Consider the following 84,083-nt stretch of genomic DNA (forward strand, 5'->3'; position numbering starts at 1 on the left):
TGGTGGCTACATATTGATGTTGTGCTGTTGCTTTTTACTGAAAGCTGCTACTAACGACTCATAAATCTACCCTTAATCGTGTATTGGATGATAGTTGCGGATTTTAGGAGAATAAAAAAACTCGCCCTGCCATACCATATATTCACATACATCAGCATGAGAGGACGAGACCTATATATAAACAACTAAATTCTTATTTCTTTACAGCAGCAATCAGCTCCTCGGTAGAAACCAGGGTCTGTTCACCGCTTTCCATATTCTTCAATGTAACCTTGCCCTGAGCCATCTCGTTTTCGCCTGCAAGCACCACAAACGGAATGTTCTTGGCATTGGCATAGCTCATCTGCTTCTTCATCTTCGCCTTATCAGGGAAAATCTCTGTACGGATACCGGCTGCACGGGCTGCACTGATGACAGGCAGGCAGTAGGCAGTCTCCTTCTCACCGAAATTGATGAAGAGCACCTGGGTGGTATTCACCGCCTCCTTAGGATAGAGATCGAGGGCATTCAGCACATCATAGATGCGGTCGGCACCGAAACTGATACCTACACCACTCAAGCCTGGAAGACCGAAGATGCCGGTAAGGTTGTCATAACGGCCACCACCGGTGATACTGCCCATAGGAGTATCGAGCGCCTTCACCTCGAAGATGGCTCCAGTATAATAGTTCAAGCCACGAGCCAGGGTAAGGTCGAGTTCTATCTCGTTCTTCAGACCTACAGCCTTCAAGGTATCGAGGATAAACTTGGTTTCCTCTACTCCCTTCAAGCCCACCTCCGAGCCTTCGAGAACATTAGAAATTACTTCAAGCTTCTCATCGTTTGTGCCTGACAGAGAGATGATTGGCTGCAACTTCTCTATCGCTTCTTCAGAGATACCATCCTGACGAAGTTCCTCGTTTACATTGTCGAGACCAATCTTGTCGAGCTTGTCGATAGCCACGGTGATGTCTACAATCTTCTCTGCCTCGCCGATAACCTCAGCGATACCAGTCAGAATCTTGCGGTTGTTGATCTTGATGCATACGCGCACGCCAAACTTGGTGAAGACGGTATCCACAATCTGCATCAGCTCTACCTCGTTGAGAAGAGAATCAGAGCCAACCACATCGGCATCACACTGATAGAACTCACGGTAACGACCCTTCTGAGGGCGGTCAGCACGCCATACAGGCTGAATCTGATAGCGCTTGAAAGGCATCTGGAGTTCTTCACGATGCTGGACTACGTAACGGGCAAAAGGTACAGTCAAGTCGTAGCGAAGTCCCTTTTCGCAGAGCTTGGCAGCCAACTTGAGCGATCCGAGCGAATGAATGTCCTCATCGCTCACCTTATTCATATAGTCTCCTGAATTCAAAATCTTAAAGAGCAGCTTGTCGCCCTCCTCGCCATATTTTCCCATCAATGTCTGAAGGGTCTCCATGGCAGGAGTCTCAATCTGCTGGAATCCGTAAAGGGCATATACGTCCTTGATGGTATTGAAGATGTAATTGCGCTTCGCCATCTCTACAGGACCAAAATCTCTCGTGCCCTTTGGTATACTTGGTTTCTGAGCCATGTTGTATTAATTAATAATGTATAATTAAGAATTAAGAATGAAATTCATGGTCTGAAACATGAATCCATTCTTAATTCTTATTCTTTTATTTTTAAATCTTGATTATTTACGTACAATAGTCTGAGCACGGTCTGGACCGATTGAGATGATGCCAATCTTGGTCTCGAGGAACTCCTCTACGAATGCAATGTAGTCCTTGAACTCCTGTGGGAACTGATTCTCAGAAGTGAACTGGGTCATATCTGTCTTCCAGCCCTTGAACTCCTTGTATACAGGCTCTACATCATCGATTTCGTATGGGAAATCGGTGGTAACAGAACCGTCCTTCAACTTATATGCCACGCAGGCCTTGATAGTATCGAAGCCATCGAGCACGTCGCTCTTCATCATGATGAGCTCGGTAACACCGTTCACCATCACAGAATACTTGAGCTGTACGAGGTCGCACCAGCCGCAACGACGCTCACGTCCGGTAACAGCACCATACTCATGACCGAGGTCACGGATCTTGGCACCTGTCTCGTCGAAGAGCTCTGTAGGGAATGGACCTGCACCAACACGAGTACAATAAGCCTTCATGATACCATAGACATTGCCGATGCGGTTAGGACCGATACCCAGACCGATGCAGGCACCAGCACAGATGGTATTGGAAGAAGTAACGAAAGGATAAGAACCGAAGTCAACATCGAGCATAGTACCCTGAGCACCCTCGCAGAGGATATCCTTGCCGGAACGAAGCACCTTGTTGATTTCCACCTCGCTATCGATGAGCTTGAACTGCTTCAAGTATTCAATGCCCTCCATCCAGGTCTTCTCAACCTCTGTGATATCGAAGTCGGTATAACCGAGGCTTGCGATGGTCTTGAGATGAGCAGCCTTATGAGCAGCATACTTCTCCTCGAAATTGTCGAGGATATCGCCTACACGGAGACCGGTACGGCTCACCTTATCTGTATAAGTAGGACCGATACCCTTACCGGTAGTACCCACCTTGTTCTTACCCTTAGAAGCCTCGATAGCAGCATCGAGCACACGATGAGTAGGCATGATGAGATGAGCCTTCTTCGAGATGAAGAGACGACTCTTGAGGTCGTGACCGCTCTTCTCCAAATCCTTAGCTTCACCCATGAAGAGGTCTGGAGCCAAGACTACGCCATTACCAATGATGTTCACCTTACCACCCTGGAAAATACCAGAAGGGATAGAGCGGAGCACATACTTCTCGCCTTCGAACTCGAGGGTATGACCTGCGTTAGGACCACCCTGGAAACGAGCAATGACATCATACTTAGGGGTCAACACGTCAACCACCTTACCTTTACCTTCATCGCCCCACTGCAAACCCAGTAGGACATCTACTTTACCTGTGTTCATTTTATTTTAATATAAAATTATTTAGACTTTTCGTTCTTGTTGTTGCGGAGTCGCGTAATCTTTGCCTGACAGATGCTGCATACACCATAGATGTAGAGCACGAAGGCGTCCTTGCGGAACCGCTGCAATCTGGTCTCGTTGATGGCTGCCGTCACCAGGGGTGCCTGCACCTCAGTAACTCTTCCGCATACGGTGCATACCTGATGCACGTGGTTCTCGTTGCTGGAACTGGCCTCGTACTTGGTTCCATCCACCAGACTATGTCTCACCACCAATCTCAACTCCAGGAAGAGATGGATGGTATTATAGAGCGTGGCTCTGCTCACTCTGAAATTCTTCCTTTCCAGAGCAGCACCCAGCTCCTCTAATGTAAAATGTCCTCTCATGCTGAAGACAGCATCAAGGATGGCATATCTTTCCGGGGTCTTACGATGCAGGTTTGACTCCAGATACTGGTCCAGGATTTCTCTTGCCTGGGCTTTCATTTTTTCACTCATATTTCTTCGTTAGTTACATAAAACGCACAAAGATAGTCATAATTTATGATATGAGGAAAAATCAAATTTTAAAAAATCTAAATTGCCGTACATTCTTTCGCTTTTGCGCCTTTTCAGCTTTCATTCCGGCGATTTCAGCGACAAATCCGCTTACAATCATACGTATTACATCCTGGCTATTTCTTCATAGATGCGCTGTACGGGAAGGCCCATTACATTGAAATAGCTGCCCTTCAATCCAGTGCATCCGATATAGCCAATCCATTCCTGAATGCCATAGGCTCCTGCCTTGTCGAAAGGCTTGTAATGCGAGATGTAATATCTGATTTCTGCATCACTGAGCTGCTTGAACGTTACCTCGGTAGTAACCGAGAAATGGCGCTGCTGACTGCGGGTAGTCAGACATACGCCCGTTACCACATGATGGGTCTTGCCGCTCAGCATCCGTAGCATGCGCACGGCATCCTCCTCATCCTTCGGTTTTCCGAGAATTACGCCCTTTCCCTCCTGATCGTTCTGCTCGTCAGCAGTTGGGGCAATCACAACGGTATCAGAAGTAAGAATGAGCGTCTGGGCTGCATCCTCACCCTGTTCTTCTGAAGCTTTTCCAGAAGGTTCTTCATCCAGAAGGCTCCGATAAGCCTCTGCCTTCTTACTGGAAATATATTCTGCCACCTCATAGGCATCAAGAGATTCAGGATAGCTCTCATCAATGCCCTTGATAACCTTTACCTCGAAAGGAATATCCAATCCGGCCAGCAGTTCCCTGCGGCGTGGCGAATTACTCGCCAAAATGATCTTATAATTCATCTTACTTTGAACTTGGAACTTTGAACTTGGAACTTTGAACTTTATGATTAGTAAAGCTATTGAATTGGCTTTCCCTTTCGGCCGCCGAACGTTGTTTCTTCACTTAAATGCCCTCTTCACTTACATTACCACCCAAAGGCCTTGGCGCTGGAAAGCCAATGGCCCTTGGCACGAAGCACCTGCTCTACAATATCCCTGCCCACTCCTTCGCCACCATTGGCTGAAGAGATGTAGCGGGAAATAGACTTGATATCCGAACAGGCATCAGCAGGACAACATGGACATCCGCAACGGCGCATGACCTCATAATCAGGAATATCATCTCCTACATAGATAATCTCCTCATCCGAAAGCTGATACTTCACCAGGAACTCATCGTAGGTATGAATCTTCACGGCACATCCCATGAAAATATCCTCTAAGCCCAAACCTTCATAACGCTTGCGTATCGCCTCGGTGGTACCACCCGTGAGAATGGCTATGCGCAATCCCATCTTCTGTGCCAACTGAATGGCATAGCCGTCCTTGATGTTAACCGTGCGAAGCGGTTCGCCAGAACTGGCCAGCGTAATGGTCTGTCTAGACAACACGCCATCCACATCAAAAATAACGGCCTTTATCTTATCTAAATCGTAATTTATCATACTTTGAACTTGGAACTTTATGATTAGTAAAGCTATTGAACTCTTCACTTAAACGGTGGATATTCATGCTCATTCTGTCATAGATATCCTTCACCAGCGGATTATTCTTGAGAAGCTGACTCTGCGCCCTGATTACATTCTCATCATATCTTACCGCCGGACCGGTCTGCGCATCCTTCGGTAACATCTGATGCACCTTGGCTGCCGTCTCGTCAATCAGCGGAAGCATCACATCGAACGGAATACCATGCTTCTCAAGAAGCTCGGCACTGATGGCATAACAATGATTCACAAAATTGCAGGCAAAGACGGCAGAGAGATGCAGATACTTGCGAGCCTCACTCGACAAACGGTAAACCCGATGGCTCAACTGAGAAGCCAACGCCTCGATGGCATCTGTCTCCTCTTCGCCCGAACCCTCTATAAAACAAGGAATCTCTTCGAAGGAGACACGCTTCTGCCTGGAGAACGTCTGCATAGGATAAAACACACCGTAATGGCGGGCCATACCCTGGAAAACATCTATGGAAACAGAACCTGCGGTATGAAGGAACAGCTTGTCTTCCCTGCCCCTGCAAAGCTGAGGAATAAGCACTGGAAGCGCATCGTCCTTCACGGAAAGTATATAGACATCAGCATCGGCTCTCACCTGGAAAATATCGGTGACAGCAGCCCCGCCTGCAATCGTTGCCAAAGTCTGCGCCGATTGCATCGTCCTACTATAAACCTGTAAAATATCGTGACCGGCATCGGTTAAAGCCACAGCCAAACTGGTGGCTAAATTGCCAGCACCTATCATAATTATCTTCATAATGTGCAAAAATACTAAAAATAAGTCATACTTTTGATAAAAGACTTGCATTTTTATGATTAATTTATTATTTTTGCATAAAACAGCAGAAAGAGAAAGATATGAATGATTTCAGCATCAGGATATATACAGAAAGCAATGAGTTGCCCGAACTCCTGGAAGGCAACTTCTTTCACAGCAAAACACTGTTCCTGATAGAGGAACAGACACCCAAAGACACCCCTTACATGGCCGTAGCAACCAGAGACGGCGAAGTAAGAGGACAGCTGCTCGTCATCGTACGCAGACGAGGTTCGCTCTTTCCACCTTATTTATATACGCACGCACATGCGCATGGGGAAGGATGCTATGCGGACGAGACAGAGACAGAAACCCTCTTTCCACTGCTGCTGAAGGCCATCACCCTGAAGCTTCGCCACCGCCTCTGCTTCTACATCGAATTTTCGGACATGAAGAAGAAAATGTTCGGCTATCGCTTCTTCCGTAGACTGGGCTACTTCCCTATCGCCTGGCAGGAAATACACCATTCGCTCCACAGCAAGGCACCGGAAAGCAGACTCTCTGCCAAGATGGCAAACATAGTAGAGCGCATGACGGCAAAGGGAGTGGAAAACCACGAAGCCACATCGGCTCAGGACATCGCCCTCTTCTACCGGATGCTCAAGAATTTCTATCGGTTAAAGCAGAGAAGATTCGTCCCAGCTAAGGAGTTTTTCATGCACTTTGCAGGAAACCCCGAGAGCAGAATCTTCGTTACCACATACAAGGGGAAAGTGATAGGAGGCTGTGCCTGCGTCTTCTTCCAGGGCAATGCCTACCTTCTTTATGCAGTGGGCAAGCGCAAGAGCCGCCTCCATCTGCATCCAGAAGCCATGACCATCTGGTATGCCCTGAAGTATGCCCATGAGCACGGCTACGCCCATTTCCGCTTCATGGATGCGGGTTTACCCTGGAAGCAGAATCTATACAGGGAATTCCTCCTCAACTTCGGTGGCAAACCCGTAACAAGCTACAGATGGTTCAGATTCTATACCCGAATCATCAACAAAATTTTATATTGGATTTACAAACAGTAATAGACTGGGCTTTCGCATAGGGGGAAGTTAAGGGAAGTTTGAGGAAGCCCCTAGAGGGGCTGCAGCTTTACAGACCAGCCAAAGCCCTATCCAGCGCCATGAGTCCACGCTCGGTACAGAAGCCCCTGATAACCGTAAGCACATAATTATCAAAAAGTTCCTGCATCGAATAAGTGCGATAAAGCTGACGGTGCATGATTTCTTCCATGGTAACATGCCCCACTTCAGACAACACCTCATAATTGAGATTAGGGCGGAACAGTCCCTCCTTCACACCTGCAGCAAAAAACTTGCTTCTCTCCTCACACTCCTTAGAATGATACTCGCGCATGAATTCCACAACACGGGGAATCTTATGGATCTCCTCATAGAAAACCACTCCCACCTGCTCATTGCGACGCATCTGCAGCTTATACACATAACTGATGATATCAATCACATTGCGGGCTTGCGTATTGGCAAACTCTTCCAGCGACTGCAGTTCTTTCGCCTGCTGCATCTTCATGCCGGCAAGAAGAAGCTCCTCCTTGTCACCGAATATTTCATAAACAGTGCGCTTAGATACATGAAGTCCGCGAGAGATTTCATCCATCTTAACCGCTTTTACGCCTCGTTTGTAAAACTCAGCCATGGCATAGTCTATGATTTTATTTCTCAGCTCTTGTCTGTATTGATTAATTTCTGCCATATCTATATGTCAATTTATATGCTTTGTGGACTTATTTTTGTGCAAAGATACAAAAAAAAATAAAAAACCATTCGTTTTTACTAAGTTTTTTATTACCTTTGCAAAAACTTTTAGAAATCGCTGCTTAAAAGCACGAATCTGTAAGAAAATAAAACTTCAAACCAATATATTATTATGGTAAAAATCACAAAAGAGGCGGCTCTTCTGTATCATGAGAATGGCCGTCCTGGTAAGATTGAGGTAAAGCCAACAAAACCTTACCACACACAGACAGACCTGAGCCTTGCTTACTCTCCAGGCGTAGCATTCCCTTGCCTCGAGATTCAGCAAAACCCAGATGACGCATACAAGTATACTGACAAGGGTAACTTGGTAGCAGTAATTAGTAACGGAACTGCCGTGCTCGGTCTCGGCGACATTGGCGCCATGAGCGGAAAGCCAGTTATGGAAGGCAAGGGATTGCTTTTCAAGATTTATGGCGGCATCGACGTTTTCGATATCGAAGTGGCTGAAAAAGACCCTGAGAAATTCTGCGAAACCGTAGAACGTATTGCTCCTACATTTGGTGGTATCAACCTGGAGGACATCAAGGCACCTCAGTGCTTCTATATAGAGGAGCGCCTGAAGAAGAACCTTGACATCCCTGTCATGCACGATGACCAGCACGGTACTGCAATCATCTCTGCTGCCGGTTTGAAGAACGCTCTCGAAGTGGCCGGCAAGGACATCAAGAACGTAAAGATCGTCGTAAACGGTGCAGGTGCTGCTGCTATCAGCTGTACAAAACTCTATGTTGCTCTCGGTGCACAGATCAAGAACATCGTGATGCTCGACTCTAAGGGCGTTATCACAAGCGACCGTGAGAACCTGACCGAGCAGAAGAAGATGTTTGCTACCGACCGCCGCGACATCCATACCCTGGAAGAGGCTGTAAAGGGTGCTGACGTATTCGTTGGATTGAGCAAGGGCAATGTACTGACTCAGGATATGGTTCGCTCTATGGCTGACAGTCCTGTAGTATTCGCCTTGGCTAACCCTGTTCCTGAAATCAGCTACGAGGATGCCATGGCTAGCCGCCCAGACGTACTGATGTCTACCGGCCGTTCAGACTATCCTAACCAGATTAATAATGTAATTGGTTTCCCATACATCTTCCGTGGTGCGCTCGACGTTCACGCACGCGCCATCAACGAAGAGATGAAGATGGCTGCCGTTCATGCTATCGCTGATTTGGCAAAGCAGCCTGTACCTGATGTAGTGAATGATGTTTACCACGTAAACGACCTTTCATTCGGTCCTAAGTACTTCATTCCAAAGCCAGTTGACCCACGTTTGATTACTGAGGTTTCTGCAGCAGTAGCCAAGGCTGCTATGGACAGTGGCGTTGCACGTACTCCTATCACAGACTGGGAGCAGTACAAGCAGCAGTTGCGCCAGTTGCTCGGTCAGGAGACCAAGCTTACCCGCAAGCTCCACGACACAGCTCGCCTTCACCCACAGCGCGTAGTATTCGCAGAGGGCGGTAACCCTACCATGCTGAAGGCTGCCGTGCAGGCTAAGAGCGAGGGTATCTGCCAGCCTATCCTGTTGGGTAACCCAGATCGTCTGAACCGTGTGGCTAACCGCCTGAAGCTCGACCTCTCTGACATCGAAATCGTAGATATGCGTGCAGACAAAGAGCAGGGTCGCCGTGCCAAGTTCGCCAAGCACCTGGCTGAGAAGCGTGCTCGTGAGGGCTACAGCTTCGAAGAGGCTTACGACAAGATGTATGAGCGCAACTACTTCGGAATGTCTATGGTTGAGCAGGGTGATGCTGATGCTTTCATCACTGGTCTCTATACTAAATACAGCAATACCATCAAGGTGGCTAAGGACGTTATCGGTATCCGTGACGAATACAAGACATTCGGTACCATGCACATCCTCAACACCCAGAAGGGCGTATACTACATTGCAGATACATTGATTAACCGTCACCCTGACGAGGATGTCCTGACCGACATCGCCAAGTTGTCTGCCGGAACAGTGAAGTTCTTCAACGAGGAGCCTATCATGGCCATGTTGAGCTACTCTAACTTCGGTACCGACAACGTAGGTTCTCCTGTCAAGGTAAAGAAGGCTGTTGCTGAAATGCAGAAGGAATTCCCTGAACTTGCCATTGACGGTGAGATGCAGGTGAACTACGCTCTCAACAAGGATCTCCGCGATGAGAAGTATCCATTCTCTCGTCTCAAGGGCAAGGATGTCAACACATTGGTATTCCCTAACCTGAGCAGTGCCAACGGTGCTTACAAGCTCCTCCAGGCATTGAATCCTGAGGCTGAAATCATCGGTCCTATCCAGATGGGTCTTAACAAGCCTATCCACTTCACCGATTCTGAGAGCAGCGTTCAGGACATCGTTAACATTACTGCAGTAGCAGTGATCGATGCTTACGTAGAAAAGATTAAGAAACAGAAATAAAAGGATTTTTTCCGTATTCTCTTTACATCTAGCGAAATGATTTTTAGAGAGTACAACAACTGGGCTGGGACGTGATGTTTCGGCCTTTTTTTTATTATCTTTTATCAGTTTTTAGTTAAAGAATTTTAATAAACATTATTGTGTCCCCACACGCCACATTCCTTTATAAAATACTGCTCAAATAATTTGGTAATATTAAAAAAAATGTATACCTTTGCAGCAGTTATCCTGAAAACAATCTTTTTACCTTAAGGAAAACTAATACCTATTGAAGATTTGGAGCGGTAGCCTGTGAAGGTCATCGCTTTTTTTATGCCCAAAAATGAAGACGATCGCAATATGACATAAACAAATAAAGGCTGCAATGTTCATCACATTGCAGCCTTATATTTTATATCTGAACCTTTCAGATTATCCGAAGTTATCATACATGATGCTCTCAGGATCAACTCCCAGAGAATCCAGATAATCTGTAACGGTCTTGATCAGCATTGGAGGTCCGCAGAGATAGTACTCGCAATCCTCTGGTGCCTCGTGATCCTTCAAGTAGGTATCACGGATGCAGTTAACAGCAAAGCCCTCGTAGTACTTCACGCCCTGAGCATCTGCCACTGGGTCCTTGCGGTCCAATGAAAGATGGAAGTGGAAGTTAGGGAATTCCTTCTCAAGCTCCCAGAAGTCCTCAAGGAAGAATGCCTCACCCAATGCACGCGCTCCGTAGAAGAAGTGAAGCTCACGATCTGTGGTGTGCAGGGTCTTGGTCATGTGCATGATCTGAGCACGCAATGGAGCCATACCGGCACCACCACCAATCCAGATCATCTCCTTGCCTGATGTGAAATTAGGATGGAAGTCGCCGTAAGGACCACTCATCATTACCTTGTCGCCTGGTTTCAGAGAGAAGATGTAAGAAGAAGCGATACCTGTAGGTACGTTCTGGAATCCTACCTGTGGACGTGGCAAGAATGGAGTTGTGGCGATACGGACAGTAAGAGTGATGATATCACCCTCGTCTGGATAGTTCGCCATAGAGTAAGCACGAACGGTAGGCTCTGGATTGTGAGCCTTGAGAGAGAAGATATTGAACTTCTTCCATGCTCCGATGTACTCCTCGCCAATGAGATCCTTGTCGAAGTCCTTGTCGTAATCGATGCAGTCGTATGCAGGAATCTTGATCTGAGCGTAAGAACCCGGAACGAAGTCCATGTGCTCGCCTGGAGGCAGAGCCACCTTGAACTCCTTGATAAATGATGAAACGTTCTTGTTGGAGATAACCTCGCACTCCCACTCTTTCACGCCCATCACGCTCTCAGGCACCTTGATCTTCAGGTCGCCCTTCACCTTGCACTGGCATCCCAGACGCCAGTGGTCCTTAATCTGCTTGCGGGTGAAGTGAGGCTTCTCGGAATCGAGAATCTCGCCGCCGCCCTCGAGCACCTGAACCTTACACTGGCCACAGCTTGCCTTACCGCCGCAGGCAGAAGGCAGGAAGATGCCGTTCTCATTCAGCGTAGTCATCAAACTGCTGCCCTGAGGCACGTTGATGGTCTTGTCGCCATTGATTTCGATATTTACATTTCCGCTAGGGCTCAGATACTTCTTAGCCACGAGCAGGATGATAACTAGCAGGAGAATCACCACGAGGAAAACTCCGATACTAGCCAATATAAATGATGTATTACCCATATTTTTATACTTTGAAATTTGAACTTTGAACATTGAACTTTATGATATGCTTTGTATTGAACCTATACCCATCTCAGCTCGTATATGAGAGATAAGAAAAGGTAATCATAAAGTTCAAATTTCAAAGTTCAATGTTCAATGTTATTAAATTTTCAAGCCTGAGAAGCAAAGCATAGCCATTGCCATGAGGCCTACTGTGATAAATGTGATGCCGAGTCCCTGCAGTGGCTTTGGCACGTCGCAATACTGCATCTTCTCGCGGATGGCTCCCATCAGAACGATGGCGAGAGTCCAACCCAAACCGGAACCTACGGCATAAACGATGCTATCCCATACAGAGGTGATAGCCTGAGTATTGGTAGGCTCCATCAGGATGCGCTGCTGCATGAAGAGCGATGCACCCATGATGGCACAGTTTACGGCAATCAATGGCAGGAAGATACCCAGCGCTGCATAGAGCGATGGTGAGAACTTCTCTACAATCATCTCTACCAGCTGCACGATGCCGGCGATGACGGCGATGAAGAGGATGAAGCTCAGGTAAGTGAGGTCAACACCCAGAATGCCATCGGCGCTGAGCACCTTGGTCTGCAACAGGTAATCTACAGGCACGGTGATGAGCAACACGAAGGTTACTGCCAAGCCCAAGCCCAAAGAGGTCTTCACGTTCTTGGATACAGCCAAGTATGAACACATACCCAGGAAGTAGGCGAAGATCATGTTATCGACGAAAATCGAACGGAAAAACAAACTTATTGCGTGCTCCATCTTACTTCTCCTCCTTATAAATATAGGCACGATGTACCCAGATTACACATCCAACGAGGATCAATGCCATGGCTGGCATGGTCATCATACCGTTGTTAACATATCCAAAGCTGTAAGCTCCCTCTGGAATCAGCTGGAAACCGAGCAGAGAACCACGGCCCAAAAACTCACGCACTGCACCCACAATCACGAGGATGAGGGCGTAACCCAAACCATTACCTACACCATCGAGGAATGAAGGCCAAGGCTTGTTCATCATGGCGAATGCCTCCAAACGACCCATCAGGATACAGTTGGTGATGATCAGACCCACATACACTGAGAGCTGCACGCTCACGTCGTAGGCAAAAGCCTTCAACACCTGGCTCACGATGGTAACCAGGGCTGCAACGACCACCAGCTGGACGATGATACGGATGCGCTGAGGGATGGTGTTGCGGATGATGGAAATAATCACGTTAGAGAATGCCGTGATGATAGTAACGGCAAGTCCCATCACAATGGCTGGCTTCAGCTGGGAAGTAACAGCCAGGGCACTACAGATACCAAGCACCTGGACGAGGACAGGGTTGTCGCCGTTCAGTGGCTTGATGAATGCCTCCTTATTTTGTTTACTAAATAATGCCATATTATTTACTTTGAATTTTGAATTTTGAACATTGAACTTTATGATATGTATATATTTCTCTAAACTTCATCTAAGCTCGAAAGCTAATCATAAAGTTCAAATTTCAATGTTCAACGTTCAATGTTATTTAATGAATTTAGCAAGACCTTCCTTGAGCATGGCATCCACACCGTCGGATGTCAATGTAGCACCGGTAACGGCATCCACATTGTTTGGGTCGCCGGCAGGAGCGTCTTTCTCAACGCCCAGAGCGATGCCCTCTACTCCATCCTTGTGAATCTTCTTGCCCTGGAACTTCTGCTGCCACTTCAGGTTGTCCTTGATTTCAGCACCCAGTCCGGCTGTCTCGCCTTCGTGGTTGAAATATACGCCATAGATGGTGTTGTTGTCGGCATCAACGGCGATGAAGCCTGAAATGCCACCCCAAAGACCCATACCCTTCACGGAATATACGGTCTTCTTCTGACCATCAATCTCGCACTCGTAATACTTCATGCCGTCCTTCTCCTTCTCGTCCTTCACCACCTCTTTATATTTGGCAGCCGCAGTAGCGTTGTCAAGGTCGCGCAGGTTGAGGGAGTTCAGAATCTGCTTCTGAGTATCAAGAGCCACGTTGGCATCCTGTGTTGCCTTCAGCGAAGAAGACACGAACGCGAGCAGGAATGCCACGATTACCACGATGATAACCGAATAGATAATAGTATAGCTATTTGAATTTGTCTTCATATCTACATTCCTCCTACATTATTTAATAGCACGTTTAGCACGGCGAGAGATGTTGCTCTGAACTACACAGTAGTCGATGAGTGGAGCAAACATGTTGCCGAAGAAGATAGCGAGCATCATACCCTCTGGATAACCTGGGTTCATCACACGTACGATAACGGCGATGGCACCGATGAAGAATCCGTAGAAGTACTTACCTTTCTCTGTACGGGCAGAGGTTACAGGGTCGGTAGCCATGAACACGGCACCGAAGCAGAAACCACCCAGCACGATGTGCTCATACCAAGCGATAGGTGTCATACCGAGAGCCTGGAAGATAAGCGCCATCACGATGCCGCCTGCGAATACGCTGCCCATGGTCTTCCATGATGCGATGCCTGTCCAGAGAAGGATGATGGCACCGATGGCGATGGCGATGACTGAAGTCTCACCGATACAGCCAGGAATGAAACCGATGATAGAATCGCAGAGACTAGCTGAAGGCATGCTGCCCTGAGCCAGCTGACCGAGAGGAGTAGCAGCAGTAAAGCCATCAGGCAGGGTGTTACCCAAACCGAAGATAGCATCCTTAGCCACCCAGACCTTATCACCACTCATAGCCAATGGATATGAGAAGAAGAGGAACATACGGGCACCCACAGCCACATTGAAGATGTTCATACCTGTACCACCGAAGATTTCCTTGCAGAAGATGACTGCGAAGGCGCACGCCAGAGCGAGCATCCACAGCGGTGTAGAGATAGGAATGATCAATGGGATGATGATACCGCTGACGAGGTAACCCTCCTGGATTTCCTCATGCTTCCACTGAGCCCAGGCAAACTCGATGCCGAGACCCACGATGTAGCTAACCAGCAACTTAGGAAGGACAGCCAGGAATCCGAAGCCGAAGACCTCGATGAAGCTGGTAGCATCCAGTGTACCTGCAGCCTTGAAATTCTGGTATCCCACATTATACATACCGAAGAGCAAAGCAGGAATCAGGGCGATTACCACAAAGCTCATGATGCGCTTCGAGTCGAGTGAATCGTGGATGCTGGCTCCGCTCTTCGCTGTCGTATTTGGCACGTACAGGAAGCTCTCAAAACCGTCAAACACGCTCTCGAAGGCATGCAGCTTACCTCCCTCTTGGAAGTTAGGCTTTATCTTATTGAGATAATTTCTTAATGCACTCATTATTTTAATAATTAACAGTACTAAAAACTAAGCATTCTCCTTGCGCAGGGTGTTCAAGCCCTCACGTACTATCTTCTGCAATTCGAGCTTAGAGCTATCCACGAACTCAGCTACCGCAAAGTCCTCAGGACTAATCTCGTAGATACCGAGCTGCTCCTGCTTGTCGATATCGCCTGCGATGATTGCCTTGATGAGATACTCACCGAAGATGTCCATAGGGAGAACCTGGTCGTACTCGCCGCTCATAATCATATGGCGCTCGCCACCCTTGATGCGGGCATCGAGATTGTACTCCTTCTTCTTGCCGAAGAGCCAGGAGAGATAAGAACGCGATGTAGAGAACTGGTTGGTGCGTGGAAGAATCCAGCCCAGCATCTCGTCGCAGTCGTCACCCTCTGGGATGGCTGTGATCTCTGATGTGTGTCCGCCTACAAAATCTGCCACGGTGGTCTTGGTACCGGTCAATGGATTACCATTGATAAGACGTACATGTTCTGTAGCCTTCAACTGATTACCAACAAAAGTACTCAGCGGTGTACCAACCAAAACATCAGCATAACCCGGTTTCTTCATTTCGCTACCAGCAACAGCAACCACCTTGTGAAGGTTAACCTTGCCAGTAAGGAACAAACGACCAAAGAAAATAACTGATGCAGGATCAACGGTCCAAACCACCTCACCCTTATTAACAGGATCGATGTTGTTCACCTGAACACCCACATTACCTGCAGGACAAGGACCATCAAACACATTCACCTCTACATTCTTGGCGCCAGTCAAAGCAGCACTCTGCTGCTGAGCACCAATACCGAGATAAGTTTTCGCAATCTTGCTCAAGGCTGTCAAACCTGCCTGGAAAGCATCCTCGTTGCCAGCGAGTTCCACCTCAAAGTCGGAAGCCAAAGGCATGTCTCGAAGTGCAGACACGAAAATCGCCTTAGGCTCTGTACCAGGTGTGGTTGACACAGCATAAGGCAACTGGTTGATGTAACCGAACAGACCAGCCTCAAGCAATGCCTGCTTAACAGCTTCGCCATCCAATGCATCCACATTCTTAGCACCAAAATCCGTAGAGGTCTGCACAGCGTCGGCTTTCACCTTTACGCATAGCACCTTGCGGCGCTCACCTCGCTCAATGGCAGTGACTTCACCGCTCACTGGTGAGGCAAACTTCACCTCTGGGCAAGCCTTGTTCACAAACAAGGCGTCTCCGGCGTTGACATGGTCACCTTCGCGTACGACAACCTTAGGAGTAACGCCCTCGAAAGCAGCAGGTACCAGCGCATATTCGCTAGCCTGAGCCACAGGAACAGTTACATCCTTGGAAGCCTTACCCGTAAGGTTTATGTCCAAGCCTTTACGTAACTTAATTACATTTGCCATAACTACATTTAAATTTATAAAAATACTTTATATTCTAATTCTAAACCGTTTTCTACATATTATTTCAGAAACTTCATTCTAAAGTTGCCGTTATTTTTCTTCTATAAATTAGTCAAAACATTCAAATATTGGTGCAAAAATAGTGAAAATTTGTGAGATATGGAAGAAAAATCTGCGAATTATTCGAATATTCGCTAAAAATAGAGTACTTTTGCACTAAAATTTAATGATTATGCAATAAGCAAAAGAGAAATTGACACTTGCAGTTTACAAAAATGAGTCAGTAGCTCAACATTAATTAAGATTTATAAACTAGAAAATTTATCAGCTCTGAAACGCATTAAACATATTATCATAGGCATTGTCTGGACGCTTGCTGCGATCTATTTCATGCTCATCGTACTGGTGCAGTTGCCACCAGTACAAGCCTTCATTGGCTCTCAAGCAGCCAGTGCTTTAAAGGACAAGTTTGGAACAGAAGTAAATATAGGGAAGGTAAACCTGGGTTTTCTGAACCGCATTATCATCGATGACGTGATGATGAAAGATCAGCAGGGAGACAGCATGATCTACGCTTCGCGCATTTCTGCAAAAATAGATCTTCTGCCGCTGAAGGAAGGAAAGATTTCCATTTCTTCAGCACAACTGTTTGGATTGAATGCCAACCTCTACAAGCAGAATGCAAGAAGCAAGACCAACTTCCAGTTCCTACTCGATTCACTGGCATCTAAAGATACTACCAAGCATACTCCTCTCGATTTACACATCGGAAGCATTATCATCCGTCATGGCGCAATTGCCTATAACGAGCGAGACGTAGCAGCCATAAATGGTATTTTTTCGCCTAAGCACATCGGCATCCGGGAATTGTCAACACACGTCATTCTCGACCATATTACCGATACAGATATGCACCTGGTTATCAAAAAATTATCTTTTTCGGATAAATCAGGACTTCAACTAAAGAATTTACGTTTCAAAGTAGATATTAACCAGCAGGAAGCCATCCTCAGAAACTTCCATCTGGCACTGCCCCACTCACAGGTAGAGTTGATGGATCTGCATGCCACCTATCGCATGCAGGAAGGCAAGATTGTGATGCCAAGCCTACAATTCAAAGGAGGCATCAAACCATCTCAGGTAACCCTTTCCGACATTGCCTGCCTTGTTCCTGCACTTAGGAACTTCGATGATGAGTTAACACTTGAGTGCAATTTTTCTGGCACCAGCACATCGCTCAGATGTCCGAACCTCAACTTCAAAACACGTAGTGGAAGCATCTTTTTCAACGCAAACGGAAAAGTAGCCAACTTCGACTTTGCCTCAAAGAAAGAAAAGGACAAGACGACAACGAATGGCTCAAGCGCAAGAAGCAGGAACGACCTCCACTGGAATGTAAACATAAACACACTTAAGCTATCAGGCGATGGTATCAGACAAATAGCCAAGAACTTCGGCAAGAAAATCAACATTCCACAAGAAGTATTGCGCCTTGGTGATATATATTTTAAAGGTATCGTTTATGGTAAAGGACCAAGTATCGGTACACAAGGCAACCTGCGAACCGATGTGGGCAATGCCAGTCTAAAAGCCGAAAAGAAAGGTGAAAATCTCTTGGCTCACATAGACACCAAGGGTATTCTACTTGGGAAAATAATCAACAGCAAGCAGCTAGGTACCCTGGCTGCCACTCTCGACATACATGGCACCAAGAAGCACCTCTTTGCAAAAGGAAGCATTCCTAGACTGAACTTCAACAAGTACAACTATCGCAACATCAAAATTGACGGAAGCTACAACCAGGGACTCCTGGAAGGATTGGCAGCCATTGCCGACCCTAATATCGACCTGCAGGTAAGCGGACAATACCATATCAAGAAAAAGCAATATGCAGCTACAGCCAACATCAACCACCTTCTGCCTAGCATCTTAGGCATAAAGATGGCTGACCCTAGCTACACACTCGACAATATCAGTGTGAGTGCCAAGAACGAAGGCAGAGACAGCTACTTCGACCTGGAAGCTCCATTTGCAGATATCCACGTAAAGGGACAGTACGACTATGCAACTCTCTATCAGAGCTGCAAGAACTTAGTGGCCAGCAAACTGCCTACCCTACCAGGAATCGGCAAGATTTCGAATCAAGCCAGAAACAACTTTGCCATCAACCTGGAGGTTCGCTCTACCGAGATTCTCAGAAGAATGCTCGGCATTCCTCTCGACATCAACAGTCCAATCTATGCTGATGGCATGATTTCCGATAAGGAAAAAGCAGCCAACCTCTATGCAAATATCCCAGGATTCGTATATAACGGAAAGGCATTCAGCAACGGCTTGGTTAATGTTCACACTCAGGGCGACACGCTGAAACTGAAGGCTAGTATCCAGCAAGGAGCACAGGGCACAGTTGGTCCTATCGTCAACATCAAGGCGGCAGCAGCCAACAACACCCTCGCCACTCAGTTGCATTACGACAACCGTTCCAAGAAACTGCCAGTAGATGCTACTCTCCAATCGCTGGCTCAGTTCTATAAGAATCAGAATGATGTATCAACAGCCCATATCAGCGTATTGCCATCACAGTTTAAACTTGGCGACAAACCTTGGGAAGTACATCCTTCAGAAATAACATACAGCAAGAATCATCTAGAGATAGATCACTTTGCCGTAAGTCACAACCAGCAGCACATCATCATCGACGGCCTCGCCACTCCAAACAAGAAAGACTCTATTGTGGCAGACCTGAAGGATGTAGACGTAGCGTATATTCTGAACCTGGTCAACTTCCATTCGGTAGACTTCACCGGAAGAGCTTCGGGCAAGGCTATCGTAAAAAGCATTTTCAACGATCCTGACGCACAAGCTCACCTGGACGTCAAGGAGTTCACCTTTGAGAATGGACCGTTGGGTATATTGCACGCCAATGTATGCTACAATAAGGAGCAGGAGCAGATTGACATCAACGCTGTGGCAGATGACGGTCCAGAACACCAAACCCTCATTGCCGGCTATGTATCTCCTAAGCGCAATTATATAGATCTTGGTATTGATGCAAGAGGAACCAGCATGAAGTTTATAGAGAACTTCTGCGGCAGCTTTATGGACAACGTAGAAGCTTGGGGCAACGGAAAGTTGAATGTCGTAGGCAATCTGAGCAACATCAACCTCGTTGGCGACATCGTGGCACATGGCAAGATGCACATGAAGCAGCTGAATACCGACTATACTTTCAACAGACTGCGTGCCCATGCCATTCCTGATGATATCCAGTTAAAAGGAGATACCATCTACGACCGCAACAACAACTTTGCCATCGTCAATGGCGGCATCCACCATAAACACCTCACCAAATTGAGTTACGACCTTGACCTGAAGACTCGTAATTTTCTGGGATATGACACCCATGAGTTTGGAGACAACACCTTCTATGGTACGGTTTATGCAACAGGCGATGTAGGCATTCACGGCAAGAGCGGAGAAACCATTATAGACATCAATGCAGAACCAGAAAAAGGAAGTATCTTCGTATACAATGTAGCCAGCCCTGACGCCATCAGCGATAAGAGCTTTATACACTGGCATGAGATTGTACCGGAACTTGCCGACAGTATCAACAGGCAGATGACACTCAAGGATCAAGAAGATAATGACGACATCGACTTCTCATCGGATATGCGCATCAACTTCCTCGTCAATACCAACCAGAACCTCACCCTGAAGCTCATTATGGACGAGCAGTCAGGTGACTATATCTCTCTGAACGGAAACGGTGTGATTAGAGCCAATTACTATAACAAAGGAGCATTCGACATGTTTGGCAACTATGTGGTAGATCATGGCATGTATAAACTCACAATCCAGAATCTTATCAAGAAGGAGTTTGAATTCATGCATGGCGGAACCATTGCCTTCGGTGGAAATCCATACAATGCGCCTCTCAATCTGCAGGCAAAATACACGGTAAACGGTGTACCACTGAGCGACCTCAGCATAGGAAAATCTTTCAGTAGCAACAACATCCGTGTAGACTGCCTGATGAATATCACAGGCACACCGGAATCTCCGAAAGTAGACTTCTCCATGGATTTGCCAACAGTAAACAGCGATGCTAAACAGATGATTTACTCTATCATCAATTCACAGGAAGAGATGAACCAGCAGGTACTCTACCTCTTAGGAATCGGCCGCTTCTATTCACAGACAAACAACAATCAGGCAAGCGAAGATGCTGCCCAACAGAGTCAGACATCATTAGCCATGCAGAGTCTTCTGAGCGGCACCATCTCACAACAGATAAACACTGTACTTTCCAATGTCGTAAAGAGTAACAACTGGAATTTCGGTGCAAATATTTCTACGGGTGACGAAGGCTTCAATAATGCCGAGTATGAGGGCATCCTGAGTGGCAAGCTACTCAATAACCGCCTGTTGTTCAATGGTCAGTTTGGCTATCGCGACAATGCGAATGCCACACAGAGTTTCATCGGTGATTTTGACATGAGATACCTCATTTTCCCGAATGGTAATTTGGCTATCCGAATGTATAACCAGACAAACGACCGTTACTTTACCCGTAACAGTCTTAACACACAAGGCCTCGGTCTCATCATGAAGAAAGACTTCAACGGTTGGCGTGACTTCTTTGGAATCAACAGATTGAAGAAGAAGAAAAAGAAAAGCGAAAAGAAGTAACGATACAAAAAGAAAAAAGGCAAAAAGCGTAACTGGCACCGTCACAGTTACGCTTTTTGCTACCTAGATATTGCAATTCATTGCCATCTAGAACAAAAAATGATTAAAACGTCGGCAAACATTTGGCTATACCAATTATTTTTCTTACTTTTGCCTACGCATTGAGTTGAAAAATATTTAATTCAAGGAAGACTCGAGATTAACAGTGCTGAAAGGACCAGTCTGTATACAGATAAGTTTCCAAATAAAAGCAGCTATCTACTCGGGAATTCAGAAAAGAGAAATAAACAATTAAGTAATAACTAATATAAAATTTAGGAAAAATGAAGATTGAAAATTTTAACTTTGCCGGTCACAAGGCAATCGTACGCGTTGATTTCAACGTGCCATTGGATGAAAATGGTAATGTAACAGACGACACTCGTATCCGTGGTGCCCTCCCTACTTTGAAGAAGGTTCTCGCTGACGGCGGTGCGCTCATCATGATGAGCCACATGGGCAAGCCAAAGGGCAAGGTTAAGCCAGAGCTTTCTCTCTCTCAGATTGTAAAGAACGTTTCTGACGCTCTCGGTGTAGAGGTTAAGTTCGCTAAGGACTGCGGTAACGCTGATGCTGAGGCTGCTGCCTTGAAGCCAGGTGAGGCTCTCTTGCTCGAGAACCTTCGTTTCTATCCAGAAGAGGAAGGCAAGCCCGTTGGCGTAGAGAAGGGTACACCTGAGTTCGACGCTGCTAAGGCTGAGATGAAGGAGCGCCAGAAGAAGTTCGCTGCTAAGTTGGCTTCTTATGCTGATGTATATGTAATGGATGCATTCGGTACAGCTCACCGCAAGCACGCTTCTACAGCTGTTATCGCAGATTCATTCGACAAGGATCACAAGATGCTCGGTTTCTTGATGGAGAAAGAGGTAAAGGCTGTTGACGCAGTTCTCGGCAACATCAAGCGCCCATTCACAGCTATCATGGGTGGTTCTAAGGTTTCTACCAAGATTGGTATCATCGAGAACCTGTTGACTAAGGTTGACAACCTGATTCTCTGCGGTGGTATGACTTACACATTCTCTAAGGCTCTCGGCGGCAAGATCGGTATGTCTATCTGCGAGGATGACAAGCTCGACGTTGCTCTTGACGTAATCAAGAAGGCTAAGGAGAACGGCGTAAACCTCGTACTCGGTACAGACTCTATCTGCGGTGACGACTTCAAGAACGACTGCAACACTCAGGTTTGCCCATCTAACAACATCCCTGACGGTTGGGAGGGTATGGACGCAGGTCCTGAGACTCGCAAGGCATTCGCTGCAGCTATCAAGGGCGCTAAGACAATCCTCTGGAATGGTCCTGCAGGTGTATTCGAGTTCGACAACTTCGCTGGTGGTTCTAAGGCTATCGCTGACGCAATCGCTGAGGCTACTAAGGAAGGTGCATTCTCACTCATCGGTGGTGGCGACTCTGTAGCTTGTATCAACAAGTTCGGTTTGGCAGATCAGGTATCTTATATCTCTACAGGTGGTGGTGCTCTCCTCGAGGCTATCGAGGGTAAGGTATTGCCAGGTGTAGCAGCTATTGAGAAGTAATCAATAGGTATCTATATACATAGTTCGGGGGCATCCCATTGCGGATGTCCTCGATTTTTCAGTTATCAGATATAGGTATCCTAACGAAGGTAGCCATATCCGGTACACACCTTAATAAGAAAAGATACCAAACAGACTCAATCGATCTTTCAAAATTCCCTTTAATCATTATAAAATTAAAATTTTAAATCAAATTCATGGATTGGATTATTAATCTTTTCACCAATACGGAGTCAGTGGCACACATCGCCCTACTCTATGCAATAGTGATTGCCATTGGTGTCTATCTAGGCAAGATCAAGATTTTCGGCATCTCGTTGGGTGTAACCTTCGTGCTCTTTGCTGGTATCTTGGCTGGACATGTAGGCTTTACAGGCCCAAAAGAAATCCTCACCTTCGTACAAGACTTTGGATTGATTCTCTTCGTCTTCATGATTGGTTTGCAGGTAGGTCCAGGTTTCTTCGAGAGTTTTAAGAAAGGTGGTGTAACCCTCAATATGTTGTCGGCTTCTGCCATCTTGCTCAACATCCTGGTGATGTTCGGATGTTATTACCTCTTTTTTGACACCAGCAATCCTAACAACCTGCCAATGATGGTAGGTACGCTCTATGGTGCCGTTACCAACACCCCTGGTCTTGGTGCCGCCAACGAGGCTTTGCTCAGCGTTTTCCCTAATGGCGCTCCTAGTATCGCCAACGGTTATGCCTGCGCTTACCCTCTCGGTGTAGTTGGTATCATCGGTGCAACCATCCTTATCAAGTACATCTGTAAGATTGATACAGATGAGGAGGAACAGCAGTTGAACGATGAGGACGCGGCTAACCCTCATGCCAAGGCTCATAATATGCATTTGCGCGTTGAGAACGCTTACATTACTGGAAGAACCTTGAGAGAGGTTTCTGAGTTCTTGAATCGAGACATTGTCTGCTCTCGTATTCTCCACGACGGAGTAGTAAGTATTCCTAACAGCAAGACACATTTCGAGGTTGGCGATGAGTTGCTCGTTGTTTGTGCAGAGGCAGATGCTGAAGCAATCAAGGCTTTCATCGGTCCCGAAGTAGAAGCAGAATGGGATCGCGAGAAGGATGAAGTTCAACATTTCGTATCTCGCCGTATCATCGTTACCCGTCCAGAGATGAATGGTAAGACCCTCGGTAAGATGCACTTCTCCAGTGTATACGGTGTAAACGTTACCCGTATCTCACGCCAGGGTATGGACATCTTTGCTGGCAGAAACCACCACTTCCACGTGGGTGATAAAATCTTGGTTGTAGGTCCAGAAGAGAACGTAAACCGTGTAGCAGAAATTATGGGTAACTCTGTGAAGCGCCTTGATGCACCAAACATCGCTACCATCTTTATCGGTATCATGGTCGGTATCATCTTCGGTTCTCTCCCATTTGCTATTCCAGGCATGCCTGTACCTCTGAAATTGGGTATCGCAGGTGGTCCGCTGATTATCGCTATCCTCATCGGCCGTTTCGGCTATCGCATGAAGCTGGTAACCTATACCACAACTTCGGCTAATATGATGCTGCGAGAAATAGGTTTGGTACTCTTCCTGGCAAGTGTGGGAATCAAGGCTGGTGCCGGATTCTGGGATACAGTGGTACAGGGCGACGGATTGAAATATGTGGGATGCGGTTTCCTCATCACCATCATTCCTATCCTCATCATCGGTACTATCGCTCGATTGAAGTTTAAGTTTAATTACTTTACTATCATGGGTATGCTTGCCGGTACTTATACCGACCCTCCAGCATTGGCTTATGCCAACGCATCATGCTCTAAGGAGGCTCCAGCCGTAGGTTACTCTACTGTATATCCATTGAGTATGTTCCTCCGTATCTTTACAGCTCAGATTGTTGTGCTGTTCTTCTGCGGAGGATAAAGGCTTACAAAAGTTAACAAAACAACTAGTAATAGTTATAAATTATAAAAGAGGTGCACAAAGATAAAAATTTGTGCACCTTTTTTGTTGCCTTTTCAGAAATTATTCGTACCTTTGAGCACAAGAAATAAACCTAATGAATCTATAGAAACATCTGAAGTTTCTACATGATAAAAGAGTATTTCGAAACAAGAAACAATAACCCTATAAAACGTTAGAAGCGTATGAAGAAATTGGGATTTTTGATAACCATGCTAGTCTTCACTTCCTTGCCCACTTGGAGTCAAGGAGCCAAGAGCATCCGTATTACGGAGGTGATGACCAACAACCGTACAAATCTTGTAGATGAGTACGGCCTGCACAAATCATGGGTGGAATTAAGCAATTCCTCCTTTACCACGTATAATGTGCGTGGTATGTTCCTAACCACCGACCGAAGGGTTCTCGACAAGAAAATGTCGCCAGAACTACGCCGCCAACTGATGTGTCCATTACCGAACAATGAACCCCGAACCACACTGGGGGGCAAGAAGAGTATCATCATCTTTGACAGCAGTTCCTGGTACAAAGATGGCCGTAACGGGCATCAATGGAAGGCAAAGGATTCTGCCAACACGGGACCTTTTCATCTCAACCTTATTCTTCAGGAAAAGAAGACCAACTGGATAGCGCTTTATGATGGAAATGCCGTCGACCTGATAGACTCCGTAAGTGTGCCGATATTGGCAGCCGACGAGAGCTACAAGTTGAGCCAGGATTTCAAGACATGGGATAAAGCCATTGCAGGTGCCATAACTCCAGGCTATCTGCCACAGCACGTAGGCTTGAGCAAGGCGCAGCTTCTAAAGAAGCAGGACCCCTACGGCATCGGCATAGCCGTACTTTCAATGGGAATTGTATTCTCTTGTCTCGCCCTGCTCTTCGTCGTATTCTGGGCATTCGGAGCCTACATGAAACACAAACAGCGCATTGCCCGCGCCACAGAGAAGCATGCCACCTTATTATATAAGACGGGTAAGAAGACCATCGAGGTAACGCAAGACCTGAGTCATAAGACCAACGTGATTCTGAAAGATGGTCTGAAAACCAAGGGAATCGATAAGGAAATTTATATGGCAGTGATTTCACTCGCCCTCAAGGAATATCTGGAGGATGTACATGATGTGGAATCTGGCATCATTACCATCAAACCTAAACAGACAAGATGGAATGCTCCGAAATTTAATAATATTAAGTAAAGAACGAAAAGTGAAGAGTGAAGAAACAACGTTCGGCGACCGAGGGGTAAGCCAATTCTACAGCTTTACACTTCATAGAGTTCAATGTTCAAAATTCAAAGGATATGAAGTATCAATATACAGTGAAAGGTATCGACTATGAGGTCGAAATCCAAGATATAGAAGGCAATATCGCCAACGTAACCGTAAATGGCATCCCATTCGAAGTGGAAATGAAACTGCCTGTGAAGGCTGGCAAGCAGAAAGTGAAGTTGAGTGGAGAACAAAAGGAATCAGCACCGACTACCACATCGACCGCAACAGCCACACCGGCAGCAACCACAACAGCAGCCACCCAACCTGCCGCTGCAGCCTCCGGCAAGCCAGTAGTAGCCCCTCTGCCAGGAACCATCAATGAAATCAAGGTGAAGGTGGGCGACAAGGTTAACACTGGCGATACCGTCGTGATCCTTGAAGCCATGAAGATGCAGAACAACATCGAGGCTGAGACTTCCGGAACCATCACCAGCATCAACGTGAACAAGGGCGATGCCGTGATGGAAGGAGATACACTGGTGACTATCGCCTAACACGCGATAAAGCAGGAACAACTATGATTACTCTTTCAAACAAGAAAACTAATCATAAAGTTCAAAGTTCAACTTTCAAAGTTCAAAGTAAATTATGGATTTCATCATACAAAACTTCAATGAGTTCCTGACCTATACTGGCTTTGCAAATGCCACGGCAGGAAATCTCGCCATGATTGTAGTGGGAGCCCTCTTTATCTGGCTTGCCATTAAGAAGGATTTCGAACCGCTTCTTCTGGTTCCTATCGGACTAGGTATCATTCTTGGCAACATCCCCTTCCGTGCAGATGCCGGACTAGAGATTGGCCTGTACGAAGACAACTCAGTATTAAACATTTTCTACCAAGGAGTAAAGCTGGGTTGGTATCCCCCACTCGTCTTCCTGGGTATCGGAGCGATGACAGACTTCTCTGCATTGATATCCAACCCGAAGCTGATTCTGATTGGAGCCGCCGCCCAATTTGGCATCTTCGGTGCTTACATGATAGCCTTAGCGCTAGGTTTCGAACCCAATCAGGCAGCCGGCATTGCCATCATAGGGGGTGCTGACGGACCTACCGCCATCTTCCTGAGCAGTAAGTTAAGTCCTAACCTGATGGGAGCCATCGCCGTTTGTGCCTACTCCTACATGGCATTGGTGCCAGTAATCCAGCCTCCATTGATGCGTCTGCTCACCACCAAGGAAGAGCGTATCATCAAGATGAAGCCAGCCCGCCAGGTATCGCAGACCGAGAAGATTCTCTTCCCAATCGTAGGTTTGCTGCTCACAACCTTCATCGTACCATCGGGACTTCCATTGCTCGGCATGCTCTTCTTTGGAAATCTTCTGAAGGAAAGCGGAAAGACTACCCGACTTGCCAAGACGGCAGGTAGCAGCCTGAATGACATCGTGGTGATGCTGCTCGGACTTACCGTGGGATGCTCCACTCAGGCATCGGAGTTCCTGACACTGAATACCATCAAGATTTTCGCCCTCGGTGCCCTGGCATTCATCATCGCTTCATCCAGCGGTATCCTCTTCGTGAAACTGATGAACCTCTTCCTGCCAAAGGGCAAGAAGCTGAACCCGCTCATCGGAAACGCCGGCGTGAGTGCCGTGCCAATGAGCGCCCGCATCAGTAACAACCTCGGTTTGGAGTACGACCGCCACAACTTCCTGCTCATGCACGCCATGGGCCCTAATGTTGCAGGAGTTATCGGTTCTGCCGTAGCAGCAGGAGCCCTGCTTGGCTTCTTCAATTAAACGATAAAAGGGAATTTGCTCATTTGCAAATTCCCTTTTATCATATATAGGTTTATTACTTCTTTCTATCTTTCCCGAAAAACAGCTTAGCTTTTCCGGATTGTCATTTTACCTTCACGCGAAATGATGATTTCCACCTGATAACTCATACTGCTATCCGGCATCGCCAGCACCACTCTATAATGAACGCCATCAGCATCAACCTTTCTGAACACGATATCACTCAATATCGATTGCTTCAAGAACTCATGAGGAACCTGCTCCTTGAAATCCTCCTTGCGGAAATCTCGACCAAAAATCTTGCGGGAGCCTTGATAGATATTTACATTTACGATATTATCATGGTAAACATTATCAACCTCTACCCCATCATCGTTGTAGTTGCTCTTATAGACCTTGAAAGTTGTAGGATTCACCTGTACATACAGATGCAATTTCTCATCTCCAGCATTCACAACCGTATCACGCTTTACAAGCTTGTTCTGATTAAGTGTCACAGGCTGTTCATGAGAGAATTGCTGCAGATAAGACAGATCATCAGTCTTGACAAGCTTGACAATATCACCATTCTGAACCTTAAACTGGAAAATATGTGCAGCCTGCTTCATGATAGGATACTTGCTCAGATTAGCTCCTTTCATCACGAGCGTATCACCCACGATGTAAAAGTACACAGGCTGGCTGGTAGAATCAGGATAATAGATTGTATCACCTTTAACCCGGAAGACAACATTATCCTCGTCATCTCCATCAAGCCAAATACCCTGCAACAGCTTCTTGGCAGTAGTATCCTCCTTTTGTTCAGGCTGTTCTTTTTCAGACTTCTGTCCACATGCAGCCACCCCCATCAGGAAGCATACCAACAACAAAATGTTAAATGCTTGTTTCATGTTAAATTTAATATTACTCAAAATAATCAGCCTCCTCAAAAGCCTTTGCCTTATTGAGGTCTTTATCTGAGAGTACAACGTTTTCGCCCTCTATAGGCCAAGATATACCTACGGTTTCATCATTCCACCTGATACTAGCCTCATGCTGCGGTGCATAGACGTTATCAACCTTATAAGTAAAAACAGCCTCCTCACTGAGCACAAGGAATCCATGGGCAAAGCCACGAGGAATAAAGAACTGGCGCTTATTATCCTCGCTCAATTCCACCATTATATATTTACCGAAAGTCTTGCTGCTCCGGCGCAAATCAACGGCAACATCCAGAACCTTGCCTTTGATAACACGTACCAGCTTAGCTTGTGAGAATTCACCTTTCTGATAATGAAGTCCGCGCAACACACCGAAACTAGACTTAGACTCGTTGTCTTGTATAAATTCCACATGATGACCTATATGCTCATCAAACTCTGCCTGTTTCCATGCCTCGAAGAAATAACCTCGGGCATCATTGAAAACCTTAGGTTGGATAATCCAAACGCCTTCGATTTCTGTTTCTGTATATTCCATTATACCTTATTTATTTTTTAGGCACAAAGATAATGTTTTTTCTCGGAATGACAAAACAATTAGAACTTTTTATCATTCCGGATAAAATTTTCTTCAAAAACCGTTGGTCTTTTCCGAAAAAATAGCTACCTTTGCAAACGTGAATGAACTAAAAAGACATATAGAGATCCTACTTTTGAGCAACGATTGCGTGATTGTCCCAGAGTTTGGTGGCTTCATGGCTCATCATGTAGATGCACGTTACGATGGCAGAGACAACATGTTTTTGCCACCGCTGAGAACCATTGGCTTTAATCCACAGCTCACAATGAACGATTCACTGCTCGCACTTTCATACGTAGAAACATATGACATCAGCTACCCAGAAGCGCTGAACCGTATTGCAGATGAAGTTGCAGAAATCAAACAGACATTGGAGAATACAGGCAGATTCGAACTCAACGATATCGGCACCATCATATTGAATGAAACCGGCAATTATACTTTCGAACCTTGTGAAGCTGGCATCTTAACACCTGAGCTGTATGGTTTAGGCGGTTTCGACATGCTTCCACTCGCACAGATTTCGAATACGGAAACAGCCGAACATACTACAGTCGTTGAGATGACTGCAGACGAATACAAGCCTGCGCAGCAGAGAGAGAGTTCCGACATTAAGAAAGAGGCAAACATTGTCTCTGCCAACAACTCCGTATTCATCAACGAAGAAGAGGAAGAAGAGAACTCAAGTACAGAATTTATCAGTATCCGAAAGAGTTGGCTTCGCAATATAGCTGCAGCCTGCATCGCCATCATTGCTTTTTTCACACTTTCTACCCCATTAGGCACTTCTAATGTCCAGAAGAGTCAAATCGACACAGGTATGCTTACCAAGGTAATGCCTAAGGAATTGACACAGCCTGCCCACGAGTTGGTATTAGCCAACAATGTTCAGGCTGCAGAAACCCCTGCCGCCAATACTGGCAAGATGACCCAGGACAGCGAAATAACCACCACATCTTCTGCCTATTACAGCATTGTACTGGCTAGCCGTATTACCAAGCGCAATGCTGCCACATACGCAGAATATTTACAGAACAAGGGGTTCAAGGAAGCTCGAGTACTTATCACCGATACCAATGTAAAAGTAATCTACGGATCGTACAGCACAGAAAATGAGGCATATACAGCTCTCAATCGCTTACACAGCTATGAGGAGTTCACGGATGGCTGGATTACAAAAGTAAAGGAATAATCAAGAAACAAAAGAAATAAAGAAAAAAACATATGAAAAGAGTACGCTGCCCGAAATGCGATAATTTCATCACATTCGATGAAACCAAGTATGAAGCAGGTCAAAGCCTCGTCTTCGTTTGCCCAAACTGCAACAAACAGTTTGGAATCCGCATGGGTGTATCCAAACTTCGCGAAACCCGCAAGGAAGAGACTATAGACGAAAATGCCAATGAAAACGGCGTGGGTTCTATCGTAGTTATCGAGAACGTATTCGCATACAAGCAGGTCATTCCACTTCAAATGGGTGATAATGTAATTGGCAGATACATGAAAAACAGTGGCATCAACTGTCCTATTGAGACTGTAGACCCTAGCGTAGACATGAACCACTGCGTCATCAATGTCAGCCGCGACAAAAAAGGACGTTTAAAGTACGTTCTCCGCGATGGTCCAAGCTATACAGGAACCTTCGTAGACAATGAGATATTGGGCGACCGTGAACGACGTGTCATCGAAGACGGTACCCTCTTCACCATCGGAGCAACGAGTATCATTCTCAGAACGGCTGATAGCGAAGAAAAATAAAAGAAAAAATAGAAGACAAGATAAAATGAAAGAAAAACCGTCTTTATTATCACCATTCGGGATAATATAGACGGTTTTTCTGTCCCTTTTACTAACTATCTGCAAGAATTTTCCTTGTTTCCGTAATCTTTTTGCTAATATTTTCTTTAAATTGAAAGAAAATATGTACCTTTGCAACTGAAAATTAGAAACACGTTAGGTTATGGATGTAGCAATCGTAAAATACAATGCCGGAAACATCTATTCGGTAGTCAACGCCATGAAGCGTTTAGGGATTGAGCCTATGCTCACCGATGATGCCGAAATACTTCAGAAAGCAGACCGTGTACTCTTCCCGGGACAAGGTCAAGCTCGAGAAGCCATGGATTATCTAAAGGCACACAAACTGGATCAAGTGATAAAAAACTTGAAACAACCCGTCCTGGGCATCTGCGTAGGGCAGCAACTGTTGTGCCGTCACTCGGAGGAAGGCAATGTAGACTGCATCGGCATCTTTGATGTAGATGTAAAGCGTTTTCAACCGCAGAAGCATGAAGACAAAGTGCCAGCTATGGGATGGAATGAGATTTACGATTTGAAAACAGACCTTTATAGGGGATTCGGCAACAGAATTGACGAAACAGACGAAGTCATTTCAGATGCCTTATCACATCCCTACTCTTATTTCGTACATAGTTATTATGTACCTCTCTGCGAGGAGACAATCGCCAAGGCAGATTATATTCTTCCCTACAGCGCATCGCTCCACAAAGATAATTTCTTCACTTGCCAATTTCATCCGGAAAAAAGCAGCAAGGTGGGAGAACAGATTATAAAGAACTTCTTAGAGATAAAAGAAATATGATAGAATTAATTCCAGCCATCGACTTGATTAATGGTCAGTGTGTCAGACTTACCAAGGGCGACTACGACCAGAAAAAAGTCTACAATGATAATCCTGCCGAAGTGGCTAAACAATTTGAAAGTCTGGGATTTAAGAGACTTCATGTAGTAGACCTGGACGGTGCCAAATCAAAGCACATCGTGAATGATGCCGTACTGAAAGCCATCACTGCAGAGACAAATCTTGTGGTTGATTTTGGCGGTGGCATCAAGACCGAGGAAGATATAGAGAAGGCTTTTGCCGCTGGGGCAACGATGGTAACAGTGGGTAGTATCGCCGTGACCAATCCCGACCTTTTTATGGAATGGCTGGACAAGTATGGAGCAGATAAACTCATTCTGGGAGCCGATGTAAGAAACGGCAAGATTTCCATCAATGGCTGGAAAGAAGATTCTTCAGAAGACCTTCTTCCATTCCTCAAGAAGTACATTGATAAAGGAGTGCGCTACGTACTCTGCACGGAAATCAGCAAGGACGGAACCTTACAGGGTCCAGCCATCGACCTATATAAAAAGGTTATGGAAACCTATCCTCAGTTGCATCTCATCGCTTCTGGCGGTGTAAGCTGCAATGAAGACATACTGGCTTTGGAAGCCACTGGCATTCCTGCCGTAGTCTTTGGAAAAGCATTCTACGAGGGTAAAATCAATATTGAAAAGCTGGTTGTTAGTGATTAGTTGTTAGTGATTAGTGATTAGCTAGGAGTTAAGTAATCATAAAGTTCAAAGTCCAATGTTCAAAGTTCAAAGTAAAAAAGGCTTGGCAAAACGAATCGTCCCTTGCCTCGATGTCAAGAACGGAGAGACAGTAAAGGGTACCAACTTCGTCAACCTCCGTAGTGCAGGCGATCCAGTAGAACTGGGTAAAGCCTATAGCGATGCCGGAGCCGACGAACTCGTCTTTCTCGACATTACTGCCAGCTTCGAAGAGCGCAAGACCTTTACCGATATGGTGACTCGTGTGGCTGCCGAAATCAACATTCCATTTACTGTGGGCGGTGGCATCAACGAGCTTAAAGACGTTGATCGTCTATTGAATGCAGGAGCCGACAAGGTGAGCATCAACAGTGCTGCCATCCGACATCCTGAACTCATCAATGAGATAGCCAATCATTACGGTTCTCAGGTTTGCGTATGCGCCATTGATGCCCGCCTGGATGCAGATGGATGGCATTGCTACGTGAAGGGTGGCCGAGAACGGGTAGAACTTGGCTTGTTCGACTGGGCAAAGGAAGTAGCTGACCGCGGTGCTGGCGAGATTCTCTTCACCAGTATGGATCATGACGGCGTAAAGCAAGGTTTTGCCAACGAAGCTCTTGCCCGACTGGCCGAAGAGGTAAGTATCCCAATCATCGCATCAGGTGGCGCAGGCAAGATGGAGCATTTCCGTGATGCATTCACATTAGGAAAAGCTGATGCAGCCTTGGCAGCCAGCGTCTTCCACTTTGGCGAAATCGCCATTCCTGACCTCAAGCACTACTTGAGAGAAGAAGGTATCAACGTGAGAATATAAAAAGAAAATAAACTGTTTAAACAAGATACAATGGAAATAGATTTTGAAAAAATGGGTGGACTTGTTCCGGCAATCATCCAGGACGCAGTAACCAAAAACGTCTTGATGCTTGGCTTCATGAACAAGGAAGCATACGATAAAACCATAGAAACAAAGAAGGTAACCTTCTGGAGCCGCTCCAGAAACTTCCTTTGGACAAAAGGCGAGACATCAGGAAATTTCCTCAACCTCGTCAGCATCCAGAACGATTGCGATAACGACACCTTATTGGTAAAGGTACATCCAGACGGACCTACCTGCCACAAGGGTACAGATACTTGCTGGGCAGAAGAGAACACTCTGAATCCGATTCTCTTCCTGTCAGAACTTCAAGACTTCATTGATAAGCGCCATGAAGAGATGCCAGAAGGCAGCTATACAACAAGTCTTTTCAAGAAAGGCGTTAACAAAATGGCACAAAAGGTTGGAGAAGAAGCAGTTGAGACTATCATCGAAGCCACAAACGGCAATGACGAAAAGCTCATCTACGAAAGTTCAGACCTCCTCTACCATCTCATCGTATTGCTCACCAGCAAGGGCTTGAGAATAGAAGATGTAGTGAAGGAATTACAGATGCGCCACGACCCGGAATGGGATAAGAAACGCCGCATAGCCAAAAGCAAGGGCGAGATGAAATAAACCAATAACAAAGAGAAAAAATTAGGAGATGTTAATAGATTATCAAAATGTAAGCATATACCAAGCCGACAAATGCATCCTCAAGGACATCAATTTCCATATTGATGAAGGCGAGTTTGCTTACCTTATCGGTAAAGTGGGATCTGGTAAGAGTTCTCTTTTAAAGACTCTTTATTGCGAGCTTGATCTAGTAGAAGGCGAAACCGAGAAAGCAGAAATCCTCGGTAGAGACCTCAAGACCATCAAGCGCAAGGAAATACCAGCATTACGCAAAGAACTGGGCATTATCTTCCAGGACTTCCAGCTGCTCCACGACCGCACAGTCCGCAAGAACTTTGAGTTCGTGCTCAAGGCAACTAAATGGAAGGGAAAGAAAGAAATCACCCAGCGCATTGAGGAAGTTCTCAACGAGGTTGGCATGATAGATAAAATCGACAAGATGCCTCATGAACTCTCTGGCGGTGAGCAGCAGCGTGTGGCTATAGCAAGAGCTCTGCTCAACAATCCTAAGATTATCATCGCAGATGAGCCTACGGGCAATCTCGACCCAGAGACTGCCACCAACATTGTGAGTCTGCTGAAAGACATCACCAAACAAGGCACCGCCGTAGTGATGACAACTCACAACATCCCGATGCTTGACAAATTCCCAGGTATCGTATATCGCTGCAAAGACGGAATTTTACGCGACGTAACAAAAGAATACAATCACATCGACCTCACTGAAGATGGCGAGGAGAATTAAATGAAATGTAAATTATAAATTATTAAAATATTACGACTATGAAGGTAATGAAATTCGGAGGTACTTCTGTAGGCTCACCAGAGCGCATGAAGGGAGTAGCCTCTTTGGTTACAGAATCAGGTGAACCAACTTTCATCGTATTGTCTGCGATGAGCGGTACAACAAACTCTCTCGTTGAGATCTCTGACTATCTTTACAAGAAGAACCCAGAGGGTGCAAACGAGGTAATCAACAACTTGGAGAAGAAATACATGCAGCACGTGGAAGAGCTCTACTCTACAGATGAGATGAAACAGACCACACGTGAGTTCCTGCAGGGAGAGTTCAACTATCTCCGCTCATTTACCAAGGATCTCTTCACTTCTTTCGAGGAGAAGAGCATCGTAGCTCAAGGTGAGATGATGAGCACCAACATGGTTGTAAACTACTTGAAGGAACAGGGCGTAAAGGCAGTATTGCTCAACGCATTGGATTTCATGCGCACAGACAAGAATGCTGAGCCAGACCCACAGTACATCAAGGAAAAGCTTGCCGCTCTCATGGAGGAGAACCAGGGCTATCAGATTTACATCACCCAGGGCTTCATCTGCCGCAATGCTTACGGTGAGATAGACAACCTCCAGCGTGGTGGTAGCGACTACACAGCATCACTCATCGGTGCAGCTCTCCCGGCTGAGGAGATTCAGATTTGGACAGATATCGACGGTATGCACAATAACGACCCTCGTATAGTTGAGCACACAGAAGCTGTTCGCCAGCTTAACTTTGAAGAGGCTGCCGAGTTGGCTTACTTCGGTGCAAAGATTCTCCACCCTACCTGCGTACAGCCAGCTAAGTATGCCGGCATTCCTGTACGCTTGAAGAACACCATGGATCCAAAGGCTGACGGTACCATCATCGACAACGTCATCGTTCGTGGCAAGATCAAGGCTGTTGCTGCCAAAGACAACATCACAGCTATCAAGATTAAGAGTAGCCGCATGTTGCTCGCCACAGGTTTCCTGCGCAAGGTATTTGAAATCTTCGAGAGCTACCAGACTCCCATCGACATGATTGCTACCTCAGAGGTAGGCGTGAGCATGAGTATCGACAACGACACTCACCTCAACGACATCGTCAATGAGCTGAAGAAGTATGGTACTGTTACCGTAGATGCAGACATGTGTATCATCTGCGTTGTTGGTGACCTGGATTGGAGCAATGTAGGCTTCGAGACCATCGCAACCGATGCATTGAAGAATATCCCTATCCGCATGGTTTCATACGGTGGCAGCAACTACAACATCTCATTCCTCATCAAGGAAAGAGACAAGAAGCAGGCATTACAGAACTTGAGCAAGGTATTGTTCGAGAAGTAATATAACAGTGAAGAACGAAGAGTGAAGAGTGGAGAATTCGTATGTAATGATTCCTGTCCACTCTTCGTTTGATTTCTAATTTGACTATAATAAAATTTTAATTTAAAACTAAGCGAAATGAAAGGAACATTTCCGATAGACAAATTTCAGGAGATACAGACTCCATTTTACTATTACGACACCAATGTGTTGCGCCAAACCTTGAAGACCATCAACGAAGAGGCTGGCAAACATCCGGGATTTGAGGTTCACTATGCCGTGAAGGCAAACGCCAATCCTAAGGTGCTCAACATCATCTGTCAGGCAGGATTAGGAGCCGACTGCGTGAGCGGAGGAGAGATTCAGGCTGCCATCAAGGCAGGTTTCCCTGCCAGCAAGATTGTATATGCAGGTGTAGGCAAGAGTGATTGGGAAATCAATCTCGGTCTGGAGAAGGGCATCTTCTGCTTCAATGTAGAGAGCATTCCGGAACTTGAGATTATTAACGAACTTGCAGAAAAACAGAATAAGATAGCTCAGGTTTGCTTCCGCATCAACCCTGATGTGGGCGCTCATACTCATGCCAACATCACAACCGGTCTGGCAGAGAACAAGTTCGGTATCGCCATGCGCGATATGGAGAGCGTCATCGAGGAAGCTGCAAAAATGAAGAACATCAAGTTCCTGGGACTTCACTTCCACATTGGTAGTCAGATACTTGACATGGGTGACTTCGAGGCTCTCTGCAACCGAATCAACGAGTTGCAGAACCAGCTGGAAGCTCATCATATCGTGGTTAAGAACATCAACGTAGGTGGTGGCCTGGGCATCGATTATAACCACCCTAACCGTGTACCAATCCCTGACTTCAAGGATTACTTTGATACATACGCCAAGAAGTTGAAGTTGCGTGATGGTCAGAAACTCCACTTCGAGTTAGGTCGTGCCGTAGTAGGTCAGATGGGAAGCCTCATCACCAAGACCCTCTACATCAAACAGGGTACAGCCAAGCAGTTCGCCATCGTTGATGCCGGAATGACCGATTTGATTCGCCCTGCCCTCTATCAGGCATATCACAAAATCGAGAATATCTCCAGCGATGAACCTATGGAGACATACGATGTGGTAGGCCCTATCTGTGAATCAAGCGATGTATTCGCTAAGGCAACCGACTTGAACAAGACCCATCGCGGCGACCTCATCGCTCTCCGCTCTGCCGGCGCTTACGGTGAGATTATGGCGAGTCAGTACAATTGCCGTCAGTTGCCAAAGGGTTACATCACTGAAGACTTTTAAAGTCAAATGCCGTATGCCCCCAGAAGGGCAAAAGCATAAGAAATACGAGAAAAAGAAATGATGACAATTAGTTTAACAACTATTATAGCTGGCGCAGCAGTGGTTTTATTGGCGATTCTCGGATCGCTGATAAACCCATTCCTGCGCTCGCTGCGTTTTCCTAAAACAGAGGAAAATGAGGAAGATACTCCGGTATCCAAAGAACCGATAACAGTAATTATTACCGCTCATGATAATCTGCCCGAACTGGAACGCAACCTCCCGCTGTTCCTCAAGCAGCAATACGCTGCCGATTATCAGGTCATCGTAGTCTGCCAAAGCACAGATGCAGAAACCCAGGACTATCTCAAGCGCTTGTCTGCAGAGAATCCTCATCTGTATTATACATACATTCCTGAGAGTTCCCGCTATATGAGCCGCAAGAAATTGCAGATTACGCTCGGTGTAAAAGCAGCCAAGTATGAATGGATCATCCTCACCGAGCCAAACTGCAAGCCAAAGAACGACAATTGGCTGACAGCCATGTCTCAACACTTCTGTCAATCATGCAATCTGGTCCTGGGCTATGTAGAACTGGATGAAGAAACCAAAGGAGTCCGCCGCTTCGACAGCATACGCAAGGCATTCTATCTGTTAAGACGTGCCCAGCACTCTTATGGCTATCGCAGCCACATGCCAAACGTAGCTTTCCGCAAGAGCCAGTTCATGCAGGAACAAGGCTACCAGGGCAACCTGGAGTATGTACGTGGAGAATATGATTTCCTTGTCAACAAGTATGGACAACTGGGAGAAACAGCTGTAGTATTGGATAGCGATGCCTGGCTGGTCCGTGACGAACCAACCAACAAGTCATGGCACAACGCCCACCTCTATCACCTGTCATCACGAAAGAGTTTAGATAGGGCGAAATCGATGCGTACTCTGATGTTCTTCGATCATCTCTTCCCTCATCTCAGCCTCATTGCTTCTATTGCAGTATTAGCTTTCGCCATCATCACGCAGGATTGGCTCTTAACGGGAATAGCCGGCTTCGCTCTCCTGTTGCTCTTCCTGCTCCGCATGATCATTGCCATCAAGGCCATCAGGCACTTCGACGATGAGATGAACATCATCAAGTTGCCGTTCTATGAATATGGAATCATCTGGAGAAACCTCGCCAACAAGATAAGATATTGGCGTGCAGACAAGAATGACTTCACCAGCCATAAGCTGTAAGATACCGGAGAAATAGATTTCGGGAAATAGATTACAAGAGGAAAATCTGGATTAAAGGATTTTAAAAAGACACAACCATGAAAGTATATTTGTATATAGCTAAACAGAAGAAGACGCTGAAAATGTACCTCCCATACATTGAAGCACTTGGCAAAAAGCTCGACATCACCCACAATCTGGCAGATGCCGACATCGTTATGATATTGGGAGCATGGACCATGCAGGGAGCACAGCTTGCCGGAAAATCACGCAAGATGGGCATTCCATACATGGTGTGTCCACTCGGAGACATCTCTGAACGAAACCGGAAGAATCCTCACCTCAAGCGCAGCCTCCAGTCGCTCGTGTATCAGAAGACGATGTATCAAAAAGCTGATCTCGTCATCGCCACAACACCGATGGAGAAGAACTATCTCGCCCAGCTGGGTTGGAACAAGAACATCGCCCTGATCAGATATTTCGGTTACAGTCATCTCACATCAGAAGGCGCCATGCTGGACAACTGGGCAGACACCAACATCTCTACCCTTTCCGGTTTTGAACAGCACAAGGCAGAAATGATTGCAGCACAGACCAAGGAACCTATCATCGCTCAAATCCTGCAGATAAAGAGTCGTATGCCTCACCAGAACATTCCACAGAACTATCTGGACAGCCTGCATACCTTATTATATGCCGATAATTATGATGAGGATGCCATCAATGAGGAATTGCAGACGCTGAAGCTTTCCGGCTATGCGGCAGCAGTATTCCAGGCGATGACAGAGAAAACCGGACTTACCGAGGGCTTCATGCCCCTTCCGGCAAAAAAAAGCAGAAAAAGCAAGGAGATACTGAGATATGTAAAATAGGACAAAAGCAGAAAAGGGCTACCTTCACAGGCAGCCCTTTCTACATATTGTACAAAAACATTATGAATTCTTTCTATTAGCGAACAAGATTCTTATTTTTCTGATAAGTAACTATTCTATCTAAAAGTCACAATAAACCGAATATATCTTAAGTTTCAAACATCTTCTTGTTTTCGTTTGCAAAGGTACTACTTTTTCTCTGAATGTGCAATACCTAAAAATGGGGGTTTTCACTATTACCTAATAGTAGGTATCTGAAAAAAGATAAACATACGATAGTTTCCGGAATATACAGGATCAGGACAAGAAAACTGCGTATTTCTGAATAGAATACACAGAGATATGAATTTATATCACAGAGATACGGAGTGAAAAACACAGAGATACGGATTTATTTCACAGAGATATCCCTGAAAAACCCAGAGTTTTCAAACGCAGACAATAAAAAAACTGCAAGTCAGATATGAAATCCAACCTGCAGTTTCTATTAAAATCTCTCTCTCAATCTATTTTGATTCTTGAATCAACACCTGCGTGATTACTTCAAACCACGGTTGATGAGTGTAGCATTCAAAAGCATCACGTACTTGCGATACTGTGTATTGTTGAGGATGCTGTGCATGTACTTCAAATCCTTGATGACAGCCTTGTCAATCATAGCTGCACGATCCTCCTTAGATGCAGAAGCAGCATTCATCATGTCTGCTGTGAAGTTCTTGTGAACGTCAGAAACAGCATCAACCTGATCGATATTAAGTGACAATGCATCAGCCAAGCTACCCATCTTGATGTTCATGTTGTAAGCTGCTGTTGCGTTTGTAGCCTCTTCTGCTGCAAAAGTAGTTGTCATACTCAACAATGCTACTGCTAAAATCATAATCTTCTTCATAATCTTTTTACCTTTCTTTACTTTACGAGTCTCATGGAGCAGATATCCTAATTGCTCCGTTTCCTGAGAACTCTTGTTAAACATTATCCTATAGTCTTATTTCTTTAAGACGCTGCAAAGATACGAACTTTCTGCTGTGTGCGCAAACATTTATTTGTTTTTTTTCAAAAATCCGTTTATTATTTGACATAAATCAACAAGAGCAGTCTAAAACCAGGAGCAGAAAGTAATTTTTTACAGATTTTAGCTAACAAATTGTAAGATGGCTCAAAATAATTAAGGTGGAGAGGAAAATTTCCTTGATTTCTCTTCCATATCCCAATATTTATTTGTACCTTTGCAGAAGTTAAGCAACAATTAAAGAATAAATGGAACAACAGACACATATAGACAAGGCACTGGCATTTATGGAAAGCTTGGAAAAACTCGGCAGCCAACTGAAGGCAGCCGAAGAACAGCAGAAGCATTTCATCGCCCGCATGCTTGAACTGAAAAAGGCAAATCAGACAGAAGGTGATGAATATGCAGAACTATCCCAAAAGAGCAAGAGCCTGCAAGACATCATAGACAAATGGCGTCCTATCTATCTGGAGCGCATGGAAATGGTGAAAAGCGTCAGCATTCAAAGACGCCAACGCATGAATAAGAAAAAATAAAATCATATTGCCTATATATATAAAATAGGTAATAGTATCAAAACAAGATAAAATAAAAACATAAATAATAATGGAATCAAACAACAAGAACAAATTTATTGTAGTGTCTTATGCACTCTACGATGTAACTAAAGGTGATAACGGTGAAGAAATGCTCATCGAGCGTACAACAGACGAGCGTCCTTTCATCTTCATCAGCGGCATGGGCGTAACATTGCCAGCATTCGAAGAGAAGATGGTAAATCTTGAAAAGGGCGAGGAGTTCGACTTTGAGCTGGAGCCAGAGCAGGCTTATGGCCTCCACTATGACGAGCGCGTACTCGATCTCGACAAGCAGATCTTTACAGTCAATGGCCAGTTTGATGCTCAGCACGTACAGGTTGGTGCCATCATCCCATTGCAGAACGAGGACGGCAACCACTTCAATGCTGTCGTTAAGAATATCACCGACGAGAAGGTTACATGCGACCTCAACCATCCATTGGCAGGTTTGAAGCTCAACTTCTGCGGTCAGGTATTGGAAAGCCGTGAAGCAACAGCTGAGGAAATCGCTAAGATGGCTCAGATGATCAGCGGTGAAGCTGGTGGTTGCGGTGGCGGTTGCGACAACTGTGGTGGCGACTGCAAGGACGGCAACTGCAAAGGCGGCTGCGATTGCAACAAGTAATATTTGAGAATAAACTATAGCGGCTGTCTCAAGCAAAATTGGGATAGCCGCTCTTCATATCAACTCATGAGGCTTACCTACCCTATCATCATGGGAAGAACGAGCCTCTATATCATACATAGGACAATGAGGAATACATTTGGCAATCTTTTCACTCTCACCACTTTCGGAGAGAGTCACGGCATAGCTGTAGGAGGCGTCATCGACGGTTTCCCTGCTGGCATTGACATAGACATGGACTTTATCCAGAGCGAACTGAATCGTCGACGCCCTGGACAAAGTCACATTACTACTGCCCGAAAGGAAGCAGACAAGGTGGAATTTCTAAGTGGTGTCTTCGAGGGGAAGTCAACGGGAACACCTATCGGCTTTGAAGTACGAAACCAGAACCAGCATTCTCAAGACTATGAGAACATGCGCTGTCTGTTTCGCCCATCACATGCCGACTTCACCTACAACGAGAAGTATGGCATCAGAGACCATCGTGGAGGCGGACGCTCATCTGCCCGCATCACCATCTCACGCTGCGTGGGTGGCGCCCTTGCCAAGTTGGCACTCCGCCAGCTGGGCATCAGCATCACTGCCTACACATCGCAGGTGGGAAACATCGCTTTGGAGAAAGATTACCATCAGTATGACCTCAACACCATCGAAGACAATCCGGTACGTTGTCCGGACCAGGCTAAAGCCAAGGAGATGGAAGACCTCATTGCCCAGGTTAAAGCCGACGGTGATACCATTGGAGGCATCATCACATGCGTAATCAAGGGAAGCCCTGCGGGACTGGGTGAACCGGAATTCGACAAGCTCCATGCACAACTGGGTGCAGCCATGCTCGGCATCAATGCCGTGAAGGGTTTTGAATATGGAGAGGGATTTGCTGGCGTTACCGCCCGTGGAAGCGAACAGAATGATGTGTTTGTTCCGAAGGATGAAAATACAAATCAGGCTGCAGATAAATCCATCAACCAGGATGTTGTAGCCCGCATCACGACCAGAAGCAATCATAGCGGAGGTATCCAGGGCGGTTTGAGCAATGGTCAGGATATCTATTTCCGGGTAGCATTCAAGCCTGTAGCCACCCTATTGATGAAACAGGACACTGTGGATTTGGAAGGAAATCCGACCAAGCTTACAGCCCGCGGCCGACATGATCCATGCGTATTGCCAAGAGCCGTACCAGTAGTAGAGGCAATGGCAGCCATGGTTATCCTGGATAACTATCTGATGAATAAAACCATAAAACTTTAATTAGTGATTAGTTAGTAGTGATTAACAAACTTATCACTACTAACTAATCACTAATTATTACCTAAAGTTTACTGTCCTTTAATAGTTTAGGGCAATGCTCATTGAAAAAGCATTTATCACAAAGCGGCTTGGCACTCTTGCAGATATATCTGCCATGCAGCAGAATCCAATGATGAGCATTCGGAATATCCTCTGCAGGAATATGCTTCATCAGATAATCCTCTACCTTGCGAGGCGTATCTGCCGTGCGGGGCACCAATCCCATACGATGGCTCACACGATAGACATGCGTATCCACCGCCATCGTAGCATAGCCGAACCATACGGCACGAATCACGTTCGCAGTCTTGCGCCCCACTCCAGCCAACTTCACCAGATCATCAGTCGCCTCAGGCACTTCGCCCCCAAACATCTCCACCAATTGACGGGACATCTGGGCAAGATGCTTTGCCTTGGCATTGGGATAGCTGACGGAACTGATCAGTTCATAAATATCCTCCTCACTCGCCTGCGCCATGTGCAGAGCATCGGGATAACGGGCAAAAAGAGCCGGAGTAACCATATTGATACGCTTATCGGTACATTGGGCCGAAAGCAAGGTAGCCACCAGAAGCTGAAATGCGCTACCGAAGTGCAACTCGGTAGTCACATTCGGCAGCGCATCTCTGAAGTGATTCAATATAAAATTATATCTTTCGTTACGAAGCATATTGTTTATTTTTTAGCAGGAGTTTTCTCTGCACCCTTCAACTTACCCTTGTAAGCCTTGTTCAAGCCAGCAATCACCTCGTTGGTAATATCCAAAACCTTATCAGCATAGAGCAGGTTATCACCACTCTTAGAGAAGATGATGCTATACTTCTTTTCCTTGTTATATCTATTGAGATAGTTGGCAATGCTGTCGTGGAGAGCCTTGTTATACTTGTCCTGCTCAGCAGCAAACTCATTGCTCAAACGCTGCTGCAATCCCTGAAGGTCATTGTTCTGCTTCTGAAGACCAGCCTGAATAGCCTCAGCCTGCTCACGAGTATATGCGTTCTGCTGAATCTTCTGCTGGAAATTAGCAGCAGCAGCCTGCAACTGCTGCCCCTTCTGTGCGATAGTAGCCTGAATATTCTGACCCTTCTTCTCCAAGATAGAAGAATACTCCTTAGCAAAGGTATACTGAGTCATGATTGAGTCAACCTCAACGTATGCAACCTTCAACCCCGTAGAAGCCTTAGTCTCTGACTTAGCCTCAACCTGAGGCTGTGACTTGTTGCAAGATGCCAATGACAAAGCAGCAACAGCAGCAATAGCCACTGAACTCAAAATGTTCTTTTTCATTTTCTAGTATTTTATAATTTATATTTCTACTTATTAATTTCTTACTCCCGGTAAATTCAATTCATTCATATTTCTAATAAGCCTTATTGGCTTCACGCGCCTCGCGATCCTGATCTACCACACAGTGGATGCCCATCTTGCGCAAGCCCGGATTATCGTGAACATGCTGGGAAGAGAACTTACCATTCTTTTTGAAAATCAATTTCACGCTAAATAATGCCATTGCTATAGCAATTATTAACAGACTTAATAACATTAATTTTACCATTTTTATTACCTTTGCAGTGCCTTAGTGCACTTCGCGTTGCAAAGGTACGATTTTTCGAGGAAAACTCAAAATAAAATAAAGAAATAATAGAAAATTCAAAACAAAATAACATAAATATATCAATAAATGGAAAAAAAAGAATTAAAACCTGCTCTCGTGTTTGAGCAGTTCGCTAAAATCAACGAAATACCTCGCCCTTCCAAGCATGAGGAAAACATGATTGAGTACTTGAAGGAATTCGGCAAAAGCCATCAGCTCGAGACTCTGGTCGACGAAACAGGAAACGTTCTCATTCGCAAGGCTGCAACTCCAGGATATGAGAACGCTGATACCATCATCCTCCAGAGCCACATGGATATGGTTTGCGATAAATTGGTAGACGTAGAGTTCGACTTCCATAAGGATGCCATCCAGACCTACGTAGACGGTGAATGGCTGAAGGCAAAGGGTACTACCCTCGGTGCTGACGACGGTATCGGCTGTGCCATCGAACTTGCCATCCTCGCTGCCGACGATATCGAGCATGGTCCTATCGAGTGCGTCTTCACCCGTGATGAGGAAACAGGATTGACAGGTGCCGTTGGCATGAAGGCTGGTTTCATGACCGGCAAGATGCTCATCAACCTCGATTCAGAGGATGAGGGACAGATTTTCGTATCATGTGCAGGCGGTCAGACTACCAAGGCTACCTTCCACTTCAACCGTGAGGAGGCTCCTGCAGGTTATTTCTTCATGGAGGCTGCCCTGAAGGGTCTCAACGGTGGTCACTCAGGCGATGACATCAACAAGAAGCGCGCCAATGCCATCAAGTTGCTTGCACGTTTCCTCTTCCTGGAGAATGAGAAGCTGGGTGGTGAACTCCGTCTGGTTAGCTTCAACAGCGGAAAGATGCACAATGCCATCCCTCGTGACGGCAAGATTGTCTTCGCTGTCAAGAATGAAGCTAAAGAGCAGGTACGTGCTGATTGGAACATCTTCGCTTCTGAAGTAGAGGATGAATTCCACGTTACAGAACAGTCTATGCAGTTCAACATGGGTTCTGCCGATGCTGCTCCTGTCATCGAGAAGACCGTTGCAGACAAGTTCATCATGGCTTTGCAGGCTGTAGACAATGGTCCTCTTACCAACTGTCAGGACGAGGCACTCGCCGAGATGGTAGAGACTTCCAGCAATGTGGCAAGCGTTGCTACCGACGGAAACAGCATCCACATCGTGGCTTCTCAGCGCAGTAACGTGATGAGCAACCTGGATAATATGACCAACACTGTAAAGGCAGCATTCCTCCTGGCTGGAGCCGAGGTAAACGTTGGCGGAAAATACCCTGCATGGAAGATGCGTGCCAACAGCAAGCTGACCGACATCACCGTGAAGAGTTACGAAAAGCTCTTCGGCAAGAAGCCATTGGTAAAGGGCATCCATGCCGGTCTGGAGTGCGGTCTCTTCTCTGAGCGTTACCCAGACCTCGACATGGTAAGCTTCGGTCCTACTCTTCGCAATGTTCACACTCCAGACGAGGCTCTTCTGATTCCTACCGTCCAGATGGTATGGGATCACTTGCTGGACATTCTGCGCAGCGTTAAATAACAACAGATATTGTTTCATTTCCCACATTCTCAGGATATGAAAAAGATATTATATGTATTGACATTGGGCTTCGTATTGGCTCTCACCTCCTGTGGAGACCAGTACAAGGCCAAGTCACTGGTCAAGGATTTCCTGAATGAGAACCTTGCCACGGACAACGACTGCAGCTATGAGCGATTCAGCAATCTCACTCCTACTGCCATGATTGACATAGATAAAGTAAAATCAATGCGCAAGGAGATGAGCACTTTGCCATACATCAAGAAAGACATCAGCTATAATGACAATGCCATTACCGACACCTTATTATATATAAGGGCCACTTATAAGCTGACCGACAAAGATGGCAAACAGCAAGAGCTCACACAGACATTCTATATGGACAAGGCGCTGACTCATGTTGTCGCCTTCAAGCAAAACTAACCAAAAAGGTGCCAGCCATTCTCTGACGAGATTGCTGACACCTTTTTCTATTTTACACACATATTTTCTATCTTATACACATATTTCTTTCTTACACACATATAAAAACTAAGAAGCCATTTCCTCTTTTACGTATCTTCGCACACTCTTACGCGCATTACCTAAATAATGCTCTGCACACTTATATTTGATGTTCAGGTGGAGAGCAATGTCCTTCACTGTCATTCCTTCCAGGTTTAACCTATAGACACTACTTTGCTTCTCTGAAAGTTGTGCAATACCATTTTCCAGTTTCGCCTGAATCTCATGGGCAGAATAGATGGTAGCAACATCATCTACATACCTGTTCTGCCAATCAGTATTCCGGACCACATTCTCATATTTTTCCAGACAGTGCCTGTGACGCCAATAATCCAGAATAAGATTGCGTGCTATAGTATATACCAGACAAGGTAAAGTAATACGTGTAATCATACAATCCATCTTCAACAAGCGCACGAAAACATTCTGCACGATATCTTCTGCCTGCTCGGCTTTTTCATCCCCCAGCAAGCGAGAAGCTACAAAACCTTTCAATTCGGCGTAGCACTCTGTATAGTATTCAGCAATGATGCTGTGCTTAGATTCAATGTTCTGTTCCATGATGGTGGTTTTGATTATTATGTTTTTACATTAATTGTATTGCAAAGGTACGAAAAACAGATAGCATCACCAAAGAAATGAGATAAAAAAATGTGCTAAATGTCTGCTTTGAAACATTTAGCACATATCTAGAAACAATTTGTAACCTTCAATGTTACATTTCGTAAAGTAATATACACTTTAATAAAGCCCCAATTACTTGATCATATCCACACTTCTCTTCAGGAAAGCATCAAGAGACGCACCCTTCAGCATACCGTTCTGCAACAGGGCGAGGTCGATAAGCTGATGAACAATGTTGTTGTTCTTGGCATAACCCGAGATGATATCATTGCGCTTTGCCTTCTCATCGCTGATAGCCTTCTCTGTATTGTGAACATCATCCTTCTCTTCCTGGGTAATCTCCTCTGGCTTCTTCTTGCCCTGCTCCTGATGAAGTACTGCAAGACGAGCCTCCTGACCCTTGATTTCAGCAAGGATTGGCTTCAATGCATCTGCTGTATTAGCCTCAGCATCCTCCAATACCTTCTTCACCAAAGCATGGTCGGAGTTCAACACGATGTTGTAGCTGTCTGGCATCTGACCGTAGAAGTTCATGCCTGTCTGGAACTGGCTCATCGCCTTCATACGGCGCATGTACTCATTCTGGGTGATGAGCACTGGCTGGTTCTGCTCGCCCAAAGCCTGAATCTCTACAAAGAACTCTGCCTTGTCGAGCTTAGGCATCTGAGAACGGAATACTTCTGTCAAGTTGTCAGACTGGTCTTTTGTCAAATCTGTCTTCTTGGCATCTTCCTTTACGATGAGTCGGTCAATGATATCCGCATCCACACGGGTGAAGCGGCTCTTCTCCAACTTCTGCTCCAGCATATTCACCATTGGGGTATCCAGCTGACCTTCCATCAGAAGCACTGAGTAACCCTTCTGCTTGGCAGCCTCGATGTAAGAGTACTGCTCCTCCTTGTTGTTGGCATAGAGATATACCAGGTTGCCATCCTTATCGGTCTGGTTGTCCTTGATGAGTGTCTTGTACTCCTCGTAAGTGAAGTACTTACCCTCCACATCCTTCAGGAGAGCGAAGTCCTTGGCGCGGTCGTAGAAGTCATCCTGTGAAAGCATACCGTAGTTGATGAAGAGTTTGAGGTCATCCCACTTCTCCTCGAATTCCTTACGGTTCTCCTTGAAGATAGAGTTCAAGCGGTCTGCCACCTTCTTGGTGATGTAGGTAGAAATCTTCTTAACGTTGCTGTCGCTCTGCAAGTAGCTGCGGCTCACGTTCAATGGGATATCCGGTGAGTCGATAACACCATGCAACAGGGTCAGGAACTCAGGAACGATGCCCTCTACCTGGTCTGTTACGAATACCTGGTTGCAATACAGCTGAATCTTGTTGCGCTGCATGTCGATGCTGTTCTTGATGCGTGGGAAGTAGAGAATACCCGTCAGGTTGAATGGGAAATCTACGTTCAGGTGAATCCAGAACAATGGATCGTCCTGCATTGGATAGAGAGTATGATAGAACTTCTTGTAGTCCTCATCCTTCAAGGTGCTAGGAGTCTTGGTCCAGAGAGGCTCTACATTATTAATAATGTTATCCTCGTCTGTCTCCACGTTCTTGCCGTCCTTCCACTCAGTCTTCTTGCCGAAGGATACAGGCACTGCCATAAACTTGCAGTACTTGTTCAGGAGTTCCTCAATCTTGCTCTTCTGGAGAAATTCCTTGCAGTCGTCAGCGATATGGAGAACGATATCTGAACCGCGGTCAGCCTTGTCAGCGTCCTCAATTTCGAAAGCTGGTGAACCGTCGCAGCTCCACTTTACAGCCTTGCTACCCTCTTTGTAGCTCTTGGTGATGATTTCCACCTTGCTGGCTACCATGAAAGAAGAATAGAAACCGAGACCGAAGTGACCGATGATGGCATTGGCATTCTCCTTATACTTGTCGAGGAAGTCTGTTACACCAGAGAATGCAATCTGGTTGATATATTTATCGATTTCCTCCTCTGTCATACCGATACCACGGTCGCTGATAGTGAGGGTACCAGCCTTCTCGTCGAGAGAAATGCGAACGGTAGTGTCACCTATCTCACCCTTGAAGTCGCCCTGGGCAGCAAGAGTCTTCAACTTCTGTGTAGCATCCACAGCGTTGGAAACCATCTCACGGAGGAAGATGTCATGATCTGAATATAAGAATTTCTTGATGACAGGGAAAATGTTCTCTGTCGTTACACCGATATTACCTTTCTGTGCCATAGTTATTATATCTTTTAATGTTATTATTTTATTTTTTATGTTTGCTATGGCTTATACAAATAGCGTGCCAAATTACAGCACCCTACATACCCTGATGCCAATCTGCACCGGATGTTTCTGCATATAGGTATACAGTGTCATCGGTTCGTCTATTACTTTTTTATGTATACTGCTCGCATTGAGCAGGTGGAGTCCGTCCCTGTGCCAGGAAGCCAGACCGATATGCGTGGTGTCCAATCCTTTCTTGTTGGTAACAATCACGATGATGTCACCGTCATGAATAGCCTTTCTGAATATCTGGTTATTGGCAATGGTCGATTTGGGAACATAACGGTATTTTTTCCCGTTTACGCTCTTCTCCAACTGGCGAATGCCTGCTTTCCACTCAGGATGAGCAGAAAGCATCTTATAGCTCGATGTATGAGTAGACATCCAGTTGACATTGACGGTCTGGACGGCAGTAAATGGCGGATTAGGAGCGATGTTTCTGACAATACCCTCCTTTTCATTATCGTCCATCCAAATGGTAAAATAATGCTGGCGCTTCACATAAGATACTTCCCCGCCTACATATCTCACGTGCTTCAAATGTTCGCAGAAGGAAGCAAAGGAGGTTTCATGCTTCTGGGCGCACATCGTCAGGGCTGTCACCATCTCTACATAGGTGGTACAGTCGAGTTCACGTGTATTCACGATGAGAACCTCTTCCATTGTCCTATCCAAGGTACCTCCAACGTATGGAATCCCCACAAACTGCTTGCCAAACCACAACATCCAGTTGGCAGGTTTCGTCTTCAAGGCTTTTGCCTGCTTCAACAAGTTGACGATACGAATACTGTCCTGGCGCTGATACACAACACCACTCTTTGCCATAGATGGCATCAACGACAAGACAGCCAAAACTAATACAGATATTCTCTTTAGAATTTTCATTTTCCTACAGTTTTAATGATTACGTTTTCTTCCAAAATTAACTCCGAAATACAGATTGACAGAACCGAAGGAATTATTGGTAGAAAACTGAGATTTTCTATAATTATAAGAATGGATGATAGTACTCATGCCCGCATACCATCGGGTATTGTTCCATACTACTCCAAATCTTCCTATACCATCCAAGTTGACATTCCTGAAACGGAAGTTCATGATGTCGAAATGTTCACTTTCGGTATCCGAGGTAGACTGGTTGTAGGCAAGCCCCACCGAGAGCGAGGCATTGAAAAGCCAATTCTTGGCGAACACCCAGTTATAAGCATAGCCACAACTTACATTGATATCACTATATTTCACCTGCGAAAACATCAGGCTACTGTCTATCTTAGCCTGCTCTCCAGGAGGAACACCCTGGTTCAAGCAATCATCAACAAGCTGGGTGAGCTTGTCCCAATCCACTTCCAGTTTGTGTTGGGTATATCCGATGCCCAAGAGCATGGAGCCGGCACTTCTGCGCTGTACGGTACTCTGTGCATAAGCAGCTGGATAAGAGAATCTTCGATGATTAAAGATATAGTAAAGGTTGAGCCCCTTGATACTCGATTTAAATCCCCCGAAAGGCGCCTTTCTCATCGCATTACAGTTGATATGTTCTCCCAGATTCATGCGCTTGACATGATAATCATTACCTGTCTGACGCCAGAAGAGATCAACACCCAGCAGACTGCTGTAGAGACTCAAGTCAAACTCCTTTTTATTCGTATGACTGTTATTGGCATTGATATGCTTCAAGTCGAAAGTATAACCCAGGAATACCCATCGCCATCCCAGATACGGACCTAATCGCCAGGAAGGGTCAGGGGCAAAGGTAATGCTCTGTCCCTCCTTGTTGCGCAAGGTATAAATCTCGTAGGTATTCGTATTCTGCAGCATTACTGTATAGTTGTAATGCTGGTCTTCGATATAGGAAGAATCGGTGGTATTGAATTCCCGGAAAAAGCGGGTAAAGACGTTGCCCACCTGATGAAAGAAAGTCCGCTTATGACGGGCTCTTATCAGGCTATCCGTGGAGTTGTGCTTAAACATGGTAGAATTGAAAAGATGGCTTACAAAAAGGGTGTCCGTCACCTCCACCCTCTTTTCATTGTCTTTTGCAGACAAAGATTCCTCTTCTGCTGCCCCTACAGGCAGCAGAAAAAAGGTTAACATCATCCACAAAAAACAAATTTTTCTCATACAGAGACTTTTTATTTTAAGTCTAATTCTTCCACAAAACACGGTCTAGCACCCAGTTAACCGGTGTAGCCGAGATACTCGTACAGTCGCAATGCCCGATGCCCTGCAAATGCTCTATGACATGCTTGATCATCGGCAATTGCACATAGGAAGGATTTGGTACGGTAATACTCTGTTTTCCTTCACTGGTGATGAGAACAATAGGTTCATATGTAAATACCGAAAAAGACAAGGAGCCCTTATCACCGATAATCTCGATACGGTCTTCCTTTGCACTCTCATGTCCCACAAAGCACCAGCTTCCACTGCCCGTAACCCCATTTTCGAAGAAGAAACAAGCTGAAACGGTATCCTCTGCCTTGTAGAGATGAGCACGATTGGCAGGATAACCATGTGCACGGGTGATAACACCGAAAATATTCTGCAACAAATCAATCTGGTGTGGGGCCAAATCATAGAAATAACCTCCACCCGCAATATCCGGCTGCAACCTCCAAGGCAATTCCTTTTCGTTTTTATAGTCAAGGTCACGAGGAGGCACAGAGAACCTTATCTGAACATTGATTACCTTACCGATGGTACCGTTTTCAATGATCTCCTTCACTTTCTGGAAATATGGAAGATAACGACGGTAATAAGCCACAAAGCAAGGAACACCGGTCTGCTCACTGATACGATTGATACGGATACAGTCGTTATAGCTTGCTGCCAATGGCTTTTCTATATAAACAGGCTTGCCTGCACGCATTGCCATGATGGCAAAGGTGGCATGAGACGATGGTGGAGTAGCGATATAGATGGCATTTACATCAGGGTCATCTATCAATTCCTGGGCATCCGTATACCATTTACGGATATGATGACGCTCAGCATAACTACGAGCCTTGTTCTCGCTACGGCTCATCACTGCCACAACCTGCGAACCTTCCACCTCATTGAAGGCCGGTCCGCTCTTCTTTTCGGTTACTTCTCCGCAGCCGATAAATCCCCAATTGATCTGTTTCATACGTTTCGATGATTTTTATTCTCCAGCAAGCGACTTGTTGATCTCGTCAATATAATCGAGCACTTCGTCACGTCCCATCTTTTTCTCACTACTTGTAATGAAATAAGGAGGAAGCTCTTCCCAGCGATCTTCCAATGCATGCATCCATTTCTCGGCATTCATACGAGCCTTTACCGGTCCCAACTTATCTGCCTTGGTGAAAACGATACAGAATGGCACATTGCTTTCGCCCAACCAGTCTACGAATTCACGGTCAATCTTCTGCTGGTCATGGCGTACGTCGATAAGAACAAAGACGTTTGCCAACTGAGGGCGCTGAAGGATATAGCTGCTGATCATCTGCTCCAACTGCTTCTGGACAGTCTTGGAGCGCTTGGCAAATCCATAGCCGGGAAGGTCAACCAGATACCATTCATTATTGATAATGAAGTGATTGATCAGCAACGTCTTACCCGGTGTGGCTGAAGTTTTAGCTAAACCTTTATGATTGCAAAGCATATTGATAAGACTAGACTTACCCACATTGCTTCGACCGATAAAGGCGTACTCAGCCTTATTATCCTTTGGACACATGCTCACTCGTGGAGCAGATATTGTAAATTCAGATTTCTTAATTTCCATCGTTATGTTTTCTATTATTATGTTAATCACTAAATGTCAGCAAACGAACTAATCAAAAGTTCAATGTTCAAACCTCAAAGTTCAATGTTCAAAGTTCAAAGTTCAAAGTCTATAGCATCTCTGACAATTCCAGCCATCTCATTTCCTTCTCATCAAGTTCATCCTTGATTTCCGGCAGTCGCTTGCTCTTTTCCGTCAGTTCATCTACCGAAAGCGTTCCGCTGCAAAGGGCCTCTTCCAATTTTTTCTGCTCTTCGGTAAGCTTATCAATTTCCTGGGTCAGCTGTTCATATTCACGCTTCTCCTTGTAGCTCATCTTGCGCTTGTTCTCAAAGTTGGCGTCACGCTTGGCTGTGCCGGCGCCATCATTGACTGCAGCATTATTGCTGGCAGTTTTAGCCGCAGCTTTCTCTGCCTCATCCTTCTCCTGCAATCGGCTCCAGTCACGGTATTGGGTATAGTTGCCAGGGAAATCCTGTATCTCGCCCTCGCCCTTGAACACCAGAAGATGATCCACTACCTTGTCCATGAAATAGCGGTCGTGACTTACTACGATAACGCAACCGGCGAAATCCTGCAAGTATTCCTCCAGTACCTGGAGTGTCTGGATATCAAGGTCGTTGGTAGGCTCATCGAGAACCAGGAAGTTAGGATTCCTCATCAGCACCGTACAGAGATAGAGCTTACGCTTCTCGCCTCCACTCAACTTATATACGTAGTTGTGCTGCTCTTCTGGAGTAAAGAGGAAGAACTGCAGGAACTGCGAAGCCGTCATGTGCTTGCCATTACCCAAGTCGATATAATCGGCAATCTCAGTAATGACATCAATCACCTTCTGGTCTTCCTTGAACTTCAATCCCTCCTGCGAGAAATAACCGAAGCGAACCGTCTCACCGATGTCAAACTTACCGCTGTCCGGCTGAACTTCACCCAAGAGCATCTTGATGAAGGTAGACTTACCCGTTCCGTTATTACCCACGATACCCATCTTCTCGAATCGGGCAAAGTTGTAATAGAAGTTATCGAGTATCACCTTCTTCTTACCACGGTCATCGAAAGCCTTGCTTACATACTGACATTCAAATATCTTGGAACCGATATATACGGTAGAAGCCTTCAGACGCACCTGTCGGTCTTCGATACGCTGCTTAGCTACCTTCTCCAGTTCATAAAAGGCATCTTCACGATACTTTGCCTTATGACCACGAGCCTGAGGTTGGCGGCGCATCCAGTCCAACTCCCTGCGGTAGAGATTCTTGGAATGCTGAATTTCTGCCCGGAGATTATCCATGCGTTCCTGACGTTTCTCCAGATAGTAAGCATAATTGCCTCTATAGGTATAGATGGTCTTATCGTCAAGTTCCAGGATGGTATTGCACACCTTGTCCAGGAAGAAACGGTCGTGGGTAACCATGAAGATGGTCTTGTTTCCTCTGTTCAAGTATCCCTCCAGCCATTCTATCATTTCCAGGTCAAGGTGGTTGGTAGGCTCATCGAGCATCAGGAAATCGGGCTCCTCTATCAGCACATTAGCCAGGGCAACACGTTTCTGCTGTCCTCCGCTAAGCTGCCCCATCGGCTGCTCCATATTGGTAATATGTAGCTGGGTCAGGATCTGCTTGGCACGGAGCACCTTCTCCGGGTCTCCCTCATGATTGAAACATGCATCGAGCACACTCTCCTCCGGATCGAATTGAGGAGACTGCTCCAAATATCCAATCTTCAAATCGCGACGATAGATGATATCACCGCTTTCATGTCCCTCCTTATTCATCAGAACAGACATCAAGGTAGACTTTCCCGTGCCATTACGTGCCACGAGTCCCACCTTCTGTCCTTCAGCGATAGAGAAGGAAATCTTATCAAAAAGAACCTGCGCACCAAATCGTTTGGTGAGGTTTTGTACGTCTAAATATGGTATCTGACTAGCCATTCTGCAATTTTTTCATGCAAAGATAATGATTTTCGCTCAAAAAGTAGTATCTTTGCACCGTATTTTTAAGGAAACTTGCATATTTTATCGTATAATTGATTGTTTGCGGTAACTTTTGGGGCAGTTTTCGAAGATAAAAAGATTAGAAAATTAAAAAGACATATTAAGAATGGAATTAGCAAGTAAGTACGATCCACAAGCAGTGGAAAGTAAATGGTATCAGTACTGGCTCGACAACAAGCTTTTCAGCTCTAAGCCAGATGGTCGTGAACCTTATACAGTGGTGATCCCTCCACCAAACGTAACGGGTGTGCTCCACATGGGACACATGCTCAACAATACAATTCAGGATATTCTCGTTCGCCGTGCTCGCATGGAGGGCAAGAACGCTTGTTGGGTACCTGGAACCGACCACGCCAGTATCGCTACTGAGGCAAAGGTGGTTAACCGCCTCGCCCAGCAGGGTATCAAGAAGACCGACCTTACCCGCGAGGAGTTCCTCAAGCACGCTTGGGACTGGACTCACGAGCACGGTGGCATCATCCTCAAGCAGCTCCGCAAACTCGGTGCCAGCTGCGATTGGGACCGCACAGCATTCACCATGGACGAGACCCGCTCTCGTGCCGTCATCCACGTATTCTGCGACCTTTACCAGAAGGGACTCATCTATCGTGGCGTGCGCATGGTTAACTGGGACCCTAAGGCCCAGACTGCACTCTCTGACGAGGAGGTTATCTACAAGGATGAGCACTCTAAGCTCTACCATCTGAAGTATTATGTAGTAGAGCAGGACTGCCAGCAGGTGGACGAGGAGAACGTGATTCACAAGGATGAGAAGGGATATTATGCAGTAGTAGCAACCACCCGTCCTGAGACCATCATGGGCGACTCTGCCATGTGTATCAACCCAGAGGATAAGAAGAATACCTGGTTGAAAGGTAAGCACGTGATTGTGCCTCTCGTAAACCGCGAGATTCCTGTTATCGAGGATACATACGTAGATATCGAGTTCGGTACCGGTTGCTTGAAGGTAACTCCAGCTCACGATATCAACGACCACGCACTCGGTTTGAAGCACGGTTTGGAAACCATCGATATCTTCAACGACAACGGTACCATCAGCGAGGCAGCAGGTCTCTATGTTGGCATGGACCGCATGGACGTGCGCAAGCAGATTTCCATCGACCTTCAGAACGCCGGTCTGATGGAGAAGATTGAGGACTATAATAATAAGGTGGGCTTCTCTGAGCGTACCAATGTGCCTATCGAGCCAAAGCTCTCTACACAGTGGTTCCTCAAGATGCAGCACTTTGCTGACATCGCCCTCCCTCCAGTAATGGACGATGACATCGAGTTCTATCCTAAGAAGTACAAGAACACCTATCGCCACTGGTTGGAGAACATCAAGGACTGGTGTATCAGCCGTCAGCTCTGGTGGGGTCACCGCATCCCAGCTTACTACTTCGACAATGCCGGCAAGAAGGATTTCGTGGTAGCAGAGACTGCAGAGGAAGCGCTGAAGCTTGCTCAGGAGAAGAATGCCAGCATCAAGGCTGAGGATCTTGAGCAGGAGAGCGACTGCCTCGACACTTGGTTCTCTTCATGGTTGTGGCCTATCTCTCTGTTTGATGGCATCGAGCATCCAGACAACGAGGAGATCAACTACTACTACCCTACTTCCGACCTCGTAACTGGTCCGGATATCATCTTCTTCTGGGTAGCACGTATGATCATGGCTGGCTACGAATATCGTGGCAAGATGCCATTCAAGCACGTATATTTCACAGGTATCGTTCGCGATAAGCTCGGCCGCAAGATGAGTAAGAGTCTCGGTAACTCACCAGACCCATTGGATCTGATTGACAAGTTTGGTGCCGACGGTGTTCGTATGGGTATGATGCTCAGTGCTCCAGCCGGCAACGACATCCTCTTCGACGAGAGCCTTTGCGAGCAGGGACGTAACTTCAACAATAAGATCTGGAATGCCTTCCGCCTCGTGAAGGGTTGGGAGACTGCAGATATCGAGCAGCCTAAGAGTGCAGAAATCGCCGTGAAGTGGTTTGATGCCAAACTCAAGGAGGTGAACGAAGAGATGCAGAAGCAGTTCAAGGACTACCGTATCTCTGAGGCTTTGATGACTGTATATAAGCTGTTCTGGGATGAGTTCTCATCTTGGTACCTGGAGATGGTGAAGCCAGCTTACGGCCAGCCTATCGACCAGAAGAGCTACGACGCTACCCTCCGTTTCTTCGATGCCCTTCTGAAGATGTTGCATCCATTCATGCCATTCATCACCGAGGAATTGTGGCAGCACATCTACGACCGCAAGGATGGCGAGAGCATCATGCGCGAGAAGCTGGAGATTCCTGCACCTACAGCTGAGGAGCAGAAGTTGGCAGCTGATATCGAGGCTGTGAAGCAGATTATTGCCGGCGTTCGTACCGTTCGCAACCAGAAGAACATTGCCCAGAAGGAGCAGTTGTCTCTGCAGGTAGTAGGCAAGAACGATTTCGAGGCTTACAACGACGTAACTCTGAAGATGGCCAACCTCGACAAGATTGAGGTCATCGCTGAGAAGAGTGCCGATGCATCAAGCTTCATGGTAGGCACCGACGAGTTTGCAGTTCCATTGGGCGACCTCATCGACGTAGCTGCCGAGATTGAGAAGGCAGAGGCTCAGCTCAAGCACCTGGAGGGCTTCCTGATGGGTGTACGCAAGAAGCTCAGCAATGAGAACTTCGTAGCTCACGCTCCTGAGAAGGTAGTTGCCCTGGAGCGCAAGAAGGAAAGCGACTCTGTAGAGAAGATCGCTGCCCTCAAGGCAACCATCGAGGAACTCAAGAAGAAGTAATAATATTATATTTGTCATGTTAAGCGTTGAATGTTAAGTGTTTGAACTTAGCATTTCACGCTTAACATTTCATATTTTAAGAGAAACATGATCAAGAAGCTTTTCACCTTATTTATATGTTTGTTTTCGCTTGCTATGACTTTCACCAGTTGTAGCGATGAAGCCGTTGATGTGGAAACAGTCAACAAGCAGACTATTTTCGTCTTCTTTCCATGGACAGGCGATACGGGCTCATCGGGTCTATATAGTGAATTGAAAAATAATGTAGACAGTATGTGCGCTGGCATCGTAGACAAAAAGGGCCTTACCAATGCCAGAGTATTAGTTTTCTTCACCGAAAAATACAATGAAAGTACACTCTACGATCTTCAGTATGACGCAACAACCAAGACCGTGAACCGTATTCCTATCAAGAAATACGAAGGCAACCGTCATTGCACAGCTGAAGGATTCGCTGACTTGCTGAACGATGTAAGACAAAACGCAGAAGCCCTCAACTACTCCTTGATTATCGGAGCACATGGTTGCGGATGGACTTACGCCAACGACTGGGTGAATTATCCATATAAGGCACGACCAAAAGGCGGTTCCATCAGAAATGGAAATGATGAAAATGCTGTATCCAATGCTCCTTCCAACAGTTTTAGCGGCATCCAGTTTGGCAATGATCCCAACAAACCTGTCACCCGCTTCTTTGGAAGCGTAAGTCAGGCAGACAATGCCATCGATGTCACCACCTTAGCAGAAGGCATCAAACTCAGCGGACTCAAGATGCAATTCATCCTCTTCGATGCCTGCTACATGGGCAATGTGGAGACGGCTTACGAACTGAAGGATGTAACCAACTTCCTGATCAGTTCCAGCAGCGAAGTGATGGGCGAAGGCATCCCATACAAGACTATATGGAGTTATCTCTGCTCATCTGTACCCAACTATTCAAGCGCAGTATCAGGCATCGTCAACTTCTACAAGAACTCCAATGTCCCTTACTGCAACATGGCTGCAATAGACTGCCGACAGATAGACAAACTGGCAAGCATCATGAAGGAGATCAACAGCAAGTATACATTGGCTTCGACAGTGCCACTCGACTCTATCCAGCCTCTGGATGGTTTCTCGCCAAATCTCTTCTACGATCTCTCGGTTTACGTAGACAGCCTCTACCCTAGCGGCTATCTGAAAGATGAGTTCACATCACAATTAAAGCTCACCATCAAGGCAGCGGAACATACGGATGAAGCCTATACTGCCTTAATGAGTTTTTATGGCAAGACCTTCAAGGTGAAGAACTATTGCGGTCTTTCCATCTCCGACCCTAGCCAGAACAGCGTAGCTATCAAGGGAAGAGAGAAGACCGGTTGGTGGAAAGCTACACATTAACATGAAACGGTTTGACCACAGGTTAGACCGCTTCATTAAGTTCAATGTACAAAAAATAAAAGACAAAGATGGAATATTTTATCATAGACAATAACGGTCAGCAAGCAGGTCCTTTCAGTCAGGACCAGCTTGTCCAGAAAGCCATCAGCCCTGAAACATTAGTCTGGAAGCAGGGAATGGCAGATTGGACACCGGCTTGGAAAGTTGAAGAATTGAGAACTGTACTGGAGGCTGTTGAAGCCAACAAGACAAACGCCACGAACCAGCAGGAAAACCAAGAGCCTCAGCAGCAAACTTCTGAGCAGGCTCAGCAACAGGCATATCAGCAGGCTCAGCAACAGGCTTACCTGCAAGGTTTCCAACAGGGAGCAGCCATGAATGCCAACTTCCAGCAGCAACCAAAGAAACGAAAGAGCCATATGGCAATGAAGCTGATTATCGGCTTGATTGTCTTCATCATAGCCGTTTTCGCTGTTTCCAATCCAGGAGCTGATGCCCACAAGGATAAGGTTCGCACGGAAGTAGGCAAAGCCATCGAAAAGGCAACAAGTACTTCTGACAACAATTTCTTCACTCAAGCCCTCCGCTCGGTTGCCAAGATGATGGCGGGCAGCGCCATGGATGAAGCCATGAACCAGCTCTTCGAATACCACAACTACATCGTATGTTCTAAAGGTACCGTAGAGTTTAATGGCAAGCAGCACACCGTCAGCTTCGGTATTCTTGGCACAGTTTACACAATGAATGCCGATGATATGGTAAAGGCGCTGGAAGGTGCCGACAATCTGCAGCTGGAAGAAATGAACTCTTCCTCATCCGACGACACCTCTTCCATTGATGGAACCAACGATGAAAGCACCAGTTCTTCCGATGATACTTCTGATGATGAAGGTTTTGGTGCCAAGGTTCAGAAAAGACTGGAAGACAAGGCAAACCAGGCCATGGATAAAGCAGCAGACAAGGTAGGCAAGAAAATAGAAGAAAAGATAAACCAGAAGTTAGATGAGGCTACCGATTCTTCTAAAGTAGAAAAGCTTATCGATAAGATTCTGGAATTTCTATAATCTGCAGGAATTTCTAATGCTAGGCTAAGATTAATAAATGATGCCCAGCATCATCTTAAGAAATATAAGAAAGAGGGTGCGTCATAAGTTTATGACACACCCTCTTTCTGTTGGTATAAATATGTTGTACGATAGTTGTTCCATCAGCGTCATTAATCACAGCCTATTCTGCCAGCATTTGATTATTCCTATTAAGCTTCTAGGACTTTACCATTAGTCACTAAGTCATAGACCAATGCCGTCTTATCGAGATAAACATAATCATCTTCTATGATTTGTTCGAAACTCTGTATTCCGATAGGATATTTCATATTGCAGCCTTTTTAATAAAATATGGTGCAAAGATACAATTTTATTTTCATATATCCTTGGTTTACCTGTCGTTATTTTGCATGATAGATTCAAAGGAGGAAGAAACCTGCACAAAACTTTGGTGATTTCAAATATTAATCGTATTTTAGCATCAAATTAGAGTAACAAAAATTAAGGAGGATTACAATATGCCTAAAATAATGTCAAACTCAAAAGAACGACTAAACGATAAAGCCCAACGCTTTTTCGAGGCTAGTAGTACCGTTCAAGAACCAATAGTTGCCTATCGTCACGATTATGCAACAGAGGCTCATAATGAATCCGAAGAATATCCTTTTATGACATCATGCAATAATGACGAAATGGATGTGCTACGTCTGTAGCTATATTTATCTTATTTTTAGCTGTATGCTGCTTATAAAAACAAGGATATTCGGGAAAAAGAGTTTGACGCACATTTTCAGTGCATCAAACTCTTTACTTTTTATCTACAATAGTTTATTTTACTGCAACCTTGATTGCATTATCACCGAATTTTGCAATAACCATAGTTTCTGATACAGCGCAGGATGCGGTACCGTCCACGACAGAAGATGAGCCGATAAGCTTGCCATCAGCTGCATAGAACTTAACCACCTCGATTAATAAAAGTACAATCACAGCAATAAAACTATTAATTTTACGTTCTTTTCAAAAAAAGGGGTTGTGCAATAGCAATAGTGTCTTAAAGGCTAAAAGCACTACCTTTGAATGCTGTTAAATATGGTAATGTTCAAAGTCACAATTTGTGATTTTGGAAAAATGAATATAAATATGACAGATAAAATAGGAAAAAAGGAGAGCAGCGAACTGACCAAAAAAAGTGACCAGTTGGTTGGTGTTGACAATATAGAGCCTCTAATAAAAATCATTAGAGGACAACAAGTTATGCTTGACCGTGACCTTGCCACACTTTATGGCGTTGAAACAAAGCGTCTTAATGAGCAAGTAAAACGTAATATTAAACGATTTCCAGAAGATTTCATGTTTCAATTGACCAAGGAAGAATGTTTAAGGTCGCAAATTGCGACCTTAAACGAAGGACGCGGACAACATTTGAAATACATGCCTTACGTATTTACTGAAAACGGAGTCGCTATGCTTAGTAGTGTTTTACGTTCAGACACTGCGATTGAGGTGAATATTCGAATAATGCGAGCTTTCACTTCAATGCGTCACTTTCTACAGAACAATGCCCAAGTGTTTCAGCGTCTCTCAACTATGGAATACCATCAATTGGAAATGCAACAACACTTGCAAGAATCCGACAAACGTATAGAAGAAGTGTTTCGCAGATTGGACGAAGGCAATGCAAAACCGAAACAAGGTGTGTTCTACAATGGGCAAGTTTATGATGCCTATACTTTCGTGTCCGACTTGATTAAGAGTGCGAAGAAACGTATTGTCCTTATCGACAACTATGTTGACGAGACTGTACTGACATTGCTCGATAAAAGAGACAATAACGTGTCTGCAATCATCTACACTCAGCAGATAAGCCGTCAGTTCCAACTCGACATAGACCGTCATAATGCTCAATATGCACCGATTGATGTTGAAACATTCCGTTTGTCACATGACCGCTTCCTTTGTATAGACGATGATGTATATCACATAGGTGCATCCATTAAGGACTTAGGCAAAAAGTGGTTTGGTTTCTCCAAGATGGAGATACTTACACCAGACGAATTGGTGGAAAGAATCAACAAAGGGTAATACACTACTATACGTATATCAGAACATTCTCGTTTGTGGATTGTTTTTCATACTTTTGAATAACATAACCTCAGTTCTGGATAACGAGCTCTATCTAAAGGCTTTATAATGTTTTTATATAAGGGACACAGAGGCTTGGCAACCATCTATATATCTTGGATAGTTGCTGAGACAAAATCCTCATGTAAAATATGCAATGTTAGAAAAGACTAAGCTGTTTCGTATCTTCGATAACGTATCCAGTAAGTGCCTTGGGCTTGTTGTCAAAGAAACAGTATGCCCCTAATGCAGAAATAATATTTATGATGAAATTCGCAACAGACCTGTGACGTGAATGTACTATCTGAGCCGTATTTTTCAACAGGTCATTAATCGTTTCAATGATGTATCTTTTGCGTAGCATTATCTTGTCATAGAACGGCATTAGTTTGTTCTTCATGTTCACTCTCAGTCCTGTTACCAACTGGATGCCTTCCTCAAAAAGTGAATCGAAGAGTTTTTGCGAGATATAGCCTTTATCTGCAAACAGCTTACCATACAGACGTTTAGCCAACAGGTTGTGAACGCTCTTCTATATGCTCAATAGAAATATGTACTCTATTAAGTATATCCAATGCTACATATTTATCGAATTGCATAGATTCCATCCCGTTCAATTCTTGATTTAAAGAAAGGATTCATGTTTTTGTGAATACGCACTACATCAACTGAGCACTTGAACAAGCCCTCTAAAAACTCTTTCAAGTCGGCCAATAAAAATGGATTAGGAGTTTCTGTTTCTACACAAATATCCAAATCGCTTTGCTCTGTTTGCTCATTTCGTGATACGGAACCAAAAATGCGCAAGGTCTTGATTCCAAAATCTTTAGTAATCTTGGAACTATTTTGCCTAATTATTGCTATATAATCTTGAACTGTTCTCATAACACCTATCTTTAAACAGTGCAAATATAAGAAAATATCTGGTATCTTCCAAACTTTTTGCCATGTTTTTGCAAATCTCCCCACAAAATATCATTTTAAAACTTTGGTGCTTTCAAATATTAATCGTAATTTTGCAACAAATTAGAGTATCAAAAATTAAGGAGGATTATTATATGACTAAAATAATGTCAAACTCAAAAGAACGATTAAACGATAAAGCCCAACGCTTTTTCGAGGATAGCTGTACTGTTCAAGAACCTACAGTTGCCTATCGTCACGATTATGAAACAGAGGCTCATAACTAATCCGGAGAATATCCTTTTATGACATCATGCAATAATGACGAGTTGGTGAATCATGTCTTAGCTCGTGAAGAAGAATATGCAAGAACAGGCAACGCTGTTGACTTTCTAGAAATGATGGCCGATTTCCAAAACGAATTCGAATGGTAAAGGCAGGAATTTCTGGCAATCGTGCCTTAAATTATATTCTAGGCAGGATGTTGGATAATAGATTTTTATTATCCCTTTTTGAAAAAAACGATCAAAAGCTTTGATGTTTCATTTTTTAATCGTACATTTGCAACAGAATCATAATCATTAATCATAGGAGGATTTAAATATGGCAAAATCCCAAACTATATATGTTGCTCAAGGGCTTAAAAAATAGAATAGAAATAAGATGGATATGAATGATATAAATTTTGATATTGCAAAGCATTGGCTTCCAGTAAGTGAGAAGCAAGGAAGCATTGAAAAAGACACTTTAAGAATCAAAGTGGCTGGCATAAATTTTCACACAAAACCAGAAACAAGCTATTGGGGAGTTTTTACTGGTAGTATTAAGCCAGAGCCAAGCAATCCATATGATTCTAATGCTATTGGTTTCTATAAATCTGATGGACAACTTTTGGGATATGTTCAAAAAGAGTTGCAAGATCATGTTAACCATTTTTGCAAAGGGAAAGAGCTGGACTGTGTAATCGCAATAACACCATTCACATCTAAGGATGGTAAAGTTCGGAACCAGGCATATGCTACTATCCTTAAGTTTTTCGAGGATGATATAGAATATGCTACAGAAATGATCAATAGTATTACTGAAAATGTGGGTCATGATGCTTTGATCGAAATTACTCATTTCGAAAAAGATTCTCATTTACTTAGTGAATCCCAGTTGAAAGATGAAGATAATGCCAATGAAGAAGAAGGCAATACAGTTTTCAGGTATGACGAATTCTATAAATTTCCACAAAGCGACAAAACCGGGAAGAAAACTTATGATACCCTCACTATAAGAATTGAGGATGCAGATTGGTACTTTGACAGAAAGAAATGGCAAGCTGGGGTGTTTAGCGGTTATGCTGATGTTGTTCACTTGGAAAGTGTCAATAAATATGGCATTTATCGAGAAGACGATTCACTTGTGGGATGTCCTAACAGTTTTGACTTTGATGATGATATCAGAGAATTCACAGAAGGGCATCGAATATTCTGTGTTTTTAAGCTTGTCCCTCACATAGACAGCCAAACTGATTGTATTGATATATACGGAAAAGCTGTACTTATCAAATTCTTCGAAAATGAAGAAAAATATGCTCGTAAATTATTTGAAGATACAAGAACACGACTTGCCAAATCAACTATTGCAGACTATAAGAAATTCACAGAAAAGAAAGAATATTTAGAAAAGACTGGTATATCGGTATTATTAAGTTGGGCATTTGATACACGCCGATATAAATTTGGAGATAATGGAACGACCTATCTTGATGATAATGGGAGACCTCAGAATCCAAGAAATGGATGTGCTACGTCTGTAGCTGTAGCTATACTTATCTTATGTTTAGCTATATGTTACTTATAAAAACAAGGATATTCTAAAAAAGAGTTTGACGCACCGTTTCCTGTGCATCAAACTCTTTTTTTATCTACAATTGTTTATTTTACTGCAACCTTGATTGCATTATCACCAAATTTTGCAATAACCATAGTTTCTGATACAGCGCAGGATGCGGTACCGTCCACGGCAGAAGATGAGCCGATAAGCTTGCCATCAGCTGCATAGAACTTAACCACCTCGCCATTATCAAGACCCGAAATGCAGACGATGCCATCATGAGCGGAAGCCACAACGCCACGGGTTCTAGCCTGGTAGATGTTGGTTGTATTCTCCAGGTTGGCATTGACCCAATATAGTGTTGCCTTAGCCTTTTCGGATGCTGAATAGCCATCAGCTGTTGCATATACAGATATGTCATAAGCTGCTGAAAGAGATACATTACCGTCCTTGCTATAAGCATCAGATGCTATATCTGTATCAGAAATCGTATAATGATACTCAGCCCCTACAGTTTCGCAAGAGAACTTTAATTTCCCCGACTCATAAGATACAGATGGAGTAGCACATGGGGTAACAGGCTTATCGTCATCACCAGATTCGTTTGAATTCCATGCTGATATATACCTAAACACATATTCAAAAGCTTCCATATATTCTTGAAGATACTCTGCAGGAACTTTTATTTCACAAAACTTCGATAACCCCATAGTAGTATAATCATCTGAAGGATAATAAGGCAGTTTACCTTTGAAACAAACTGTTTCTAGATTTAAACAATCTTTAAAACATGCATATCCCAATGAAGTGACAGATGAAGGAACGGTGAGGGAAGTCAAATCTTTACAATTAGCGAAGCAAAGTTCCCCCAATGATGTTACAGAAGATGGGATAATAAGAGAGGTCAAACAGCTACAGCCAGAGAAGCATTCACGTCCCAATGAAGAAGCAGAAGAAGAGAGGATAAGGGAAGTTAAACGGCTACATTCTAAGAAGCAGCCATCTCCTAAAGATATTACAGATGAAGGAATGGTGAGGGAAGTTAAGCCTATACAGCCAGAGAAGCATTCACGCCCCAACGATGTTACAGAAGATGGAATGGTGAGAGAAGTTAAGCCAGTACAGCCAGAGAAACAATTATCCCCCAATGAAGTGACATTAGAAGGTATGGTGATGGAAATTAAGCCAATACAGCCAGAGAAGCAATTATCCCCCAATGAAGTTACAGAAGAAGGAATCGCGATGGAAGTTAAGCCTGTGCAGTCCGAGAAGGAATCATTCCCCAAAGTTGTGACATTTGAAGGTATGGTGATGGAAGTTAAACCTGAACAGCCAGAAAAGCAATAATCCCCCAATGAAGTTACAGAAGAAGGAATCGCGATGGAAGTTAAGCCTGTGCAGTGAGAAAAGCAACCAAACCCCAATGATGTGACATTTGAAGGAATAGAGATGGTAGTCAATCCTGTGCAACCAGAAAAGCAATTATCCCCCAATGATGTGACATTTGAAGGAATGGAGATAGTAGTCAACCCTATGCAGTTACGAAAGCATTCATCCCCCAATGATGTGACATTTAAAGGAATGGAAATGGACGTTAAACTACTGCAACCTTCGAAGCACATTTTTCCAAACGATGTAACAGAAGTAGGAATCGTGATGGAAGTTAAGCTTGTGCAGTACGAGAAGCAGCCATTACCTAAAGTTTTGATATTTAAAGGTATGGTGATGGAAGTTAAACCTGTACAGCTAGAGAAACAACTCCCGCCAATTGATGTAACTGAAGACGGGATAGTAATGGAAGTTAAGCCTGTACAATGGGCGAAACAACTTCCGCCAATTGATGTAACTGAAGACGGGATAGTAATGGAAGTTAAGCCTGTACAGCCAGAGAAGGAATTTCCTTCCAATGTTGTTACAGAAGAAGGGATAGTAATGGAAGTTAAACCAGTACAACCAGAAAAACTACAGTCACCTAAGGCGACAACCGTATATAACTCTCCATCATTGCCTTTAATCTTTTCCGGTATAACGATGTCGCCTGAATATCCATTCGATCTTGGCAAAAGAGTTGCCGTCTTCGTTTTCGTATCCAGTTTATAACGAAATCCATCTATGACTTCAGCAAATACACTGCTTGCGGTCATGACGAGCATAACCACCATGATAATAAAGCTCTTAAAAGAGTTGTGGGCTGATAGGCTTATGCCTGCCTGTCCGTTTTTAAACGTAAAATGTAACATAAATAAATATTTTACTAATTCAACAATATCAGATTATTCAATAACGATCATCCAAATGGTTTGGATTGTATCTTGGCATAATATCTTTTTCCAACACCATAAGCATACCTCTATCCTCAACTTGTTCCCAGAAGTTGCATTAGTAACTAAATTTATATGAAATGGCGTGGGACTATTGTACTGTCGCCGAAATAGAGGTTGTGGAAAGACCTTTCAACTAGCGACATACAATAGCCCACGCCAAAAGGTATATCGATACCTTCCTCTTATAGAGAAAAGGATACAATAATCCCATAGCGTGAGCCGTATTGCAGTTCGTCATAGTTGAATTTTGAAATTTCCACATTTCTATTTCAAGACTTACATTCAATACGCTCATTCATTTGAGTCTTCATCGCAGCCGTTCTTTTCCATCTGCTCCAACTCTGACCGCAAAAGTAAGCAATATTCTTGATACCGCCAAACTTTTTGCCACTTTTTTATCGGAAATACTCCATTTTTCTGAAAAGGATAAGAAAAAGGCATCGGATGGCGCCACTGCCAAAAAGATAGCACTTCCACATTCCTATTTCATGACGGCTCCGATGCCTATATACCTCAAACTCTTCTATCCTCCAAATATCTAAACCTACCTTGTATGAAATGCCATTCTGTATGTACCAAATGATAAAGAGGGTGTGCCATAAGTCTAAATTATAGTTGGCGCATAACAGTTGACCTACGCATGCACATCACCTGTTGTGCAAGCGCATATCAGCTGCTATGCAAGCGCACAACAGCTGTTGTGCGACCGGAGATACTAACTAACTCAAAAACATATACTATCTTTTCTAACAACTTATACTATGTTTTCCAACAACATATCAGTAACATTCCAACAAACAAAAAAGGGTGAATCATTTACTTATGACACACCCTCTTTGCTAAATCAGACACACAACTGATCTTATCTTATAATATTATACTCAAACTCATAATCCCCATTCTTCAGCCATTCGGGAACATCTTCCCCATTTTCCATAAAGCCTCCAACATGAAACTCCAGACTTTCCTTTGCTTCTTTTTGCAAAGCTTCAAAGGTTGGTGCTGTAAAAACCACCGCTCCTGGTACATTACTACCAAGAGAACCGCCAAAATTCCTGTCGCACCACGCAACGTCAACAATAATCTTTTCCATCATGTACTACTTTAGATTTTCCAAATCTCCCCCACAATACATCATAGCTAGACCCGCTCCGTACCAACTCCGTATGATGGCTTGGATTGAAAAACAGGCTTATAATACTATGTCCAGAACTCTTCTTCGCCAGAGGGTTGCATCCTGCCCCCGCATTTGGGGCATGTGTGCATATCCCACTTGTGAATCCTGTCAGAACCGCATCTTAGACAGAGTCTTCCCACTAGAGAATTGAAGCTAGGTGCAGCATCACCTATCACTCCACCCACCACAAGAGGTACTATGTTCCTGCAGTCTGCACAAGACATGGCTTCAATATGCTGCCCCATGAAACCACGTCCCTCATATATTACGGTCTCGTACCCACATTCCTGGCATCTGAAAATCTTCTTTTTTGACATAATCCATCTCCTTCTTTATCTATTTTTATATTTTCAGAGTGCAATATTACACAAAGGCAGTATTCGTTTGCGATAACCTATTCCACCTTCCACCCATCAATGGTTCCCGTCTTCGATGAGAAGTTGCAGCCTATCTGATAAATCTTTCTGCCATCTGCAGCATATTCCCTGGCGTAGCCCATATCCTCTATCTGCTTCAGGGCTTCCTCTGCCGAACCATCACGCTTGAATTCGAAGATGTAGATATAGTTCGACGTCTCTACCACACAATCTACCCTACCTTCGCTTTGCTGCTTTGACCAGCGTCAAGAATCCGCTTCGCACCTCATCATTCGGAAAATCCAGGAGATAGGAATCGGTATCCATATTCCAATCTTTAATGGTGAGATAACCGCTCTGATAAATCATTGGCAACGGTGCTTCCACATCTGCCTTGTAGTCGATAAAACTACTCGTAGGATAAAACCTGTTGACCATCTCATTGATGTTCTCATCAAAATGAGACAACAAGCGAACAAGATAGGTTGGCGAACCGGTGCGGAACCAATAATCTGCCAAAATCTTCTTGCTCAGCGCATTCAAGATACTGAAAGGATTATAGATATCAAGCATATTAGGACTGAAGTGATAACCATCAAACTTCCTCTTCAGTTTGTATTTCATTCCTTCCTCTGTGGTCTTATATCTCACAGCCATCGCCTTGATCTGTTCCTCGAAAGTGGAATACAATTCATCTTCCGTAATACCACAAAGAGCCTCATAATGCTCGTCCATACTGATGTCGTTAGGCTGATTGAAACCACTGAACACGCTTACTTGTGAGAACTTGGTGACACCCGTGAGCAAGACAAATTGCAGATTAGCATCGGCAGCCTTGAAGACACTATAGAAACCTTTCAAAACCTCACGATTCCAATCTTCCAACAGCCGTTCTTCACCCTTTATTGATGTTTTGATTTGTGTATCAAGCACATCCAATATTGGCTTATCATACTCATCAATTAAAACCACGGCACGAAGTTCTGTTTTCTCATGAGCAGCTTTCAATACATATTCAAAACGACCTCCTAAGGAATCCCGGAAAGGACTTTTACCATATATCATCTCTTGCGATGCAACAAAGTTTTCTAATATGACCTCAAGTTCTCCAGGATTAGTGAAATTATTACCATTAAAGTCAAGATGAAACACAGGATATTGCTTCCACTCCTTCTCCAGCTTATCGATGGCAAGCCCCTTGAACAGTTCCTTCTTACCCTCGAAATAGCATTTCAAGGTAGATACGAGCAACGACTTTCCAAATCGTCGTGGACGACACAGAAAGTAAATTGTTCCATTATGAACCAAATCATAGACCAAGCCCGTCTTATCGAGATAAACATAGCCATCTTCTATGATTTGTTCGAAACTCTGTATGCCGATAGGATATTTCATATTGCTGCCTTTTTAATTCTTTCGGCAAAGTTACAAAAAATAATGATACGAGCAAAGGAATATCCCGAAAAAATAACGAGATGCAAATTCCGACATAATTTTTATGAGGGAGCTTATTTTTGAAAGACAAAACGTCTTTTACCCTTCACCAAAACGCCGTATACTTCTGTATAATAGCCTTTTCTTCCACTGACATAAATAAATACATGACGTAGTAATAATATGTGCCTTGGGATGGCAAAAAATTGCCCCACTAAGAGTTCTCAACTTGCTGACACTGGTATCATAGTATAGCAAGTACCCGGACAAGACTGACATATTTGGCATGACAAGCCAAATCCCCTTGACGTACATCAAGGCATCAGACCATGCTGCTTGATATGCGTCAAAAAATGCCCTTCTTTCATCATTTTGTCACGACTTTGTGGCAGGAATTCAAAAAAAAGGCACTACCTTTGCACCAGCAAAAGAGAGATTGTAATAAGGATAATGTAAAAAAGGAGACCCGGAAACGAGGCTCCATTAAAGAACGAAAGGAAACAAATTATGATGACAACAGTAATGATTCTCGCAGTAGTAGCAATCATGATTGCTCAGGCTGTACATGTTAACAACAAGATTGAGAAGGGTCTTAGATAAGGTCACTTCAGGTAAAAAGAAAGATTGGCAGCAATGCCACAGTATTAATTAAAAAAAGAAAGGATAACGATTATGAAAACAATGTTTAAGAACATCAAGAAGGCCTTGAAGGCTATTCTTGCAGATTACATGAACGCTATGGAAATGTATGGCGAGGCTTTGAACAGAAGCCGTGGTTGTGCTTGCGCATAAGGGATTCTATCCCGAATGCAACAGCATTCTTAAGAGAAAGCAAACGAAGTAATTACGTTTATAATAATAAAAAAGCGTGTGAGTAGCAATACTTACACGCTTTTTCTTTTATTATATGGTATCAATCTGATAATCAACTGATTCTTTCCTGGATGTTTACCATTCCATAGAGAAGGTGATGCCTCTTCGCATCATATCCTTTGCCGTAGGCTTCAATCGGGTGAGGAATCCTTCCCAGGAGCGATTCTTCTGAAGACTCCATCCGGCTTCTGCCAAAGCCAATGCACGTGGATAAGCCTGATAATAGATGCGCTCAGGAGAATTGATACACTCACTCCACAAGGTTCCGGCTACACCAAAGAGGTTGTTCTTTTCAAACTCCTCTCCCATTCCCCATGCAGGATCAAGATCGTAGGCTGCCTTCAAGGAAGTAACCGGCATTCCCCAGTTTACCTCAGGCATGTCGCCCTTGGCCATCGGATAGTCGAAATAGCAATGTTCACCTGGGCAAAGCAAGATGCGGGCATTGTTCTCCACCGCTGCGACCAATGCTTCCTTGGTGAGACCTGCACGCCATGCAAAGGTAACGCAACCTGGCTGAATCTTCTTGAAATCGGTCTCATACCAGAACATCGGAGTCTTATGATATTGGGTACGAAGAAGATCTATCACACGGTCGAAGAGATAGCCCTGCAGCTTCCAGTTCTCAGAACGGTCGGTAGTAGTAATACCGAGTTTCTTCTTCAATGCCTGACACTTAGGACAGTTGGTCCAGCAATCGAGGGCAGGATTACCAGCCTCGTCACCACCCAGATGAATGTATTCAGAAGGAAAGACATCGGCAAGCTCCTTGAATACATTTCCAAGAAACTCGTAAGTGAATTCATTACCGGCACAAAGCAATTCGTCAGATACACCGCAAGTAGTACGGATAGGCTTTCTTACTCCCTGGCAGGTCAATTCCGGATATACGCTGATAGCAGCCACCTCATGACCCGGCATCTCAATCTCAGGTACCACCTGGATATGATACTTGGCACAATATGCTACAAAGTCGCGCATCTGCTCCTGTGTATAATATCCCTTGATAGGCATCAGCATATCGTCCATACCCCATCGGCTGCTAGCCTCAGCGGTAAGACGAGGATATTTCTTGATTTCGATAGTCCATGCCTGATCATCCACCAAGTGAAGATGAAGCATATTGAGCTTATAGCGAGCCATCTCAGGAACGAAAGCCTTCAACTCTTCGTATGGGATAAAGATACGGCAAGGGTCCACCATCAACTCTCTTACATGAGTGCGTGGCTGGTCTTTCAAAGCCAGCTGTGGGATGGCATCGCAACCCACCTTAGATGCATTGCCACGAAGCAACTGGTCGAAAGTCATCAATCCGTAGAAGACACCAGCTGCAGTCTTTCCCTTGATGACCACACCTTTCTGCTGTACTTCCAGGGTATAAGCCTCAGCATCGGTAAGAGTAGGATCAATGGCAAGGTTCATCGTCAGCTGTGCTCCCTTCTGCTGAGCATTTCTCTCCATGAGGATTCTGTCAGCATGTTCACGCTCATTAGCCAGACCTTCATCTGCCACAATCTTCCAGTTTCCCGCCACCTGCAACGGTGCAGCCTTTGCCTTCACCTTCAGATCCATCGGTACAGGAATCAGGCAAGCTTCAGGATTGCATACTTCCCTAGCCTGTTTCACTTCTCCGAAGAAAGCCTTCCAGCCTTGTGCCTTGCGGTAAGCCTTCTCGCTGCCTCTTGGCATGACCAGTTTCACGCCTCGCATGTTCACGCCCGAAAAAGCCGTAGCAGCAGCCTTTGGTGGAATATGGGAATTTACCCTGATGACCTGTACACCCTCAAGATTGGCAAAAGAGAACTCTCCTATCTCCGGTGTGCCTTCGATTGTGATGTTTTTCAGAGACTTGCAACCGGAAAAGGCTGCAGCCCCCACCTTCGTTACCGACTTGGGAATCACCACTTCCTGCAGGTTATCGCAGGCAAAGAAAGCCTGAGTACCTATCTCCTGCAACTGATTTGGCAAGATGATATGCTGCAGATGATGACGGGAATGGAATGCATTCTTAGGAAGAACAGGACAGGTTGCCTCGCTCAGGTCCAGATTTCTCAACTGCCAGCAGAGATCACGAAGCTGGCGGAAATCTGAATTTTTCGTAGTTGTCAAGGTTCCGGTCAACTTTAGATTAATAGCTGCAGATTTCTTCTCGGCATTCAGGTCTTTCATGTTGGCAATGGTTTGTGCCGACATGGAAGAAGCCAAGAGAGCAACAACTGCCAATGAAATAAATTTTCTCATACTCTAATGGTTTTAAAGGTTTATAATAATTTGAATATTTTTCTAGATGAAAGCTATTTTCTTGCCATTCTCCACAAAGTCCAGATTAACGACATCGATATTCTTCCACAATACCCAGTCGCTTTCCAGCTCTGCCAGTCCGGCAATATCTTCGCCATAGTTGAAGAGTCGCTCTATCATTGTTCCGTATGTTAGATGATCTATCTTCTCTATCGGATGCAGGATGACCGATTCTTCAAAACAGCCTTTCTTCTCACTCCGAATCTCTACCAGCAACTTCGCCTGCAAGAGTTCTCTTACAGCCTGATTGACTATCTGCTGCGGAATCTCCGTCAAGTCATGAATCTCCTTAGGCGTATAAGCCTGTTCACCATCATTGAAGCGCTTGCATACCAAATGCATCACCATGCCACAAACCCGGATGCGCTGTGACAGCTTCAGATGGTCATAACTGAGATCGCCATCGTAATAATGGATGTTCTGATTGGTATGACAGAGCAAAGCGCCAAAGACCACGATAGCCCAGGATATCTGAAGCCACAACAGAAAAAGCGGAATGGCTGCCAGCGAACCGTAGATGACATTATAGCTGGAAAGAAATACCTGCAGATAGATGTAGCCATACTGCAAGGCTGTCATGCAGATACCCGCCAGGAATGAAGGCACCAGAGTACTGCGGACCCGGATATAAGTATTCGGAATGACATAATAGCAGAATACGAAGAACAGGAACATCGGAACAAATGCCGCCAGATGGAGGATAAACGAAGGAATCGTATCCCCGATATCGGCTATCTTGTCGACATTATCCACCATATTCACTATCCATACGTTGATGCTCGAAGCAAAGAGAATCATCAGTCCCAGACCGAAAAGGATGGTAGGATACTCTGTAACAATCTGCTTCCACGAACGCTCGCCCGTATGCCAGATATCATCAAAGGTAAGCTCTATCTTCTGCATCAGGGAAACGATGGTATAGAGAAACATCACGATACCCGTACCGATGATATAGTTGCTCTGCGTGTTCTCAATATAATTATGTACGAAGTCAACGATAGTCTTGGCAACAACCGGTTGTGCCTCGAAGGTGGTAGACAGCCATGACTCCAGCAATGACGCATAGCCGAAGCCTCGGGCAATAACAAACATCATTGCCATAAAAGGTATCAAAGCCATGAAGGAGGCGAAAGTCAATGCAGCTACATCCCTTGCCCACATATCCTTTACATAGAAGATGCGACCGGCAAGCATACCCATCTTGATCCAAGACTTCATTCTGCCCCGGAAATCCTTGATATTAGAAGAATTAAACTCTCTAATATCTTCGTAGAATCCTAGTATTCTGTCTATTACCCCCATATTCTGAAGTTTTACTCCGTTATCAAGCAACAAATCCCTCCACAACATCATCTCATGATGCCGTGAAGGGATTTGTCTTAGTATAATTGCTTAAGCTCTATGATTAATAGAACTTGAAGTAGTTGCGAGCGTTGTTGTAAGAGATGTCCTCTACCATGCGAGAGAGGCTCTCCATGTCGTTAGGAAGCAAGCCCTTCTCTACATCATTGCCGAGGAGGTTGCAGAGCAAACGACGGAAGTACTCGTGACGTGGGTAGCTGAGGAATGAACGTGAGTCGGTCAACATACCTACGAAACGGCTCAAGAGACCCAATACTGAGAGAGCGTTCATCTGACGGGTCATACCATCGAGCTGATCGTTGAACCACCAGCCTGAACCGAACTGAATCTTGCCTGGGCAAGAACCATCCTGGAAGTTACCGAGCATAGTAGCGATAACCTCATTGGCGCATGGGTTCAAAGTATAGAGGATTGTACGTGTCAACTTGCCTTCCATGTTCAATTCATTGAGGAAGCTGCTCATAGCCTTAGCTGTAGTGAACTCACCGATAGAGTCGAAACCTGTATCAGCACCGAGCTTATTGTACATCAATGTATTGTTGTCGCGGATAGCACCATAGTGGTACTGCTGAGTCCAGTCGGCAGCGTGATCCATCTCTGCGCAAACCTTGAGGAATGCATGCTTGTACTGACGGATTTCGAGTGCAGAAAGCTGCTGACCACGCATAGCCTTAGCAAAGATAGTCTCAATCTGAGAATCTGTGTATGGCTCATCGTAGAACTCCTCTATACCGTGGTCGCTCAACTTACAGCCGTTCTCTGTGAAGAAGTCGTGACGCTTCTGCAAAGCATCAACCATATCCTGGAATGTAGTGAGATCTACACCTGCCACCTCACCGAGCTTGTTCATATAGTCAGCGAAGTCTGGCTTCTCGATGTTCATTGCCTTGTCAGGACGCCAAGCAGGAATCATCTTGATTTCGAAACCGCTCTCACGTGTCTGCTTGTGGTAACGGAGATCATCGATTGGGTCGTCTGTAGTACAAACGCACTCTACGTTATAGTGACGCATCAAGCCGCGAGCGCTGAACTCTGGCAGCTGCAACTTCTCGTTACACTCGTCATAGATTTCACGGGCAGTCTTAGGACTCAACTGCTTGTCGATACCGAAAGCTGTCTTCAGCTCCAAGTGGGTCCAGTGATACAGAGGGTTACGGAATGTATATGGTACAGTCTCAGCCCATTTCTCGAACTTCTCCCAGTCGCTGGTATCAGTACCTGTGCAGAAACGCTCGTCTACACCATTGGTACGCATAGCACGCCACTTATAGTGGTCACCACCGAGCCAAAGCTCTGTAATGCTCTTGAACTTGTGATCATTAGCAACCATCTCAGGGATGAGGTGGCAGTGATAATCGATGATTGGCATCTTAGCCGCATGATTGTGGAAAAGGTCCTGCGCTGTCTTTGTGTCGAGCAGGAAATTTTCATCCATAAATTGCTTCATAACTGTATAGTAGTTTTTAAATGTTTATTTATTACTATTAATTATGACGCAAAGATACAATAAATATTGGAATAGCAAATCGTTTAAGCGAAATATTTTTGATTATTTCACTTAAACGATTACGTTATCTTATGAATTTGAAGTTTTTAAAGTTGAAAAATAAAATTTCAAAGTTCCATATTATACGATGATTCTTGTCTTATGATAGTTCTCACGGAACTCACTTGGCGAGCATCCCTTCTTTTTCTTGAATATCCGGTTGAAATTGCTGAGGTTATTAAACCCGCAGTCAAATCCGATTTCACTGATACTTTTAGCTGTATCCACCAGCATGCGTGCCGCATAGCCGAGACGAAGGTCGATGATATACTCAGAAATGTTCCTGCCCGTATGAAGTTTGAAGAAACGGCTGAATGCACTCGAACTCATGCCCGCCAAAGAAGCAAGCTGAGGCAGGCGGAGATCATCCATATAATTCTTAGAGATATAATTCTTCACCTTTAATATACGGCGACTGTCGTCCTCAACGGCTACCTTAGCATAACTGGAAGAAGCCAAGGTACGGGCATTCTCGCACTTAGACAATTCATAGAGGATGGTCAGGAATTGCTGGACGGCATAAAAGCCATCCTTGATGCTACTCAATGTATCTAACAGACCATACACTTTCATGATTGCCTTTATCGGAAAACAAAGGCCTTTCTTAGCCTCCTGCATCATACGGGTAATGCTGGCATAAGGATTTCTTCCGAAAAGGGTTTCATCTGCCATACTGAAGTCAAACTGAATGGTAATCTCACGAATGTCCTCACTTCGGCATTCGTTCTGCTCCCATACATGCTCCAGGTCAGGAGAGGTGATAAGACAGAGATCATAATCGCCTATAACCTCCTGTGAATCGCCCACAATACGTTTCACACCGGCCGCATTCTCTACAAAATTAAGTTCGAATACCGAATGGTTGTGTATCGGATAGGTAAACTCTTTCTTGTGACGGTCAGCAATATATAGTACGTCCTTACCCATCAAAGGGGTAATTTCATGTATGATTCTTCTGTCTTCTGCCATAATGTTATAGTGATTAATGAGTAGTGAGTAGTGATTGAAGAGTAATGAATAATGATTAGTGATCATCATGCGCATACAATAATCACTAATCAATATTCACTAATCACTAATCGTTATATTAAATATTCAATGTTCTAAGGATTTCGCTCATCTTCTGCTTGGTTGCGATACGTGTAGGTACCAGAGGCAGACGGAGTTCGTTCTCAATGAAGCCCATATCATTCAGCAGAGCCTTAACACCTGCAGGGTTACCATCCACAAAGAGCAGACTGTACAACTCTGTGAAAGAATGATGAATCTTGCGTGCAGGCTCGTATTCACCGCGGAATTCCAGACGAATCATACGGCTGAATGCCTTTGGCAGTGCATTACCGATTACAGAGATAACACCAGCAGCACCACTTGCTATCATAGAGAAGGTAAGCGCATCATCACCACTGATAACTTCAAAGTTATCCGGCTTGTTCTTGATAATCTCATCTACCTGCTCCAGGCTGCCACTAGCTTCCTTCACTGCTACTACATTAGGGAAATCGCGCGCAATGCGACAAGTGGTCTCAGGCTTCATGTTAATACCTGTACGACCAGGAACATTATAGAGTACGATAGGCAGTGGACTAACCTGAGCTATTGCCTTGAAATGCTGATACAAGCCTTCCTGAGATGGCTTGTTGTAATAAGGACAAATACTGAGGATGCCATCAATGCCACTCCAGTCTGTGTTCTTGATTTCATCCACGACAGCAGCAGTATTGTTGCCACCACAATATTTCAAAATCTTGACGCGCCCCTTGTTCACGTCTTTCACCAATTCAGTAATCTTGTCTTTCTCTTCCTGGGTCAGGCATGGAGCCTCACCAGTAGTGGCAAGGATGCAAAGAAAGTCTGCACCATTGTCAATTTGGAACTCTACCAATCTCTTGAGAGACTGATAATCAACCGATCCGTCGGCCTTAAATGGAGTAATGAGGGCAATACCTAAGCCCTTAAAAATATTCTGTGCCATAATCTATTAAACAAAATCGTTGGCAAAAGTACACAATTATTGTCAAAATGCAAAATAAAATCAGAATTTTCTTTCAAGATTGTATCATTTTTGAAAATATTCTGTATTATTATACCATATTTCACGTTTTTTTAGTAACTTTGCACCCGAATTAAGCGAAAAACGAAGGGCAAACCAAGCTCTATGTTCGAAGCTCAAAGTAAAACAGTTCAAAGTTAATAATGAGATATTTTATATTCTTTGGTTACGACGGAACCAACTATCACGGCTGGCAGATTCAGCCTAATGCCAATTCGGTACAGCAGGAGTTGCAGCGTGCACTCTCCATACTTCTGAGAAAAGAGATAGAAGTAGTGGGAGCCGGAAGAACCGACACAGGAGTACATGCCCGCAACATGGCGGCTCACTTCGAGACTGAGATTACGATGGAACTCGACCAACTGGTATATCGTCTGAACCGAATTCTGCCACGTGACATCGCAGTATACGAAGTACAGGAGGTTAATCCTGAGATGCACGCCCGCTTCTCTGCCACCTCGCGTACCTATCATTATTATATCCACACAAAAAAGGACCCTTTCGAGCGTCACTATTCCCTGCAGATGAACTATCCTCTCGACTTCAAGAAGATGAACGAGGCTGCACAGCATTTTCTGCAACACGAAGACTATGCTGCTTTCTGCAAGGCGGGCGGTGACAACAAGACCACCATCTGTCATGTAACGACAGCCCGCTGGGTTCAGACCTCTCCCACTACCTGGTATTTCGAAATCACCGCCAACCGTTTCCTGAGAAACATGGTAAGAGCCGTGGTGGGTACCCTCATCGATGTGGGCAGGGGAAAGATTACGATGGAGCAGTTCCTCGACATCCTGCACAATGGCAGCCGCAGCGATGCGGGCGAAAGCATGCCAGGCAATGCCCTGTTCCTGGAAGACGTGGGATATGATTTCAAAGAATAAATGATTAGAAACACAAGGGCGCGAGCCTTAATAAACATTAAATAATAAACATTAAACACTACTATGTGGTTAGTATTAGCATTTCTCTCAGCAGCGCTGCTGGGATTCTATGATGCCTTCAAGAAGAAGGCACTTTCAGGTAACGCAGTAATTCCCGTGCTCTTCTTGAACACGCTTTTCTCATCACTCATCTTCCTGCCGTTCATCATCTTGAGCTATACAGGAAATTCGCTGGATGGAACCATGTTCCATGTAGCCGAAGGCGGATGGGAAGTTCACAAGTATATCGTGCTCAAGAGTTTCATCGTATTGAGCAGTTGGATCTTCGGTTATTTCGGCATGAAGCATCTGCCACTCACCATCGTGGGGCCTATCAATGCCACCCGTCCGGTAATGACACTCGTGGGTGCCCTGCTGGTTTACGGCGAGGTACTCAACCTCTACCAGTGGATTGGTGTCATTCTTGCCATCATCTCCTTTGCCATGCTTTCGCGCAGCGGAAAGAAGGAGGGCATCGACTTCAAGCACAACAAGTGGATTTACTTCATCGTTCTGGCTGCCGTACTCGGTGCGGTGAGTGGTCTATACGATAAGTATCTGATGGCTCCACCCGAGAATGGTGGTGTAGGATTGGATAGAATGATCGTGCAGAGCTGGTACAACATCTACCAGTGCTTCCTCATGGGAGCCATGCTCCTGATGATATGGTGGCCTACCAAGAAGAACTCCACCCCATTCCATTGGCATTGGAGCATCATCTTCATCAGCATCTTCCTTTCGGCTGCCGATTTCGTATATTTCTACGCATTGAGCTTGCCAGGAGCCATGATCAGTATCGTCAGCATGATCCGCCGCGGTTCGGTCATCGTCAGCTTCCTCTTCGGTGCAGCCATCTTCCACGAGAAGAACCTCAAGGCTAAGTTTGTTGACCTTCTTCTCGTTCTGCTCGGAATGCTGTTCCTCTATTTCGGAACAAAGTAATCTGCATAGCATACGAAACTTTCTGCAAAGAAAGCAACAAGCATAAAAAAAGTCTTGCAAGCCAATGTGCCTGCAAGACTTTTTTATGTTTTTACCAGATATGTGCACGCTTGTTCTTTGGAACAAAGAGCTTGTCGCTCTTCTTGATGTTGAATGCCTTGTACCATGCATCCACCATTGGGAGGGCACCGTTCACACGAGCCTCGTTTGGAGAGTGAACATCCACGGTCATCAGATACTGCAGGTACTCAGGACGGGCATTGCCTGCCCATACACGTGCCCATGCCAGGAAGAAGCGCTGCTCTGGAGTAAATCCATCCTTCACAACCAACTTCTCTGTCTTCATCACATTCTGAAGTGCACGGAAAGCGATGTTCAAACCACCATTGTCACCGATGTTCTCACCCAGGGTCATCTGGCCGTTTACCTTCTTGCCAGCCAACTCAATCTTGTTGAAATGGTCAACCAGAATCTTGGTGCGAGACTCGAAGTTCTTCTTATCTGCAGCGGTCCACCAGTTGTGCTGGTTACCAGTCTTATCAAACTGACTACCCTGGTCGTCAAAACCGTGGCTCATCTCATGACCGATTACACCACCGATACCGCCATAATTCATCGCATCATCAGCTGTTGGATCGAAGAAAGGAGGCTGCAGGATAGCTGCAGGGAAGCAGATCTCGTTGGTAGTTGGGTTGTAATAAGCATTGATAGTCTGAGGAGTCATTCCCCACTCTGTCTTATCTACCGGCTTGTTCACCTTACGGGCAATGGCATCCTTGGTAAAGAACTCAGAGATGTTTGCCATATTCTCGTAGAGAGAGAGGCTGTCATCTACCTGCAAACCGCTATAATCCTTCCACTTGTCAGGATAACCGATCTTGATGATGAAGTTCTCCAACTTATCCTTAGCCTGTGCCTTGGTAGCAGCACTCATCCATGTAGCCTCATCGATGCGCTGAGAAAGCGCAGTCTGGAGATTGTGAACGAGGTCGAGCATACGCTTCTTGCTACTTTCAGGGAAGTACTTCTCTACGTAGATCTTTCCGATAGCCTCGCCCAAAACGCCGCTCACGGTACTTACAGCACGCTTCCAGCGAGGACGGTCCTGCTGAACACCGCTCATTACCTTGCTCAACTCGAAGGATACGGCACGGAAATCATCGCTCAACACACTGGTAGCACCAGAAATCACCTTAATCTCTGCGTATGTCTTCAAATCATCCAGAGAGGTCTCTGCGAGAATCTTCTCAACCTCGTGGATTGGCTCAGGCTGACCTACACAAACTTCCTTGAAAGCAGGGAAACCGGATGCCAGGAACACGTTGCCCCAGTCGATGCCAGGATAATCGAGCACGAGCTGGTTGTAGGTCATCTTGTGATAGTTCTTGTCGATGTCGCGGAGCTGTACCTGGCTATAGCTTGCCTTAGCGATGCGGGTCTCGATGGCCATCACAGCCTCCATCTTCTTCTGGGCTGTAGCCTCGTCGTTGCCAACCATCTGGAAGAGCTTCTTCATATAAGCCTTGTATGCATCACGGATCTTCTTGGTCTGCTCGTCATCGTTTACATAGTAATCGCGTACACCAAGACCAATACCGCCCTGTCCTACCTCAACGAGGTTGTTGGCGGCATCACGAAGGTCGGCACCAACACCGATACCATACATCATGGTACCCTCGCCACGGAAATCGAGCTGAGCTGTTACCAACTGATACTCTCTGCGGTCCTTGATGGCAGCGATACGGTCGAGAGTTGGCTTGATAGGTGCCCATCCCTCCTTGTTCAGGCGAACGCTGTCCATACGGAGGTTGTAGAGCGAACCGATCTTTTGTCCGAGCGAACCCTTCTGCTGTGGCTTGGAAGCATATTCAAGGATGATGTCCTGAATGCGCTTCTGATTCTGCTCAAAGAGGTCTGTAAAAGCACCATTATCAGTATGCTCAGCATCAAGCGGATTGTTCTTCATCCAGTTGCCTGCGGCATAACGATAGAAATCATTTCCTGGCTTGATGCTCAAGTCCATATTGGCCTTGTCAATACCAGAGCCCAACTTATCCTGCTGGGCAAAAGCTGTTGTTGCACTGAGCAACAATGCAGCGAATAACACTTTTGTTTTCATTGTTTATAATGTTTATAGTTTATGTTTCATATTGAATTGGCTTGCACTACTCAAGGCTAGACCGGCGAAGGTCAAGCCACCGTTCAGCATCAAGAGTTCGTAACCAAACTTATAACCTGTAAGCTGTGATGTCATGTTATCGATGACGAAACAGATAAGCGGACTGGCTATGCAAATCCATGGTGACCACCGGTCGTTCACCTGTCGCCTGGTAAGCAAACTGAAGGCAAACAATCCCAACAATGGTCCATAGGTATACGAGCAGAGAATGTAGATGGCATCAATAACGCTGGTAGAGTTGATGGCCTTGAAGGCAATGATGAACAGCATGAACACCACCGCAACCAACAAGTGCATACACTTGCGGAGCTTCACATCATCCTTCCTGCCCAGGATATCTACACAAAGACTCGTGGTTATAGCAGTCAGTGCAGAGTCGGCACTGGAGAAACTGGCAGCAACAATACCAATGGTAAAGAGCACAACTACCAAGGTTCCCATCGCTCCTGATGCCGCAAAGATCGGCAGCAGATCATCAGGAGCAGATGGCAAAGCCACTCCCTGTTTCTGAGCCAGCATCATCAGCAGTATACCCAGACTCAAGAAAAGCAGATTGGCTGGCACAAAGGCAAAGCCGTAGGTACAAACATCTTTCTGTGCCTCTCGAAGCGACTTGCAGGTAAGATTCTTCTGCATCATGTCCTGATCTAATCCTGTCATCACAATCACCACAAACACACCACTGAGAAATTGTTTCCAGAAGTTCTGCTTCGATACCCAATCATCAAAGACAAAGATGCGGGAATGACTATCTTGAACAATTGCCGAAACAGCCTCAGAAGGCGTCATGCCTAAGGCTGCCATCACCTGATAGATAATCAGGATGAGCGCCGCAAACATACAGGTGGTCTGGAAGGAATCCGTCCACACCAGAGTCTTGATGCCACCCTTTCGGGTATAGAGCCAGATGAGCATCACCATCACAGGCACCGTTATCCAGAACGGAACACCCACCCCATCGAGCACAAACCGCTGCAACAAGATACAGACCACAAAGAAGCGAACTGCGGCTCCAGTCATCTTAGACAAGAGGAAGAATGAAGCTCCCGTCTTATATGAGCGCTCACCCAACCGCTGCTGCAAGTAGCTATAAATGGTAGTGAGATTATACCGATAATAGATAGGCAGCAAAAGGAAACCTACGGCAAAATAACCCACGATAAATCCAAGACACATCTGAAGATAGGTCATATCGGTCTTCATCACCATGCCCGGCACACTGACAAAGGTAATACCCGAGATGGAAGCACCCACCATACCGAAGGCTACCATATACCAAGGCGAACGTCGGTTAGCTCTATAAAACGTTTCATTACTGCTGGCACGTCTTGCCGTGATGTGACTGAAAAGCAACAACACGCAGAAATATGCCAAAATTGTGATGATAATAATCATTTCTTTCTCTCTTTTTATATCTACCTTAATTCCGCAACACTATAATTTAACTTTATTTATAAGTTCCTGAGCAACAAAAAGTTGCCCAGGATTTTGCCATGTCAGAATTTTCACTTATCTTAGTGTTGCAAAAA

General features: G+C 45.0%; 69 protein-coding genes and 4 pseudogenes. 31 read left to right on the forward strand and 42 right to left on the reverse strand.

Annotation, left to right across the window (positions count from 1 at the left end):
- Positions 1-193 precede the first annotated feature (193 nt).
- The 6 genes from hisS to ACTQ16_RS10345 all read right to left on the reverse strand — a co-directional run bounded on the left by hisS (position 194) and on the right by ACTQ16_RS10345 (position 5,697).
- Positions 194-1,558: a histidine--tRNA ligase gene (gene hisS / locus ACTQ16_RS10320; RefSeq protein WP_441937318.1), complete on the reverse strand. Its 1,365-nt coding sequence runs from the start codon at positions 1,556-1,558 to the stop codon at positions 194-196.
- A 102-nt stretch (positions 1,559-1,660) separates the two neighbouring features.
- Positions 1,661-2,935, reverse strand: coding sequence for an adenylosuccinate synthase (locus tag ACTQ16_RS10325; RefSeq protein ID WP_294967501.1), 1,275 nt, complete (start codon positions 2,933-2,935; stop codon positions 1,661-1,663).
- A 17-nt stretch (positions 2,936-2,952) separates the two neighbouring features.
- Positions 2,953-3,432 (reverse strand): Fur family transcriptional regulator, encoded by a 480-nt coding sequence (locus ACTQ16_RS10330; protein WP_217759839.1) that lies wholly within the window; start codon positions 3,430-3,432, stop codon positions 2,953-2,955.
- A 165-nt stretch (positions 3,433-3,597) separates the two neighbouring features.
- Complete coding sequence (locus tag ACTQ16_RS10335) at positions 3,598-4,242, reverse strand: Maf-like protein (RefSeq protein ID WP_294967499.1); 645 nt, start codon at positions 4,240-4,242, stop codon at positions 3,598-3,600.
- Positions 4,243-4,367: 125 nt separating this feature from the next.
- Positions 4,368-4,886: an HAD-IIIA family hydrolase gene (locus ACTQ16_RS10340; protein ID WP_295346894.1), complete on the reverse strand. Its 519-nt coding sequence runs from the start codon at positions 4,884-4,886 to the stop codon at positions 4,368-4,370.
- Positions 4,864-5,697 (reverse strand): Rossmann-like and DUF2520 domain-containing protein, encoded by an 834-nt coding sequence (locus ACTQ16_RS10345; protein WP_441937320.1) that lies wholly within the window; start codon positions 5,695-5,697, stop codon positions 4,864-4,866. The genes ACTQ16_RS10340 and ACTQ16_RS10345 overlap by 23 nt, the downstream gene beginning before the upstream one ends.
- Before the next feature lie 101 nt (positions 5,698-5,798).
- Here ACTQ16_RS10345 and ACTQ16_RS10350 point away from each other — a divergent pair, with 101 nt between their 5' ends.
- Positions 5,799-6,773: a GNAT family N-acetyltransferase gene (locus tag ACTQ16_RS10350; RefSeq protein WP_441937322.1), complete on the forward strand. Its 975-nt coding sequence runs from the start codon at positions 5,799-5,801 to the stop codon at positions 6,771-6,773.
- A 67-nt stretch (positions 6,774-6,840) separates the two neighbouring features.
- Here the strand turns inward: ACTQ16_RS10350 and ACTQ16_RS10355 are convergent, their stop codons facing one another.
- Positions 6,841-7,461 carry a TetR/AcrR family transcriptional regulator gene (locus ACTQ16_RS10355; RefSeq protein WP_295346896.1) on the reverse strand — a complete coding sequence of 207 codons (621 nt, stop codon included), beginning with the start codon at positions 7,459-7,461 and terminating at the stop codon, positions 6,841-6,843.
- 174 nt (positions 7,462-7,635) lie between these two features.
- On the opposite strand from ACTQ16_RS10355, the gene ACTQ16_RS10360 reads away from it, so the two are divergent.
- A complete protein-coding gene (locus tag ACTQ16_RS10360; protein WP_294968201.1) occupies positions 7,636-9,924 on the forward strand; it encodes an NADP-dependent malic enzyme in 2,289 nt (762 codons plus the stop codon).
- 411 nt (positions 9,925-10,335) lie between these two features.
- Here ACTQ16_RS10360 and nqrF read toward each other — a convergent pair whose 3' ends face one another.
- The 6 genes from nqrF to ACTQ16_RS10390 form a co-directional block, all read right to left on the reverse strand.
- On the reverse strand, positions 10,336-11,610 hold the full coding sequence (gene nqrF, locus ACTQ16_RS10365) for an NADH:ubiquinone reductase (Na(+)-transporting) subunit F (RefSeq protein ID WP_089542481.1): 1,275 nt from the start codon (positions 11,608-11,610) through the stop codon (positions 10,336-10,338).
- Between the two features lie 144 nt (positions 11,611-11,754).
- A complete protein-coding gene (nqrE, locus tag ACTQ16_RS10370; protein WP_006848996.1) occupies positions 11,755-12,378 on the reverse strand; it encodes an NADH:ubiquinone reductase (Na(+)-transporting) subunit E in 624 nt (207 codons plus the stop codon).
- A 1-nt stretch (position 12,379) separates the two neighbouring features.
- On the reverse strand, positions 12,380-13,006 hold the full coding sequence (locus ACTQ16_RS10375; RefSeq protein WP_441932000.1) for an NADH:ubiquinone reductase (Na(+)-transporting) subunit D: 627 nt from the start codon (positions 13,004-13,006) through the stop codon (positions 12,380-12,382).
- Between the two features lie 123 nt (positions 13,007-13,129).
- Entirely contained in the window at positions 13,130-13,732 is a 603-nt protein-coding gene (locus ACTQ16_RS10380; RefSeq protein ID WP_089542478.1) for an FMN-binding protein, read from the reverse strand.
- 18 nt (positions 13,733-13,750) lie between these two features.
- The gene (locus ACTQ16_RS10385) at positions 13,751-14,908 is read right to left on the reverse strand and encodes an NADH:ubiquinone reductase (Na(+)-transporting) subunit B (protein WP_294968194.1); all 1,158 of its coding nucleotides are present in this window, start codon (positions 14,906-14,908) and stop codon (positions 13,751-13,753) included.
- Between the two features lie 27 nt (positions 14,909-14,935).
- Entirely contained in the window at positions 14,936-16,291 is a 1,356-nt protein-coding gene (locus ACTQ16_RS10390) for a Na(+)-translocating NADH-quinone reductase subunit A (RefSeq protein ID WP_294968191.1), read from the reverse strand.
- Between the two features lie 339 nt (positions 16,292-16,630).
- Here ACTQ16_RS10390 and ACTQ16_RS10395 point away from each other — a divergent pair, with 339 nt between their 5' ends.
- From ACTQ16_RS10395 to ACTQ16_RS10420, 6 genes are all read left to right on the forward strand, one after another.
- Positions 16,631-20,983 carry a translocation/assembly module TamB domain-containing protein gene (locus ACTQ16_RS10395; RefSeq protein WP_441937347.1) on the forward strand — a complete coding sequence of 1,451 codons (4,353 nt, stop codon included), beginning with the start codon at positions 16,631-16,633 and terminating at the stop codon, positions 20,981-20,983.
- A 323-nt stretch (positions 20,984-21,306) separates the two neighbouring features.
- Positions 21,307-22,554 (forward strand): phosphoglycerate kinase, encoded by a 1,248-nt coding sequence (locus tag ACTQ16_RS10400; RefSeq protein ID WP_089542760.1) that lies wholly within the window; start codon positions 21,307-21,309, stop codon positions 22,552-22,554.
- A gap of 197 nt (positions 22,555-22,751) precedes the next feature.
- Positions 22,752-24,446: a putative transporter gene (locus ACTQ16_RS10405; RefSeq protein ID WP_295347418.1), complete on the forward strand. Its 1,695-nt coding sequence runs from the start codon at positions 22,752-22,754 to the stop codon at positions 24,444-24,446.
- 224 nt (positions 24,447-24,670) lie between these two features.
- Entirely contained in the window at positions 24,671-25,684 is a 1,014-nt protein-coding gene (locus ACTQ16_RS10410; RefSeq protein ID WP_297158707.1) for an OadG family protein, read from the forward strand.
- A 104-nt stretch (positions 25,685-25,788) separates the two neighbouring features.
- Positions 25,789-26,253, forward strand: a complete 465-nt coding sequence (locus tag ACTQ16_RS10415; protein ID WP_441931994.1) for a biotin/lipoyl-containing protein — start codon at positions 25,789-25,791, stop codon at positions 26,251-26,253.
- Positions 26,254-26,347: 94 nt separating this feature from the next.
- Positions 26,348-27,496: a sodium ion-translocating decarboxylase subunit beta gene (locus tag ACTQ16_RS10420; protein ID WP_441931993.1), complete on the forward strand. Its 1,149-nt coding sequence runs from the start codon at positions 26,348-26,350 to the stop codon at positions 27,494-27,496.
- 86 nt (positions 27,497-27,582) lie between these two features.
- Here the strand turns inward: ACTQ16_RS10420 and ACTQ16_RS10425 are convergent, their stop codons facing one another.
- Both ACTQ16_RS10425 and rfbC read right to left on the reverse strand, forming a co-directional pair.
- Positions 27,583-28,386 (reverse strand): DUF4738 domain-containing protein, encoded by an 804-nt coding sequence (locus tag ACTQ16_RS10425; protein ID WP_153122839.1) that lies wholly within the window; start codon positions 28,384-28,386, stop codon positions 27,583-27,585.
- A gap of 13 nt (positions 28,387-28,399) precedes the next feature.
- Complete coding sequence (gene rfbC, locus ACTQ16_RS10430) at positions 28,400-28,954, reverse strand: dTDP-4-dehydrorhamnose 3,5-epimerase (RefSeq protein WP_153122837.1); 555 nt, start codon at positions 28,952-28,954, stop codon at positions 28,400-28,402.
- Positions 28,955-29,093: 139 nt separating this feature from the next.
- Between rfbC and ACTQ16_RS10435 the strand changes: the two genes are divergently transcribed.
- The 11 genes from ACTQ16_RS10435 to ACTQ16_RS10485 all read left to right on the forward strand — a co-directional run bounded on the left by ACTQ16_RS10435 (position 29,094) and on the right by ACTQ16_RS10485 (position 39,271).
- The gene (locus ACTQ16_RS10435) at positions 29,094-30,188 is read left to right on the forward strand and encodes an SPOR domain-containing protein (protein WP_295347408.1); all 1,095 of its coding nucleotides are present in this window, start codon (positions 29,094-29,096) and stop codon (positions 30,186-30,188) included.
- Between the two features lie 32 nt (positions 30,189-30,220).
- Positions 30,221-30,754 carry an FHA domain-containing protein gene (locus tag ACTQ16_RS10440; RefSeq protein WP_153122835.1) on the forward strand — a complete coding sequence of 178 codons (534 nt, stop codon included), beginning with the start codon at positions 30,221-30,223 and terminating at the stop codon, positions 30,752-30,754.
- 202 nt (positions 30,755-30,956) lie between these two features.
- Positions 30,957-31,598: an imidazole glycerol phosphate synthase subunit HisH gene (hisH, locus tag ACTQ16_RS10445; RefSeq protein WP_294968158.1), complete on the forward strand. Its 642-nt coding sequence runs from the start codon at positions 30,957-30,959 to the stop codon at positions 31,596-31,598.
- Positions 31,595-32,314: a 1-(5-phosphoribosyl)-5-[(5-phosphoribosylamino)methylideneamino]imidazole-4-carboxamide isomerase gene (hisA, locus tag ACTQ16_RS10450; protein WP_294968155.1), complete on the forward strand. Its 720-nt coding sequence runs from the start codon at positions 31,595-31,597 to the stop codon at positions 32,312-32,314. Before hisH ends, hisA begins: the two co-directional genes overlap by 4 nt.
- A 55-nt stretch (positions 32,315-32,369) precedes the next feature.
- Complete coding sequence (hisF, locus tag ACTQ16_RS10455) at positions 32,370-33,149, forward strand: imidazole glycerol phosphate synthase subunit HisF (RefSeq protein ID WP_153122829.1); 780 nt, start codon at positions 32,370-32,372, stop codon at positions 33,147-33,149.
- Between the two features lie 30 nt (positions 33,150-33,179).
- Positions 33,180-33,827: a bifunctional phosphoribosyl-AMP cyclohydrolase/phosphoribosyl-ATP diphosphatase HisIE gene (hisIE, locus tag ACTQ16_RS10460; protein ID WP_441931991.1), complete on the forward strand. Its 648-nt coding sequence runs from the start codon at positions 33,180-33,182 to the stop codon at positions 33,825-33,827.
- A 28-nt stretch (positions 33,828-33,855) separates the two neighbouring features.
- Positions 33,856-34,572, forward strand: a complete 717-nt coding sequence (locus tag ACTQ16_RS10465) for a cell division ATP-binding protein FtsE (RefSeq protein WP_153122825.1) — start codon at positions 33,856-33,858, stop codon at positions 34,570-34,572.
- 38 nt (positions 34,573-34,610) lie between these two features.
- Positions 34,611-35,930 carry an aspartate kinase gene (locus ACTQ16_RS10470; protein ID WP_217759855.1) on the forward strand — a complete coding sequence of 440 codons (1,320 nt, stop codon included), beginning with the start codon at positions 34,611-34,613 and terminating at the stop codon, positions 35,928-35,930.
- 117 nt (positions 35,931-36,047) lie between these two features.
- Positions 36,048-37,205, forward strand: coding sequence for a diaminopimelate decarboxylase (gene lysA / locus ACTQ16_RS10475; protein WP_153122821.1), 1,158 nt, complete (start codon positions 36,048-36,050; stop codon positions 37,203-37,205).
- A 57-nt stretch (positions 37,206-37,262) separates the two neighbouring features.
- Positions 37,263-38,420: a glycosyl transferase family 2 gene (locus ACTQ16_RS10480; protein WP_294968141.1), complete on the forward strand. Its 1,158-nt coding sequence runs from the start codon at positions 37,263-37,265 to the stop codon at positions 38,418-38,420.
- A 77-nt stretch (positions 38,421-38,497) separates the two neighbouring features.
- Positions 38,498-39,271: a glycosyltransferase gene (locus ACTQ16_RS10485; RefSeq protein WP_294968138.1), complete on the forward strand. Its 774-nt coding sequence runs from the start codon at positions 38,498-38,500 to the stop codon at positions 39,269-39,271.
- Between the two features lie 538 nt (positions 39,272-39,809).
- Here ACTQ16_RS10485 and ACTQ16_RS10490 read toward each other — a convergent pair.
- Positions 39,810-40,160, reverse strand: a complete 351-nt coding sequence (locus tag ACTQ16_RS10490; protein ID WP_218416335.1) for a hypothetical protein — start codon at positions 40,158-40,160, stop codon at positions 39,810-39,812.
- Between the two features lie 368 nt (positions 40,161-40,528).
- Between ACTQ16_RS10490 and ACTQ16_RS10495 the strand changes: the two genes are divergently transcribed.
- From ACTQ16_RS10495 to aroC, 3 genes are all read left to right on the forward strand, one after another.
- The gene (locus tag ACTQ16_RS10495) at positions 40,529-40,816 is read left to right on the forward strand and encodes a hypothetical protein (RefSeq protein WP_294968134.1); all 288 of its coding nucleotides are present in this window, start codon (positions 40,529-40,531) and stop codon (positions 40,814-40,816) included.
- A gap of 70 nt (positions 40,817-40,886) precedes the next feature.
- Positions 40,887-41,483: an FKBP-type peptidyl-prolyl cis-trans isomerase gene (locus ACTQ16_RS10500; protein ID WP_441937326.1), complete on the forward strand. Its 597-nt coding sequence runs from the start codon at positions 40,887-40,889 to the stop codon at positions 41,481-41,483.
- Positions 41,484-41,609: 126 nt separating this feature from the next.
- Positions 41,610-42,734: a chorismate synthase gene (gene aroC, locus ACTQ16_RS10505; RefSeq protein ID WP_441937327.1), complete on the forward strand. Its 1,125-nt coding sequence runs from the start codon at positions 41,610-41,612 to the stop codon at positions 42,732-42,734.
- Between the two features lie 61 nt (positions 42,735-42,795).
- Here the strand turns inward: aroC and nth are convergent, their stop codons facing one another.
- The 3 genes from nth to ACTQ16_RS10520 form a co-directional block, all read right to left on the reverse strand.
- Positions 42,796-43,443, reverse strand: a complete 648-nt coding sequence (gene nth, locus ACTQ16_RS10510) for an endonuclease III (RefSeq protein ID WP_441937328.1) — start codon at positions 43,441-43,443, stop codon at positions 42,796-42,798.
- A 5-nt stretch (positions 43,444-43,448) separates the two neighbouring features.
- Entirely contained in the window at positions 43,449-44,060 is a 612-nt protein-coding gene (locus ACTQ16_RS10515; protein ID WP_218416334.1) for an OmpH family outer membrane protein, read from the reverse strand.
- Between the two features lie 73 nt (positions 44,061-44,133).
- Positions 44,134-44,328, reverse strand: a complete 195-nt coding sequence (locus ACTQ16_RS10520) for a hypothetical protein (protein WP_217759863.1) — start codon at positions 44,326-44,328, stop codon at positions 44,134-44,136.
- Between the two features lie 126 nt (positions 44,329-44,454).
- On the opposite strand from ACTQ16_RS10520, the gene ACTQ16_RS10525 reads away from it, so the two are divergent.
- Together ACTQ16_RS10525 and ACTQ16_RS10530 are read left to right on the forward strand one after the other, a co-directional pair.
- Positions 44,455-45,912 carry an aminoacyl-histidine dipeptidase gene (locus ACTQ16_RS10525; protein ID WP_441931984.1) on the forward strand — a complete coding sequence of 486 codons (1,458 nt, stop codon included), beginning with the start codon at positions 44,455-44,457 and terminating at the stop codon, positions 45,910-45,912.
- A 36-nt stretch (positions 45,913-45,948) separates the two neighbouring features.
- On the forward strand, positions 45,949-46,335 hold the full coding sequence (locus ACTQ16_RS10530; protein ID WP_294968126.1) for a hypothetical protein: 387 nt from the start codon (positions 45,949-45,951) through the stop codon (positions 46,333-46,335).
- A 108-nt stretch (positions 46,336-46,443) separates the two neighbouring features.
- Here the strand turns inward: ACTQ16_RS10530 and ACTQ16_RS10535 are convergent, their stop codons facing one another.
- From ACTQ16_RS10535 to ACTQ16_RS10565, 7 genes are all read right to left on the reverse strand, one after another.
- A complete protein-coding gene (locus ACTQ16_RS10535) occupies positions 46,444-46,977 on the reverse strand; it encodes an RNA polymerase sigma factor (RefSeq protein WP_441937330.1) in 534 nt (177 codons plus the stop codon).
- A 195-nt stretch (positions 46,978-47,172) separates the two neighbouring features.
- Entirely contained in the window at positions 47,173-49,230 is a 2,058-nt protein-coding gene (htpG, locus tag ACTQ16_RS10540) for a molecular chaperone HtpG (RefSeq protein WP_441937331.1), read from the reverse strand.
- Positions 49,231-49,302: 72 nt separating this feature from the next.
- Positions 49,303-50,163, reverse strand: coding sequence for an N-acetylmuramoyl-L-alanine amidase-like domain-containing protein (locus ACTQ16_RS10545; protein WP_441937332.1), 861 nt, complete (start codon positions 50,161-50,163; stop codon positions 49,303-49,305).
- A gap of 12 nt (positions 50,164-50,175) precedes the next feature.
- Positions 50,176-51,399: a DUF4421 domain-containing protein gene (locus ACTQ16_RS10550; RefSeq protein WP_441937333.1), complete on the reverse strand. Its 1,224-nt coding sequence runs from the start codon at positions 51,397-51,399 to the stop codon at positions 50,176-50,178.
- 22 nt (positions 51,400-51,421) lie between these two features.
- Positions 51,422-52,405, reverse strand: a complete 984-nt coding sequence (locus ACTQ16_RS10555; protein ID WP_294968118.1) for a Gfo/Idh/MocA family protein — start codon at positions 52,403-52,405, stop codon at positions 51,422-51,424.
- Positions 52,406-52,420: 15 nt separating this feature from the next.
- Positions 52,421-53,026, reverse strand: coding sequence for a ribosome biogenesis GTP-binding protein YihA/YsxC (gene yihA / locus ACTQ16_RS10560; RefSeq protein WP_153122788.1), 606 nt, complete (start codon positions 53,024-53,026; stop codon positions 52,421-52,423).
- A 109-nt stretch (positions 53,027-53,135) separates the two neighbouring features.
- On the reverse strand, positions 53,136-54,959 hold the full coding sequence (locus tag ACTQ16_RS10565; protein ID WP_295347380.1) for an ABC-F family ATP-binding cassette domain-containing protein: 1,824 nt from the start codon (positions 54,957-54,959) through the stop codon (positions 53,136-53,138).
- 169 nt (positions 54,960-55,128) lie between these two features.
- On the opposite strand from ACTQ16_RS10565, the gene ACTQ16_RS10570 reads away from it, so the two are divergent.
- The 3 genes from ACTQ16_RS10570 to ACTQ16_RS10580 all read left to right on the forward strand — a co-directional run bounded on the left by ACTQ16_RS10570 (position 55,129) and on the right by ACTQ16_RS10580 (position 60,254).
- Positions 55,129-57,810: a valine--tRNA ligase gene (locus ACTQ16_RS10570; protein WP_264949946.1), complete on the forward strand. Its 2,682-nt coding sequence runs from the start codon at positions 55,129-55,131 to the stop codon at positions 57,808-57,810.
- Positions 57,811-57,897: 87 nt separating this feature from the next.
- A complete protein-coding gene (locus ACTQ16_RS10575; RefSeq protein WP_441937335.1) occupies positions 57,898-59,190 on the forward strand; it encodes a clostripain-related cysteine peptidase in 1,293 nt (430 codons plus the stop codon).
- A 68-nt stretch (positions 59,191-59,258) separates the two neighbouring features.
- Positions 59,259-60,254 carry a GYF domain-containing protein gene (locus ACTQ16_RS10580; protein ID WP_441937337.1) on the forward strand — a complete coding sequence of 332 codons (996 nt, stop codon included), beginning with the start codon at positions 59,259-59,261 and terminating at the stop codon, positions 60,252-60,254.
- A gap of 206 nt (positions 60,255-60,460) precedes the next feature.
- Here ACTQ16_RS10580 and ACTQ16_RS10585 read toward each other — a convergent pair.
- Both ACTQ16_RS10585 and ACTQ16_RS10590 read right to left on the reverse strand, forming a co-directional pair.
- Positions 60,461-60,565: pseudogene (locus ACTQ16_RS10585) on the reverse strand (AAA family ATPase); the annotation flags it as partial.
- A 499-nt stretch (positions 60,566-61,064) separates the two neighbouring features.
- On the reverse strand, positions 61,065-61,226 hold the full coding sequence (locus ACTQ16_RS10590; RefSeq protein ID WP_441931975.1) for a hypothetical protein: 162 nt from the start codon (positions 61,224-61,226) through the stop codon (positions 61,065-61,067).
- A gap of 153 nt (positions 61,227-61,379) precedes the next feature.
- Between ACTQ16_RS10590 and ACTQ16_RS10595 the strand changes: the two genes are divergently transcribed.
- The gene (locus ACTQ16_RS10595; RefSeq protein ID WP_441937338.1) at positions 61,380-62,321 is read left to right on the forward strand and encodes an ORF6N domain-containing protein; all 942 of its coding nucleotides are present in this window, start codon (positions 61,380-61,382) and stop codon (positions 62,319-62,321) included.
- Positions 62,322-62,520: 199 nt separating this feature from the next.
- Here the strand turns inward: ACTQ16_RS10595 and ACTQ16_RS10600 are convergent.
- A pseudogene (locus ACTQ16_RS10600) lies at positions 62,521-62,886 on the reverse strand (transposase); the annotation flags it as partial.
- 59 nt (positions 62,887-62,945) lie between these two features.
- Complete coding sequence (locus ACTQ16_RS10605) at positions 62,946-63,245, reverse strand: nucleotidyltransferase family protein (protein WP_022109834.1); 300 nt, start codon at positions 63,243-63,245, stop codon at positions 62,946-62,948.
- A 687-nt stretch (positions 63,246-63,932) separates the two neighbouring features.
- Between ACTQ16_RS10605 and ACTQ16_RS10610 the strand changes: the two genes are divergently transcribed.
- A complete protein-coding gene (locus ACTQ16_RS10610) occupies positions 63,933-65,111 on the forward strand; it encodes an HIRAN domain-containing protein (protein ID WP_441937339.1) in 1,179 nt (392 codons plus the stop codon).
- 74 nt (positions 65,112-65,185) lie between these two features.
- On the opposite strand, the gene ACTQ16_RS10615 is transcribed toward ACTQ16_RS10610, so the two are convergent.
- The 10 genes and pseudogenes from ACTQ16_RS10615 to dapA all read right to left on the reverse strand — a co-directional run bounded on the left by ACTQ16_RS10615 (position 65,186) and on the right by dapA (position 78,432).
- Complete coding sequence (locus ACTQ16_RS10615; RefSeq protein WP_441937349.1) at positions 65,186-65,737, reverse strand: hypothetical protein; 552 nt, start codon at positions 65,735-65,737, stop codon at positions 65,186-65,188.
- A gap of 108 nt (positions 65,738-65,845) precedes the next feature.
- Positions 65,846-67,324, reverse strand: a pseudogene (locus tag ACTQ16_RS10620) (leucine-rich repeat domain-containing protein); the annotation flags it as partial.
- 946 nt (positions 67,325-68,270) lie between these two features.
- Complete coding sequence (locus tag ACTQ16_RS10625; protein WP_441937340.1) at positions 68,271-68,501, reverse strand: hypothetical protein; 231 nt, start codon at positions 68,499-68,501, stop codon at positions 68,271-68,273.
- A 107-nt stretch (positions 68,502-68,608) separates the two neighbouring features.
- Entirely contained in the window at positions 68,609-68,902 is a 294-nt protein-coding gene (locus tag ACTQ16_RS10630; protein ID WP_441937341.1) for a hypothetical protein, read from the reverse strand.
- A gap of 77 nt (positions 68,903-68,979) precedes the next feature.
- Positions 68,980-70,336, reverse strand: a pseudogene (locus ACTQ16_RS10635) (AAA family ATPase).
- Positions 70,337-71,323: 987 nt separating this feature from the next.
- Entirely contained in the window at positions 71,324-73,489 is a 2,166-nt protein-coding gene (locus ACTQ16_RS10640) for a family 20 glycosylhydrolase (protein WP_441937342.1), read from the reverse strand.
- 42 nt (positions 73,490-73,531) lie between these two features.
- Positions 73,532-74,851, reverse strand: a complete 1,320-nt coding sequence (locus ACTQ16_RS10645) for a YihY/virulence factor BrkB family protein (protein ID WP_295347809.1) — start codon at positions 74,849-74,851, stop codon at positions 73,532-73,534.
- A 103-nt stretch (positions 74,852-74,954) separates the two neighbouring features.
- Entirely contained in the window at positions 74,955-76,358 is a 1,404-nt protein-coding gene (gene uxaC, locus ACTQ16_RS10650; RefSeq protein WP_295347810.1) for a glucuronate isomerase, read from the reverse strand.
- Between the two features lie 180 nt (positions 76,359-76,538).
- Positions 76,539-77,426 carry an AraC family transcriptional regulator gene (locus ACTQ16_RS10655; RefSeq protein WP_264949929.1) on the reverse strand — a complete coding sequence of 296 codons (888 nt, stop codon included), beginning with the start codon at positions 77,424-77,426 and terminating at the stop codon, positions 76,539-76,541.
- Between the two features lie 118 nt (positions 77,427-77,544).
- A complete protein-coding gene (gene dapA, locus ACTQ16_RS10660) occupies positions 77,545-78,432 on the reverse strand; it encodes a 4-hydroxy-tetrahydrodipicolinate synthase (protein WP_153122741.1) in 888 nt (295 codons plus the stop codon).
- A 221-nt stretch (positions 78,433-78,653) separates the two neighbouring features.
- Here dapA and truA point away from each other — a divergent pair, with 221 nt between their 5' ends.
- The gene (gene truA, locus ACTQ16_RS10665) at positions 78,654-79,394 is read left to right on the forward strand and encodes a tRNA pseudouridine(38-40) synthase TruA (RefSeq protein WP_441937344.1); all 741 of its coding nucleotides are present in this window, start codon (positions 78,654-78,656) and stop codon (positions 79,392-79,394) included.
- A 63-nt stretch (positions 79,395-79,457) separates the two neighbouring features.
- Positions 79,458-80,375: a DMT family transporter gene (locus ACTQ16_RS10670; RefSeq protein WP_089542731.1), complete on the forward strand. Its 918-nt coding sequence runs from the start codon at positions 79,458-79,460 to the stop codon at positions 80,373-80,375.
- Between the two features lie 91 nt (positions 80,376-80,466).
- Here ACTQ16_RS10670 and ACTQ16_RS10675 read toward each other — a convergent pair whose 3' ends face one another.
- Both ACTQ16_RS10675 and ACTQ16_RS10680 read right to left on the reverse strand, forming a co-directional pair.
- Positions 80,467-82,494, reverse strand: a complete 2,028-nt coding sequence (locus tag ACTQ16_RS10675; protein ID WP_441937345.1) for a M13 family metallopeptidase — start codon at positions 82,492-82,494, stop codon at positions 80,467-80,469.
- A gap of 12 nt (positions 82,495-82,506) precedes the next feature.
- Positions 82,507-83,949 (reverse strand): sodium:solute symporter, encoded by a 1,443-nt coding sequence (locus tag ACTQ16_RS10680; RefSeq protein ID WP_441937346.1) that lies wholly within the window; start codon positions 83,947-83,949, stop codon positions 82,507-82,509.
- Between the last annotated feature and the right edge of the window lie 134 nt (positions 83,950-84,083).

Source organism: Prevotella sp. LCP21S3_D2 (genome assembly GCF_052118345.1).
Lineage (GTDB): Bacteria > Bacteroidota > Bacteroidia > Bacteroidales > Bacteroidaceae > Prevotella.

Bases quoted from the DNA above. Each gene is read 5' to 3' on its own strand.
- hisS (WP_441937318.1), bottom strand. From the start codon at position 1,558: ATGGCTCAGAAACCAAGTATACCAAAGGGCACGAGAGATTTTGGTCCT.
- ACTQ16_RS10325 (WP_294967501.1), bottom strand. From the start codon at position 2,935: ATGAACACAGGTAAAGTAGATGTCCTACTGGGTTTGCAGTGGGGCGAT.
- ACTQ16_RS10330 (WP_217759839.1), bottom strand. From the start codon at position 3,432: ATGAGTGAAAAAATGAAAGCCCAGGCAAGAGAAATCCTGGACCAGTAT.
- ACTQ16_RS10335 (WP_294967499.1), bottom strand. From the start codon at position 4,242: ATGAATTATAAGATCATTTTGGCGAGTAATTCGCCACGCCGCAGGGAA.
- ACTQ16_RS10340 (WP_295346894.1), bottom strand. From the start codon at position 4,886: ATGATAAATTACGATTTAGATAAGATAAAGGCCGTTATTTTTGATGTG.
- ACTQ16_RS10345 (WP_441937320.1), bottom strand. From the start codon at position 5,697: ATGAAGATAATTATGATAGGTGCTGGCAATTTAGCCACCAGTTTGGCT.
- ACTQ16_RS10350 (WP_441937322.1), top strand. From the start codon at position 5,799: ATGAATGATTTCAGCATCAGGATATATACAGAAAGCAATGAGTTGCCC.
- ACTQ16_RS10355 (WP_295346896.1), bottom strand. From the start codon at position 7,461: ATGGCAGAAATTAATCAATACAGACAAGAGCTGAGAAATAAAATCATA.
- ACTQ16_RS10360 (WP_294968201.1), top strand. From the start codon at position 7,636: ATGGTAAAAATCACAAAAGAGGCGGCTCTTCTGTATCATGAGAATGGC.
- nqrF (WP_089542481.1), bottom strand. From the start codon at position 11,610: ATGGGTAATACATCATTTATATTGGCTAGTATCGGAGTTTTCCTCGTG.
- nqrE (WP_006848996.1), bottom strand. From the start codon at position 12,378: ATGGAGCACGCAATAAGTTTGTTTTTCCGTTCGATTTTCGTCGATAAC.
- ACTQ16_RS10375 (WP_441932000.1), bottom strand. From the start codon at position 13,006: ATGGCATTATTTAGTAAACAAAATAAGGAGGCATTCATCAAGCCACTG.
- ACTQ16_RS10380 (WP_089542478.1), bottom strand. From the start codon at position 13,732: ATGAAGACAAATTCAAATAGCTATACTATTATCTATTCGGTTATCATC.
- ACTQ16_RS10385 (WP_294968194.1), bottom strand. From the start codon at position 14,908: ATGAGTGCATTAAGAAATTATCTCAATAAGATAAAGCCTAACTTCCAA.
- ACTQ16_RS10390 (WP_294968191.1), bottom strand. From the start codon at position 16,291: ATGGCAAATGTAATTAAGTTACGTAAAGGCTTGGACATAAACCTTACG.
- ACTQ16_RS10400 (WP_089542760.1), top strand. From the start codon at position 21,307: ATGAAGATTGAAAATTTTAACTTTGCCGGTCACAAGGCAATCGTACGC.
- ACTQ16_RS10405 (WP_295347418.1), top strand. From the start codon at position 22,752: ATGGATTGGATTATTAATCTTTTCACCAATACGGAGTCAGTGGCACAC.
- ACTQ16_RS10410 (WP_297158707.1), top strand. From the start codon at position 24,671: ATGAAGAAATTGGGATTTTTGATAACCATGCTAGTCTTCACTTCCTTG.
- ACTQ16_RS10415 (WP_441931994.1), top strand. From the start codon at position 25,789: ATGAAGTATCAATATACAGTGAAAGGTATCGACTATGAGGTCGAAATC.
- ACTQ16_RS10420 (WP_441931993.1), top strand. From the start codon at position 26,348: ATGGATTTCATCATACAAAACTTCAATGAGTTCCTGACCTATACTGGC.
- ACTQ16_RS10425 (WP_153122839.1), bottom strand. From the start codon at position 28,386: ATGAAACAAGCATTTAACATTTTGTTGTTGGTATGCTTCCTGATGGGG.
- rfbC (WP_153122837.1), bottom strand. From the start codon at position 28,954: ATGGAATATACAGAAACAGAAATCGAAGGCGTTTGGATTATCCAACCT.
- ACTQ16_RS10440 (WP_153122835.1), top strand. From the start codon at position 30,221: ATGAAAAGAGTACGCTGCCCGAAATGCGATAATTTCATCACATTCGAT.
- hisH (WP_294968158.1), top strand. From the start codon at position 30,957: ATGGATGTAGCAATCGTAAAATACAATGCCGGAAACATCTATTCGGTA.
- hisA (WP_294968155.1), top strand. From the start codon at position 31,595: ATGATAGAATTAATTCCAGCCATCGACTTGATTAATGGTCAGTGTGTC.
- hisF (WP_153122829.1), top strand. From the start codon at position 32,370: ATGTTCAAAGTTCAAAGTAAAAAAGGCTTGGCAAAACGAATCGTCCCT.
- hisIE (WP_441931991.1), top strand. From the start codon at position 33,180: ATGGAAATAGATTTTGAAAAAATGGGTGGACTTGTTCCGGCAATCATC.
- ACTQ16_RS10465 (WP_153122825.1), top strand. From the start codon at position 33,856: ATGTTAATAGATTATCAAAATGTAAGCATATACCAAGCCGACAAATGC.
- ACTQ16_RS10470 (WP_217759855.1), top strand. From the start codon at position 34,611: ATGAAGGTAATGAAATTCGGAGGTACTTCTGTAGGCTCACCAGAGCGC.
- lysA (WP_153122821.1), top strand. From the start codon at position 36,048: ATGAAAGGAACATTTCCGATAGACAAATTTCAGGAGATACAGACTCCA.
- ACTQ16_RS10480 (WP_294968141.1), top strand. From the start codon at position 37,263: ATGATGACAATTAGTTTAACAACTATTATAGCTGGCGCAGCAGTGGTT.
- ACTQ16_RS10485 (WP_294968138.1), top strand. From the start codon at position 38,498: ATGAAAGTATATTTGTATATAGCTAAACAGAAGAAGACGCTGAAAATG.
- ACTQ16_RS10490 (WP_218416335.1), bottom strand. From the start codon at position 40,160: ATGAAGAAGATTATGATTTTAGCAGTAGCATTGTTGAGTATGACAACT.
- ACTQ16_RS10495 (WP_294968134.1), top strand. From the start codon at position 40,529: ATGGAACAACAGACACATATAGACAAGGCACTGGCATTTATGGAAAGC.
- ACTQ16_RS10500 (WP_441937326.1), top strand. From the start codon at position 40,887: ATGGAATCAAACAACAAGAACAAATTTATTGTAGTGTCTTATGCACTC.
- aroC (WP_441937327.1), top strand. From the start codon at position 41,610: ATGAGGAATACATTTGGCAATCTTTTCACTCTCACCACTTTCGGAGAG.
- nth (WP_441937328.1), bottom strand. From the start codon at position 43,443: ATGCTTCGTAACGAAAGATATAATTTTATATTGAATCACTTCAGAGAT.
- ACTQ16_RS10515 (WP_218416334.1), bottom strand. From the start codon at position 44,060: ATGAAAAAGAACATTTTGAGTTCAGTGGCTATTGCTGCTGTTGCTGCT.
- ACTQ16_RS10520 (WP_217759863.1), bottom strand. From the start codon at position 44,328: ATGGTAAAATTAATGTTATTAAGTCTGTTAATAATTGCTATAGCAATG.
- ACTQ16_RS10525 (WP_441931984.1), top strand. From the start codon at position 44,455: ATGGAAAAAAAAGAATTAAAACCTGCTCTCGTGTTTGAGCAGTTCGCT.
- ACTQ16_RS10530 (WP_294968126.1), top strand. From the start codon at position 45,949: ATGAAAAAGATATTATATGTATTGACATTGGGCTTCGTATTGGCTCTC.
- ACTQ16_RS10535 (WP_441937330.1), bottom strand. From the start codon at position 46,977: ATGGAACAGAACATTGAATCTAAGCACAGCATCATTGCTGAATACTAT.
- htpG (WP_441937331.1), bottom strand. From the start codon at position 49,230: ATGGCACAGAAAGGTAATATCGGTGTAACGACAGAGAACATTTTCCCT.
- ACTQ16_RS10545 (WP_441937332.1), bottom strand. From the start codon at position 50,163: ATGAAAATTCTAAAGAGAATATCTGTATTAGTTTTGGCTGTCTTGTCG.
- ACTQ16_RS10550 (WP_441937333.1), bottom strand. From the start codon at position 51,399: ATGAGAAAAATTTGTTTTTTGTGGATGATGTTAACCTTTTTTCTGCTG.
- ACTQ16_RS10555 (WP_294968118.1), bottom strand. From the start codon at position 52,405: ATGAAACAGATCAATTGGGGATTTATCGGCTGCGGAGAAGTAACCGAA.
- yihA (WP_153122788.1), bottom strand. From the start codon at position 53,026: ATGGAAATTAAGAAATCTGAATTTACAATATCTGCTCCACGAGTGAGC.
- ACTQ16_RS10565 (WP_295347380.1), bottom strand. From the start codon at position 54,959: ATGGCTAGTCAGATACCATATTTAGACGTACAAAACCTCACCAAACGA.
- ACTQ16_RS10570 (WP_264949946.1), top strand. From the start codon at position 55,129: ATGGAATTAGCAAGTAAGTACGATCCACAAGCAGTGGAAAGTAAATGG.
- ACTQ16_RS10575 (WP_441937335.1), top strand. From the start codon at position 57,898: ATGATCAAGAAGCTTTTCACCTTATTTATATGTTTGTTTTCGCTTGCT.
- ACTQ16_RS10580 (WP_441937337.1), top strand. From the start codon at position 59,259: ATGGAATATTTTATCATAGACAATAACGGTCAGCAAGCAGGTCCTTTC.
- ACTQ16_RS10595 (WP_441937338.1), top strand. From the start codon at position 61,380: ATGACAGATAAAATAGGAAAAAAGGAGAGCAGCGAACTGACCAAAAAA.
- ACTQ16_RS10605 (WP_022109834.1), bottom strand. From the start codon at position 63,245: ATGAGAACAGTTCAAGATTATATAGCAATAATTAGGCAAAATAGTTCC.
- ACTQ16_RS10610 (WP_441937339.1), top strand. From the start codon at position 63,933: ATGAATGATATAAATTTTGATATTGCAAAGCATTGGCTTCCAGTAAGT.
- ACTQ16_RS10615 (WP_441937349.1), bottom strand. From the start codon at position 65,737: ATGGAAGCTTTTGAATATGTGTTTAGGTATATATCAGCATGGAATTCA.
- ACTQ16_RS10625 (WP_441937340.1), bottom strand. From the start codon at position 68,501: ATGGAAAAGATTATTGTTGACGTTGCGTGGTGCGACAGGAATTTTGGC.
- ACTQ16_RS10630 (WP_441937341.1), bottom strand. From the start codon at position 68,902: ATGTCAAAAAAGAAGATTTTCAGATGCCAGGAATGTGGGTACGAGACC.
- ACTQ16_RS10640 (WP_441937342.1), bottom strand. From the start codon at position 73,489: ATGAGAAAATTTATTTCATTGGCAGTTGTTGCTCTCTTGGCTTCTTCC.
- ACTQ16_RS10645 (WP_295347809.1), bottom strand. From the start codon at position 74,851: ATGGGGGTAATAGACAGAATACTAGGATTCTACGAAGATATTAGAGAG.
- uxaC (WP_295347810.1), bottom strand. From the start codon at position 76,358: ATGAAGCAATTTATGGATGAAAATTTCCTGCTCGACACAAAGACAGCG.
- ACTQ16_RS10655 (WP_264949929.1), bottom strand. From the start codon at position 77,426: ATGGCAGAAGACAGAAGAATCATACATGAAATTACCCCTTTGATGGGT.
- dapA (WP_153122741.1), bottom strand. From the start codon at position 78,432: ATGGCACAGAATATTTTTAAGGGCTTAGGTATTGCCCTCATTACTCCA.
- truA (WP_441937344.1), top strand. From the start codon at position 78,654: ATGAGATATTTTATATTCTTTGGTTACGACGGAACCAACTATCACGGC.
- ACTQ16_RS10670 (WP_089542731.1), top strand. From the start codon at position 79,458: ATGTGGTTAGTATTAGCATTTCTCTCAGCAGCGCTGCTGGGATTCTAT.
- ACTQ16_RS10675 (WP_441937345.1), bottom strand. From the start codon at position 82,494: ATGAAAACAAAAGTGTTATTCGCTGCATTGTTGCTCAGTGCAACAACA.
- ACTQ16_RS10680 (WP_441937346.1), bottom strand. From the start codon at position 83,949: ATGATTATTATCATCACAATTTTGGCATATTTCTGCGTGTTGTTGCTT.